An 85,019-nucleotide genomic window follows, 5' to 3' on the forward strand; every position below is an offset into this window, starting at 1 on the left:
GCAGAAGACCCTGCAACCCCTCGACAACCCGTTCGGCACGAGGTTGTCACCCATCTCTTAGGTACGATCCGTTACCCATCTCTTCGGGCCGGACAAAAAATCGGTGGCGGAGAGAGTGGGATTCGAACCCACGGTACGGTTTCCCGCACACACGCTTTCCAAGCGTGCGCCTTAAGCCACTCGGCCATCTCTCCGGAGCGCCCTCTCTTGAAGGGACGCCGATGATTTTGCAAGAGACCGCGGGGAAATCGGGTGAATTTTCCGTAAGATGTTGTATTTACGGGATAATATCTGACACGGCAGATGTCATGACCCGCCTGCCGGCTGAACCGGTGACGGGTTTGGCGCGACGATTCACGTAAGAACAGCAAACACGACCGGGGACGCCATGACCATCCGAAGCACCATCGCCGCCGTCGGCCTGATTTCGGCCCTTGGCTCCGCCTTCGCCGTGCCCGCCGCCGCGCAGGTCTGCACCCGGCAAGGCGTCGATGTCAGCTGCGATGACGGCCGGCGCGGGGTGCTGTCGGGCGATGCCATCATCTGGCCGGACGGCACGCGCTCGAGCGCTTCGCCGCATCCGAGCGTGAGCATCGGCAACAAGAGCTCGGTGCATGTCGGGCCCGGCGTGTTCGTCGGCCAGGGCAAGGGCATGGTGCCGATGGACGATCCGAACGCGCCGAACAAGCGGCAATGCGCGATCCTGGATGGGGTGTCGTATTGTTATTGATGTCCTCTTTCCTTCTCCCCTTGTTGCGGGTGAAGGTGGCGCGAAGCGCCGGATGAGGGGTGTGCATCAACGAAGTATGCTTCGGAAGATTTACGCGAGAGAGAAACCCCTCACCCGTCTCGCCGCATATGCGGCGAGCCACCCTCTCCCGCAAGGGGAGAGGGGAAGAGCATCGAGCAAGCTCGTGAGAGCTAAATCAGCCTCACGCCTGATATCGCCGACTTCAGCCAGCGCAATGCCTGCGGCGGCTGCGCGGCGAGCGGGGCGACCGCGGCCTTCTCGGTCCGGCACTTCTCGAGCTCGGCGACGAAATCGGCCGACCATTGCTGGATGGTGTGGCCGCGCAGCTTCTTCATCATCGCGTCCCAGCGCATCTTGCGCTCGGTGAGCGGCATCGCGGCAGCGATCGCGATCGCGCGGGCCATGCCGTCGATGTCATGCGGATTGACGACCAGCGCGGCGTCGAGCTCGTTGGCCGCGCCTGCGAATTTCGACAGCACCAGCACGCCGGGATCGGCCGGGTTTTGCGCGGCGACATATTCCTTGGCGACGAGGTTCATGCCGTCATGCAGCGGCGTCACCACGCCGATCTGCGCGGTCCGGTAGAGCCCTGCGAGCACCGCTTGGCTGAAGCCCTTGTTCAAATAGCGGATCGGCGTCCAGTCGACCTCGCCGTGGCGGCCGTTGACGTCGGTGACGAGGCGCGCGACGTCGTTCTGCAGATTGCCATAGGCCTCGATGCCGCCGCGCGAGGGGTTGGCGATCTGGAGCAGCGAGATGCTGCGCGAGAATTGCGGCTGTTCGGTCCAGAGCCGGTCGAACGCGCTGATGCGGTTGACGAGGCCCTTCGAATAGTCGAGCCGGTCGACGCCGATCGCGAGGCGCTCGCCGTTGAGGCTGCGCCGCAGCCGCGACACGTCGGGATGCGAGGCCGATTTCGCCGCGTATTGGGCGAACTTCTCCGCATCGATGCCGATCGGGAAGACCTCGCAGCGGGTGCGGCCATGCTGCGAAATCGCAACGCCGTCCTCGACGGCGAGGCCAAGCTCGCTCGCGACATAGCCGAGAAAATTCTGACAATCCTCCTCGGTCTGGAAACCCAAGAGATCGTAGGCCAGCATTGCCGTGATCAGCTCGAGATGATTGGGCACGCCCTGCATCACCGCGGCGACCGGCCACGGCGTATGCAGGAAGAAGCCGATCGGATCGTCGAGGCCGAGATCACGCAGTTCGGCGCCGAGCGCGAGGAAATGATAGTCCTGCACCCAGAACGCAGTCTTGGCTTTTCGGAAGCGCATCAAGGCGCGCGCCATGAAGGCGTTGACCTCGCGATAGCTGACGTAATCGTCGCGCGAGACGCGGATCAAATCGCTGCGCGAATGCAGCGCGGGCCACAACGCCGAATTGGCAAAGCCTTCGTAATAGCCGCCGTAATGCGCCGCCGGCAGATCCAACGTGGCAATCGCGCCCGAACCGAGCGCTTCGATCTCAGCGAACGGTTCCTTCTGATGGCCGTCACGCACACGGCCTGAAGAACCCACCCAGATCGCGCCCGAATGTTCCACAACCGGCAACAAGGCCGCCGCGAGGCCGCCCGTCATGGGCTCGTTAGGCTTGCCGCGGGCGACGCGATTCGAAACGACGACTAAGTTCACAGGTCGTCCCCTCCTGTTTCATTCCACCCCGTTTAACTGCCGTTCATCAATATGGTTCCTGATCATCGTTTCAACCAATTGAAACCAAAATCGGGCACGCGCGTTGGAACTGGTTTCGCTTCGGGAACCCCAGATTTCGTTGCAAAGACAGCTCATGCGGGCATGTTGCGCAGCACGCATTGCAGCGCGCGGCGGCGCCGTTCCCAGAGCATCATGTCCGCGACATGGCGCTGCCTTTGTTTCACCTCGGGTCGAGCAGGCGGGCGAGGAATGCACGCACATCGTTCGGCGCGTCGAAATGGCCATTCACGCCCATGGCACGGCGGCCGACCGAGAAGGCAAGCCCGTTCATGTCGGGCATGATCGCGAACACGGTTTCATCGGTGACGTCATCACCAATGAAGATCGGACGCCGTCCCTTGAAAGGTTCCCGCTGCATCAATTCGCGCACGCCGGTCGCCTTGGTGAATCCGGAATGCTTGATCTCGCAAACGAACTTGCCGGGTAGCACTTCGATCGGCGCATTGGGCAGGTCGGCGCGGATCACCGAGACGGATTCGTAGATCGCTTTCTCCGCGTGCGGCGCGAGGCGGTAATGCAGCGCGAGCGAATAGCCCTTGTCCTCGAGCAGAATGCCGGGCGAAAGCTTGGCGATCGCGGCCAGGCGCCGCTTCAGCTCCTTGTCCAGCGGCGGCGCGTGCACGTCATCGGCCTCATTGTCGATCGACAGCCGCATCTCCGCACCGTGGCCGGCGACGGCGCGGAACACATCGGGCGCGAAGATCAGGTCGATGTCGTTGAGCGAACGACCGCTGACCAGCGCCAGCGCGCCGGAGGTACGCTCGGTCAGCCGGTTCAGCGTGTCCGACAGGCCCGGCGGCACCCACACTTCGCGCGGCGTCGGCATCAGGTCGAGCAACGTGCCGTCGATATCGAGCAGGATTGCGGTCTCGTCGAGATGCGGCACCAGCGCATGCGGAACCGGTACCGCATCCGGTGCTTCGTCGTCAGGCATGGTGCGCTTCTGGTCCAACGCCATTTCTGCAACTTCTGATTTCATCAGTCTACTCCATAAAGGCAAGCGGCCGCGCGATTTGTTCGAGCGATTTGCGTTCCGCAGGGACGGCATAGCGCCACGCCACGATCGCGGCTGCGATCATCAGGAATGACCCCAGCAGATAGCCGGCGAACACGCTGGTGCGTGATCCCGTGTCGATCAATACGCCGAACAGCGCCGGCCCGATCACGCCGCCGATGCCGGTGCCGACCGCGTAGAACACCGCGATCGCCAGCGCGCGAACTTCGAGCGGAAAGGTCTCGCTGACGGTGAGATAGGCCGCGCTCGCGGCCGGCGAGGCGAAGAAGAAGATCACCATCCAGGCGATGGTCTGCCCCTGCGCGGTGAGCACACCGATGGAGAACAGATAGCCGGAGATCGCCAGCAACAGGCCCGATACGCCATAGGTGAACATGATCATGACACGGCGGCCGAGCGTATCGAACAGCCGGCCGAGCAGCAGCGGCCCGAGGAAATTGCCGGCGGCGAACGGGAGCAGGTACCAGCCGACATGATCGGCACTGATGCCGTAGAAATCGGTCAGCACCAGCGCGAAGGTGAAGAAGATGGCATTGTAGAAGAACGCCTGCGCGCTCATCAGCACGAGGCCGACCAGCGCGCGCTGGCGGTATGCCGAGAACAGCGTGTGCACGACCTCGCGGATCGGCGTGTGATCGCGCATCTTCAGCCGGATTTTCATGAAGCGCCCGTCGCTCGTATCCTGATCACGTCCGATCACCGAGCGTTCGATCTCGTCGACGATCGCATGGGCCTGATCGGGACGGCCATGGATCATCAGCCAGCGCGGACTCTCCGGAATCCACATCCGCATCAGGAGCACGACGAGGCCGACGGTCGCGCCGATGAGATAAGCCAGGCGCCAGCCGAGATCGGGGCTGATCACAGCAGGATCCAGCAGCACGATGGACGCCACTGCGCCCATAGCCGCCCCGATCCAGAAGCTGCCGTTGATGACGAGATCGGTCCAGCCGCGATAGCGCGCCGGCACCAACTCCTGGATGGTCGAGTTGATCGCGGTGTATTCGCCGCCGATGCCGGCGCCGGTGAGAAAGCGAAACAGAGCGTAGCTGGCGACATCCCATGACAGCGCGGTCGCGGCCGTCGCCGAGAGATAGAGCGCCAGCGTGATGAAGAACAGCTTCTTGCGGCCGATGCGGTCAGTCAGCCAGCCGAAGCCGAGAGCACCGAGCACGGCGCCGGCGAGATAGGCGGAATTGGCAATACCGAGATCGAGATTGGAGAATTGCAGCGACGGGCTCTGCTTCAGCGCACCGGAGAGCGCACCGGCCAGCGTCACCTCGAGCCCGTCAAGGATCCAGGTGATGCCGAGCGCCAGCACGACGCGGGTGTGAAACCCGCTCCAGGGCAGCGCGTCGAGCCGCGCGGGGATACTGGTCTCGACGATGCGATCGGCCGGGGCTGCCGCGACCACAGGAGCATAGTTCGGCGCTGGGCTTTGCTGCAATTCCATCGGGTTGTTGTGTCTGATCAATGGAAGCGCCCCCGGTTCACATGATGTGGACGGGGTCGATCCGATCATCGGGGTGCGGCATTCCGCCTGCCACCTGCGACAACGTCTGCGGCGAGGCCGGGTTCCCAGGGGAACGGCCCTTCGTACCGCTCGTTTCCGATGGAGCCGCAAGGAGTTGACGCATGGCTCATGTCAGAAAGACGACACAATCCCGCAAAACAGCCGCGCGCAGGTCGACGAGCGCCAAGCGCGGCACCGTGCGGACGAGCGCGAAGCGCGCTGCGCCGAAGCGCTGGTCGCAGCGCGTGACGAAGCAGAGCGACGCGCTCGACCTGAAGCGCGGCGTGTTCAAGCTGACCAGCCCGAAGAAGATCGCGACGTCGCTGAAGCGATCGGCCGAGCACAGCTCACGCCGCAAGACCGGCGCCTATCGCTCGGCGCTGTCGATGCTGACCTTCTACATCAACCGCGCCGGCAAGACCTTGCCAAAGACGCAGCGCACGCGATTGGAGAAGGCGAAGCTGGAGCTGAAGCGAGCGTTCGGGAGGGAGTGAGATTTGTAGGGTGGGTCAGGCGACGCCGTAACCCACCACTCGGCTCCCAGCCGTGACATCAAGGTGGTGGATTACGCTTCGCTAATCCACCTACGCGTTCTTTCCGCGGTCCGCTACGCCGCCCTGATATTGCCCATGAAGCGATCGAGCTCGGCGCGCAGGCGGGTGCTTTCGGATGACAGCGTCTTGGCCGAGTGCAGCACCTCCTCGGAAGCCGAGCCGGTCTCGGCGGCGCCGCGGTTGACCTCGCCGATGTCGGTGGCCGCGGTCTGGGTGCCCTGCGCGACGGTCTGGACGCTGCGGGCGATCTCCTGCGTCGCCGCGCCCTGCTGCTCGACGGCGCTCGCGATCGAGGTCGAGATCGACGAGATCTGGCCGATGGTCGCACCGATCTCCTTGATCGCGGCAACCGATTCGGCCGTGGCGCCCTGCATGCCGGTGATATGCGAGGAGATCTCGTCCGTCGCCTTCGCGGTCTGGCTCGCCAATGACTTCACTTCGCTGGCGACCACGGCAAAGCCGCGGCCGGCTTCACCGGCGCGTGCCGCCTCGATGGTGGCATTGAGCGCCAGAAGATTGGTCTGCTCGGCAATCGCCGTGATCAGCTTGACGACTTCGCCGATCTGCTGGGCGGCGTGCGAGAGCTTGCCGATGCGACCGTCAGTCTCCTTGGCCTGCACCACGGCAGCTTCCGCAATCCGGCTGGAGTCGCGGACCTGACGGCCGATCTCCTCGACCGAGGCCGAGAGCTCTTCCGTCGCGGTGGCGACCGACTGCATGTTGGAGGAGGCCTGCTCGGACACGCCGGCGACCTGGCTCGACAGGCTCTGGGTGGTCTCGGCAGTGCGGGTCAGCGTGGACGCCGCCGATTCCAGCTGCACGGCCGAGGCCGACACGTTGGAGACGATGGCGCCGACCGCGCTTTCGAAATCATCGGCGAAGCGGATCAGCTCGGAGCGGCGGCTAGCGGCCTGCTCCCTGTTCTGGGCTTCGCTGGCGGCGGCATCGCGCTCGGCTTTTGCCACGGCCTGGACCTTGAACTCCTCGACCGCGCCCGCCATCTCGCCGATCTCGTCCTTGCGGCCGAGACCGGGCAGCACCACGTCGAAATTGCCCGAGGCCAGCTCGCGCATCGCCTTGCACATCGCGATCATCGGACGCGAGATGCCGTTGCCGAGCCACAGGGCCAGCACGGCACCGATGGCAAGGCCGCCGAGCGCCATCATCAGCATCAGCTGCTCGGTCTCCCCGATCGTCGCGTTGGCGCTCGCCTCGATGCGCTGCTGATCGGCGGTCAGGTCCGAACGCAGCTCGGCCGAGAGCTTGAGGATGGTCGCCGCAGTCTTGGTCATCTCACCGTTCGACTTGACGATGATCTTCACATTCTCGGTCAGCTTCGCGAACGAGGTGCGGTACTGCTTCAGCAGATTTCCGATCTCGGTGACGCGGTCGGTGATCTTCTGGTCGCTGGCATAGATCGAGACCAGCAGGGTCTCCAGGAATTTGATGCGGGCGATCACGCCGTCGGCGGTCTTCGGCTCCGGCTTGGCCACGAAGGCGCCGACCGAAGTGGAGACCGCCAGATATTGCGAGGTGATGTCCTTGGCCGTGGTCTGTACCGATGCCAGCCCCGCCAGCGCGGCAGTATCGGCGAGGTCGTCGAACTTGAAGCGGATCTTGTTGCCGACGCTGTTGAGCTCATCGGCCGCGATCTTGTTGTTCTCGCGCGTCAGGACGATGATCTCTCCGAACACCTTCGTGAAGCGCTGAAACTCGGCCTCCAGCTTGCCGACCTGCTCGCGGCGGGCGGCGCCTGTCGTGGCGGACATCGACTTGGCGATCGCGCTCTTCAGATTGTCTTCGGCAGCCTTGGCTGCGGTCTCGTCGTCCACCGTGCCCGTCAGGGTATAGGCCCGGGCCAGTCCCTGATAGGCGATCAGCTCACGATCGACCGTCCGCGCGAGGTCGGCTTCCGATACGCTGGTGCGGTAGGAAGCCACGGCGGCCTGGATCCGCTCGAAGCCGAAATAGGCGAAAGCCATGCTGACGGCGAGGATGGCTAGCACCGCCACGAAGCCGAGGATGATTTTTGCGCGAAAGCGCAAGGTTGGCAGCTTCGATTGGTTCGACTTCGACTTGGACTTGACCGACATTCCCCCACCCCATTCCATTCGCGGAAAACCAGGCGCAGCCCGGAAGCAGCCCGCTTCCTGACTCGCCCGCACGGTAATCGGCAAAGGATAAGCTGTGGTAAATTTGTGGCGCCGCAACTCGCGGTTAGGTGACGCGGGGAAGATGCGTACTCCGCTGTCGTCCCCGACAAGCGAAGCGCAGATCGGGGACCTCCGCGCTTGCGCTCGTCGCCATAGCCACAGTGGTTTGGCGAAGACTCGGAGTTACGGGTCTTGCGTCCCAACTTCTCCCTGGGGTTATGGGTCCCTGCGTTCGCAGGGACGACAGCGGAGAGCTGGCGATAGCGGAGCGTCTAACGCTCAGCGAGCCTTACGCCGCCCGAATATTGGCCATGAACCGATCGAGCTCGGCGCGCAGGCGGGTGCTTTCGGATGACAGCGTCTTGGCCGAATGAAGCACTTCCTCCGAGGCCGAACCGGTCTCGGCGGCGCCGCGGTTGACCTCGCCGATGTCGGTGGCCGCGGTCTGGGTGCCCTGCGCGACGGTCTGGACGCTGCGCGCGATTTCCTGCGTCGCCGCGCCCTGCTGCTCGACCGCGCTCGCGATCGAGGTCGAGATCGACGAGATCTGGCCGATGGTCGCACCGATCTCCTTGATCGCGGCAACCGATTCGGCCGTGGCGCCCTGCATGCCCGTGATGTGCGAGGAAATCTCGTCCGTCGCCTTCGCGGTCTGGCTCGCCAATGACTTCACTTCGCTGGCGACCACGGCAAAGCCGCGGCCGGCTTCACCGGCGCGCGCCGCCTCGATGGTGGCATTGAGCGCCAGAAGATTGGTCTGCTCGGCAATCGCCGTGATCAGCTTGACGACTTCGCCGATCTGCTGGGCGGCGTGCGAGAGCTTGCCGATGCGACCGTCAGTCTCCTTGGCCTGCACCACGGCAGCTTCCGCAATCCGGCTGGAATCGCGGACCTGACGGCCGATCTCCTCGACCGAGGCCGAGAGCTCTTCCGTCGCGGTGGCGACCGACTGCATGTTGGAGGATGCCTGCTCGGACACGCCGGCGACCTGGCTCGACAGGCTCTGGGTGGTCTCGGCAGTGCGGGTCAGCGTGGACGCCGCCGATTCCAGCTGCACGGCCGAGGCCGACACGTTGGAGACGATGGCACCGACCGCGCTCTCGAAATCATCGGCAAAGCGGATCAGCTCGGAGCGGCGGGCAGCGCTCGCCTCCCTGTTCTGGGCTTCGCTGGCGGCGGCATCGCGCTCGGCTTTTGCCACGGCCTGGACCTTGAACTCCTCGACCGCGCCCGCCATCTCGCCGATCTCGTCCTTGCGGCCGAGACCGGGCAGCACGACGTCGAAGTTGCCCGAGGCCAGCTCGCGCATCGCCTTGCACATCGCGATCATCGGACGCGAGATGCCGGTGCCGAGCAGGAAGGCGAGGACCGCCCCAAGCAGCGTACCGCCAATGGCGAGCATCAGCACCAGTTGCTCGGTCTGCCCGATGGTCGCCTCCGACTCCGTGTCCAGCCGCTGCTGTTCGGCCACGAGGTCCGCCTTCATGGCGGTCGCGCCTTGCTGGATCGCACCAGCCGAGCCGCTCATCTCGGTAACGAGTTCGTCGACCATCTTGGCGTTGGCGATCAGCTTCTCCAGCGCCTCGCGATAGGCGCCGAGGATGGTCTTGGCTTCCTTCAGGCCGGCAACGATCTTATCGTCCATGGAATAGACCGCGCCGAGCGAGTTCTCGACGAATTTCAGCCGCGCCAGCGCGCTGGTCGCGATGGCCTGATCGGACGTCAGCACGAAATTGGTGGCTGCAGCACTCGCGGTTTGGAACTGAGCGTTGACCTGCTTGGTGCCGAACTCGATCGCCTGCGCCTCGGAATCGGAAGCGTTGTTGCCGACGTCGTCGAGCTTGTACTTCAGGAGATTGGCTTGGCGCTGCAGCTGGTTCTGCACCAGCAACGTGCTGTCACGCTTGGCCTGCAGAACCTTGCCGAAGGTTGCGGAGAAATTCGCGAACTCCTTGGCGAGCTTGTCGAGACTCTCCTTCCGTGCCGGGGTCTTGGCGCTCTTGACGGCCTGGTCGATGGCATTCTTCAGGCTGGCCTCGGCCTCGAGCGCCGCCTTGGCGTCATCTTCCTTGCCGGTCACGACGAAATATTTGACGGCCGAACGGTAGCCGAGCAGCTCGCGGTCGATGTTGCGGGCGAGGTCCGCCTCCGACACGCTGCTACGGTAGGACCCGACCCCGGCGGAGACTCGCTCGAAGCCGAAATAGGAGAAGGCCATGCTGCCGGCGGAGATCGCCAGCACGACCGCAAAGCCCAGGATGATCTTGGCGCGGAACCTCAGGGTGGGAAATATTGTGCGCTTTGACGGCGACGCGATACGCCCGGACATTCCCACCCCCATTATTTATTCCAAACAGCCGCGATCCGAAGGCGCCCCGCCTCCCCGACCGCATGCGCAAAACTAAGGCAGAATCGTCAAGGGGCGGTAAATTCCTCCGGCCCGCAATCCCGGGCTGCGCAAGCACCAGACCGGCAACTTCCAGTCCGGGCCGGAGACCGCGCGACGTGTTGCGGGTAGACTGGAAAAGCCCTAGTGTTTTCGGCACTTGGCGGCAGATCTTGGCGACAGACCAAGCCGGTCCTTGAGGAGAGAAACGAAGTGGGGCAGGCCGATCTTCGGTTTGGCGGTTCGTCCGGCGTTGCGGTCGCGAAATCGAAGGCTCCGACCGTCGACGAGGCCGTTGCCGAGCTGGTCGCCCAGCTTCCGTCGGACGAGCTGGCCCTGGTCCTGGTCTTCCTCTCCCCCTGCTACGATCCTCATCGGTTCATCGCCGAGATCACGAGACACTTTGCGGACACGCCGGTCTGCGGCTGCACGACGGCCGGCGAGCTGGCGCCGGACGGCTGGGACGAGAACAGCGTTGTCGCGATGACGTTCAGCCAGGCCGACTTCAACGCCGTGGTCCGGCCGATCCTGAATCTCGCCAATTTCCACGTCGAGGACGGCCGCCGGATCGGCAGCGAGCTTCGCCACGAGTTGCTGCGGACGACCTCGGAGGTCGGCGGCGGCAACCCGTTCGGCCTGGTGCTGATCGACGGCATGTGCCGCCGCGAAGAGGCTGTGATGTCCGCCCTCTATGCCTCGCTCGACAATATCCCGATCGTCGGCGGGTCGGCCGGTGACGGCCTGCGCTTCGAAAGGACCTGGGTGTTCTTCGACGGCAGGGCCCACACCGACGCGGCTCTCCTCATTCTCCTCAACACGTCGCTGCCGTTCCGCGTGTTCAAATGCGACAATTTCGAGCCCACCACACAGAAGATGGTGGTCACCGAGGCCGATATCGAGCAGCGCGTCGTCAAGGAATTGAACGCCGAGCCTGCCGCCGCGGAATATTCCCGCGCCGTCGGAATCATCGACGCCAAGCTCGACCCGTTCTCCTTCGCGTCCCATCCGGTGCTGGTCCGGGTCGGCGGGTCCTATTATGCGCGGTCGATCCAGCGCGTCGATCCCGACGGCTCGCTGCGCTTCTTCTGTGCGATCGATGAGGGCATGGTGCTGACGACGGCAACCTCGTGCAGCCTGGTCGGAGCCACTCGCGACGCCTTCGCGGAAACCCGCGACCAGATCGGTGACGTCTCTCTCTATATTGGCTTCGAATGCCTGCTGCGCCGGCTGGATGCCGAGCAGCACCAGCTCTCACGCGAAATGTCCGAGCTGTACCGGCAGAACCGCGTCGTCGGATTCCATACCTACGGCGAACAGTTCGGCTCGATGCACGTGAACCAGACCTTCACCGGCGTCGCCATCGGCAGGCGGCCGACGTAACGGAGCCGATGTGGCAGAGACCTGGCAGGATGCCGAAACGATCGAGCAGCTCCGGCGGGAGTCCGTCAAGCTGAAGAAGATCAACGCGGCGCTGATGTCCCGCGTCGAGCGGTCGATGGATCAGCAGCTCAATGCGTTCTCGCTGTTCGAAACCGCAATTGCGCTCGACCATCAGATTCGCGACCGGACCCATCAGTTGCGGGATGCTCTGCGTTCGGTCGAACGGGCCAATGAAGGCCTGTACCGCGCCAAGCAGCAGGCGGAGGCTGCAAGCTCGCTGAAATCATCCGTGCTGATTTCGGTCACCCACGATCTCCTCCAGCCGCTGAACGCGGCGCGCCTGACCCTGTCGGCACTCACCGAGATGATGGAGTCGCAGGAAGCGGGCCTGCTCATCGACCAAGTCGACCGGTCCCTGGTCACGCTGGAAGACCTGCTGCGCTCCCTTCTGGAGATCGCGAAGCTCGATGCGGGCGCGCTCCGGCCCGACGTGCGGCCGATCGCGCTTAAGCCGCTGCTCGACCAGCTCCGCGACGAGTTCGAGCCGATCGCCTGGAGGCAGGGACTGTCCCTGCGCATCCGCACCTCGCCGCTTGGGGTCCTGTCCGACCCGCTGATGCTCCGGAGGATCCTGCAAAACCTTCTCGCGAATGCGATCCGCTATACCCGCAGCGGCGGCGTCATCCTGGGATGCAGGCGGCGTGGCGATCGCATCGCGATCCAGGTCTCCGATACCGGACCCGGAATTGCGCAAGCGCAGCAGGAGGCGATCTTCCGGGAGTTCCAGCGCGGCGATGCGAGCGCGACCGACCAGGCCGGCTTCGGTCTCGGACTTTCGATCGTGCGCCGCTTCGCGACGGCGCTCGGGCACGAGGTGCGGCTGTCGTCGCATGTCGGCCGAGGATCGACCTTTGTGCTCGACCTGGAGCCGGCCGATCGCGCTGATGTCAGCGACGATCTCCAGGAAATGAAGCCCGCCGATCTGCACTATGGCGCTCTGGGAGGGGCCAAGATCCTGCTGATCGAGAACGACGCCTCGGGCGCGGAGGCGCTGGCCGCCTTGCTGGAGGGATGGGGCTGCGATGTCGCGACCACGAGATCCGCCGCGGACGCCGCCCAGCGTTTGAGTGAGCTAGGCGGCTCGCCGGACGCCATCATCGCCGATCTCCATCTCGATCACGGCGAAAGCGGATTGTCGGCCGTCGAGGAAATCCGGCGCCAGTTGAACTCGGACGTGCCGGCGATGATCATCACCGCGGATTATTCCGAAAAGGCTGCGGCGGAAGCCAGCAGCTATGGGCTGGAAGTGCTGAAGAAGCCGATCAGGCCGGCGGAAATGCGCGCACTGCTGTCGTACCTGCTGAGCTAGTTCATCACCCCGCGCCGCATCGACGGCGATAGAGGCTGCATCATGCGGGCGGATCGGTCCGGGCGCGGTCGCGCTTCGCGGCAGCTCCGGAGCCCGCCAGCGTGGCAAAATCGATCTTCGACATTTCGACGATCGCCTTGGTGCGGCTCAGCACGTTCAGCTTGCGCAGGATATCCGAGACGTGAACCTTCACGGTGGTCTCGGAGATCTTCAGCTCAAAGGCGATCTGCTTGTTCTGCAGGCCGCGCTTGAGCATTTCAAGGACGCGCAATTGCTGCGGCGTCAGATCGTGAAGGCGCTTCAGGAGATCCTGGGCCGCGATCGGCGAGCGCTGCGGGCGGGCCAGCGCGCGAAAAGCGGCCGGCAGACACACCGCGCCGCGCACGACTTCGCTGATCGAATGCGCCAGCTCCTGCTTGGACGAGGATTTGAGGATGTAGCCGGATACGCCGAGCGACAATGCGCCCGAGATGATCTGTGCGTCCTGGTGTCCCGACACGATCACGACGGGAATGCGGGGAAACGCCTTGCGGATGCGGATAATGCCGGACAGTCCGGTCGTCCCGGGTATCGACAGGTCGAGGAGAATGAGGTCGACATCGGGTCTCGACGCCAACAATTCGAGCGCACCGTCGATCGAGGTGGCCTGAAGCATATCGGCATCCGGCGTCGCCATTTGCAGCGCCCCTTCGAGCGCCTCGCGAAACAGCGGATGATCCTCGACAATCAGAAATCGCATCAGATTTGGGCCGTTCCCAGCTCGTCACCGAAGTCAGCGATCAGACCGGCGAGCATGCCGTCGCCGGAGCAACCCGGCTTGATCCAGATCAAGTCCGACCGGCAGCTCATTGCGGCCTCCCGCGATCGGTCCTTAGCTGGGGCCGCTGCCGCGGATCCGGCAGATCGACCTTGCCGATCTCGACGATCGCCTTGTTGCGGCTGAACAGTCCGAGCTTGCGCAGGATCTCGGTGATGTGCGCCTTCACGGTCGATTCGGCGAGTTGAAGCTCCTGCGCGATCTGCCGATTCGGATAGCCGCGACGAAGCAGATCGAGCACGCGAAGCTGCTGCGGCGTCAGTTCGCGGAGCTTGACCTTGAGTGCCTTGCTGCTGTCGGCCCGCTTCCGCTGCGGCTCTGCCACGAAATCCTTCGGCACGGACACCGATCCGCCGAGCACGCCTTCGATCGATTGCGCGAGCTCGCGCTTGGACGTGGATTTTGGCAGATAGCCGGCAGCACCCAGCGCCAGCGCCTCGCGGACCACATGCTGATCCTCCTCGCTCGAGACGATGGCGACCGGCAGGCGCGGATAGGTCTCGCGCAGCCTGAGAAAGCCGGAGAAGCCGGTTGCGTCGGGAAGCGAAAGATCGAGCAGCGCCAGGTCGATCCCGCGTTCGACCGAAAGCACCCGCAAGGCGTCCTCGATCGACATCGCTTCCAGAATGCGGGCCTCCGGCAGCGCCAGCCGCACGGCATTGCCGAGCGCCTCGCGAAACAGCGGATGATCATCGATGATCAGGAAGCTGGTCATGGCACCTTCCCCGGGGTCCATCGCGCGGGCGCATCCATCGGACGTTGGTGCCGATGGATGCGAAACGGACCCTAGAACATCTCCCCGATGCCCTCCGGTCAAGACCATTCAGTCGTTCGATTCGACCTGAACCGTCAGCAGAAAGGCGTAGATGTTGTCGAACTGGCTGTCGGTGAAGACCTCTTTCCAGGACGGCATGCCCTTGGCCGGACGCCCCTCATGCACCGTGGTCAAGAATTTCTCTCGCATCTCGTCGCCGTAGCGGTGACGCAGCAGCCTCAGATCGATCTTCCGCTCGCTCTGGATCGCGTCGGGACCATGGCAATGCGCACAGGTACCGTTGAAGATCTCCTTGCCCTGACCGACAGCTTCGGCATTTGACGCCAGCGCGTCGCCCTTGGTCTCGGTCGCGACGACGTTGGCCACTAGCGCCACGCCGGTCCCGGCGCCGGTCGTCGTTCCCGCCGGTGTCTGCACGGCGCTGAGGCGGAGAGGCTGACCGGTCGGCAGGCCATACTTCACCTTGAGATCGGCGATGGTCCGCTCGAGGTCCGGCAAGACCGCATCGATCTGGTCGCGCAGCTCTGTCGAGGCCTTCGCGAATCCGATCGCCGCGTCCCACGACAAACCTTCGCCTTCGGTGAGCTGAACGCGATAGCGATCCTGGTAGACGGTCTTGTTCAGCCAGCCGGCCACGGGTCCCCAGATAAAGGCGACGTCGGCCTTGCCCCGATCCAGCGCCTGCATGCCTTCCTCGGGCGACAGCACCGTCACCTTCTGGATGTCGTCACGCATCGCCAGGAGGTTTTGCGGCGTGCTGGCGAACTGCACGGCGACCCGTTTGCCCCGGAGATCGTCGACCCCTGAGATCGTCCGGTCCTTTGCGGTCACGAGGGCATAGCCTTCACGCGCAACCGTGCTCGAGAAGATCACGGCCGGCCCCATGAAATCCTCGGAGCGCGGCAGGCCGATCATGGCGTCGCATTGCTTGCCGAGCAGTGTGACGCGGACAGTGCGCTTGCCGAAATACGATTTGTACCAGTCGTAGGCGATCGGCCGCCCGAGCGCCCGCGCCAGCGCTTGCCCGATCTCGACATAGAGGCCGGGTTGCGAGGGGCTGTTGCTCGAGAACGGAAGATTGGTCGGATCGGCACAGAGCCGGAACGGCTGCACTTCGTTCGCGCGGCTCGGTGCGGCTGGCACGATGAGCGCGGAGCTGGCAACACATGCGAGCAAAGCTGCGATGGCGCGACGTCTGCTGTGGCCAAGGCCAGAACGATTTGGACGCATCCTCACCTCCCGTGGTTGGGCATCGTTGGCGTGACGTTGGGACAAGGCCTGGCCTCGGCCGCAACGACGCGATCACATTTTGGGAAAAGAGCGCGTGTATCCCGTCACCCGGGGATACACGCGCCAGTGGTCACTGGACGGAGAACACGAAGAGCGAGCCGCCCTCGGGAGCTGCAGCCGTCATCTTCTTGCCAACCTCGCCCAGGAACGCGGGCAGCGCTGCCGTGCGGCCGACGACGATGGCGACGTATTGCTTGCCGTCGACCATGTAGGTCACAGGACCCGCACCGATGCCGGAGCCGAGATTCTTGCTCCAGAGCATTTTGCCGGATTTCGCATCGATGGCACGGAAATCGCCATGGATGTTGCCGGCGAACACCAGGCCGCCGCCAGTGGTCAGCGTCCCGCCATTGAAGGGCAGGTCTTCCTTGATGGACCAGACCTTCTTCTGGTTGACGGGATCCCAGGCCACGAGCTCGCCGAGGAAGCCACCGGGGCCTTCCTTGGTCGGGAATTCGGCTCCGAGATAGAACACGCCGCGCTTGTAGGCGACGTCGCTGACCGACCAATCCATGCAGACATTGTTGGAGGGAATATAGACGAGGCCGGTCTGCGGGTTGAACGACATCGGCTGCCAGTTCTTGCCGCCGATCAAATTGGGGCAGATGTCCTTGGCGGGATGGCCGGGGCCCGGACGCTTGTCGGGATCCTCGACCGCGCGCATGGTGGCGAGATCGAATTTCTGCGCCCAGTTCGAGAAGACATACTTCTCCGCCGAAAGAACCTTGCCGGTCTCGCGGTTGGCGACGAAGAAGAATCCGTTGCGATCCGCCTTCATCAGCGCCGGAACGTTGCTGCCGCCGATGTTGAGGTCGGCGAGCACGGCTTCGTTCACGCCGTCATAATCCCAGGCGTCGGCAGGTGTGGTCTGGATATGCCATTTGATCTTGCCGGTGTTCGGGTCGAGCGCCAGCGTCGAGGCCGTGTAGAGATTGGTCAGCTTGCCGAAATCGCCGTTGCCGGTCGAGCGCACGGCAGTGTTCCACGGGCCGGGATTGCTGGTGCCCCAATACACGGTATCGGTCTTGGGATCATAAGAGCCGACCAGCCAGGCCGCGCCGCCGCCATGCTGCGCGGAATCGCCCTTCCAGGTATCGCCGCCGGGCTCCTCCGGCGTCGGAACGGTATAGGTCTGCCAGGCGAGCTTGCCGGTGTTGATGTCGAAGGCCTGAAGCGCGCCGCGCACGCCGTACTCGCCACCGCCGAAGCCGGTGATGACCTTGTCGCGCACGACCAGCGGCGGCGAGGTGATGACCGAGCCCTGCTTGTAATCGACCACCTTCGCCGTCCACAGCGCCTTGCCCGTCGCGGCGTCGAGCGCGGTCAACTTGCCGTCGAGCCGGCCGACGAAGATCTTGCCGTCGGCGTAGGAGACACCGCGATTGTTCACGTCGCAGCAGGCGTATTGCAGCACGTCGTCCGGAATCTCCGGCTCGTAGGTCCACTTTCGCGCGCCGGTCGCAGCGTCGAGCGCATAGACGTATTTCGGTCCCCATGATGTCGAGACGTACAACGTGTTGCCGATGACGATCGGCGAGGATTCGTTCGAGCGCAGCGATGCAAGCGAGAACGAATAGGCAAGCGACAGCTTGCCGGCGTTCTCGGCGTTGATCTGGTTGAGCGGGCTGAAACGCGTGTTGGCGTAGTCGTGGCCCGCGACCGCCCATTGATTGGAATCGGATTGCGCTTTGAGCAGTGAATCGTTGGCGCGAACGCCAATCGTGCCGGCGCCCAGCATCGCGATCATCGAAATGCCGGCCAAGAAGCCCCTCGTTCCAAAGGTCATTTATTCCCTCCGTGATGTTGCTTTGCGCGCCACGTTGAGCGCCGATGCGCTTTTGCGCTTTTCGATACGCAGTTCGACTGCGAACCATCACGGAAATTACAGCATCGCCTTTTCGCGCTTAGTATAGGCGGAAGGTAGTAGTGCAAATCACTGGCGGGCTTGGCCGCTCATCTCGTTGTCGGCACTCGTTTCTTGTCGCTTGTTGGCAGCTCGAAACCAGCGATCGGATTGCGGCAACATCGTGTGGCCATCCGCGCGTTCCGTCGAAAGTCGGCATCAGCGACGACCGCAAATCACGACGACGGCTCAACCGCGGCGAGGGCTGCTGAGCGGTTACAATATCCGTCAATGTCGCTGTATCGTTGCAGCTCGCTTTGACCGGCCCGCATTCAGGCACGAGGGTGATGCTCGGCGGCGAAACCATCTCGAGAGATTGGTTGTCTTCTTCGCGTCCATCGATCGCCAGGGATCAGGGCGGACTTGGGCAGGCCGCCTCCCGGCAGGCCGGCCAAGCCGGTCCGGCTCGTCATGGCGGACCAACATTCCAATAAAATCAATGACTTATCGTGCAAAACCCTACTACCAAGATCGCGATTACAAAGTTGCCCGGCCGTGCTCCTATTTGCGGAGCGACGACAGGAGTCGTCCCAAGGGAGAGACAATCGGCGGCGCCAGGACCGACATCCACGGGGCGAGCAGCCTTCGCGCGATGGCAGAGCAGGACGCCGCGGAAGACGCGAGAGACCATCTCCTTGCAAGTTTCAGACAGGTCGCGCCATGCACTGGCGGCGACACGGATCGGTGTTGTCTGATCGCGGCGCCTCGACGACCGTTTCGTGACACCCGGCGACCCAAAATCCCAGTTGCAAAGTTTCATCGCGCTGTTTCTAATTGGAATAACTACAAACATTCTGGGAGGACGACACCGTGTCTACAGTCAAACTGACAGTGAACGGCAAGGCCGTTGCTGTCGACGTCGAGGACCGCACGCTGCTGGTCCAACTGCTGCGCGATCATCTCAATCTCACGGGGACCCATGTCGGCTGCGACACCAGCCAGTGCGGCGCCTGTGTCGTGCACATGGACGGCCGAGCGGTGAAATCCTGCACCATGCTGGCGGGCCAGGCCGACGGCGCCAGCATCACCACCATCGAAGGCATCGCCAAGGGCGACGAGCTGCATCCGATGCAGGCCGCCTTCCGCGACAATCATGGCCTGCAATGCGGCTATTGCACGCCGGGCATGATCATGTCGGCGATCGACATCGTGCACCGCCATGGTGGTCAGCTCGACGAAGCCACCGTCCGCACCGAGCTCGAAGGCAATATCTGCCGCTGCACCGGCTACCACAACATCGTCAAAGCCGTGCTGGATGCAGCCGGGCGCATGAAGGTCTCGCAGGCGGCCGAGTAAAGCGGCGCGCCTCGAAAAGAACCACGGCTGCAGCTTTCGAGGGAAAGCGCGGTCAAAGAAATTTCCGGTCGGGAGGACCAGACATGGGTGTTGAAGGCATCGGCGCGCGAGTCGTGCGCAAGGAAGACAAGCGTTTCATCACCGGCAAGGGCCGGTACGTGGACGACATCAAATTGGTGGGCATGACCCATGCCCATTTCATCCGCAGCCCGCACGCCCACGCCAAGGTGAAGGGGATCGATTCCTCCGCCGCGCTGAAGATGCCGGGCGTGGTCGCCGTGCTCACGGGCCGAGAGATTGTCGACGACAAGGTCGGCAATCTCATTTGCGGCTGGGCCATCACCTCCAAGGACGGCAGCCCGATGAAGATGGGCGCATGGCCGGCGATGGCGCCGGAGACGGTGCGCTTCGTCGGGCAGGCCGTCGCGGTCGTGATCGCCGAAAGCAAGAATCTGGCGCGCGATGCGGCCGAGGCCGTCGTCGTCGATTACGAGGAACTTCCCGCAGTCGCCGACGTCCAGGCCGCGATCAAGTCTGGCGCGCCGCAGCTTCACCCCGAAGCTCCCGGCAACCAGGTCTATGACTGGGTGATCGGCGACGAGGGCGCCACCGATGCCGCCTTCGCCAAGGCCGCCAATGTGGTCAAGCTCGACGTCACCAACAACCGCCTCGCCCCGAACGCGATGGAGCCGCGCGCGGCGATCGCCGATTACGACGCGGCGGAAGAGCATTTCACGCTCTATACGACCTCGCAGAACCCGCACGTCGCCCGCCTCGTGCTCTCGGCGTTCTACAACATCGCCCCCGAGCATAAGCTGCGCGTGATCGCCCCTGATGTCGGCGGCGGCTTCGGCTCCAAGATCTTCATCTATCCCGAAGAGATGGTGGCGCTGTGGGCCTCCAAGAAGGTCGGCCGTCCCGTGAAATGGACCGGCGACCGCACCGAGGCCTTCCTCACCGACGCGCACGGCCGCGACCATGTGACCCATGCCGAGATGGCGTTCGACGCCAACAACAAGATCACCGGCTTCAAGGTGAAGACCTACGCCAATTTCGGCGCCTACATGTCGCTGTTCTCGTCCTCGGTGCCGACCTATCTCTACGCGACGCTACTGTCGGGCCAGTACAACATCCCGGCGATCCATGCCGAGGTGATCGGGGTCTACACCAACACCACGCCGGTCGACGCCTATCGCGGCGCGGGCCGCCCCGAGGCGAGCTATCTGATCGAGCGGCTGATGGAAACGGCGGCGCGGCAGCTCAAGGTCGATCCGGCCGAACTGCGCCGGACCAATTTCATCACCCAGTTCCCGCATCAGACGCCTGTGATCATGGCCTATGACACCGGCGACTTTAACGCCTCGCTCGATGCCGCGATGAAGGCGATCGACTATGCCGGCTTCGCCGCGCGCAAGGCGCAAGCCAAGTCGCAAGGCAAGCTGCGCGGCATCGGCGTGTCCTGCTACATCGAGGCCTGCGGCATCGCGCCGTCGAAGGCGGTCGGCAGCCTCGGCGCCGGCGTCGGCCTGTGGGAATCGGCCGAGGTGCGCGTCAACCCGGTCGGCACCATCGAGATCCTGACGGGATCGCACAGCCACGGCCAGGGCCACGAGACCACGTTCTGCCAGCTCGTCGCCGATCGCCTCGGCGTTCCCATCAGCCAGGTCTCGATCGTCCATGGCGACACCGACAAGGTGCAGTTCGGCATGGGCACCTACGGCTCGCGCTCGGCGGCCGTCGGCCTCACCGCGATCCTGAAGGCCATGGAGAAGATGGAATCGAAGGCCAAGAAGATTGCGGCCCATGCGCTGGAAGCTTCCGAGGCCGACATCGTCATCGAGAACGGAGAGTTCAAGGTGACCGGCACCGACAAGGCGATTGCCCTGCCGATGGTCGCGCTCGCGGCCTACACCGCGCACAATCTGCCTGACGGGATGGAGCCGGGTCTGAAGGAGAGCGCCTTCTACGATCCGACCAACTTCACCTTCCCGGCCGGCACCTATATCTGCGAGCTCGAGGTCGATCCCGGCACCGGCAAGACGTCCTTCGTCAACTTCGTCGCGGCCGACGATTTCGGCCGGCTGATCAACCCGATGATCGTCGAGGGCCAGGTCCATGGCGGCCTTGTTCAAGGCATCGGGCAGGCGCTGCTCGAGCACGCGATTTACGACGCCAACGGCCAGCCGGTCACGGCCTCGTTCATGGACTACGCCATGCCGCGCGCCGACGATGTGCCCTCCTTCAACCTCTCCCACACCACGACCCTTTGCCCGGGCAATCCCTTGGGCATCAAGGGCTGCGGTGAGGCCGGCGCGATCGGCGCCTCTGCGGCCGTGATCAACGCGATCACGGATGCGATCGGCAAGAACAATCTGGAAATGCCCGCAACCCCTGATCGGGTGTGGCGCACGATCAACGCGGCTTAAGAGGGAGGAACGAAGATGTACCAGACCACCTATCATCGCGCTTCCTCGGTCGACGAGGCTGCAAGCCTGTTCGCCAAGGGCAGCGAGTCCAAGTTCCTTGCCGGCGGCCAGACGCTGCTGCCTGTGATGAAGCAGCGCCTCGCAAGCCCGTCCGACGTGATCGACCTCGGCAAGATCAAGGAGCTGCAGGGCGTCGAATTGTCGGGCGACACGCTGACCATCAAGGCCGCCACGATCTATTACGACATCATGACCAATGCCGATGTGAAGAAGGCGATTCCTGCGATCGCCTATCTCACCTCGGTGCTCGGCGACCCCGCCGTGCGTTACCGCGGTACGATCGGCGGCTCGATCGCCAACAACGATCCAGCCGCGGATTTCCCCGCTGCATTGCTCGCACTCGGCGCCACCGTGAAGACCAACAAGCGGTCGATCTCGGCCGAGGACTTCTTCCAGGGCCTGTTCACCACGGCGCTCGAAGACGGCGAGATCATCACCGCCGTGTCGTTCCCGGTGCCGGCGAAAGCAGGCTACGAGAAGATGCGGCATCCGGCCTCGCGCTTTGCGCTGACCGGCGTGTTCGTCGCGCAGACCAAATCGGGCGAGGTTCGCGTCGCCGCGACTGGTGCCTCGCAATCCGGTGTGATGCGGGTGCCCGCGATTGAAGCCGCGCTGAAGGCGAACTGGTCGCCGTCGGCGATCGATGGCGTCAGCATTTCGGCGAGCGGATTGCTGGCTGACATCCACGGCACTGCCGAGTACCGCGCCAACCTCATCAAGGTAATGGCGCAGCGCGCGGTGGCCGCGGCGCGCTGATAGCGCCTCGACACAAATTTTCCGCGGCGCGCACTTCGGTGCGCGCCGTTTTATTTTGGCGGTGCGGCATCAAAAGCGCTTGCCTCGCTGGCATGAAGGCGAGAAAAGTTAATCAGCCGATTAACTCGCTCCAAGAATAATGTCAGCGGCGATACCGAACCATCGGCATCCGCCCGCGACCCGAGGAAACAACAACGTGCTCGATAAATCAGCGCCCACCTCGACCGTCCGCGCCTCCGGCCCGCTCTCGGGCTTCCGCATCGTCGAATTCGCCGGCATCGGCCCTGGCCCGTTCGCCTGCATGATGCTGGCGGACATGGGCGCCGACGTCGTCACGCTCGACCGGGTCGGCGCGAAGAAGAGCATGAAGTCGGTGGCGGGACGCGGCCGCAAGGTGATCGAGCTCGACCTGAAGGACAAGGCGGCGATCGCAGAGGTGCTCGACCTGCTTGCCAGCGCCGATGCGCTGGTCGAGGGCTTTCGTCCCGGCGTGATGGAGCGGCTCGGGCTCGGGCCGGACGTCGTGCTCGCTCGCAATCCCAAACTGGTCTATGGCCGCATGACCGGCTGGGGCCAGGAAGGCCCGCTCGCCAACGCGGCCGGCCACGACATCAATTACATCTCCATCACCGGCGCGCTGGCCGCCATCGGCACGAAGGAAGCACCGGTGCCGCCGCTCAATCTGGTCGGCGATTTCGGCGGCGGCGCGCTCTATCTCGTCGTCGGCGTGCTCGCAGCCCTGCTGGAAGCGCAGCGATCCGGCAAGGGCCAGGTCGTCGATGCCGCGATGTGCGACGGGGCGGCCTCGCTGATGTCGTTCTTCTTCGACATGACGACGCTGGGCCGCTGGACCGAGGGGCGCAACCAGAACTTCCTCGACGGCGGCGCGCATTTTTACGGCGTCTATGAATGTGCCTGCGGGCACTTCGTCTCGATCGGCTCGATCGAGCCGCAGTTCTACGCGCTGCTGCGCGAGCATGCGGGCCTGACGGATGCCGATTTCGACGCGCAGATGAACCCCAAGGCCTGGCCGGCGCTGAAGGAGAAGCTGAAGGCCGTGTTCAAGAGCAAGACGCGCGAGGACTGGTGCAAGATCATGGAAGGCACCGACATCTGCTTCGCGCCGGTGCTGACCATGTCGGAAGCAACCCAGCATCCGCACATGGTCGCCCGCAACGTGTTCGTCGAGCGCCACGGCGTGAAGCAGCCCGCCCCGGCGCCGCGCTTCTCGCGGACACCGTCGGCGGTGCGTGAGCCGGAGCCGGCGGAAATCGGCGCGGTGATGCAGGCGTGGAAGAGGTAAGTCTCACCCGGACAAAGGTCGCGTAGGGTGGGCAAGGGCGCGCAGCGCCGTGCCCACGTCTTCGCATCAACTGGGCAGGACGTGGGCACGCTTCGCTTTGCCCACCCTACGGCAGTGTGCGTGAGGCTGGAACCTACGCCGCATCCACCTTCAAAACCCCGCGCCGGATCTGATCCTCCTCGATCGATTCGAACAGAGCCTTGAAATTGCCCTCGCCGAATCCGTCGTCGCCCTTGCGCTGGATGAACTCGAAGAAGATCGGGCCGATCGCGTTGGCCGAGAAGATCTGGAGCAGCACCTTGGTCTGGCCGCCCTCGACCACGCCCTCGCCGTCGATCAGGATGCCGTTCTTCTGGAGACGCGCGAGGTCCTCGCCATGCTTGGGCAGGCGCGCGTCGATCCGCTCGAAATAAGTCTCGGGCGGCGGCGGCATGAACGGCAGGCCGGCGTCACGCAGGTCTTCGATGGTGCGGTAGATGTCGCGGCAGCCGCAGGCGATGTGCTGGATGCCCTCGCCGCGATAGGTCTTCAGATATTCCTCGATCTGGCCGGAATCGCCGGCATCCTCGTTGATCGGAATCCGGATCTTGCCATCCGGGCTGGTCAGCGCGCGGGAGAACAGTCCGGAGGCGCGGCCCTCGATGTCGAAGAAGCGGATCTGGCGGAAGTTGAACAGCTTCTCGTAGAAGCCGGCCCAGACATCCATGCGGCCGCGGTGGACGTTGTGGGTGAGATGGTCGAGATAGAACAGGCCGGCGCCGGCAGGCCGCGGATCGCGTGCGCCGAGCCATTCGAACTCGGCATCATAGGCCGAACCTTTAGCACCGTAGCGGTCGACCAGATAGAGCAGGCTGCCGCCGATGCCCTTGATCGCGGGCACGTCGAGCGTCTTCTGCGCCGATGACACATCGGCAGGCTCCGCACCGAGCGAAATCGCGCGGTCATAGGCCGCCTTCGCATCGACGACGCGGAACCCCATCGAGGGCGCGCAGGGCCCGTGCGTGGCAACGAACTCGTAACCGTGGCTGCCCGGCTCCTCGTTGACGAGATAGTTGATGTCGCCCTGGCGGTAGACCGTGATCTTCTTGGTCTTGTGGCGCGCGACGGGCGCATAGCCCATCAGCTTGAACAGCGCATGCAGCTCTTCTGGATTGGGATGCGCATATTCGACGAACTCGAACCCATCGGTGCCCATCGGATTGTCGGCGCTAACAGTGGCCGGCAGTGCATCGTGCGGAAACGGTCCCATAGACGGCTCTCCCAAATTGCTGCTGGGAGGAACTATCCTTCATGGAGCCCGCAATGAGCGTGCAAACGAGACGGTCTTTGGCTATCATATGCACAATCCGTGCATGATAAGGGCAAACGACGCATGATTTCGGTTGACGCCTTCGACCTCAGGATCCTGGGCGCGCTCCAGGACGATGGCCGCCTCACCAACCAGGAGCTCGCCGACCTCGCGGGGCTTTCGGCCTCACAATGCTCGCGCCGGCGGATGCGGCTGGAGGAGGAGAAGGTGATCGCGGGCTATCACGCCGATCTCTCCAGCGAGGCACTCGGCTTCGGCGTGGTCGCCTTCATCCAGGTGACGCTCGCGACTCACTCGCCGGATAACTCGAAGCGGTTTCGCGCATTGGTTGGCCGTATCGACGAGATTCAGGAGGCCTATTCGCTCACCGGTGACGCCGACTACGTGCTGAAGGCGGTGCTGCGCGATCTCAAAGGGCTCTCCAACCTCGTCAACGACGTCTTGATGCCGCATCAGAGCGTGGCGCATGTACGCTCTTCCATCGTGCTCGACAGGCTGAAGGAGAGCTCGCGATTGCCGCTCAGGGAGATCAAGGCCGGCTGAAATCGAGGGAACTACGTCATTCGCGCTTCCCCCGCGATCTGCGATGATCCCGGCCAATCCGGAGATTCAGCCATGGCCCTCCAGCTTCGACCGAACTGCGAATATTGCGACCGCGACCTGCCGCCCGATGCAATTGATGCGCGGATCTGCTCCTACGAATGCACGTTCTGCGCGGATTGCGTCGAGACGAAACTCTCCAACGTCTGCCCGAACTGCGGCGGCGGTTTTGCGCCGCGCCCGATCAGGCCGACGCAGGAATGGCGGCCGGGCGTCTGCACGAACAAGCAGGTGCCGTCGGACAAGCGGGTGCATTTGAAATACAGCGTCGAGGACGTCGCGGCACATTGCGCGCGGATACGGGACGTGCCGCCGGAGAAGCGGTAGATCTCGTAGGGTGGGCAAAGGCGCGTTAGCGCCGTGCCCACGTCATCGATATGGTGGGCACGCTTCGCTTTGCCCACCCTACGAGACCGGAGCGCGCCGTAATCACTCCGCCGCCAAAATCGTCCCCTCGACCTCGCCGAAGCCGACGCGATAGCCGTTGCCCTGGCACCAGCCGCGCATCACGAGGCTGTCGCCGTCTTCCAGGAAGTAGCGCTTGGCGCCGCCGGGCAATTCAACTGGCTCGGTGCCGTTCCAGCTGATCTCGAGCAAGCTGCCGCGCTGGTTCTTTTCCGGACCGGAGATGGTGCCGGACCCTAAGAGATCGCCGACATTCATGGCGCAGCCGGAGGAGGCATGGTGCATCAGCTGCTGCACCGAGGACCAATACATGTATTTGAAATTGGTGCGGCTGATGCTGGCGGGCGCGTTGGCGCCGGCGGCGCGCAAGGAGACGTCGAGCTCGACATCGTAATTCTGCGGCTTGCCCTGCCTGAGATAATCGAGCGGCACCGGCTGCTGCTCCGGTCCGTTCAGGCGGAACGGCTCCAGCGCCTCGCGCGTCACCACCCAGGGGCTGATCGAGGTCGCGAACGCTTTGGCCAGGAACGGACCGAGCGGCACATATTCCCATTGCTGGATATCGCGCGCGCTCCAGTCGTTGAGCAGCACGAAGCCGAAGATCATCTCTTCGGCTTGTTGCTCGCTCAGCATGCCGCCCATCGGCGAGGATTGGCCGATCACGACGCCCATCTCCAGCTCGAAATCGAGCCGCTTGCAGGGCCCGAAGCTCGGCACCTCGACATTCGGCGGCTTCAGCTGCCCGCGCGGCCGCTTCACCTGGGTGCCTGAAACCACCACTGTCGAGGCGCGGCCGTTATAGGCGATCGGCATATGCAGCCAGTTTGGCTGCAGCGCATTGTCCTTGCCGCGGAACATCACGCCGACATTGGTGGCGTGCTCCTTCGACGAATAGAAGTCGGTATAGCCGGAGACGGTGAACGGCATGTGCAGTCTGGCATCGCGCATCGGCACGAGCGCGCGGCTACGCAGTTCCCCATTGTCACGCAGCTCAGCATGATCGGCCCGCAGAAGCTCACTGATCCGCGCCCGGGTCTTGGCCCAGACCTTTGGCCCTAGCGTCATGAAGGGATTGAGCGAGGGCCCGGAGAACACCCCGAGCGGGCCGACATCGAGGCGGGAATCCTGCTCGAGCTCCCAGAGATCGAGCACGTAATCGCCGATCGCGACACCGACCCGCGGCGTCGGATTCCCCGCGGTCGAGAACACGCCATAGGGCAGGTTCTGGATCGGGAAGTCGGAGGCGGGATCGATCTCGATGAAGGAGCAGAGGCTGGGGTCGTTGGGATGGGGCATGGGTTTCCCGTTGCGCAGCGGTGACGGTGTCACCCTCCCCTGGAGGGGGAGGGTCGGCTCATATTGAGCGCAGCGAAATATGGGACGGGGTGGGGTGATCTCTCAACGCGGGCAGTGTTCCTTGCGGAGAGACCGTCACCCCACCCCGCTACGCATTCCGCTTCGCTGCATGCGTAACGACCCTCCCCCTCCAGGGGAGGGTAAGAGAGACTACGGCTTGTTCGGATCGAACCGCTTCTCGAGCCCCTTCCAGCAATCCGCGTAGTCGTCCTGCAGCGTGGACGCGTTCGCGGCGTGGGCGGTGACGCGCTGCGGGTAGCGGGTCTCGAACATGAAGGCCATCGTCCCCGTCAGCTTCACCGGCTTCAATTCGCCGTTGCTGGCATGCTCGAAGGCGTCGCGATCGGGGCCGTGCGGCAGCATGCAATTGTGCAAGGAGATGCCGCCGGGGACGAAGCCTTGCGGCTTGGCATCGTAGACGCCGTAGATCAGGCCCATGAACTCGCTCATGATGTTCATGTGATACCAGGGCGGCCGGAAGGTGTTGTCGGCGACCATCCAGCGCTCGGGGAAGATCACGAAGTCGATATTCGCGGTGCCCGCCGTCTCCGACGGCGAAGTGAGAACCGTGAAGATCGAGGGATCGGGATGATCGAAGCCGATCGCACCGACCGGCGAGAAGGTGCGCAGATCGTATTTGTAGGGCGCGTAATTGCCGTGCCAGGCGACGACGTCGATCGGCGAATGCGGCAGAGTGGTCTTGAACAGCGAGCCGCCCCATTTCACGTAGAGCTCTGTCGGCGTGTCCTTGTCCTCGTAATGCGCGACGGGGGTGAGGAAGTCGCGGGCGTTGGCAAGGCAATTGGCGCCGATCGGCCCGCGCTCCGGCAGCGTGAAGGCGCCGCCGTAATTCTCGCAGAGATAGCCGCGCGCCGGCCCGTTCGGAATCTCGACGCGGAACTTGACGCCGCGCGGGATCACGACGATCTCGCCGGGCTCGGCATCGATGCGGCCGAACTCGGTGACGAGACGAAGATTGCCCTGCTGAAGCACGAACATCAGCTCGCCGTCGGCATTGTAGAAATGCTGGTCCACCATCGATTTGGTGATGAGGTAGACATGCGCGGCCATGCCGGCCTGCGTGTTCACGTCGCCCGCCGTCGTCATGGTCTGCACGCCCTGGACGAAGGTCATTTCTTCCTTCGGCAGCGGCGTCGGATCCCAGCGCATCTGCGCGATCGGCAGATCGTATTCGTGGCACGGTGCGGAGCGCCACAGGCCGGCATCGACCTTCTCGAAGCGCCCGGAATGCTTCACCGAGGGGCGGATGCGGTAGAGCCAGGAACGCTCATTGGTGCCGCGCGGCGCGGTGAAGGGCGAGCCGGAGAGCTGCTCCGCGTAGAGCCCGTAGGCGCAGCGCTGCGGCGAGTTGCGCCCGATCGGCAGCGCGCCCGGCAGCGCCTCGGTCTCGAAGCTGTTGCCGAAGCCGGACATGTAGCCCGGCGTCACCTGCGCCGAGCTTCGGACGATCTGATCGGGCGAGGTGTTGATGTTCATCACTATCCTCCTCCTTGCAGGGCTGCCCACATGTCCTGGTCGCGCTTGTCGGTCCAGATCACGGGATCGTCGATCCCCGACGCCTCGTCATAGGCGCGAGACACGTTGAACGGCAGGCAGTGCTCGTAGATGGCGAAGCTGTGGAATTTCGGATCCATGACCTCGCGGGTCGCCGCCATCGATTCCTTCAGCGTGCGACCCTTGGCCACCGAGATTTCGGCAGCGCCATAGAGCGAGGTGACGAAATCGCGGGTCATCGCGATGGCTTCGCGCACCGTGGCGGTGCCGTTGAGCGCATCGCCGCGGCCCGGCGCGATCGCCTTGGGATTGAAGTTGCGGATCTCGTTCAGCGTCATCGGCCATTCGCGCAAATGCGCATCGCCGCAATAGCAGGCCGAGTGATATTCGATGAGATCGCCGGAGAACATCACTTCGGCATCAGGCACCCAGGCGACGATGTCACCGGAGGTGTGGCCGGCCCCGAGCTGCATCAGCCGCACTTCGCGCTTGCCCAGATAAATCGACATCTCGCCTTCGAACGTCAGCGTCGGCCAGGTCAGGCCGGGGATGCTCTGCGCGTCCTGGAACAGCCGCGGGAAGCGGCCGTACTCGGAATCCCAATCCTGCTTGCCGCGCTCCTCGATCAGCCGATAGGTCTCCTGCGAGGCAACGATGCCTTGCGCCTTGTAGGCGGAGGCCCCCAGCACGCGCACGGCGTGATAGTGCGACAGCACGACGTACTTGATCGGCTTGTCGGTCACGGTGCGGACGCGCTCGATCACCTTGTTCGCCATCGCCGGCGTCGCCTGCGCGTCGAACACCAGGCAACCGTCGTCGCCGACGATCACGGCAGTGTTCGGATCACCCTCGGCGGTGAAGGCGTAGAGATCGGTGCCGATCTCGGAGAAGGTGATTTTCTTTTCCGAGAGGTCACCGGTGGATGCGAAGTTCTTCGCCATCAATTCGTCCTTTGAGTCTTTTGGGCTATTGTTGTTGCTGCTGTTGTTGTTGTTGCTGCTGGCCGTCGATCATGCGGCGCTTGGCAAGCTCGATCGCCTCACGCAGCACACCGATGTCGCCGATATGGTTGGCAAGGATCAGCACCAGTGCCGCGTCGAAATCAGCGCTTTGCTCCTCGGTGAACCCGCGATGCGCTTCGACGATGGCGCGAAAGGCATCGTCCGGCCGCGCAAAGTTGGAGCTGGTAGACAACGGCATGCGAAACCTCAATTGAGCCCTTGAGCCTGCGACAACGCCGCCGCGATCGCTGCGCGCGTTGGATGGCGGAAGCGCGCGGCGACATAGCCATCGGGCCTGAGCAGATAGGCTGTATCAGGCGCGGCGTCGTAGCGCTTTGCGACGAGGCCCGAGGGATCGGCAAGTCCGCCCTCGCCACCGATGCGAATAGTCTTGACCCCGTCGGGCACGTCGATCGCCGCGCCATTGTTGAACGAGAGCAGGGTGAAGTCTGTTCCACCCTTGCGGAAGGCGTCTGTCAGATAGGCCTGCTCGGCAATTGGCGCATCGAGCATGGAGCACCCTGGCGACGGTCCGCCGCCCCACGCATCTGCATCCGGCGACGACAACGGAGAGTCGTAGCTGCACGGCACCGACAGGCGCCCGCCATTGACCATGCGCTTGCCGAACTCGGTCTCCTTGGCCAGCGACAGCACCGCCTTGCGCAGCCGCGCTTCCTGATGCGAGTTCGGCGCCATGAAATCGGTCGAGCGGGTGGATTCGCGGATGTTCTCGTCGGCCGCCAGGCTGCGCTCGGCATGATAGCTCTCGAGCAGGCTGGCGGGCGAGGTGCCGCGCAGCACGCGGTCGAGCTTCCAGGACAGATTTTCCGCGTCCTCGAGTCCCGAGTTCGCACCGCGGGCACCGAACGGCGAGACCTGATGCGCGGAATCGCCGGCAAAAATCACGCGGCCATGGATGAAGCGGTCCATCCGCCGGCACTGGAATTTGTACAGCGAGATCCACTCGAACTCGAACTTGTCGTGGCCGAGCATGCGCGCGATCCGCGGCCGCACGTTCTCCGGCTTCTTCTCGACCACCGGATCGGCGTAGCGATTGAGCTGGAGGTCGATACGCCAGACGTCGTCGGGTTGCCGGTGCAGCAAGGCGGAGCGGCCGGCGTGGAACGGCGGATCGAACCAGAACCAGCGCTCGGTCGGGAATTCCGCGGTCATCTTGACGTCGGCGATCAGGAACTGGTCCTCGAACACCTGCCCCGCAAACTCGGCGCCGACCATCTGCCGCAGCGAGGAGCGGGCGCCGTCGCAGGCGATCACATATTGCGCATGCAAACGGTAGGCGCCCTCCGGCGTTTCGATCGTCAATGCGACGGAATCGTTGCGCTGCTCCAGCGCCGTCACCTTGTTGCGCCAGCGCAGGTCGATCTCGGGCAGATCGCTGATACGATCGACCAGATAGGCTTCGGCGTAGTATTGCTGGAGATTGATGAAGGCGGGCCGCTTGTGGCCGTCCTCGGGCAGGAGGTTGAACTGGTAGAGCAGGGACTCCCCGTGGAAGATCCGGCCGACGCTCCACACCACGCCCTTGGCGACCATGCGGTCGCCGACGCCGAGCCGGTCCCAATATTCCAGCGACCGCTTAGAGAAGCAGATCGCGCGCGAGCCCTCGCCGATGCGGTCGGCATCATCCAGAAGGACGACGCGCTGGCCGCGCTGGGCAAGGTCGATCGCGAGCGACAGCCCGACCGGGCCGGCGCCGACAACCACGACCGGATGCTCGGCCGGGCCTTGGCCGGCGCGGTCCTGATCGGCATGGCGGCGATAGCCGAACTGGGCTTTGGCCTGATAGGTCGTGGCCTGCGCCATACTCGAACCTCGGCTCTGGTCAGGAGAGGCCTGATCTGCTAGATAGTCTCACGTGCAACTATTTTGGACCGGAGCCGGCCGGCCGTCAACTGGAATTCGGAGCGCGCGCCTTGGCGAGGACATCCAGCGACATCGCACTGAAGGCACGCGAAGCCGACGAGGCCTCCGTGCGGCCAAAGGCACGGCTCGACCTGTTCAAGTTCGTGCCGTTCCGCCTCAACCGGCTCGCAGCGGAAGTCAGTTCCGCGCTCGCGGTCGAATACCAGGAACGGCATGGTCTCGACATTCCGGCCTGGCGCGTGATCGCCACGCTCGGGTTCCGCAACGATGCGTGTAGCGCGCAGTACATCGCGCAATGCACCCGCACGCACAAATCCACCATCAGTCGCGCGGTGACTGCGCTGCTCAACGAGGACCTGATCGAGCGGGTCGAGAACGAAGCCGACCGCCGCGAATTCCGCCTGCAACTGACGAAGAAGGGCCGCGCGCTCTACGAAGAGCTGTTCCCGCAGTTGCTGCGGCGGGAAGACGAAATCCTCGCCTGCCTCTCCGCGCAGGAGCGCAAGCAGCTCTCGGTGCTGCTCGGCAAAATCGAAGCGAATCTCGATCTGATCCAAACCAGCGAAGAGGCCGACGCGAAAGAGGCGTATTAGGACGCGTACTCATGGAGGCGCAGACGTCGGCTTTTTGGGAGTCCGGTTGAGAAAGCTTGGTAGGCCCGTGACGGCAGTGGCGTATATAGCGATGCTCCTTATGGCGCTTATCGCAACTCGCGCATACGCCGTTGACATGGGTTATCTGGCTCCCCCCGGAGTCGCTGCAAACAAGTTTCCCTCACCGCAGCGCCCGATCGCTCGAATCGTCAGCCCGCGCCGCTCCGCCGAAGAGCGCCGCGACGCCCTCAATGAGGCCGGTCAAATTGCACGCGTTCTTGAACTGAAACCAGGTATGACAGTCGGTGACATTGGAGCAGGCAGTGGCTACCACACGGTCAGGCTCTCGCACCTCGTCGGACCCGCCGGCTCTGTCGTTGCCCAGGACGTCACGCGGGATTACCTCGTCGAACTCGCCAGGCGAACAAAACTTCTGAAGTTGACGAACGTGCAATTCGCGCTCGGCGAACCCCACGACCCGCGTCTGCCCGCTTCCTCGCTGGACGCAGCAATCCTTGCGCATATGTATCACGAGATAGCCCAACCCTATGCCTTCCTCTACAATCTCGCGCCCGCCTTGAAGCAGGGTGCGCGGGTGGGAATTGTTGATCTTGAGCTTCCGACGTCGAAGCACGGCACGCCAATTGCGCTCTTGCGCTGCGAATTAACTGCCGTCGGCTATCGCGAGGTCGCCACATATAAGCTCGCAGGGGACGGAGGATACCTGGCGATATTCTCTCCCCCGGAGCTAGCGGCTCGAAAATCTCCCCGCGATATCGTTGCTTGTGTGGATCCTGCCGGCACTCGTTGAAACCATATCTGCCGCCCGTCTCGGAGACCGCACACGTCCGAAGAAAAGGTCAGACCGGAATTGCCGATCGAGACTCAAACCCGGCGCTCTCGATCCAGCTCGGCAAGATCGAAGCGAGTCTCGATCTGATCCAGACCAGCAAAGAGGCCGACGCCAAGCAGGCGTATTAGCCGACGCTGTCATTCCGGGGCGCCGCAAAGCGGCGAACCCGGAATCCAGAGATTGTGGCGCGCGATTCTCAGGTGCGCAACTGCGCACATAGTTCGCGCTTCGCGCGCCCCGGAATGACGGCTTCGCCCTCACTTCGCAAACGACCGCGACGGCGGCAGATGCAGCGCCCATGCGTCGACCTTGTCGCTGGCGCGCGGATAAATTTCCGTCACGATCGGATCATGGCCGGGAATGAACCTGTCAGGATGGCCGGCGAGACGCTCGATCGTCTCCCAACCCACCGCCATGTCGCCGACATTGTAGACGATCGGGAACGGGCTCTTGCGCTGCAGATTGGCGTAGTAATGCGCGGCATCGGACGCCAGCACCACCGGCCCGCGCGCGGTCTCCACCTTGACCACCTGCAAGCCGTCCGAATGGCCGCCGACGCGATGCACGGTGACGCCGGGCGCGACCTCGCCGTCGCCGGAATAGAACGTGACGCGCTCGCCATAGACGTGGCGCACCATCTGCGTGACGTGCTCGACCGAGAACGGATGTCGCAGCAGTCCGTTGCACATGCAGCGCCCGGTCGCGTAGGCCATCTCGCGCTCCTGGAGGTGGAAGCGCGTATTCTGGAAGCGATCGAGATTGCCGGCGTGGTCGTAATGCAGATGCGTCACGATGACGTCGCGAATGCTTGACGCCGCGACGCCAAAGCGCTCCAGCGCATCGACCGGATTGAGCGTCAGCTTGCGCGCCCGCGCGCTCGCCTCCTCGGCATTGAAGCCGGTGTCGACCAGGATGTCGCGGCCGTCCCCGCGGATCAGCCAGACGAAGTAGTCGAGGTCCTGCGCCGCGCTGTCATGCGGATCGGGCTGAAGGAAGTTCATGCTGGGGGTGCGCGGCGACATCGTCGCATAGCGCAGGGCGTAAATCTCGTAGGCGTTTCCCATGGTTTTTGCTTTTGCTTTGCTTTTTTGAGTGGATCTTCGGCACGATCCTGCGCACCAAGCCATTCTCCGCTGCAAAGGTCAAACGCCGCGCCGCATCACGGCGGCAGGCCATTCAATGTGAGACCAATCACATTTTCGTCGCCATGGAGTCCCTAACGTCCGCCGGTAAGATCGAGCCGGATCACGTCGAGCACAAACATGACAGCCTGTTTATCCTCCCTGCGGCGCACCCAGGCGTTGCGGTCAATCGTCGCGATAACGCCGAATCTCCAAGCAGTTGACGCCCCCCGTCCCCGGTTTGATAATGCAGGAAGCGTAAGTTAAGGTCGCCGCGGCGCAAGCTGGGAACGGCGCCTTTTTGGCTGGACCGCGCTGATTATGAAAATTCGCTTCTTTTTTCTTCTGCCCTTGCTCGTCTCGCTCGTCCCGACTGCCCCATCGCTTGCGGCCGGTGACCGCTTTGCGCTGGTCATCGGCAACGCCAAATATCCGGATGCGGATGCTCCGCTGAAGGAACCGATCAACGATGCCCGTGACGTCGCCGACGAGCTCAAGCGCGACGGCTTTTCGGTCGAGATCGGCGAGAATCTGACCGGCGACGGCATGCGCCGCGCCTTCGACAAGCTCTACGGCAAGATCAAGCCGGGATCGGTGGCGCTGGTGTTCTTCAGCGGCTTCGGCATCCAGTCGGCGCGCCAGAGCTACATGCTGCCGATCGATGCACAGATCTGGACCGAATCCGACGTGCGCCGCGACGGTTTCAGCCTCGAGACCGTCCTCGGCGAGCTCAACACCCGCGGCGCCGGCGTCAAGATCGCGCTGGTCGACGCCTCCAGGCGCAATCCGTTCGAGCGCCGGTTCCGCAGCTTCTCGGCCGGCCTGACCCCGGTGATCGCGCCGAACGGAACGCTGGTGATGTATTCGGCGGCGCTGGCCTCGGTGGTCTCCGACGCCGGCGGCGAGCACAGCCTGTTCGTCCAGGAGCTCCTGAAGGAAATCCGGGTCCCCGACCTGATGGCCGAGGAGACGCTGAACCGGACCAAGATGGGAGTCACCCGGGCTTCGCGCGGCGAGCAGGTGCCTTGGATATCCTCTTCATTGGCCGAAGATTTCTCGTTCAGCCCGGGAGCCGGCGGATCGCGTCCGGCACCGTCGACGCCGCCCGCGCCTCCCGCGCCGCCGCCGGTGGTAGCCAACAACCCGCCCCCGTCACCACCCGCGCCGCCGACACCGCCTCCGCCGCCGAAGCCGGCCGACACCGCGGCAGCACCCGCGCCTGCTTCTCCACCTCCTGCGCCTGCGCCGGCCCCCACGCCGAAGCCGCAGGTCGAGGCCGCCCTGCCCCCGCCGCCACCGCCGGTCAAGCCGATTGATCCCGCTCCGGCACCGAGCACCGACAGCGGGCCGAGCGCCGCCGCGCTGGCCGACGATCCCACGATCAAGAGCCTGACCTCCAAGATTGCCGCCAATCCGGATGACGTGAACGCGCTGTACCGGCGCGGCCAGGTCTATGCCAGCAAGGGCGCCTACAACCTCGCCATCAAGGATTTCGACGACACGCTCCGGATCAACACCAAGGATGTCGAGGCGCTGAACAACCGCTGCTGGACCCGCACCGTGGTCGGCGACCTCCAGGGCGCGCTGAAGGATTGCAACGAGGCGTTGCGGCTGCGGCCCAACTTCGTCGACGCGCTGGACAGCCGCGGGCTCGTCAACCTCAAATCGGGCGCGGTCAAGAATGCCATCGCCGATTTCGATGCGGCCCTGAGGATCAACCCGCGTCTGACCTCCTCGCTTTATGGGCGCGGCCTCGCCAAGCAGCGCAATGGCTCCGCCCAGGAAGGCGCGCTTGATATCGCCAATGCCAAAGCGATGGATCCGAACATCGTTCAGGAGTTCGCAAGCTACGGAGTGCGCTAGTATTTTTTTGAATTGAGGCAGGCGGCGCCTCGAACCCCTGGTGGCCCAGGGAAGACTAACGAACGGAGCCGCAGGCAGCCTTCCCCGGGGGGCTCGTTGCAGGAACTTTGGCAGGAATTTTCGAACCGCGCGAGCTCGCTGCGCAGGAGGGACTGGCTATGAAATCGGCTGCAAAGGGACTTACCGCGATTCTGTCCATCATCACTCTTGGCGCTGCGCTGTCGCTGCCGGCCTTCGCCGGCGATGACGGCAACAGCAAGAACGTCACCGAGGACGACATCGTCCGCGCGCTGGCGCCCCCGGCCAAGAAGCCCCTGACCCGCGGCCTCTCGCTCGCCCCCCAGGCCGATCCCGCACCGAACGCCGCCGAGAGCAAGCTGATCCAGTCGGTGCGCGGCCGCTCGACGCGTTCGCTGTCCTCGACCGAGCGCGAGGAAATCGCATCGGTCGCCAAGGACAAGCCGAACATCGATCTCGAAATCACGTTCGACTACAACTCCGCCAATATCAGCGCCAAGTCGATGCCATCCGTGCAGGCGCTCGGTCGCGCGCTGACCAGTCCCGACCTGAAGGGCTCCACCTTCGTGGTGGCCGGCCACACCGATGCCGCCGGCGGCGAAACCTACAACCAGGACCTGTCGGAACGCCGCGCGGATGCGATCAAGCGCTACCTCGTCGACAAGTACAGCATCTCCGCCACCGACCTCGTCACCGTCGGCTACGGCAAGAGCAAGCTGAAAAATCCGAGCCAGCCGATGGCTGAGGCCAACCGCCGCGTGCAGGTCGTCAACATGGAAAACAAGACCACCGCATCGAAGTGAGCACGACAAAATCCTCTGAAGTGACAAGTCGTGATGTGGTGTAAAGTCTCGCTTCCAGAGCGCGTCCCGCAGCCTTGCGGGACGCCGCTTTGTTTCAGGGAAATGCTCTCGATGGGCCTCGCGCGGATGGCCGTGAGCCAGGCCAGGATGATCCGGCGATGAACCTCTCCGAATATCTCAAGCCTGCCGGAACCGTGATGTTCGTCGTCGCGCTCGGCGTCGGCTATTACCTGTTCGAGCATCGCAAGCGCGCCGAGCCGAAGGAGACGCAGAGCGAGGCGCTCGTCATCGTGACGAAGTCGACCAATGCCTGCTTCTCCGACCTTGTACGGGTGACCGGCTTCTTCGTGCCGCGCCGCGAGGCCGTGGTCATCGCCGACCAGGAGGGATCCAAGGTCACCGATCTCTTCGTCACCGAGGGCACCGTCGTTGCCGACAACCAGGAGCTGGCGCGCCTGACGGCGCCGCCGCAGATCCCGGGCCAGCCGCAGAGACCCGGTCCGCAAGGTCCGATCTCGCTGAAATCACCTGCGCCGGGCCTCATCACCGAGGTCCGCACCATCGTCGGCGCGCCTGCTTCCCCGCAGGCCGGCCCGATGTTCCGCATCGCCGTGAACAACGAGATCGAGCTCGATGCTCAGGTTCCGGCGGTGCACATGCCCAAGCTCAACTCCGGCGCCACCGTGCGCATCAGCCGCGATGACGCGCCCGATCTGATCGGCCGGGTCCGGCTGGTTGCGCCCGAGATCGACCGCGCCACGCAGCTCGGCCGCGTCCGCATCAGCGTCACCAACAATCCGTCGCTGAAGGTCGGCGTGTTCGCCCGCGCCTCGATCGACGCCAAGCGAAGCTGCGGCGTCTCGATCCCCAAGACCGCGATCGACCATCTCACCATTCAGGTCGTCAAGGGCAACATCATCGAGACGCGCAAGGTGCGGGTCGGGCTCTCGTCCGACAACGCGACGGAAATCCTGGAAGGCCTCGACGTCGGCGAAATCGTCGTGGCCGACGCCGGCTCTTCGCTCCATGACGGCGACCAGATCAAGACCATGTTCGCCGATGAACTCGATCGCACGCGGGTACGCTGATGGCTCTCAATATCTCGGCTTGGTCGATCCGGAATCCGCTGCCGTCGGTCGTCTTCTCGATCATTCTTCTGATCCTCGGCTGGGTGTCTTTCACCAAGCTCGCGGTGACGCGGCTGCCTTCGGCCGACATTCCCGTGATCTCGGTCGTGGTGTCGCAGTTCGGCGCGGCGCCCGCCGAGCTCGAATCGCAGGTGACCAAGACGGTCGAAGACGCCGTCTCCGGCGTCGAGGGCGTGCGGCACATTACCTCACAGATCACCGACGGTGTGTCGGTCACCACCATCCAGTTCGCGCTGGAGACCAACACCGACCGCGCGCTCAACGACGTCAAGGACGCGGTGACGCGTGTGCGCTCGAACCTGCCGCAGAACGTCACCGAGCCGCTGATCCAGCGCGTCGACGTGATCGGCCTGCCGATCGTCACCTATGCCGCGATCTCGCCCGGCAAGACGCCGGAGCAGCTCTCCTACTTCGTCGACGACGTGGTCAAGCGCGCACTGCAAGGCGTGCGCGGCGTCGCCCAGGTCGAGCGCATCGGCGGTGTCGAGCGCGAAATTCTGGTCTCGCTCGATCCCGACCGTTTGCAGGCGATGGGGCTGACCGCGGTCAATGTCAGCCAGAGCCTGCGCGGCACCAATGTCGACGTCGCCGGCGGCCGCGCCGAGATCGGCAAGAACGACCAGGCCATCCGCACGCTCGCCGGCGCCAAGACGCTGAGCGACCTTGCCGGCACCATGATCCCGCTGTTCGGCGGCGGCGAGGTCCGGCTCGACGACCTCGGTACCGTCACTGACACCATCGCCGACCGCCGCACCTTCGCCCGCTTCAACGGCGAGCCGATCGTCGCGCTCGGTATCAAGCGCTCCAAGGGCGCCAGCGACGTCAAGGTGGCCGAGGCCGTGCAGAAGCGCATCGACGTACTCAAGGCCGCCTATCCCGACGTCGACCTGAAGGTGATCGACACCTCGGTCGAATATACCAACGGCAATTACCACGCGGCGATCTCGACCCTGTTCGAAGGCGCCATCCTCGCCGTTGTCATCGTGCTCTTGTTCCTGCGCGACCTGCGCGCCACCATCATCGCCGCGATCTCGCTGCCCTTGTCGATCTTCCCGGCGTTCTGGGCGATGGACCTGCTCGGCTTCTCGCTGAACCTCGTCAGCTTCCTCGCCATCACGCTGTCGACGGGTATTCTGGTCGACGACGCCATCGTCGAGATCGAGAACATCGTCAGGCACATGAACATGGGCAAGTCGCCCTATCGTGCCGCCCTCGAAGCCGCCGACGAGATCGGCCTCGCGGTGATCGCGATCTCGCTCACCATCATCGCGATCTTCGCACCGGCGAGCTTCATGTCGGGCATCGCCGGACAGTTCTTCAAGCAGTTCGGCATCACCGTCTCGGTGCAGGTGTTCTTCTCGCTGCTCGCCGCGCGCTTCGTCACGCCGGTGCTCGCCGCCTACTTCCTCAAGCCCGGCACTCACGAAGAACCGCCGCCCGGCCGCGTGCTGCGGGCCTATCACCGGATCGTGGCCTGGTCGGTAAAACACTATTTCATCACGGTGCTGGTCGGCTTCGGCATCTTCGCCGCCTCGATCTGGAGCATTACGCTGTTGCCGCAGGGTTTTCTGCCGGCGCAGGACAGTTCGCGCTCACTGCTGGCCCTCGAGCTGCCGCCGGGCACCCAGCTTGCCTATACCGAGAAGGTCACCGAGGACATCGTCGCGCGGCTGCGCAAGCGGCCCGAGGTGAAGAGCATCTTCGTCGACGGCGGGCGCGTCCCGCCGGGCACCCAGGAAGTCCGGCGCGCCGCACTGATCATCAATTACACGCCCAAGGATGCCCGCGACATCACCCAGCGCGAGCTCGAATTCTCGATCAGCCAGGAGCTGGAGAACATCCCAGACATCCGCTTCTGGTTCCTCGACGAGAACGGTCTGCGCGCCATCTCGCTGGTCGTGACCGGTGTCGACGCCAACATCGTCAACAATTTCGCGAGCGAGCTCGCGACGCAGATGAAGCGGATTCCGACCATCTCCAACGTGATCTCGGAAACCACGCTGGAGCGGCCCGAGCTGCGCGTCGAACCGCGCGCCGATCTCGCGGCGCGGCTCGGCGTCTCGACTGAAAGCCTGTCGCAGACCATCCGCGTCGCCACCATCGGCGACGTCGGACCCGCGCTCGCCAAGTTCGACGTCGGCGACCGTCTGGTGCCGATCCGCGTGCAGCTCGAGGATGCCGCGCGCGGCAATCTGAAGACGCTGGAACAGTTGCGCGTGCCGCTCGGCGAGCACGGCGAGAAGGGCGGCGTGCCGCTCTCGGTCATCGCCGACGTCAAGCTCGACCAGGGTCCGACCAGCATCAACCGCTACGATCGCGAGCGGCAGGCGACGGTCGCCGCCGACCTCGTCGGCTCCGCCGCACTCGGCGACGCCACCAAGAAGATCTACGATCTGCCGGTGATGAAGAGCCGGCCGAAGGGCGTGAAGGTCTCTCCCTCCGGCGACGCCGAAAGCCTCAACGAGCTGTCGGACGGCTTCGCCACCGCGATCACGGCGGGCCTGATGATGGTCTACGCCGTGCTGGTGCTGCTGTTCGGCACCTTCCTGCAGCCGATCACCATCCTGTTCTCGCTGCCGCTCTCGATCGGCGGCGCCATCGCGGCCCTGCTCCTCACCGGCAAGCAGCTCACCACACCGGTGTGGATCGGCATTCTGATGCTGATGGGCATCGTCACCAAGAACGCGATCATGCTGGTGGAATTCGCGATCGAAGCCATTCACGCCGGCAAGCCGCGCGAAGAGGCGATGATCGACGCCGGCATGAAGCGCGCCCGGCCGATCGTGATGACCACGATCGCGATGGCCGCGGGCATGATGCCGAGCGCGCTCGCGGTCGGCGCTGGCGGCGAGTTCCGCTCGCCGATGGCGCTCGCGGTGATCGGCGGCCTGATCTTCTCCACCATCCTGTCGCTGGTGTTCGTGCCCGCGATGTTCATGGTGATGGACGATTTTGGCGCCCTGATCTGGCGCTTCGCCAAGCGGCTGATCGTGCACAGCGAGGACGCCGAGACGGACAGTCATCACGGCGCGGCGCCGGCATCGAAAGACGTTGCCCACCGTGCTGCGGAGTAAGATTTCGGGCGAGTAGCCGGGCGCGTTAACGCAGGGCGCCTCAAGGCGCTATGTTACCCCAATAGCTTTCACGCGGATCACGCTCGGCCCTGGGTCTGCACCGGCAAGCCCTGCATTCGCGGGCTGTGCGGCTGAGCCCTACTCGTTCCGCGCGATCGCGGTCAGCTTGGTCATGTTCCTGAGCAGGATGCGGCCACGCTGAAGATCGAGGATCGCTTCCTTGCGCCAGGCCTGCAGCTGGCGGTTGACGCTCTCGCGGGCGGCGCCGACGAAGACGCCGAGCTGCTCCTGCGAGATGTGCACCTCGGAACCGAAATCGGCGGCCAGCGCGCAGAGCCGCCGCGCCAGGCGCACCGGCAGCGGCTGCAGCATCGATTCCTCCATGCGCTCGCTCTGCCAGCGGATGCGCTGGCACAGCAATGCGATGATCTTGATCGCGACCTTCGGCTCGCGCTCGAGGAAGCTGAGGAAATCTTCGCGCCGCAGCACGAACAATTCGCTGGCCTCGCCAGCGGTCGCATCCGCGGTCCGATTCTGGCCGTCCAGCACCGCGACTTCGCCGAACAGGTCGCCGGGGCCCATGAAATTGAGCGTGAGCCGGCTGCCGTCGGAGGCACCTGTCTCGATGCGGACCTGGCCGCGGCGCACGCCGAACAGCGCGTTGCCAGGATCGCCCTTCTGGAACAGCACCTCGCCGTTCCCCAGATGCTGGGTGTGACAGAGATTGGACAGCCGCTGGAGCTCGTCTGCACCGAGATCCGCGAACATCGCGTTCATCTTCAAAATGACCGCAAATTCGGCCTGCTTGCTCATTTCAATGTCCTTGTGAAGTCCTGGTCAGTCATCTTGTCAGACGCTTGGCAAATCGCTTGAAACCATCACCATCAGGATCGCGTAAAACCGCGCCGGGGAAGTGTGTCATAAGTCACATAACTTTGCAGCACCCCCTGACTATTTTTACGCGCTTGGAGCCGCTTCCCGTCCGGGGATAAACTCGGCCGCGAAGGATGGATAACCGGCGGGATTCGACGCCGATTGTCCGTCAGTGGAAAGTCGAGATGAGAGTAGTAAAATTCGCCGGCGCGGCATTGGCCGCCGTCATCATCGTGATCGCACTCCTGCTGGTGGTCGGAATCCCCTCGGGCTTCCTGACGTCGACGATCGCCTCGCGCGTCGAGAGCGCGACCGGCTACCGTCTGTCGATCGACGGCACCACCAAGATCAGCCTGTGGCCGACGCTGAACGTCACCCTGAACGACCTCTCGCTTGCCGATCCCCGGGATCGCAGCGGCATCACGCGCCTGACGATCGACAGCGTGCAGGCCGACATGTCGCTCTCCAGCGTGTGGTCGGGCCGCCCTGAGATCCGCGAGCTGATCGTCACCCATCCGGTGCTTTACCAGCCGCTGCTGCGTGAACGCCTGCCGAACACGGGGGGCTCGTCGAAACCGCCACTCGCGCTCGACGCGGATGGCGCGACCATCGACCGCGTCAAGATCACCGACGGCGAAGTCGCATTCTCGCGCGTGCGCGACCGCGTCGAGGGCCGCATCAGTGCCATCAACGCCGACGCGACCATCGGCCGCGACCGCAAGGTCAATGTCACTGGCACCGCGCGCGTCGGCGACCACCCGACCAAGTTCGACATCAAGGCGACCACGCCGGCGCCGCCGGCCGACCGGCCGACGATCCCGGTGGATTTCGCCATCGACATGCCCGACGTGTTGAAGTCTCAGCTCAACGGTCATGCCGAGATGCGAATGAACGGCGACGTCGTGATGATCAACGGCGTGAATGGCCGGCTCGGCGATGGCACATTCAACGGCTGGGCTTCGGTCGACATTGCCAGCAAGCCGCTGGTCAAGCTCGACCTCGACTTCCAGCGGCTGGCGATTCCGCTGGCGAAATCGCCGGAGGGCGCCGCCGGGCAGCCCTGGAGCAATGCGCCGATCGACGTCTCCGGGCTCAATTATGTCGATGCGCAAGTGCGGATCTCCGCGAACGAAGCCGTGATCGGTGATGCCCGCATCGCGCCTCTGGCGCTCGATGCGAAGCTCGCCGGCGGCGTGCTGAAGGCGGGGACCGCCAATCTCGGCGCCTATGGCGGCCAGGTCTCCGGCGAGGTGATCCTCGATGCAACCACCGGCGCGCCGAGCTTTGCCATGCATTCCGATCTCGTCGGCGTGCGTGCGCTGCCGCTGCTTCAGGGCCTCGCCGAATTCGACCGCATCGACGGCAAGCTGCAGGCCAAGCTCGCTCTTCGCAGCGCGGGCACCAGCCAGCGCGCGCTGATGGCGAACATGCAGGGCACGGCCTTCGTCAATTTCCAGGACGGCGCCATCCGCGGCATCAATGTCGCGCAGATGATCCGTTCGCTGACATCGGGCACGCTGTCCGGCTGGCAGGACAACCAGAATGCCGGCCAGGAGCAAAGCACCGACCTGTCGCAGCTTTCGGCCTCGTTCCGCATCGACAAGGGCCAGGCCGTGACGACGGATCTCAACCTGATCGGGCCGCTGGTGCGCGTCACCGGCGCGGGCACCATCGCCCTCGACACCAAGATGATGGGTTTTCGCGTCGAGCCGAAGCTGGTGATGACGACCGAAGGTCAGGGCCGCGCCAATGAGCCTGTCGGCTTCGGCATTCCCGTGATGATCCAGGGCAGCTGGTCGCAGCCCAAGATCTACCCCGACATGGCCGGCATGCTGGACAATCCCGACGCCGCCTATGCCAAGCTGCGCGAGATGGGCAAGGGCCTGTTCGGTCCTGATGGCGCCGGGCTCGGCAACATTCTGGGCAGCCTTGGTCTCGGCGGCACGCCTGCGCCCGGCGGCAATGCGGCCGGCAACGCCAATCCGCAAGCCCAGCAGCCGGGCCAGAACAATTTGCTCGGCGGCCCGCTGGGCGAGGCGATTGGCAATTTGATTCAGCAGGGGCTGTCCAGCGGCGCGGGAAGCAGCACTGGCGCCGCGCCGGGCAGTGGCCGCAGCCGCAGCCTGCCGGCAACGCCCTCCACGCCCGCGCCGCAGTCCTCGCCCGCGGCTCCGGCCCTTGAGGACCCGCCGGTCGCGCAGCAGGACAGTCAGCCAATGAACGACGTGCTGCGGCAACTCTTTAACCGGTGATTGGCGGATTGGCGGGCTTAGCTCCACGGCAATCCCCTTACATCAGCTTCCCCGCCACCGGCTTCCTCCGAACGGATGAGGCTGCGGCAACTCACCGGCCTTTCGCCGGCCCCCGCGTCCACAGGGAGTAACCACGCCGGCCGGTCCCCGGCCCGCGCGGCGGTCCTTTGGCCCAAATTGTGATAGAACGGCCGGGAAGGGCCTGCATGGCCCGTGAGCGCGCAGCGTCGATGGCGGCGCGAGAGGATCGGGATGGCAGGAGCGAACGACAAGACACGGTTTCTGCGCGAGGGCCTGTTCGCCAAATACGTCGTCTCCCTCGTCGGCCTCGTCGTGTTCGTGCTCGCCGTCAACGGCGCGATGGAGACCTGGATCTCCTACCGCGCCACCAAGACCCAGCTGACCGACGGGCTGGAGGACAAGGCGCAAGCCGCCGCCCGGCGGATCGAGCAGTCGATCTCCGAGCTCGATCGCCAGATCAGCTGGGTGACGCGGGCGAGCCAGGACACCCTCGAAAAGCGCCGTGCCGACTACGCATCGCTGCTGCACCAGGTCTCGGTCGTCAACCAGCTGTTCCAGCTCAACGGCGAGGGCCGCGAGGTGCTGCGCGTCTCGCGCCAGTCGACCACCACCGGCAGCAATGCCGACCTCTCCCGCGACATGCGCTTCACCGACACCGTCGCCCGCGGCGTCAGCTATGCGCCGGCCTGGTTCGCCGACCGGACGCCGTTCATGTCGATCTCGGTGGCGCATTCCGGCTTCAATGCCGGCGTCACCGTGGCAGAGATCGACCTCAGCTTTCTCTCCGATTTCCTGTCCGACGCGCAGGTCGGCAAGGCCGCCTTTGCCTATGTCGTCGATCCCCGCGGCCGCGTGCTGGCGACGTCGTCGAAGGGGCCCGATGTCGGCAAGGATTTGTCGAAGCTGCCGCAGGTGGCGGCCGCGATCGCGCCCGGCCATGAGGGCGACAGTTCGGGCACCGACTTCAACGGCCATGCGGTGATGAGCGCCGCGAGCACGGTGCCGAAACTCGGCTGGAGCGTGCTGTTCGAGCAGCCGACCACGCAGGCCCTGACGCCGATCCGCGACCAGCTGGTGCGCATCGCGCTCTTGATCGGCATGGGCCTCATGGTCGCGATCCTCGCCGGCACGCTGCTCGCCCGCCGCATGATCATCCCGATCACGGCGCTGCGCGACGGCGCCTACAGGCTCGGCGAGGGCGATTTCAATCACCGCATCGAAGTACGCACCTCGGACGAGCTGGAAGACCTCGCCGGCCAGTTCAACCGCATGGCCGGCCAGATCCAGGAGACCTATTCGGACCTGGAGACCAAGGTCGAGGAGCGCACGCGCGATCTGGCGCAGTCGATCAACGAGCTGAAGGTGCTGGAGGAGGTCGGCCGCGCCGTCGCCTCCTCGCTCGATCTCAACGCCGTGCTGCCGACGATCGCCGCGCGCGCGATCGAGATCACCCATGCCGATGCGGTGCTGATCTACGGCTTCGATGCCGAGACGCGGCGCTTCAACCTGGTCGAAGCCAACGGTATCGACAAATCCGCCGACGGCGCCCATGTCACCATCGACGAAGGCCAGAACATCCTGAGCGATGCCGCCGAAAGCGGCGAGCCGATCGCGATCGCCGAGCTTGGCGCCGCCGCCGAGCAGCCGCTGCGCGAGGTCGCCATCGCGGCCGGCTTCCACTCGGTGCTGGTGGTGCCGCTGGTCGACCAGCAGGGCACGCTCGGCTCGCTGGTGGTGCTGCGCCGCGCGAGCGGCGAGTTCGCCGCCAGCATCATCGGCCTGATGCGCACCTTCGCCAACCAGGCCGTGCTGGCGATGCGCAATGCGCGGCTGTTCACCGAGGTCGACCACAAGAGCCACGCCCTGGAGACGGCGAACGAGACCGTGCGCGCCCAGGCCGACAAGCTGCGCGAGCAGACCGAGCAATTGAAGAACTGGAACAAGTCGCTCGAGGAGCGCGTCAAGACCCAGCTCGGCGAGATCGAGCGCATCCGCAAGCTCGAGCGTTTCCTGGCGCCGCAGGTGGCGCAGCTGATCGCCTCCTCCGACAGCCCGGAAGGGCTGCTTACCAGCCAGCGCCGCGAGGTGACCGTGGTGTTCTGCGATCTGCGCGGCTTCACCGCGTTCACGGAAGCGACCGAGCCGGAAGAGGCGATGAACGTGCTGCGCGAATATCACGCCGCGCTCGGCAAGCTGATCTTCAAATATGAAGGCACGCTCGACAAATATGCCGGCGACGGCGTGATGATCCTGTTCAACGCGCCGATCCAGTTCGAGGACCACACCAAGCGCGCCGTGAAGATGGCGGTGGAGATGCGCGACACCATCGGCCCGCTGACCGAGCGCTGGCGCAACCGCGGGCACAGCCTCGGCTTCGGCATCGGCATCGCGGTCGGCTATGCCACGCTCGGCCAGGTCGGCTTCGAGCAGCGGCTGGAATATGCCGCGATCGGCAGCGTCACCAACCTCGCCTCGCGCCTCTGCGGCGAAGCCAAGCCCAACCAGATCGTGGTAAGCCGCCGCGTCTACGGCATCGTCGAGCCCTGGGTCGAAGCGCGCGCCCTCGATGATCTCCAGCTCAAGGGTTTCAATCACCCCGTGCTGGCGATGGAGATCTTGAACTGGCGCGAGGAAGTCGAGAACGTGGTGGACGCCTCGGCGGTGCGGCGAAGGGGGTAAAGCTGGCGTTGGCGCTGGTGTAGCCCGGATGGAGCGAAGCGAAATCCGGGGTCGTGCCACAAGCGACGGCAGTCCCGGATTGCGCTTCGCTCCATCCGGGCTACAGGCCATTGTATCGCTCACCGACAGCATTTCACGATCCCGCGGCACATTGCGCCCGGGTTTTGCTTGGTCTAGCCACCCTTCGAAATGGAAGGGCGCAGGGAAGACCGGGCACCGGCTGGCACCCGCAAGACCCCTGTGCATGAGTGCGTGGTATTCGCTCACAGGGGAGAAAACAGGTGCGGCCGAATGCCCGGCCTTCCCTGCGCAGTGGTTGAAACGGCTTATGTCGCGCTCTCGCCGGTGAGTCGATCCCTTTGCCACCGTTGTCTTGCAGCTTTCAAGGGATGCGCAGGTCCGGTCGGACCAGCGCACCGCTGCAAGACTTGACGCCGGATATTCGGGCGTCACGACCACACGATTTTGCCGTACGCGAGGCAGCACCGTCGTACACGCGCCCGCTGATCGCTCACGGGGAGACCCCGCCCTGCGACCGCATCTGGCGCCAACGCCGCCCGCGTCCACCGCCCCTCACCCCACGAACCCTGACGATCGCGATCCGTCCCTTACCATGGGATGAGTTAGAAGGGAGCATAGGGTGTTTCGTTTTTCCAGTAAAGCGAATTTTGGATTATTCGAATGACAAATTCGGATACCGAGCAAACGACCCCGTGCACAGTAGACGGGGGTTGTCGGATCAATGGGTTATGAGAGACAGTCGAGGCGACCGACCTCTATTTGGACGACCACAGCTACAGGTGACCCATGCTGACGACGAAGCGCAAGCCGGCCACGGTCGGCGATCCTCATCGAGCGACGTCGATCCGCTCGATGACGGGCGCTGTGGGGACAGTGGACTCCCCGGGGTCGTCCCGGCGAACGCCGGGACCCACCGCGTGATCTATCGGTTGCGTGAGGTTCGACGTACCGAATACCTCATCTTCGCCAAACTTCTCCCTGTCGTTATGGGTCCCGGCGTTCGCCGGGACGACAGCGGAGCTTGAGGCGACGGCGGTGCCGACAATCCCCTTCCCCCGAACCATATCCCTGCTCCCCGCGACTAACCCTCGCCTCAACGGCGAGGCGATTCCAATGGAGACCACCTGTGGCGCTTGCCTTGCCTTCGCGCGCTTATGATCTGCAGATGCTGGACCGTCCCGCCGATCGCGCGCGTGACCACGGCTGGGTCTTTGGCCTGCCGCCGGGCATCAGCAGCGAGCAATGGCCGCTCGATCCCGTCACCGGCTATCCGCTGATGCACGGCTTCACCTTGCTGCTGCCGGAGGATTACCGCGTCCATGGCGAGGACATCGTCGCAGTGTCGTTCTTTGCCACCGCGCCCGATCACAATGACGGCGGCGCGCCCGATGACCCTGAAATCCGCGAGGCCGTGCAGGCGCGCACCTCGCATCCGCGGCTGTCGCGCATGACCGATATCCTCGACTACGAATATGCTGCGCTGCTGCTGACCAGGGCCGAATATGACGGCCCGTTCGCGACACCGCCGGCGCCGCTTGCGCTGGCGACGGCCGACCGGCCGCGCTGGCTCGATATCGGCGGCGCCAGCGCCTTCTTCGAGACGGCCGCGCCGTTCGCGCAAAAGATGTTCGCCGGCCCGCCGCGTGCCGAACTGGCCGCGAACCTCGCGATCGCGCTGACGCCGCGCGCTGATGATCCCAACGCCGGCAAGGCCCCGCAGGACCCGCACATTCCGCGCGACCCGCCGACCGGCTATCAGTCCTATTATTACTTTGAGGGCGGCGTCCCGACCGCCGACAATTACCGCCTGCACGATTGGTGCAAGGACCACGCCCGCAACCATCTCGGCGGCACGATGCGGCCGTGCCAGGCGGTGCCGGAGATGAGCCCGTTCTACATCGAGTTCGAGGAATATTTCGGCGGCTACAATCTTGGCAGCGGCAACGCGCAACTCGACTTCAAAGACATGAAGTTCGACTGGGCGTGCGACTGATCACGCCCCCCGCTTCGGCCCGATCGCCTCGAAGCCGGCCTTCTGCTCGTCGCTCAGATCAGCCTCGAAATCGTCGAGCGCATCGGTGACGCCGTTCACGGCTTGCAGCATCGTCTCCAGCCGCGCCTTTGCGGCGGTGAGGCGCGCCTGCGGAGTCGCAGCGGCTTCCGCCGGGCAGGCGCTCAGCGTCTGCATCGTGCGCAGCGTGGTGTCCTGCAGCACCTCGAAGCGGGCGCGGGCGGTCTCGTCGAGGCGGAGCGTGGTGGCAATGTCGCCCGCGGGCCATTGCTGCTGCACGAGCTGCTCGTACTGCCGCTGCAGCTTCTCGTCATAGCGCGGATCGCTGTCGGCGTCGCAGGCGTTTGAGGCCTGCGCATCCTTGCTCGTATCCTTGCTCGTATCCTTGCGCTGCATGGCCGCGAGCGCGGCACGGCGCTCATTGCCGAGAGCGTTGAGCCGGGCCTTCTGATCGTCATCGAGCGACTTGGTGAACTTCGCCAGCGGCGGCGCGATCGCATCAGTTGCCTTGATCATGGCCTCGAGCCGCTCGCGCATCAGGCCGAGGCGCTCCGCCGCGGTCGCGGGCACTTGCGATGGGCAGGCGGCACGGATGCTGTCGCGGGCTTCGCTCCAGGCATTTACGAGCTCGTCGAGCGTGGTGCGTTGCAATTCGTTGGGCTGCACGGTGGAGGCGATGCGATCCACCGGAAAGCCGGGGGGATCGCTGGCATCGCAAACGTTCTGCGCCGACGGAATTCGGCGCGCGCGTTTGCCCTGCGGCGCGGTGTAGGCGGCCAGCTCGGCGGCCGCGTAGGGCGCAAAGATCGCAGCGTAGATGTCGCCATAGCCATAAAGCGAGAGGCTGGTCGCATCGCCGAAGATCACGGCATTGGTGAGGTCGTCATGCGCGAACGGCCAGAACACCGGCCCGACCCAGCCGTAGCTGCCGTCGGGATGACGCCACCAGCCCTGCGGGCGGCGACCGCCCTGCCAGCCTGAAAGCGCGGCCTGCGCCGTGAGCGCCGCGCGCAGGACGTAAGGGTTGGCTGGCTGGCCGCGCTCGGCACCGCGCGGATCTTGCGATCTCAAGGCAGCGGAGCGGTAGCGGCCGCCCCGCACTGCCATACGGGAATGGCGCAGCCGCGACATGCCGATCATGTGGCCGACGGCGAAACGGGCGACACCGAACGGGCCGCCACGCAATCCGAACTGCGCTTCAGCCTTACCAGGCAGCAGCAGGGCCGCAATCATGATGGTGGCACCCGCCAGCGCCAGTCCCACGCGTCCTGACACGACCGCTGACCTGACCAATTCGGCCTCCTCCCAGCCAAGCGCGCACTGCGTCGCATCGAGATGACGCGCCGGGGAACCAAATGTTCCTTGGGAATACAGGGCAAAGCGTCGCGGTTGATCTCTCAGGCTGGGCAATTGCCTGTGGTGCAGGATCGGCGCTCGGCTTCCTCTCCCGCAAGCGGGAGAGGAAGAGCAAGACCGCCCCTCACTCCGCCTTTTGCGGCATCACAAACGTCTGGCCGGGATAGATCAGATTGGGATTGTGGATCTTGTCGCGGTTGGCCTTGAAGATCACGGCGTAGCGGGCGCCGTCGCCATAGGCGAGCCGGCTGAGTGCCCACAGGCTGTCGCCGCGGGAGATCACCCGGCTGCCTGTCTCTGCCGGCGCAACGCTGAGGGCGTCCGCCGGCGAGGCAGATGCAACGGTCGTCGCCGCTGGCGCCCTCGCCATGACCCGGGGCTTCGGCGCGCCGCCCAGCCTCGGCCGGACCGCGGGCCTGTCGGATGCCGAGGCGAGGTGCGGCGAGGCCGACGGCAGGGATGCCACGACATCCGATTTGTCGTCGGGCTTCTCGGCTTGCTTCGAATCTTGCCGCACGTCTTGCCTTGCGACCGGTGCCGGACGCACGGGCGGCGGCGCCACCGCGGCGATGGTCACCGGCATGGTCCGGCTGGACTGCATGACCGTGCCATCCGGCGCCCTGGCGCGGAGCGTCAATTCATAGGAGCCGGCGGGAAGCTGCGGCGGGGTCATCACGAACTGGCCCGAGGCGTCGGCAGTCACCGTATCGAGCGGCTTGCCGTCGCGCAGCAGCTCGACCGTTGCCCCCGGCGCGGCCTGGCCCGCGATCACCGCGGCCTCGCCGTGATCGTCGACGCGGGCGACGTCGAAACGGGGGCCGGTGTCGGCGACAGCCGGCGGCGGCTTGACCGGTGCAAGATCGGCGAGCGCGGCCGTGACCTGCTTCTGGGTCTCGGCCAGCGCGCCCGCCTTCGGCTCGGGAGCTGGTGCGGGCGCAGGCGGCGTGGCGGCGGCAAGCTTTGGCTGTTCCGGTTTCGGCTCCGGCTTGAGCTCGGCCTTGGCTTCGACCTTGGGTTCGACCTTGGCCTCGGGCGTGGCGGCGACGACGGTCTTGGTCCCGTCCGGCAGCAGGCGGCGCAGCTCGGTCGGGCCGATCACCAGCACGGTGCCGACCAGGGCGAGCAGGCAAAGAGCAATGAAGGCCTTGGATGCGGTCATCATCGGAAAAGAACCTTGGATGGCAAATCAGCCGAGGGGGCAAGGTGCGCCGAATTGGCTGCGGCAGCAAGACGGTCGATGGGATGAGACCGCCGTCCCGGCACTCAGGGATGAACCGGCGCCACCCCGCCGGCGTCAAATCTCGCGAGACCGCATCGCGGCATTTTTTGAGGAATTTTCCCGTGACCACATTTTGCCGTTCCGCCCCAAATCTGGCGCTCGGTCTGGCCCTCGGGCTGGCGCTTGCCCTGACGCTCACAGCTTCCCCAGCGCTCGCAGCCTCCGGCCCGCCGCCGGGCTTCGTCCTCACCGACAATGCCGACCTCGCCTTCACCTCGCCTGACGGTGCCACCAGGCTCGAGCAATACATGAAGGACAGTGAAGACCTGTTCGAGGTCAAATGGCAGGTCTGGGCGCGACGCGGCGACCAGATGACGGAGCTGAAGCCGGAGCAGGGCTACGGCGCGGGCTTCCGCTTCACCAGCGACTCGCAATGGCTGGTGCGGATGCAGAAGACCGGCTCAGGCTCGCAGGATCTGTTTCTCTATCATGTCGAGAACGGCGCCTTCGTCAGCGCGACGAAACAATCACTCAGCGATCTCGCCTGGGCCTATTTCCACAGCCGTCCCGACACGAAGAAGATGAAGCTCGACTACCATATCTCGGCCAATCTGATGAAGAGCACCGAAACTGCCTATCGCTGGCTCGGCGTTGACTGGCCCAACAACCGCTACCTGCTGATCTCGCTGTCGGGCGAAATGGACAAGCATCCGAAGAACGTCGCCGTGAAAGGGCTCGCGGACTGGAAATGCCGCTATGACCTCAAGACCGGCCAGTTCGATGTCCCCAAGATGTTCGCCAAGGGCAACGCGGAAGCGCTGAACTGGGAGATCAAGCGGTGAATGGTGGTCTCGTAGGGTGGGCAAAGCGTAGCGTGCCCACCGATCACGTTGGATGATGCGGATAGGGGTCGTGGGCACGGCGCGAAGAGCGCGCCTTTGCCCACCCTACGGCAGCTTCCGCGATCGATGGAACCAACCCACTGATTCCGTTCCGATTCATAGTTCCCTAACCTTCGCTGGTAACGGGGTCTTGTCGGTTTTGCTGCACCTTGCATCCCACGGGAGGGCTGCATGGGCACATCGATCCGATGGACCGCGCGCATGCGCGCGCTGCTCCGTCGCTGGCGGGGAGCGCCACTGACATGGCTGATCGTCGGCGGCTTCGTGCTGATGGCCGCGACCGCAATCGGCACCGCGCTCACCGTCGACCGCTTCCGGCAGAATGCGATCGAAAGCGGCCGCGACAGCCTTGAAAACACCGTGCGCCTGCTGGCCCGGCATTTCGACCGCGAGTTCGAGGATTTCGCGGTGCTGCAGAAGAGCATCATCACCGAGTTCGAGAGCCGCGGCATCGAATCCGCCGACGTCTTCCGCAGCGAGATGGGCACGCTCGCCATGCACGAGGTGCTGCGTGCGAAAGCCAGCGGCTGGGCCGACGTTGCCGGCGCCAATGTGTTCGATGCCAGGGGCATGCTGATCAATTCGTCGCGGCGCTGGCCGGTCGCCGACGTCTCGGTCGCGGACCGCGGCTACTTCAACCGCCTCAAGAACGATCCGACCGCGCAGGAGGACGTGGAGGTGGTGCACGGCCGGATCGGCAACGGACCGGCGATCGTGTTCGCGCGGCGCGTGTCCGGCCCGCATGGCGAATTCCTTGGGGTGGTCTCGCGCGCGATCGCGCCCGAGCAGCTCGAATCCTTCTTCGCCTCGACCGGGCTCGGTGAGGAATCCTCGATCGCGATGCATCACCAGAACGGTCAATTGCTGGCGCGCGTTCCGCGTGTCGATGCGATGGTCGGGCAGAACTTTCGCAAGGGCACGCCGGAGCAGATCGCGGTGTTCGACCGCACCTTCGTCTCCATGCAGCTCGCCAGCCCGATCGACGGCAAGGACCGCATCGTCGCCTCGCGCCTGCTCGCCGGCGAGCCGCTGGTCGTGGTCGCGACGAAGTCGCTGGATGCGACGCTTGCGACCTGGCGCACGCAAACGAAATTCTTCGTCACCATCGCCGTGCTGTCGATCAGCCTCCTGGTGCTCACGCTGTTCCTGATCTTCCGCCAGGTGACGCACCGGCTCTCGCTGGAGAAACAGCGGCTCGACACCGCGATGAACACGATGACGCAAGGGCTCCTGATGTTCGATCAGGACGAGCGACTGATTGTCTGCAACCGGCGCTACATCGAGATGTACGGCTTGTCCCCTGAAGTGGTGAAGCCCGGTGCCACTTTCCGTGGCGTGATCCGGCACCGCCACGACACCGGCTCGTTCCACGGCGACGTCGAGACCTATTGCGACGACATTCTGAGCCATATCGGGCGCACCCAGAGCGCCATCGTGGAGACCGCGGATGGCCGCCTGGTCGAGATCAAGAACCAGCCCGGCGCCGCCGGCGGCTGGCTCGCGACCCACGACGACGTCACCGCCCGCATCCGCGCCGACGAACGCATCGCCCATATGGCGCATTACGACGCGCTGACCGACCTCCCCAACCGCGTGCTGCTGCGCGGTCATCTGGAGCGGCGCGTCGCCGAGCTCAGCCAGAACAAGCCGTTCGCCATCCTCTATATCGACGTCGACGAGTTCAAGGGCGTCAACGATTCGCTGGGACACGAGGTCGGCGACGAGTTGCTGCGGCAGGTGGCGAACCGGCTGCGCGCCTGCGTTTCCGGCAATGACCTCGTCGCGCGGCTCGGCGGCGACGAGTTTGCCATCGTCAAGGCCGGCACTCGCGATCCGGCCGAGCTGTCGGCGCTGGCGGAAGATATCCTCAAGGCGCTGCGCGCGCCGGTGGACTGCAAGGGCCAGGACATCCCGACCGATGCCAGCATCGGGATCGCGATCGCGCCCGACCACGGCGACAATCTCGACGACCTGCTCAAGCGCGCCGATCTTGCGATGTACGCGGCGAAATCGGAGGGGCGTCGCACCTACCGCATCTTCACGCCCGAATACGACGCCAAGGCGAGACTGCGCCGGCAGCTCGAGCTCGATCTGCGTCAGGCGCTGGCTCGCGGCGAGTTCGAGGTGCACTACCAGCCGCTGGTCGATCTCGCGGCCAATGTCGTGACCGGCTGCGAGGCGCTGCTGCGCTGGCGTCATCCCGAGCGCGGCATGGTCTCGCCCGCGGACTTCATTCCCGTGGCGGAAGACACCGGACTGATCGGGGAGATCGGCGAGTGGGTGCTGAAGCAGGCCTGCCGTGAGGCCGCGTCCTGGCCCGGCCAGATTCACATCGCCGTCAACGTCTCACCGGTGCAGTTCCGCTCGCGGACGCTGGCACTGAAGGTCGCGGCCGCGCTCGCGGAGTCCGGGCTTGCGCCCGGACGGCTCGAGCTCGAGATCACCGAGACCGTGCTGATCCGCGACGACGAGGAGGCGCTGACGATCCTGCAGCAGTTGCGCGAGCTCGGCGTGCGTATCGCGCTCGACGATTTCGGCACCGGCTATTCGTCGCTGAGCTATCTGCACCGCTTCCCGTTCGACAAGATCAAGATCGACCGCAGCTTCATCAGCGACATCGGTCAGTCCGAAGATTCCTCGCCGATCGTGCAGGCCGTGGTGCACATGGCCGCCGCGCGCCACATGGCGACGACCGCCGAAGGCGTCGAGACCGAAGCCCAGCGCGAGGTGCTGCGCCAGCTCGGCTGCAGCCAGATGCAGGGCTGGCTGTTCAGCCCGGCGGTGCCGGCGGCGAAATTGAAGCAGCTGCTGGCGACGCAGGCGGTTGCGGCTTAGCGGCGCCACGTCTGGCTTTAAGGCCAAATCCGGACTTGATGAGCCGCACCCCTGCTCAACAACTCATGACTGCTGGTTTGCCTCGCTCGTTACCGTGAGGAAGTGCTTGATCGGCTCTAAGGCGTCAATGGCTGGAATACTCTCGCAGGCCTGGGCGCTTGAACACCAGGGATACGGCAAGGCCGCGAGCCATTGCATGATCGGCTTCGACATCTCGGCTGGAAGTACACTCATGACTTCGATTTCGATCGCGAGCTTCTCGACGCGGCCGTCATGGCCGGAACCGAAGCGCCAGTCATAGCGTCCGCAGCCGACGCGAACCGCACCACCTTGCCTTGCCGACATCCCGACGAGCCAATCGCAACGGAAACGCGGTAGCTGCTGTGAGGTCGGACGGGAGAGGCAAAAAGTCCGGACGTTCTGGTATTGATCGCCGAAGCTCGTCACCAGTACGTCGGTAACTTGCTCCAGCCCTTTTGCGGAGCTTGGGAATGAGATGGCGTCGGTCTTTACGACCATCTCCAATTCGCAGTCTGAGGCAAAGGCGTCCCTCATCATCTGCGGTCGATTGCCATCCTTTGCAAAGACGTACGTGCTGATCGCGTCGGCGGCGCTGATGGGTGCGGATGGGCTCATTCAATTTCCCCCTGGCACATCCAAGCCGGACCAAAGCCGGCGCCCGGCGATTGAAGCTGAACAAGCCAATCGAGACAAGGCTTCAAGGCGTCCGCAAAGGGTCACAGGCGGTCATCGCCGACGACTCCTGGCGCGGGCTCAGAGCTTCTGTTTTGCCGCGGTGATCTCGACGAACTCCGCGTCGGGGTGGCTGACGATGGTGGCGACCATGATGCCGCTGATGATCAGCGACCAGGCGGTGTTCCAATAAATCCAAAACACGAGCCAGCCTCCGTTTTGATCTGTCACGGCCGCGGGACCGGGGTAACGGCACAGCGATGCCGCCGTTCCCGACGCGCGGCGCGGCACGGCCGCGCGGCGAGGCGCTATTTTGATTTGGTCGGCGGCGAGGCGTGATCGGTTTGGCCGGTGTGGCGCTTTGCCACGACGTCCTCATCGTGTTCGCCTTGGTGTGGGCGCGGCGGCGACTTGGGCTGGCCGGCTTGACCGCCATGCTTGCCGCCCATGTCGGGCTTACCTTCGAGATCGTTTTCACGGGGCATGCCGGTTCAATGCGCTCGCGCGGCATTGGTTCGCCTTGCGCCCGCCGTTTTCGCCTGTGAACGAGTTCATAGGATTGCCGCGGTTTGCAGTGCACGATTCCGGGTGCCCCGCGACTTCATGACAGCGACGGATTCGACCAGATGCGGAAACGGCTCATCGCCTGGACCATCCTGACGTCCGCTCTGGTTGCGGTCGCGGTCTGGGCCGTGCTCGGACCGCCCGCGCATCCGTCCAGCCCGCATCTGCCCTCCCGGACCGCGGCGATGCGGTAGTCCCTCCCCGCGACCGATACAATTTCGGCATCGATCAATCCCAACTGGAATTTGGTGCGGCGGCGCGCCGCCCGCTATCCTCGCCGGCAAAACGACAAGGCCGCGACCGGCCCTCAGGAGGAGCCCATGTTGAGACCGACCCGACGCATCGCATCCAAAGCACCACGCGCTGCAATCGCCACCACCCTGTTCGCAGCCCTCACTCTCATTTCTGGAGTCCACGCCGGCATGGCCGAGACCTTCGCCTATGTCGGCAACGCCGACAGCAACGACATCAGCGTGTTCAAGATGACCGAGAGCGGCGAGATGATTCCGGTGCAGACGGCCGCCTTCAAGGGCGTCGACAAGCCCGGCTCGTCGACGCCGCTCGCGATCACGCCCGACCACCGCGTGCTGATCGCCGGTGTCCGCTCGCAGCCGTACCTCGCGGTGAGCTTTGCGATTGATCCCAAGACGGGCCAGCTCAGCCCTATCGGCAGCGGCCCGCTCGCCGACAGCATGGCAAACATCGCCGTCGACCGCAGCGGCAAATTCCTGTTCAGCGCCTCCTATGGCGGCAACAAGGTCGCGCTGAATCCGCTTCTTGCAAACGGCGTCGCCGGCGATCCGAAACAGGTGATCCCGACCGGGCTGAACGCGCACGCCTTCCTGCCCTCGCCCGACAACCGCTTCGCGTTCGCGACCAATCTCGGCTCCGATCAGGTACTGGCCTTCGCGTTCGATGCCACGGCCGGTACGCTGACGCCGAGCGATCCGCCAGCCCACAAGGTGCCGGAGAAATCGGGCCCTCGGCACTTTGTATTCCATCCCAACGGCAAGTTCGTCTATCTGATCCACGAGTTGAACGGCGACGTCGCCGCGTTCACCTACGAGGCCAGGAGCGGCGCCTGGGACGAGATCCAGCGCACCACCGCACTGCCGGAGGGCTTTAACGGAAAAGGGTCTGATAAGAAGCCTTGGGCCGCCGACATCCACATCACTCCGGACGGCCGCTTCCTCTACGCCTCCGAACGCACCACCAACACGCTCACCGCCTACAAGGTCGATGCGGCCAGCGGCAAGCTGACCACGATCGGCAGCGTGCCGACCGAGAAGCAGCCGCGCGGCTTCCACATCGATCCGACGGGGCGCTACCTCGCCGCGGTCGGCGAGCTCTCCGACAGCATGACGGTCTATGCGATCGACCAGGGCAGCGGCGCGCTGGCCAAGCTGAAATCCTACCCCACCGGCAAGAAGCCGAACTGGGTGGAGTTCCTGAACCTGCCGTGAGGGGCGCCGCCGCCGACCTACGTAATCATCCGTAATTTCGGAAAGCGCGCCATGTCGTCATATCATCATTCATGGACCGTCAGATCGTCTTCAAATGCCCGCAGACCGGCATGAACGTGCAGCATCGGCTCGGCGACGAGCCGGCCGACCGCACGCATGTGTCGGTGTCCTGTCCGGCCTGCACGCGCCTGCATTTGATCGACCGGGCCAACGGCAAGCTGCTGGGTGAGCGCCGCGGCTGACGCGCCGTTTACCGCCCGCGCCGCGACCTGCGCCGTTGACCGATGAGAGGACCGTGATCGACGGCACTTTGGAGTAGTGCCGACCCGCGGCGCGCCGCCCGGGAAATGCGAACCTGTTCTCCAATCCCGCGACTAATCAAAGGCTTGCTGCGTCGGCCCGCGGTGGCGTGGCCTTCCTTTTGGGACAACGCTGCCGTAGTCCGCAGCCCTGCCATCTGCTATCGATTGGAGGCATAGAACCCGTGGAATTTCCGATGCGTCATTTGCCCCGTGCCGTCGTTCGAAGCCTGTGTCCCGCAGCCGTCGCCGGCATGCTCATCCTCGGTCCCTATCCGGCCCGAGCCGCCGATGACGACGCGCCCAAGGGGCCGGCGGTCACGGTGCTGAAAGTCGCAAAGTCCTGCTTCTCCGACATCGTCGAGGCCACCGGCACGATCATCGCGCGGGAGGAAACGTCGGTGCGGCCCGAGCGTCCGGGCCTGAAGGTCACCGACGTGCTGGCGGAAGCCGGCGACACCACCACCGCCGGCCAGGTGCTGGCGCGGCTGGCGCTGCCCGAGGGCGGCACCCTGCAGGTCACCGCGCCGGTGGCGGGCGTGATCGCGACGTCGACCGCCCAGATCGGCAATTTGGCCTCGGCCAAGGGCGAGGCGCTGTTCACGATCGTGGCGCGCAGCGAATACGATCTCGTCGGTCTGGTGGCGACCACCGATATGCGCAAGCTCGCGGTCAATCAGCCGGCGACCGTGCGGATCGCCGGCGCCGGCGACATCGACGGCAAGGTGCGCCGCATCGGCCCGACCGTGGAGCCGAACATCCAGCAAGGCATGGTCTATATCGGCATCTCCTCGCAGAAGCGGCTGCTGCTGAAGGCGAGCGGACGCGCGCTGATCAAGACCGGGCAGAGCTGCAACGTCGCGGTGCCGCTGACCGCCGTGCAATATTCATCCGCCGGCACCGTGGTGCAGGTGATCCGCCGCAACCGGGTCGAGACCAAGCGGGTCGAGGTCGGATTGATGTCGGGCGGCAATATCGAGGTCCGCGACGGCCTCAACGACGGCGATGTCGTCGTCGCCCGCGCCGGCGCGCTGCTGCGCGAAGGCGATCCGGTACGCCCGGTGATGGCCGCGGAAGCAGCGAAGTAGCCGGCGCGCTGCTTCACCCTCCCCTGGAGGGGGAGGGTCGGCTCACATTGAGCGGAGCGAAATGTGAGACGGGGTGGGGTGATCTCTCGGCACGGGCACTGTTCGTGGGGAGAGATCACCCCACCCCGCTCGCGCTTCGCGCGATCGACCCTCCCCCTCCAGGGGAGGGTAAGAAAAACTAGCCGCCGGCTTCGCCGAAATGGACGTCTTCGAGCAGCGAGGAGGACACGGTCGGGACCTGGTCGCCTTCGCTGGCGCGGGAGATGGCGACGCGGGTCTTGTTGAAGACGCTTTCGGCGCTGCCCTTTGCACTGAGGTTGTTCAGGAACTCGCTGACCAGCACGCTGTGCTCGCCCTTGCCGTCGTCGACGACCTTGCCGGGCGAAGCCGAGGACAGGATCAGCGCATTGTCGGACGCGTTGATCGGCGCGAGGCCGTGGCTGTAGGAGCGGAAGCGACGCTCGTAAGGGTTACGGCGCGAGGCATCGACGACGACGAGCTTGGCCTTGGCGCCCTGCTCCTTCATCATGTCGATCACGCCGTCGATCGAGACGCCCTGGCGGCGGACGTCGCTTTCCTTCCAGATCACGGCATCGACCGGCAGCATGTAGCTCTCGCGTCCCGCCTGCACGCCGTAGCCGCCGAAGAACAGCATGACGACAGTGTCGCGCTTGATCCGGGACTTCAGGCGATTGACGGCGCGGATCATGTCGTCCTTGGTCGCGTCTTCCACCATGTCGACGTCAAAACCGTTCTTGCGCAGGGACGAGGACAGCGCGCGGGCGTCGTTGATCGACTGCGTCAGCGGCGCGCTGGCGTCGGGATAGTGTCCATTGCCGATGACGAGGGCGAGGCGCGAGGTCTGGGCGATCGAGCCCGTGATCTGGTCGGTCGAGACGGCCTTGGCGGCGTCGATCGCGCGCATGTTGAGAGCAGCATGGGCGCCGATCACGAGCGACACCGTGCCGATGAGGGCCGCGGCCAACGCGATCGTGCGTCGGGAAATGTCGAGCTGCCTAACATTCATCTCGCTTCATTCCTGTCAGTGCCAAAGACCAGCCAAGCGCGCGCACACTGTTTGAGTAGCGCGATAGCGTCTTTAGGTTTGAGGGATTGGCCGGGGATGTGCCCCCGAATTGCGCGCAATTTGCGGCGCCGCACCAAACAAACCCTTAACCGGATATCGCCTCCCCGGCAATAGATTGCCCAAAAATTGAGCTAAGCGACTGAAGATGTTCGTTAATTCTCCAAGCTAGATTTGTGCGTTCTTGCCCCCTGGCACCCCATTTCGAGCCTCGATCATGCAGCCTTCGTGCCGGCTTTTTCCGTGACCTCCATCACATTTGTATTTCCTGCGAATCCGGGTAGCCTTTTCAACGACTTGGCAAGGGGGCGGCGCGCAGATGGGAGCGTGCCGGCCCCCGACCAAGGCCCCGCGACCAGGTATTTCATGAGCCTTCATTATTTTGCCGGCGCCGCCTGCCGGGCGCTGACCGCCCGGAAGGACGGCCCCTCGCTTTACGACGTCTGCGACCCCGTATTGTCTGTCACGGCCAGCGGCGATCCGCATCTGGCCAAATTCTACAAGACCGCGCTCGGCAATCCCGCGTTGCGGGTGCTGCTGCGGCGGGCTGGACTGCCCGAGCTGCGTGACGAGGCCAGGCTGACGGCGCTGCGCCAAGCGCTGGTTCGCGCCCGCGACGAGGCCGAGCCCGATTGGGCGGCGGTCGGCCAGCCGGTCGCCGATCTCGTCGACAGCATCGCGCTCGACCACCCCAAGCCGCCGCCGGCCATGTTCACCGGCTCCGCGCCGCCAGAGTCGCAGATCGACGGCGTGATCCGCGACTGCGCGCAGCATCTGCTCGGCTCCTACCGCAAGAACGGTTTCCTGCCGACCTACGCCGCCTTCAACCTGATCGGCGATCCTGATTTCCGCGGCCGCGAGCTGATCATGGCGCTCACGGGCCTCAACGCGCGCGGCTACAAGAATTCCTCGCTGCTGTTCAACCTCGCCCGCGTCTTCATCGCGCGCTCGCCAGCCCGGGCCGTCGTCAATCCGCCCTGGCGAGGGATCGCCGAGCCGATGTGGGAACCGGTGCAGATCCGCCACCGCTCGGCCTATTACGATGCGTTCTTCATCGAGGCGCTGCTCAGCTATGGCGAGACCGGACTCGCCTCCCAGGCCGACAAGATTGCGGCCGAACGCGCCATCGCCGACATGGTGAATTTTTGCGTCAACATCAGCCGCGAGGAGGTCGAGGGCATCGACGGCGCGCGCTTCAACGTCGTCACCGCGCTGGCGCCTCCGCCGCATCCGCGCTTTTCCCGTTACTTCGCGCAGATCAAGCAGGATCTCGGCTTCGGCGTCTACGTGCCGGATTGCGACACCACGGCGTGCTCGATCTCGGCCGCGACGCAGGCCGGCTGCCTTGATGAGATCATCGACCAGCCGCTGCTGGATTTCTACGCCGGCTACCAGGTGCGCGCCGGCGTCAACGAACCGCGCGTGACCGTGCCGCTCAACGACAATATCGACTATGAGGGCGGCGTCGCGACCTGGATCGACAACCTCAAGGGCGAGCGTCCCTACGGCAACGATCTTGATCCGACGCTCAATCTCGACATTCTCGAAGTGAGCTTTCGCAACCTGGCCCGCTGGAAAGTCCTGGAGACGCCCGCGCGGCTCGCCACGGTGCATCGCATCATCGGCTTCCAGAAGCGGCTGGCGGCGAGCGGCGCCTTCGCCAATCCGCGCTCGCACATTTACTATCTGCCCGAGCTCTACAGCGCCTATTTCGGCCGCTGCTATGCGGCGTTCCTGGCGCTGCCGCTGGCCGCGCAGGCCGCGATCGATCCCGCCGGCGATTTCGACTTCATCCGCCATCGCGTGCTGTCCTACGTCAAAGGCGAGCTGATGGCCGCGGAGATGAACGTGTTCGACGCGGCGCTGGCGCTGATCGCACTCGGCCATCTCGGCGCCGACCCACGCGCCTTCGCGCCGGCGCTGAACGTGATCGTCGCCGGTCTCGGCGAAGGCGGCCGCCGCGGCCCGTTCCGCGCCTATGAGTGGAACAAGATGAAGACGCCGACGCGGATTTTGGTGGGCGGCCCGGAGGTGACGTCGGCGTTCGTGCTGATGGGGCTGGCGGTGGCGAAGCGGGCGATGACGGGGCGGTGAGGGTGAGTGCCTCAGACACGGTGCCGTAGGGTGGGCAAAGGCGCTCTTCGCGCCGTGCCCACGATCTCTCGCCACGAAAGACATCGTGGGCACGCTTTCGCTTTGCCCACCCTACGGGACCTTCGACCAATGACGGGAAGTTGAAAGCCTATCTGTTAGGCATACGCTGGCCCGACGGCCAAAAGCCGACCACAATTGCGCGATCTATCGAGATTTTCATCACACGCGGACCGGCATGCTGCGAAAAATCCTGATTGCGCTGTCCTTGCTCGCCCTGCCCTCGCTGGCTGAGGCCACCGACATCACCGGCATGGCCAAGGTCCGCGCCGGCGATGCCGTCGTGATCGGCAACACGCGGATCCGGCTCGGCGGCATCGACGCGCCTGCGGTCGACCAGCTCTGCCTGAACACCAAAAGCGAGCGCTGGACCTGCGGCGTCGCGGCGCGCGACGAGCTCGCCAAATATGCCGAGGGCAAGAGCTGGGTCTGCCACACCCGTTCAATCGACCGGCGCGGCCGCACTGTGGCGCGCTGCGAGGTCGGCGGCGAGGACATCCAGAAATGGCTGGTGCGCAGCGGCTGGGCGCTTGCCTACACCCGCATCTCCAAGGACTACGAGCCCGACGAGGCCGCTGCGCGCGAGGCGAAAGCCGGGATGTGGCAGGGCGCCTTCATCGCGCCCTGGGACTGGCGCGTCCGCAACAAGAAGACCGCCATCCTCGGCGCCACCAAGCCGCCCGACGGGGCGCATGCGGTGCTGCTCGCCTCGGCCTCGGGACCGGTCGCGCCTTCCCCGGACTGCACCATCAAGGGCAACGTCAACAGCGCCGGCGAGTGCATCTTTCACCAGCCGACCAGCCGCTGGTACACCCAGATCAAGATGAAGATCAGCAAGGGCACTCGCTGGTTCTGCTCGGTCGAGGAGGCGGAAGCCGCCGGCTGCCGCGAGACCAAGAGATGAGAGCCCCAGACCTGCGTTTTGCGTGCTTTTCTTGGGGGTTCACGGCGCGTAAAACGTGAATCAGCAAACCCACCAGTCCGTTCTCAAGCAACAAGGACCAACAGCAATGACCGTTCGCGCGGGCCGGGAATTTCTGGCCATCCCCGGGCCCACCACGATGCCCGACGAGGTGCTGCGGGCAATGCACCGTCCGGCGATCGACATCTACTCCAAGGAGATGCTCGACCTGACCGAGAGCCTGCTCAGTGACATCTCGAAACTGTTTGCGACCAAGGGCAAGTCCTACATCTACATCGCCAACGGCCACGGCGCCTGGGAAGCGGCGCTGAGCAACGTGCTGTCGCGCGGCGACAAGGTGCTGGTGCTGGAGAGCGGGCGCTTCGCGATCGGCTGGGGCAATGCGGCAGCGCTGATGGGCGCCGAGGTCGAGGTGCTCAAGGGCGACTGGCGCCGCGCAGTGCGGCCGCACGAGGTCGAGGAGCGCCTGCGCCGCGACAAGGAGCACACCATCAAGGCGGTCGTCGTGGTCCAGGTCGACACGGCCTCGGGCGTGCAGAACGACATCGAGGCGATCGGCAAGGCGATCAAGGCGAGCGGCCATCCGGCGCTGTACATGGTCGACACTGTCGCCTCGCTCGGCTGCATGCCGTTCGAGATGGACAAATGGGGCATCGATATTGCGATGTCGGGCTCGCAGAAGGGCCTGATGACGCCGCCTGGCCTTGGCTTCGTCGCCGCCAATGCGCGTGCGCTCGAGGTGCACAAGAAGGCCGACATGTCGACGCCCTATTGGAGCTGGAGCGAGCGCGAGGGCACCGAGAATTATCGTAAATACGCCGGCACCGCGCCGGTGCACCTGTTGTTCGCGCTGCGCAAGGCGATCGACATGCTGCACGAGGAAGGCCTCGAGAACGCCTTCCGCCGCCACAGCCTGCTCGGCGAAGCCGCACGCCGCGCGGTTGGCGCATGGTCGGAAGGCCAGGTGCTCGGCTTCAACGTGGCGGAGGCGAGCGAGCGCTCCAACACCGTGACCACGGTGACCATGAGCAACGGCCACGATCCCGCGGTGCTGCAACGCTATTGCAAGGACAAGTGCGGCGTGGTGCTCGGCACCGGCATCGGCGACCTCTCGGGCCAAGCCTTCCGCATCGCCCATATGGGCCACGTCAACGCGCCGATGTTGCTCGGCACGTTAGGGGTGATCGAGATTGGCCTGAACGCCCTGAAGATCCCGCACGGCAAGGGCGGACTGGAAGCGGCGGTCGCGTATCTCGGGGAAGAGGTGGCGGTGTAGAGGCGCCAGCCCCAAACGCCACTGTCGTCCCTGCGAACGCAGCGCTCCTTTCTTCCTTCTCCCCTTGTGGGAGAAGGTGGCGCGAAGCGCCGGATGAGGGTTGTTTCCGCAAACTCAATTTCGAGATCGATTCGCGGAGAGATACCCCTCACCCGTCTCGCCGCTCCGCGGCGAGCCACCCTCTCCCACAGGGGGAGAGGGGAAGATCAGCGCGCGACACGATACGCCTCGACCTGCGCCTTCAGCTCATCCAGCGACGCCGTCGGCGTCTTCGGATCGACGCGATACTCCCCGCTCGCCAGCCACTGCAGCACCTTCGCATCGACGACCGGCGAGTGGTGGATGACGTCGCCGTAGTTATCGAGGTCGTGCGTCACCGCCTTGATCGCGCGGAAATCGTGCAGGCGCACATTGGGAAGCTGTGTCAGGCGCTGCGAAATGACTGCCGTCAGATCGGTGACGATCTTCAGCGTCTCGGGCGAGGCATCGCGCATCGCGACGAATTGCAGGATCGAATAGGGCGGGAAGTAGATGTCGAAGGTCACGTCGGGGTGGCGCGTGATCAGGCCGACGGCATCGCGCTCGAAATGCCTGACCATGGCGTCATAGCCGTAGCCTTCGCCGAGAAAACGACTGCGCACCGGGCTCGTGATGTAGGCGAAGGCGGCGAGCGTCCTCCTCGCATTGTACTCGCGAGCAATGTCGAAATCCCGCGGCAGCGCGTAGATGTCGTCGACATCGGCGAACGCGAACTTGACGGGAAGAAACGGCGCCGCGCGGGTCAGCGGCCCTTGCAACGGCGGGACCGACCGCAGCAGCGTGAACAGGGACTCTTTCGCCATCGCGGCGCTGAACAGATAGGACGCGATGCCCTTGGCCGTCCCGCGATAGAGATCGACGGACAGATAGGGATCGGCCTCGATGTCGGCCGCATCGACGAAGATGAAATCGTCCATCGCCCAGATCACGCGCCTTGCGCCGCCCGCGATCGCCTGCTCCAGCACGAAGGCCTGCTGGCGTGAGTTGGAGCCGGTCATCGCCAGCTTGAGCGAGCGAACGCCGAGCGCACGGTCGATGTCGCTCTGGCGGAAATGGATCGCGAGCGAGGTGCCCATGAAGGCGGTGTCGAACGACTGGCTGCGGATCAGACCGGCATTCTGCACGCGCGTGTCGTCGGAATAGAAGGCGGAGCGCGAGGGACGGAACAACTGCAAGGGATCGACGGCGTAGGTGAGCAAGGCCGCACCGAGCACGAATGCCATGCTCGCGAGAAGAAGACGCTTGAGACTGGTGAACGGCCTGCGCATCAGAACCGGAAATAGATGAATTCGCTGTGGCTCTGGATGCCCAAGATGCCGAATGCAAGCACCAGCGATGCGCCATAGAGAAACAGCGGCCGCATGCGCCCTGCCCGCAGGCTCTCGCCGACCCGGCGGTTCGCGTGATCGTATCCCAGGATGCCTTGCGTGTTCGGCGCCAGCCACACCAGCGCGGCGTAGACGGCGACCAGCACCAGCGCCGCGATCTCCTCGCGGCCGAAGACGATGTTGGAGGGATCGGCCATGGCGTGGAGAACCCGCAGCGCCCACGCAACGCTCTCGGCGCGGAAGAACACCCAGGCGACGACGACGGCGAGGAAGGTCAGCGCTGCTCCGGCGATGCGGGCCGGGCGCGCAAGGGGCGACGGAATGGTCGGCATCAGCGCGTTGAAGGCGTGGTTGACACAGAGATAAGCGCCGTGCAGCGCGCCCCAAATGACAAAAGTCCAGGCAGCGCCGTGCCAGAGCCCGCCGAGCAGCATCGTGATCATCAGATTGACGTAGCGCAGCACGCGGCCGTGGCGGTTGCCCCCGAGCGGGATGTAGAGATAATCGCGCAGGAATTGCGACAGCGTCATGTGCCAGCGGCGCCAGAACTCGACGACGCTGGTCGCCTTGTAGGGCGAGTTGAAATTGACGGGCAGGAAGATGCCGAACATCAGCGATATTCCGATCGCCATGTCGGAATAGCCGGAGAAATCGAAATAGAGCTGGAACGTGTAGGCGAGCGCACCACACCACGCCTGGTCGAAGCTCGGCGAGCGCGCCTCGAAGGCGAGCGCGACCAGCGGCTGGATGCCGTCGGCAAGACAGGTCTTCTTGAACAGGCCGATGGCGAAGATGATGACACCGCACAACATCAGATGTCCGTCCGGATACTTCGTCTCCTTCCGCTCGAATTGCGGGATCATGTCCTTGTGGTGGAGAATGGGCCCGGCGATCAGATGCGGGAAATAGGTCACGAACAGCGCGTAATGCGGCAACGCATAGGCCGCGACCTGTCCGCGATACGCATCCACCAGGAAGGCAATCTGTGTGAAGGTGTAGAAGGAGATGCCGACCGGCAACAGGATGTGAGCCGCAAGATGCGAGCCGAACAGCGTGTTGATGTTCTCGGCAGCGAAGCCGGCATATTTGAAGATGCCGAGCACGAGCAGATCGCCGACGACACCGAGTGCGAGCGCCGCCTTTCGGTGTGACGGACCGAGCTTCGCCACGATCAGGAGATGGCCGACGCCGTAATTGAAGCCGATCGACAGCAGCAACAGGGCCACGAACTGCCAGTTGCCGATGGCATAGAAGGCGAGCGAGGCCAGCGCCAGCCAGATCACCGGCGTGAAATTGCTGCGCCGCCCAAGCCAGAAATAGCCCGCCAGAACGACCGGCAGGAACAGCAGGATGAACGGGTAGGAATTGAACAGCATCAGGCTGGACCGGCGGCGGGGATTTTGGTCCGTAAAGCATACAAGGGGCCGGTCAACAACCCGGCGACTTGGCACCAGTCTTTGGCACTAGCCGCGCTGGCAATCCACGGAAGCGGAACGATATAAGGGAACGCGGCGAGCCGCTTCCTTCCCCCTCTCCCCGCATGCGGGGAGAGGCGAAGCAGCGACGTCGGACACGAATGAGGACCGAGTGACACAAGCCAAAACCCCTTCCCAGCCCCCCGTCGCCCCGCGCCGGCCGCATTCCTTCACGCGGCACGGGATCACCGTGACCGACGACTATGCCTGGCTGAAGGACGCGAAATGGCAGGAGGTGCTGCGCGATCCCAAGGTGCTAGATCCCGACATCCGCAAATATCTGGATGAGGAGAACAGCTACACCGAGAGCCTGCTCGGCCACACCGCATCCCTGCAGAAGACGCTGGTGCGGGAGATGCGCGGGCGGATCAAGGAGGACGATTCCAGCGTGCCCTCGCCCGACGGCCCGTTCGCCTATTTCCGCAGGTTTCGCGAGGGCGGACAGCACGAGCTGTTCGGCCGCATGCCGCGCGACGGCGGCGACGGCGAGATCGTGCTCGACGGCGACGCGCTCGCCAAGGATCACAAATATTTCAGGTTCGGCGGCAGCCGGCATTCCTACGATCACAAGCTGCAGGCCTGGAGCGCCGACACCAAGGGCTCGGAATATTTTTCGATCCGCGTGCGCGACTGGGCAACGGCCAGGGATCTCGACGACGTGGTCGAGGAGACCGATGGCGGCGTGGTCTGGGCCGCGGATTGCAAGAGCTTCTTCTATGTGAAGCTCGACGACAACCACCGGCCGATGCAGGTGTGGCGACACAAGCTCGGCACCAAGCAGGCCGACGACACGCTGATCTATGAAGAGCAGGATGCCGGCTGGTTCACCCATCTGCACGAGAGCACCAGCGGCCGCTTCTGCGTGATCGCCGGCGGCGATCACGAGACTTCGGAGCAGCGGCTGATCGATCTCGCCAACCCCGAGGCGCAGCCGCGCCTCGTCGCGGCGCGCGAGGAAGGCGTGCAATATTCGCTGGCCGATCGCGGCGATCAGCTCTTCATCCTCACCAATGCCGACGATGCCATCGACTTCAAGATCGTCACGGCGCCGCTTTCTTCGCCCGAGCGCAAGAACTGGCGCGATCTGATCCCGTATCGTCCCGGCATCTACATCATCGACCTCGATCTCTATGCCGGCCATCTGGTGCGGCTGGAGCGCGCCAACGCGCTGCCGGCGATCGTGATCCGCGATCTCGCCTCGAACGAGGAGCACGCCATCGCCTTCGACGAGGCCGCCTATTCGCTGGATACGATGGGCTCCTACGAATTCGAGACGACGAATCTGCGCTTCGCCTATTCGTCGATGACGACGCCGTCGGAAGTCTATGACTACGACATGGTCAAGCGCACGCGCACCTTGCGCAAGCGCCAGGAGATTCCGTCGGGCCACGACGCGGCCGATTACGTCACCACGCGCATCACGGCGAAATCGCATGACGGCGCCGAGGTGCCGGTGTCGATCCTCTACCGCCGCGGGCTCAAGCTCGATGGCTCGGCGCCGCTGCTGCTCTATGGCTACGGCTCCTACGGCATGGCGATGCCGGCCTCGTTCAACGCCAACCGCCTGTCGCTGGTCGACCGCGGCTTCGTGTACGCCATCGCCCATATTCGCGGCGGCGCCGACAAGGGCTGGGGCTGGTATCTCGACGGCAAGCGCGAGATGAAGATCAACTCGTTCGACGATTTCGCAGCCAGCGCCCGCGCGCTGATCGATGCGAAATACACCAGCGCAAAACGCATCATTGGCCATGGCGGCTCGGCCGGCGGCATGCTGATGGGCGCGGTCGCCAATCGCGCCGGCGAATTGTTCGCCGGCATCGTCGCCGAAGTACCGTTCGTCGACGTGCTCAACACCATGCTCGACGACACCCTGCCGCTGACGCCGCCGGAATGGCCGGAATGGGGCAACCCGATCGAGAGCGAGCAAGATTTTCGAACGATCCTGTCCTACTCGCCTTACGACAATGTCGCGGCAAAGGACTATCCGGCGATCCTGGCGATGGGCGGCTTGACCGATCCGCGCGTCACCTACTGGGAGCCCGCCAAATGGATCGCGCGCCTGCGCGCCACCATGAGCGGCGGCGGCCCGGTCCTGCTCCGCACCAATATGGGCGCCGGCCACGGCGGCGCGTCGGGCCGATTCGACCGGCTGGATGAGGTCGCGATCGTCTATGCGTTCGCACTGTGGGCGGCGGGGATGGCGGAGGCTGGAGTGTAGCCACACCCACCGCCGTAGCGACATCCTCCGCTGTCGTCCCCGCGAACGCGGGGACCCATACCGCGTGATGTATCGGTGGAAGGCGAAAGCAGTAGCGGCGAAGATTTCTTAACTGCAAGTCTTCGCCAAATTGCTCCCTGGGGTTATGGGTCCCTGCGTTCGCAGGGACGACGGTCTTGTAGGGTGGGGAGAGGCGAAGACTCACACCGCCCCGTGCGCCTCGACATACAGCGCATACACCGAATGGCTGCTGGCCATATAAAGCCGGTTGTTCTTCGGGCCGCCGAAGCAGAGATTGGCGCAGCGTTCGGGCAGCTTGATGAAGGCCAGCGGCTTGCCGTCCGCGTTGAACACCATGACGCCGTCGAGATCCTCGGGCCTCGCCCTGAGCTGAAACACCTTGCGGCCGCCGACATCGGTCGGCTCGCCCTGCAGCGCGCCGTTGGAGCCCCAGCCGCACCAGAGATTGCCATCGCGGTCGACGCGGAAGCCGTCGAGCGAGCCCTGGTCGGCGGCGTCGATCAGCTTGGTCTTGCCGCTGAGCGCGCCATCGTCGCCGACATTGTAGCTCCAGATGCTGCGGTTGGGCGTGCCCTTCCACTCGACGACATAGAGCTTCTTCTCGTCCGGCGAAAAGGCGAGGCCGTTCGGATTGACGAGGTCGGCGAGGACGGCGGTGATCTTGCCGTCCTTGGCGATGCGGTAGACGTTGGTGGTGGCCTGCTCGGCCTTCTCCTTCTTGCCCTCCCACTCTCCGTTGATGCCGAACAGGGGATCGGTGAACCAGATGCTGTCGTCGGACTTCACCACGATGTCGTTCGGCGCGTTCAGCCGCTTGCCCTCGAACTTGTCGGCGAGCACGGTGACCTTGCCATCCTTCTCGGTGCGGGTGATGCGGCGGGTGACGGAGTGCTCGCAAGTGACGAGACGGCCCTGGCGGTCGCGCGCATTGCCATTGGCGTAATTGGCATTGGCGCGGAACACGCTGGTCTGCCCGGTCTTCTCGTCAAACTTCATGATCCGGTTGTTGGGAATGTCGGAGAACAGGAGATAGCCGCCCTCGGGGAAATAGGCCGGGCCTTCGGCCCAGCGCATGCCGGACGCGACCTGCTCGACCGTCGAGGAGTAGAGCCGGTATTTTGTGAAGCTGGGATCGAGGATCTGGACGGCGGGGTCGGGGTAGCGCTGGTTGGGCGTGAACGGGAACGACTGGGCGCCGGCGGCGCGGGCCAGAAGCGTGGACGCCATTGCTGCGCCAGCGCCGGCCACGAGATCGCGTCGCGTGAAATTCATAAAATCCTCCCTGGGTGATAAAAGGCCGGCGCTTGATGTGGCCGGCCTGTTTTCTTGACTTGGTTTGGCGCTGGCCTTACCGGCCGTTCTTCTTCCGCCACGCCGCGAAGTCGGTGAGCGTCTGCGGATCCGTGGCGGGATAGAGACCGAAGATGCCGCGGCCCTTGCCGACCTCCTCGGTGACGAAATCCTCGAACGCCGTCATCTCGAAGGTCTCGTTGGCGATCTCATCGGCGAGATGCGCGGGGATCACGATGACGCCATCGGCATCGCCAAGAATGACGTCGCCGGGAAATACCGGCGCGTCACCGCAGCCGATGGGGACGTTGATCTCGATCGCCTGGTGCAGCGTGAGATTGGTCGGCGCCGACGGGCGGTGGTGATAGGCGGGGATGCCGAGCTTGGCGATCTCGGCGGAATCGCGAAAGCCGCCGTCGGTGACGACGCCGGCGACGCCGCGCTTCATCAGCCGCGTCACCAGGATGGCGCCGGCCGAGGCCGCGCGCGCATCCTTGCGGCTGTCCATCACCAGCACCGCGCCCGGAGGGCAATCTTCGACCGCCTTGCGCTGCGGATGCGAGCGGTCCTTGAACACGTCAATGGTGTTGAGGTCCTCGCGCGCCGGCATGTAGCGCAGCGTGAAGGCCTCGCCGACCATGGTCGGCTGGTCGGCACCGAGCGGATGCACGTCCTGGATCATCTGGATGCGCAGGCCGCGCTTGAACAGCGCGGTGGCGACGGTGGCGGTGGAGACCGATTTGAGTTTTGTGCGGGTGGCTTCGCTGAGTTTTGACATGTGCGTCCTTTAGTAAATCGACGGCTCGCCGATCGGCGCGCCGAAATCGGTCTCGAGGAAGTCGAAGTCGCAGCCGTCATTGGCCTGCTTGATGTGCTTGGTGAACATCCAGCCGTAGCCGCGCTCGAAGCGGCGCTCGGGCTGCTTCCAGGCGGCGCGGCGTTTTTCCAGCTCGGCTTCGGGGACGTCGAGATTGATGGTGCGGGCGGCAACGTCGAGCGTGATGCGATCGCCGTTCTGCACCAGCGCCAGCGGGCCGCCGATGTAGGATTCCGGCGAGACGTGCAGGATGCAGGCGCCGTAGCTGGTGCCGCTCATGCGCGCGTCCGAGATGCGCACCATGTCGCGCACACCCTGCTTCACCAGTTTCGTCGGGATCGGCAGCATGCCCCATTCCGGCATGCCCGGCCCGCCCTGCGGCCCGGCATTGCGCAGGATCAGAATGTGATCCTCGGTGACGTCGAGATTGGGATCGTCGACCGCCTTCTTCATCGAGGGGTAATCATCAAACACCAGCGCTGGGCCGGTGTGCTTGAGGAAGCGCGGCGCGCAGGCGCTAGGCTTGATGACGCAGCCGTCGGGCGCGAGATTGCCCTTGAGCACGGCGAGCGCGCCCTCCTTGTAGATGGGATTGTCGATTCCGCGGATTACGTCGTCGTTGTGAACTTCGGCACCCTCGATATTGTCGCCAATGGTCTTTCCGGTCACGGTGATGCAGTCGAGATGCAGATGTTGCTTGATCTGCCCCATCAGCGCCGGCAGGCCGCCGGCATAGAAGAAGTCTTCCATCAGATAGGCATCGCCGCTCGGCCGCACGTTGGCGATGACGGGCACCTTGCGGCTCGCGATCTCGAAATCGTCGAGGCCGATGTCCTGACCGGCGCGGCGGGCCTGCGCGATCAGATGGATGATCGCGTTGGTCGAGCAGCCCATCGCCATCGCGACCGCAATGGCGTTTTCGAACGCCTTCCGGGTCTGGATCACCTTTGGCGTCAGATCTTCCCACACCATCTCGACGATGCGGCGGCCGCATTCAGAGGCCATGCGGATGTGATTGGCGTCGGCAGCGGGGATCGACGAGGCGCCGGGCAGCGTCATGCCGATCGCTTCGGCAATCGCCGTCATGGTCGACGCGGTGCCCATGGTCATGCAGGTGCCGTAGCTGCGGGCGATGCCGGCCTCGATATCGAGCCAGTCCTTGTCGGAAATCTTTCCGGCGCGGCGCTCGTCCCAGTATTTCCAGCCGTCGGAGCCGGAGCCGAGCGTCTTGCCCTTCCAATTGCCGCGCAGCATCGGGCCGGCCGGCAGATAGATCGCCGGAATGTTCATCGAGGTCGCGCCCAGCAGCAGCGCTGGCGTGGTCTTGTCGCAGCCGCCCATCAGCACCACGCCGTCGACGGGATGGCTGCGCAACAGCTCCTCGGCGTCCATCGCCAGCAGATTGCGATAGAGCATGGTGGTCGGCTTCAACAGCGATTCCGACAACGACAGCGCCGGCAGCTCGATCGGCAGGCCGCCCGCCATCAGGATGCCGCGCTTGACGTCGTCGACGCGCGACTTGAAGTGCATGTGGCAGGGCTGCGCATCCGACCAGGTGTTGAGGATCGCGATGATCGGGCGGTCCTTCCACTCCTCCGGCGCGTAGCCCATCTGCATGGTGCGGGAGCGATGGCCGAACGAGCGGAGATCGTCGGGCGCGAACCAGCGCGCGCTGCGGAGCTGGTCGGGCGCTATTTTCTTCTTGGTCATGATTGGGTGCCCCATTTCTGCACGGTGTTCCGCTCGATGGCGCGGAAGATCAGGTTCTCGACAAAGAGCCCAATGATGATCACCGTCAAGAGGCCCGCGAACACCGCGGGTATGTCGAGCAGATTGCGGTTCTCGAAGATGAACCAGCCAAGCCCGCCCTGCCCCGAGGACACGCCGAACACCAGCTCGGCCGCGATCAGCGTGCGCCAGGCAAAGGCCCAGCCGATCTTGAGACCGGTGAGGATCGAGCCGAACGCCGCGGGGATCAGGATCTTTGCCACATAGGGCAATCCGCGCAGGCCGTAATTGCGGCCGACCATGCGGAGCGTGTTGGACACGCTCTTGAAGCCGGAATGGGTGTTGAGCGCGACCGGCCACAGCACCGAATGAATCAGCACGAAGACGAGGCTGCCGTTGCCGAGCCCGAACCAGATCAATGCGAGCGGCAACAGCGCGATCGCCGGCAACGGATTGAACATCGCCGTCACCGTCTCGAGGAAGTCGGTGCCGATCCGAGTGGAGATCGCGAGCACGGTGAAGATCGCGGCGAGTGCGATGCCGGCGGAATAGCCCATGAACAGCACTTTCAGCGACGTCCAGGCCCGCATCGGAATGGTGCCGTCCTTGACGCGCTCGAACAGCGTGATCGCGGTATCGTGCAGCGTCGGGAACAACAGCGGATTGTCGAGAGCGACGCCGTAGGCTTCCCAGACCGCCGCCAGGAACAGGATGATCACCGACTTGCGGACGAAGCCGTCGTTCCACAACAGCTCGAGCACGCTCAGCTTGCGCTCGACCTCGCCCGCGGCTGAACTGGCGGCGGCCGGCTCGGCCCGCAGCAATATTTTGGCTTCGCCCATCGGAGGCTCCTTCAATGCGCGGTGGCTTCGCCGGCGAACAGGAGATCGTGGATCTCCTTCTCCAGCCGGCCGGCGCTGCCGTCCTCGTTCGAAACCTTGTCGACGTCGATCACCTCGGCCTTGACGCGGCCGGGATGCGGCGACAGCAGCAGGATGCGGTTGCCGATGCGGATCGCTTCCGCAATCGAATGGGTCACGAACAGCACGGTGAATTTGGTCTCGCTCCAGAGCTGGAGCAGCTCGTCCTGGCAGGTCCGGCGCGTCAGCGCGTCGAGCGCCGCGAACGGCTCGTCCATCAAGAGGATGTCGGGCTCCATCGCCATGCCGCGCGCGATCGCCACACGCTGCTTCATGCCGCCGGACAGCGTGTGCGGATAGGCATCGACCACGCGGGTGAGGCCGACCTTCTCGATATAGGCCCGTGCCTTGGCCTCGGCGTCCCTGCGCGACAGTTTTCGCGCGGTCAGCAGCGGAAACATCACGTTGGCGAGCACGCTCTTCCAGGGCAGGAGCTGGTCGAACTCCTGGAAGATCATCATGCGGTCGGCGCCGGGACCGTGGATCTCGCGATCGCCGATGGTCATGCGGCCCTCGCTCGGGGTCATGTAGCCGCCGACGGCCTTGAGCAGGGTCGACTTGCCGCAGCCGGAGGGACCGAGCAGCACGAAGCGGTCGGATTTGTCGACCGTGAAACTCACCCTCTCGGTGGCGGTGACGACTGCGCTGGAGGTCTTGTAGCGCAGCGTCACGGAGCTGACGTCGAGCAGCGCCATCAGTTGCCCTTCAGATCGTGCGCGACGGGGAGATAGTAATCCGTCCAGGCCTTGGGCTGGCTCTTCAGCGTGCCGGTCTTGAACAGATGCGCAGCGAACTTCATCGTGCCCTGCGGCTCGAGATTCCACTCCATCATGCCGGGCTCCTTGAGCAGATCGAGCAACTCCTCGACCGAGGTCTTGTCGCCGGTGATCTCCTTGTAGATCTCGACCGCCTGCTTCGTGTCGCTGCGGATCAGGGCCTGCGCTTCCTTGGTCGCGTCGCGCACCGCCTGGATGATCTTTGGATTGGCCTCGGCGAACTTCGTGGTCGTGAAGAATTGCGCCTGGCTGAGCGGCCCGCCCATCACGTCCGGCGACGACAGCACGATATGCGCGCCCGGCACGTTCTTCAGCTCCAGGAAGGTGAAGGGCGGGATCGAGAAGTGGTTGTGCACCTCGTGCTTGGGATTGGACAGCGCCGCATAGGCATCGGGATGGCCGAGCTGCACGGTGTTGGCATCCAGCTTCGACCATTGGTCGGCGCCGAAGGCCTCGGCGGCTGCGATCTGCAGCACAATCGCCTGGGTCGAGACCTTGACGGTCGGCACCGCGATCTTGTCCGCCGGGCCAAAGTCCTTGATCGACTTGATGTTGGCGTCGCGGCTGATCAGCGTCATCGGCTGTGCCGAAGTCGCGACGATACCCTTCACGCCGCCGCGGGTGCGGTCCCACAGCAGCAGAAGATTGCCGGTGCCGGTGTTGAGGATGTCGACGCCGCCCGCGAGCAGCGCATCGGTCTGCGCGCCGCCGCCGGAGAAGGTGATCCATTTGGTGGTGATGCCTGCGAGGCCGAGTGAAGCTGCGTGCTTCTCGATCAGCTTCAGCTTCTCCATGATGTGGCTCGGCATGTAGAAAATGCCGGGCTGGCGCGACAGCGCGATCTCGGACTTCTGCTGCGCACGCGCCGGCGAAGCCGCCAGCACGGTTGCGACGATCAGGGCGATGGCGGCAGCGCCACGCTGGAATGGCTTGATCATAATTGTTCGTTTCCTCCGGCCGCCATTGACGAGCGATCCTGCTGATGCACTAATGCATTAGTGCATCAAAGGCAAGCCTCCCGGAGCCCCTCGTATGGAAACCGCCCATTCCGCGTCCCGCGCGACCGCCCGCCGGGGGGCGCCGCTCGACCGGGCTCGGCAGGCCGCGCCGCAGGTGTTCGAGCGGCTGCGCAACGCCATTCTCGCGCTCGAACTGCCCCCGGGCTCGCCGCTGTCGCGCACCGATCTCGCTGCGCAATTCGGCGTCAGCTCGACGCCGATCCGCGACGCCCTGATGCGACTCGAGGAAGAAGGGCTCGTGGACGTGTTTCCGCAGCACGCGACCGTGGTCAGCCGGGTCGATGTCGGCCGGGCCGAGCAGGCCCATTTCCTGCGCCAGGCGCTCGAGCTCGAAATCGTCCGGCTGCTCGCCGAGCAGCATGACCAGGCCCTGGTCCTCCGCCTCGACCATGTGATCGCGCTTCAGCAGCAGTTCGCCAAGGCCGGCGATTTCGAGAGCTTCATCGCCGCCGACAATGATTTTCACGCCCAGCTTTATGCTGCGGCTGGCAAGCAGGAGCTGTGGACGCTGGTGCGCAGCCGCAGCGGACATATCGACCGGCTGCGCCGGCTGCATTTGCCCTCGCCCGGCAAGGCCCAGAACATCGTCCGCCACCACAAGCTGATCACCCGCGCGATCGAAGCCGGCGACCCCGACGCCGCGCAACAGCATCTGCGCAAGCATTTATCGGGCACGCTCAGCGAGCTCGACAAGATCCGGAGCAATTATCCGGAATATTTGACCGATTAGACAGACCACCAGCCTGGCGAACCCCCTTATGCACGTAACCGTGCATAATCATGCTTCCCTTGGGCGAGCATTCACCGGGCACTCGCGAAGTGCTTGCAGGCCGGGCGGAATCCGCGCAACAATTTCGTCTTTGATGGTTTGATTTGCGGCCGGTGGGGACGTCCTGTCCGGCCCGGAGGAATTCAGACGTGGCCAACATCCTGATCGTGGATGACGACCCGGCCGTTCAAATCACGATCCGGCTGCTCCTGGAGAGGGCCGGTCATCACGTCACGGTCGCCGGCGATGGCCGCAAGGGACTTGCGCTGTTCGAGGCCAGCCGGTTCGACCTCCTGTTTCTCGACATCTTCATGCCCGGCATGGACGGGCTGGAGACAATGCGTCACATCCGGGTGCTGGCTCCGGCCATTCCGATCATCGTCATTTCCGGCCGCTCGATCACGCCGGACGCCTATGCGGAACCGGACTTCCTGAAGATGGCGACCAAGCTCGGCGCGGTGGCAAGTCTGCAAAAGCCGTTCCGGCCTGACGCCCTGCTCGCCGCTGTCGATGGCTGCCTGAAAGCAGGCGCGCCGGAGGGGTCCGATGTCAGCTCCGGCCACCGATGAAGGGCGCGCCGCGGCTCCAGGCCAGACCAGGCGTGGTCATCCGGGAAGCTCTGCGAACATCCGCTTGACCCTCGCAACGCGGCTGGCGATCGCGATGATCCTGCTGGTGGCGGTCACCGTGGCCGCAGTCGGATGGCTCGGCTTTCGCAACACCACGCAAGCAGTGATCCCGCGCGTCCTGGAGCGGGTCGGGGCCCAATCGCGCCTGCTCGCGGCCAATCTGGAATCCTATGTTGCCGGGGCCCGCGGCGATTTGATCGGCTATCGCTCTGCCGCGGCGATCAATGGCCTGATCCGCGCTCACGTGGCCGGAGGAATTGACCCTTCAGACGGCGTCTCGGAGCAAACCTGGCGCGAGCGTATCGCCACGCGGCTCGCGGCCGAGATCGAGGCAAAACCCATCTACGGGCAGTTTCGCATCATCGGTCTCGACGACGATCAGCGCGAGCTGGTCCGCGTCGACCGCTCTGGCCCGAATGGAACGGCACGGATCGTCCCCAGCGGCGAACTGGAGCGCAAGGGCGAACGAACGTACTTTGAGGACACGATACGCCTGGCGCCGGGCGAGATTTACGTTTCACCCATCGATCTCGCGACCCGCCAGGGAGGCACCACCGCCCTGCACGTTCCGACGCTGCGGGTCGCAACGCCGCTGTTCACGCCGGATGGCAAGCCGTTCGGGATCATCATCGCCAATATCGACATGCGTCCGGCGCTCGACCGCGTCCGCGCGACATCGACCTCGGGGGGCGAAATCTACGTCGTGAATTCGCGCGGCGACTATCTCGTTCATCCGGATCGCACGCGAGAATTCGGCGCATTGCATGATCGTCCCAACGACTGGCGCAAGGACTTTCCGTATTTTGGTGCCTTGACCGGTACGCTGGAGGGATCCACGCGCCTCATGACCGACGGGTCGGGCCGGCCGAGCGGGGCGGCGATCGCGCCGGCGCTGCTCGTGGGCAAAGAATGGGTCGCAATCATCGAGACAATCCCCGCGCCGGTGTTCGGCCTCGTACCGGCGGCGATTCAAAGAACGTCGTTACTGGTCGGTATCCTCGCTGTCCTCGCCGCGGCCTTACTCGCGGTGCTGCTTGCGCGCTCGCTAACTCGTCCGATCGGTCGCCTGACCGCGGCGGTGGAGGCCATCGGCAACGGACGGCCAGCCGACATTCCCGTCGATGCGAGCGGCGAGACGGGCGTGCTGGCGCGAGCTTTCGCCCAGATGGTCGAAGAGACGCGGGCGAAAACGGCAGCGCTCCAACGCGAGATCGAGGAGCATCGCCGCACCGAGGCCGCACGAAGCCATCACGCGGCACGCGAGCAATTGTTCAGCGCCGCCGTCGAATCGTCCGACGATGCGATCGTGATGCAGACGCTCGACGCAATCATCACGGGCTGGAATCCGGCCGCCGAGCGGCTCTATGGCTACTCGGCGAGTGAGGCGATCGGGAAATCCACCGCGATCATCGTGCCGCCCGACCGGCGCGAGCATGGCAAGGGCTATCTGGCGCGGATCGCGCGGGGCGAGCCGATCGAGCGGTTCGAGACGGTGCGCCTGCGCAAGGACGGCACGCCGGTCGAGATCTCACTCAGCCTCTCGCCGATCAGGGGGCCGTCCGGCGAGATCATCGGCGTCTCCGGGACCGCGCACAGTCTCACCGAGGCGCGGCGGGCCGAGCGGCAGCTGCAGCAGCAGCTCGAAGAGCGCCGGCAGATCTTCGACACCTCGCAGGATCTGATCATGGTCATGGACCCGCGGGGCCATGTCGCGCAGATCAGCCCGAGCAGCGAGACCATTCTCGGCTACCGGCCGGACGAAATGCTCGGCCGCAGCGGCGCGGACTTCATTCATCCCGACTATCTGGCGCAATCGCGCGAGGACATGCGCGCGCTGCGGCGCGGCGAGCGCCCCAAGCTCGGCGACACCCGCTGCTTCCACAAGAACGGGCACGAGGTCTGGCTGTCCTGGCTCGGCAACTGGTCCGAGCAGGCGCAGCGCTTCTTCTTCGTCGGACGCGACATGACGGAAGCGCGGCTCGCGCAGGAATCGCTGCGCGAGAGCGAGCGGCTCGCCCGCAACATCGTCGAGACCTCGCTCGACGCCTTCATCCAGACCGACGAGACCAGCAGCATCCTGAGCTGGAACTCGCAGGCCGAGCAGCTGTTCGGCTGGCGCCGCGACGAGGTGCTCGGCAAGAGCACGATCGACCTGATCGTCGCCGAGAGCGAACGCGAAAGGGTCAGGGCCGGCCTGAAGCACTTCCTGGAGAACGAGGGCGACAGGACGCTGAACCGCCGCCGCGAGCTGATGTGCCGCCGCCGCGACGGCAAGGAATTCAAGGCCGAGCTGAGCGTCACCGCGCTGAAGCGCCGCGAAGGCCTGCTGTTCAACGTCTTCTACCGCGACCTCACCGACAAGATCGCCGCCGAGGAGCGTATCCGCCATGCCGAGAAGATGGAGGCGGTCGGCCAGCTCACCGGCGGCGTGGCGCACGATTTCAACAACATCCTCACCGTCATCACCGGGACGATCGAGATCCTCGCGGAAGCCGTCGAGAAGGAGCCGCAGCTTGCGGCCATCACGAAGATGATCGACGAGGCCGCCGCGCGCGGCGCCGATTTGACCCAGCACCTGCTGGCCTTCGCGCGCAAGCAGCCGCTCCAGCCGCGCGAGATCGACATCAACTCGCTGGTGGTCGACACCGCGAAGCTGTTGCGGCCGACGCTGGGCGAGCAGATCCAGATCGAATCGGTGTTCGAGGACGAGAATTGCGTCGCGATCGTCGATCCCAACCAGCTCACCACCGCGATCCTCAATCTCGCGCTCAATGCCCGCGACGCCATGCCCGGCGGCGGCAAGCTAATCGTGGAGACCGGCGCCGCCTATCTCGACGAGGTCTATGCCAGCGGCAACGACGTCCGTCCCGGCCATTACGTGCTGATCGCCGTGAGCGACACCGGCACCGGTATCCCTGCGAACATGCTGACCAGGGTGTTCGACCCCTTCTTCACCTCGAAGGGACCGGGCAAGGGCACCGGGCTCGGGCTGTCGATGGTCTACGGCTTCATCAAGCAGTCCGCAGGCCACATCAAGATCTACAGCGAGGAAGGCCACGGCACCACGATCAAGATGTACCTGCCACCCGGCACGACGCCGACAGCGGTCGGCGAGGGCGTGACGCCGGCGACGATCGAGGGCGGACACGAGACGATCCTGGTGGTCGAGGACGACCGGCTGGTGCGCGACTACGTGCTGGCGCAGCTGCATGCGCTGGGTTACGTCACCTTGCAGGCCGCGAATGCGGCCGAGGCGCTGGCGATTGTTGCCGCCGGCAAGCCGTTCGACCTGCTGTTCACCGACGTCATCATGCCCGGCAAGATGAACGGACGGCAGCTCGCCGACGAACTGATGAAAACACGCCCCGATCTCAGGGTGGTCTACACGTCGGGCTATACCGAGAACGCGATCATCCATCACGGCCGGCTGGATTCCGGCGTTCTGCTGCTGGCCAAGCCTTATCGCAAATCGGATCTCGCGCGGATCATCCGCAAGGCGTTGAGCGCTTGAGGCGCAGCTCCGTGTCCCGGACAAGGCGTAGCGCCCTGGCGCTGCACCGCAGAGCCGGAACCCAGAACTGTCAGCGGTGAGTTTGGAGAGATGGGCCCCGGCTCTGCAGCGCATCACTGCGTGACGCGCTGCGTCCGGGGCACGAAGAGAGAACCAGCCGCCTACGACGCGCGCTGGGCCGCGGTCATCACGATGCGGATCAGATCGGCGGCGTTGCGCGCGCCGAGCTTTTTCATGATGTTGGCGCGGTGATCCTCGATGGTGCGCGGGCTGATGCCGAGGGTGCGGCCGGCTTCCTTGTTGGACGCACCGGAGGCGAACTGCTCGAGCACCTCGCGCTCCCTGCGCGTCAGCGGCTCGCGCCCGGGGAAGTGCAGCGAGCCGAATTTCGGCGAGGCGTTCTCCGCCTGCCTGCGCGCATAGGCGCCGATCGCCTCGTCGAGCCGGCCGACGATCTCGCTGCCGCGGAACGGCTTCTCGATGAAGTCGAGCGCGCCGCTCTTGATCGCGCCCACCGCCATCGCGATGTCGCCCTGCCCGGAGATCATGAAGATCGGCGCCGGATAATCCTCGCCGTGCAGCTCCTTCAGGATGTCGAGGCCCGACTTTCCGGGAATGTTCACGTCGAGCAGGATCGCAGCCGGTGTGCGGTTTCGCGCGACGGAGAGCAGCGCTGCGCCGTCCGCAAAACAGATCACCTCATAGCCCGCCGCCTTCAACACCATCGACAGGGTGTCGCGAACGGCAGGGTCGTCGTCGACCACGAAGATTTCACCGCGAGAGCTTTGTTCGGCCATGTGCCACATCCAGTTGGCATGAAGGACTCGCGTCCGCGCCAAACCGTTATGGCGTTCGGCGCGGATTCGGCCCACCCGTATTTGTACGGGACATGGACTTAACGCACAAGTAGCGGCAGGGTGCCTAATTGCGGGGTACGGAGAATATCCATGCTAAATTTCGCTGGCACACCCCCGCTCATCGCGATGCCTGAAACTGACAGCCGTCAGTTGATCGCTGCCGATCTTCGCGCCCTGATCACACGGATCGAGAGCAGCATGCGCCTGATCGACGCAGCCATGATGGAAGCTGGCCTGCTGGAAATGGGTCTGGCGCACGACGATAACGGCGATCCGGCCGGTTCCGCCGACATTTTCGTGCTCGACGACGTCACGCCGCGCTATGCGACGGCGAGCGCCGCTCTCAACGCCTGCCGGGCGGGCCTCGGCCACGCCCTGCAATGTCTGTCGGAAACCGGCACCCCGGCATAGAGCGCGATCAGCGGCACGCCGGCCGCATCCATCGCATGGCAGCTCCGCAAGTCCTAGGCGCGGTGTCGTTCCACGATCGCGTCGGTGGCGACACCACCCCAGGTGTGGATCGCCGGAAGGCCCATCGCGGTCTTGCCGAGATTGGCGAGGCTGATGCGCAAGGCCGCGAGGTCGAGCGGCTTCGGCAGGCTCTGGAGCTCGATCCCGACGGACCGGGCGAAGCTGCGGGCGGCGCTGCGGCGCTTGCCGTCCATGCCGCTGATGACGATCACTGCGCCACCGAACTTCGCTGCCGCCATCTCGCGCAGCACGTCGATGCCGTCGCCATCCTCCAGCACGAGATCGAGCGTCACGCAGTCGAAGCGCGCGGCGCGGAGCTTCTCGATCGCATCCGCCACTGACGGCGCCACGGTGACTTCGTGGCCGGCCTGCTTGGCGGCGACCGTAATCAGGCTGCGCTGCGTGGCGTCGTCATCGACCACCAGGAGCTGAAGCGCACGCCGCTCGGCGCCGTCGGGCAGGTTTGAGGAGATGGGGGAAAGAGAACTTCTGGGCATTTCAGTATCCTGAGATTGGGACCATCAATGGATACACGGTTCGCGCTTAGGCCACGTAAAGGCCCTGTCGCGAATTCATTCGGATGTTTTCAGAAAATGTGAAGCAACGGACCGGAAAAGACGGCGACGGATGCGGGCGGATCACGCCGCTTCGTCGCGGCCGCCGGCTGCGCCGCGCTTCTTCCTGTTCTTGCCGCGCAGGAACTGAATGTCCATCTCGGCGCCGTTGACGCGGACCAGCTCGCAGCGGCGGTAGGCGAGGCCCGTGGACGACAACAGCAGGAAGAACTCTTTCAGATTCAACCCCTGGATCGAGCCTTCCACCGTGAGGATGGCGTCGGTATCGGAGATCGCGTTGAGCTTGCAGTCGCGGCGCCAGGTGCCGTCGATGGCCATGATGCAGACATCGTAGCCGCGACTGAAAGTCACGCGTTCCGTACCCTTGCCATCCTCGGCCATGTCTATCGTCCTGCCATGGCCGCCATGCGCGGCGCAGCGCCGGCCAGAGCCGGCTTGGCGGCTGCGGCACGCGGATCGTTCGGCTTGTAGAGGCCGCGCCGCTCCGGAATCGGCCGGAACGTATCGGTCAGGCCGACCACGGTTTCGGCCGCGCCCAGCACCAGGAAGCCGTCGGGCTCGATCTGACGGGCCAGCCGGTTGAAGATGTTGATCTTGGTGTCCTGATCGAAATAGATCAGCACGTTGCGGCAGAAGATGACGTCGAAGGTGCCGAGCTGCGCGAAATCGTGCAGCAGGTTGAGCTGCCGGTGCTGGATCATCGCCCGCAATTCGGGATTGACCTGCCAGGTCTCGCCGGTCTGCTTGAAATATTTCATCAGCATCTGGATCGGCAGGCCGCGCTGCACCTCGAACTGGCTGTAGATTCCGGACTTGGCCTTCTCCAGCACCTCCTGCGACAGATCGGTCGCGATGATCTCGATGCGCCAGCCGGTGAGAGCCGCGCTCATCTCCTTCAGGCACATCGCCAGCGAATAGGGCTCCTGCCCGGTCGAGCCGGCGGCGCACCAGATCCGTATGCTGCGGCGGGCGGCCCGCGCCTTGATGATCTCGGGCATGATGGTGTCGCGGAAATGATCGAACGGGACCTTGTCGCGGAAGAAGAAGGTCTCGTTGGTGGTCATGGCTTCGACCACGTCGGTGATCACCGTGCGCGCGCCGCCTTGCAGCTTCTGCACGAGCTCGCCGATGCCGGAGAGTCCGGCCTTGCGGGCCAGCGGCAGCAGGCGGCTTTCGATCAGATATTGCTTGTCTGCGGAAAGATCGAGACCGGAATTTTCCTTTAGGAACTTACGCAGATACTCATACTCGGTCGGGGTCACGGATGGCCTCTTCGAAGCTTGTACTGGAACACTCTGGCCTAAATACGCGGGCCAGACACACTCAGACCATGGCTTGTCCGACCGGGATCAAACCAACTTCAGCGAACTTGTCGGCGATGATGTCTTTGTCGAAAGGCTTCATGATGTACTCGTTGGCGCCGCCGCTGAGCGCCTGGGCGATATGCGCCACATTGTTCTCGGTGGTGCAGAACACCACCTTGGGCTGGTCGCCGCCGGGCAGGCGGCGCATGTGGCCCATGAATTCGAAGCCGTCCATCACGGGCATGTTCCAGTCGAGCAGCACCGCATCGGGCAGCTGCCGCTGACAGATCTCGAGCGCCTTCGAGCCGTCCTCGGCCTCGGTAACTTCGAATTCCAGGCCTTCCAGGATCCGGCGGGCGATCTTGCGCACCACGCTGGAATCATCAACCACCAAGCAGGTCTTCATTTTGGTTCTCCGGCTTCGATGTTTCGTTGGCTCACGCAGCCATCTGCACTTTGGTTTCGAGCTCGAGGACGCGATCGACGTCGAGGACGACCATGAGCTGGCCCTCGAGGCGGTGGACGCCGCCGGCGAGCTTGGCCATGCGGGGGTCGAGG

The 85,019-nt window shown here is 64.7% G+C and carries 70 protein-coding genes, 1 tRNA gene and 2 pseudogenes; 36 read left to right on the plus strand and 37 right to left on the minus strand.

The genetic code is table 11. The annotated features are described in order from the left end of the window. Positions 1-104: 104 nt before the first annotated feature. Positions 105-194 (minus strand) — tRNA-Ser (locus GGD62_RS35875). A 194-nt stretch (positions 195-388) separates the two neighbouring features. On the opposite strand from GGD62_RS35875, the gene GGD62_RS35880 reads away from it, so the two are divergent. After that, a complete protein-coding gene (locus GGD62_RS35880; RefSeq protein WP_183713126.1) occupies positions 389-730 on the plus strand; it encodes a hypothetical protein in 342 nt (113 codons plus the stop codon). A gap of 191 nt (positions 731-921) precedes the next feature. Here the strand turns inward: GGD62_RS35880 and GGD62_RS35885 are convergent, their stop codons facing one another. The 3 genes from GGD62_RS35885 to GGD62_RS35895 all read right to left on the minus strand — a co-directional run bounded on the left by GGD62_RS35885 (position 922) and on the right by GGD62_RS35895 (position 4,934). Then, positions 922-2,385: a trehalose-6-phosphate synthase gene (locus GGD62_RS35885; protein WP_183713129.1), complete on the minus strand. Its 1,464-nt coding sequence runs from the start codon at positions 2,383-2,385 to the stop codon at positions 922-924. A gap of 241 nt (positions 2,386-2,626) precedes the next feature. After that, the gene (gene otsB / locus GGD62_RS35890; RefSeq protein ID WP_183237801.1) at positions 2,627-3,445 is read right to left on the minus strand and encodes a trehalose-phosphatase; all 819 of its coding nucleotides are present in this window, start codon (positions 3,443-3,445) and stop codon (positions 2,627-2,629) included. 4 nt (positions 3,446-3,449) lie between these two features. Then, complete coding sequence (locus tag GGD62_RS35895) at positions 3,450-4,934, minus strand: MFS transporter (protein WP_183237881.1); 1,485 nt, start codon at positions 4,932-4,934, stop codon at positions 3,450-3,452. A gap of 182 nt (positions 4,935-5,116) precedes the next feature. Between GGD62_RS35895 and GGD62_RS35900 the strand changes: the two genes are divergently transcribed. Then, positions 5,117-5,488 (plus strand): DUF3175 domain-containing protein, encoded by a 372-nt coding sequence (locus GGD62_RS35900; protein WP_183237800.1) that lies wholly within the window; start codon positions 5,117-5,119, stop codon positions 5,486-5,488. A 113-nt stretch (positions 5,489-5,601) separates the two neighbouring features. On the opposite strand, the gene GGD62_RS35905 is transcribed toward GGD62_RS35900, so the two are convergent. Then, positions 5,602-7,641 carry a methyl-accepting chemotaxis protein gene (locus GGD62_RS35905; RefSeq protein WP_183713132.1) on the minus strand — a complete coding sequence of 680 codons (2,040 nt, stop codon included), beginning with the start codon at positions 7,639-7,641 and terminating at the stop codon, positions 5,602-5,604. 349 nt (positions 7,642-7,990) lie between these two features. Beyond that, entirely contained in the window at positions 7,991-10,030 is a 2,040-nt protein-coding gene (locus GGD62_RS35910) for a methyl-accepting chemotaxis protein (protein WP_179739699.1), read from the minus strand. A 270-nt stretch (positions 10,031-10,300) separates the two neighbouring features. Here GGD62_RS35910 and GGD62_RS35915 point away from each other — a divergent pair, with 270 nt between their 5' ends. Both GGD62_RS35915 and GGD62_RS35920 read left to right on the plus strand, forming a co-directional pair. Then, positions 10,301-11,467, plus strand: coding sequence for an FIST N-terminal domain-containing protein (locus GGD62_RS35915; RefSeq protein ID WP_018321556.1), 1,167 nt, complete (start codon positions 10,301-10,303; stop codon positions 11,465-11,467). 10 nt (positions 11,468-11,477) lie between these two features. Beyond that, positions 11,478-12,836 (plus strand): ATP-binding protein, encoded by a 1,359-nt coding sequence (locus GGD62_RS35920; RefSeq protein ID WP_183713135.1) that lies wholly within the window; start codon positions 11,478-11,480, stop codon positions 12,834-12,836. A gap of 40 nt (positions 12,837-12,876) precedes the next feature. Here GGD62_RS35920 and GGD62_RS35925 read toward each other — a convergent pair whose 3' ends face one another. The 4 genes from GGD62_RS35925 to GGD62_RS35940 form a co-directional block, all read right to left on the minus strand. Next, positions 12,877-13,575, minus strand: a complete 699-nt coding sequence (locus GGD62_RS35925) for a response regulator transcription factor (RefSeq protein WP_018321558.1) — start codon at positions 13,573-13,575, stop codon at positions 12,877-12,879. Positions 13,576-13,681: 106 nt separating this feature from the next. Then, positions 13,682-14,368: a response regulator transcription factor gene (locus GGD62_RS35930; protein WP_092261400.1), complete on the minus strand. Its 687-nt coding sequence runs from the start codon at positions 14,366-14,368 to the stop codon at positions 13,682-13,684. A gap of 108 nt (positions 14,369-14,476) precedes the next feature. After that, positions 14,477-15,658, minus strand: coding sequence for a c-type cytochrome (locus GGD62_RS35935; protein WP_210318036.1), 1,182 nt, complete (start codon positions 15,656-15,658; stop codon positions 14,477-14,479). Positions 15,659-15,788: 130 nt separating this feature from the next. Beyond that, positions 15,789-17,504 carry a PQQ-dependent methanol/ethanol family dehydrogenase gene (locus GGD62_RS35940; protein ID WP_246800423.1) on the minus strand — a complete coding sequence of 572 codons (1,716 nt, stop codon included), beginning with the start codon at positions 17,502-17,504 and terminating at the stop codon, positions 15,789-15,791. 927 nt (positions 17,505-18,431) lie between these two features. Here GGD62_RS35940 and GGD62_RS35945 point away from each other — a divergent pair. From GGD62_RS35945 to GGD62_RS35960, 4 genes are all read left to right on the plus strand, one after another. Beyond that, a complete protein-coding gene (locus GGD62_RS35945; RefSeq protein ID WP_018321562.1) occupies positions 18,432-18,917 on the plus strand; it encodes a (2Fe-2S)-binding protein in 486 nt (161 codons plus the stop codon). Positions 18,918-19,000: 83 nt separating this feature from the next. Beyond that, positions 19,001-21,343, plus strand: coding sequence for a xanthine dehydrogenase family protein molybdopterin-binding subunit (locus GGD62_RS35950; protein ID WP_018321563.1), 2,343 nt, complete (start codon positions 19,001-19,003; stop codon positions 21,341-21,343). Positions 21,344-21,358: 15 nt separating this feature from the next. Beyond that, positions 21,359-22,159, plus strand: a complete 801-nt coding sequence (locus GGD62_RS35955; protein WP_092261368.1) for a xanthine dehydrogenase family protein subunit M — start codon at positions 21,359-21,361, stop codon at positions 22,157-22,159. Positions 22,160-22,355: 196 nt separating this feature from the next. Continuing rightward, complete coding sequence (locus GGD62_RS35960; RefSeq protein WP_179739702.1) at positions 22,356-23,462, plus strand: CaiB/BaiF CoA-transferase family protein; 1,107 nt, start codon at positions 22,356-22,358, stop codon at positions 23,460-23,462. A 133-nt stretch (positions 23,463-23,595) separates the two neighbouring features. Here the strand turns inward: GGD62_RS35960 and hppD are convergent, their stop codons facing one another. Next, positions 23,596-24,711 carry a 4-hydroxyphenylpyruvate dioxygenase gene (hppD, locus tag GGD62_RS35965; protein WP_183713137.1) on the minus strand — a complete coding sequence of 372 codons (1,116 nt, stop codon included), beginning with the start codon at positions 24,709-24,711 and terminating at the stop codon, positions 23,596-23,598. Positions 24,712-24,834: 123 nt separating this feature from the next. On the opposite strand from hppD, the gene GGD62_RS35970 reads away from it, so the two are divergent. Both GGD62_RS35970 and GGD62_RS35975 read left to right on the plus strand, forming a co-directional pair. Beyond that, on the plus strand, positions 24,835-25,314 hold the full coding sequence (locus GGD62_RS35970; RefSeq protein WP_026202578.1) for an Lrp/AsnC family transcriptional regulator: 480 nt from the start codon (positions 24,835-24,837) through the stop codon (positions 25,312-25,314). Between the two features lie 72 nt (positions 25,315-25,386). Further along, positions 25,387-25,698 (plus strand): DUF1272 domain-containing protein, encoded by a 312-nt coding sequence (locus GGD62_RS35975; RefSeq protein ID WP_183237794.1) that lies wholly within the window; start codon positions 25,387-25,389, stop codon positions 25,696-25,698. Between the two features lie 102 nt (positions 25,699-25,800). On the opposite strand, the gene fahA is transcribed toward GGD62_RS35975, so the two are convergent. From fahA to GGD62_RS36000, 5 genes are all read right to left on the minus strand, one after another. After that, a complete protein-coding gene (gene fahA, locus GGD62_RS35980; protein WP_183713139.1) occupies positions 25,801-27,072 on the minus strand; it encodes a fumarylacetoacetase in 1,272 nt (423 codons plus the stop codon). 210 nt (positions 27,073-27,282) lie between these two features. Next, positions 27,283-28,629 (minus strand): homogentisate 1,2-dioxygenase, encoded by a 1,347-nt coding sequence (gene hmgA / locus GGD62_RS35985; RefSeq protein ID WP_183713142.1) that lies wholly within the window; start codon positions 28,627-28,629, stop codon positions 27,283-27,285. Between the two features lie 2 nt (positions 28,630-28,631). Then, entirely contained in the window at positions 28,632-29,588 is a 957-nt protein-coding gene (locus GGD62_RS35990; protein ID WP_179739711.1) for an MBL fold metallo-hydrolase, read from the minus strand. 25 nt (positions 29,589-29,613) lie between these two features. After that, positions 29,614-29,847 (minus strand): DUF2783 domain-containing protein, encoded by a 234-nt coding sequence (locus tag GGD62_RS35995; RefSeq protein ID WP_183237879.1) that lies wholly within the window; start codon positions 29,845-29,847, stop codon positions 29,614-29,616. An 8-nt stretch (positions 29,848-29,855) separates the two neighbouring features. Continuing rightward, positions 29,856-31,472, minus strand: a complete 1,617-nt coding sequence (locus GGD62_RS36000) for an FAD-dependent oxidoreductase (protein WP_183713145.1) — start codon at positions 31,470-31,472, stop codon at positions 29,856-29,858. 110 nt (positions 31,473-31,582) lie between these two features. Here GGD62_RS36000 and GGD62_RS36005 point away from each other — a divergent pair, with 110 nt between their 5' ends. From GGD62_RS36005 to GGD62_RS41765, 3 genes and pseudogenes are all read left to right on the plus strand, one after another. After that, on the plus strand, positions 31,583-32,125 hold the full coding sequence (locus GGD62_RS36005; RefSeq protein WP_018321574.1) for a MarR family winged helix-turn-helix transcriptional regulator: 543 nt from the start codon (positions 31,583-31,585) through the stop codon (positions 32,123-32,125). A 100-nt stretch (positions 32,126-32,225) separates the two neighbouring features. Beyond that, a complete protein-coding gene (locus GGD62_RS36010) occupies positions 32,226-32,936 on the plus strand; it encodes a class I SAM-dependent methyltransferase (protein ID WP_246800424.1) in 711 nt (236 codons plus the stop codon). Positions 32,937-33,022: 86 nt separating this feature from the next. Beyond that, positions 33,023-33,106 (plus strand): annotated as a pseudogene (locus GGD62_RS41765) (MarR family transcriptional regulator); the annotation flags it as partial. A 129-nt stretch (positions 33,107-33,235) separates the two neighbouring features. Here GGD62_RS41765 and GGD62_RS36015 read toward each other — a convergent pair. Continuing rightward, a complete protein-coding gene (locus tag GGD62_RS36015; protein ID WP_183713150.1) occupies positions 33,236-34,042 on the minus strand; it encodes an N-acyl homoserine lactonase family protein in 807 nt (268 codons plus the stop codon). Positions 34,043-34,053: 11 nt separating this feature from the next. Here GGD62_RS36015 and GGD62_RS36020 point away from each other — a divergent pair, with 11 nt between their 5' ends. From GGD62_RS36020 to GGD62_RS36040, 5 genes are all read left to right on the plus strand, one after another. Continuing rightward, on the plus strand, positions 34,054-34,323 hold the full coding sequence (locus GGD62_RS36020; protein WP_183713153.1) for a hypothetical protein: 270 nt from the start codon (positions 34,054-34,056) through the stop codon (positions 34,321-34,323). 97 nt (positions 34,324-34,420) lie between these two features. Further along, positions 34,421-35,962: a caspase family protein gene (locus GGD62_RS36025; RefSeq protein ID WP_183713156.1), complete on the plus strand. Its 1,542-nt coding sequence runs from the start codon at positions 34,421-34,423 to the stop codon at positions 35,960-35,962. A gap of 158 nt (positions 35,963-36,120) precedes the next feature. Beyond that, the gene (locus GGD62_RS36030) at positions 36,121-36,783 is read left to right on the plus strand and encodes an OmpA family protein (RefSeq protein ID WP_026202583.1); all 663 of its coding nucleotides are present in this window, start codon (positions 36,121-36,123) and stop codon (positions 36,781-36,783) included. 158 nt (positions 36,784-36,941) lie between these two features. Further along, positions 36,942-37,871, plus strand: a complete 930-nt coding sequence (locus GGD62_RS36035) for an efflux RND transporter periplasmic adaptor subunit (protein WP_018321581.1) — start codon at positions 36,942-36,944, stop codon at positions 37,869-37,871. Further along, a complete protein-coding gene (locus GGD62_RS36040) occupies positions 37,871-41,005 on the plus strand; it encodes an efflux RND transporter permease subunit (protein ID WP_092261379.1) in 3,135 nt (1,044 codons plus the stop codon). The genes GGD62_RS36035 and GGD62_RS36040 overlap by 1 nt, the downstream gene beginning before the upstream one ends. A gap of 138 nt (positions 41,006-41,143) precedes the next feature. Here GGD62_RS36040 and GGD62_RS36045 read toward each other — a convergent pair whose 3' ends face one another. Continuing rightward, entirely contained in the window at positions 41,144-41,818 is a 675-nt protein-coding gene (locus tag GGD62_RS36045; RefSeq protein ID WP_018321583.1) for a Crp/Fnr family transcriptional regulator, read from the minus strand. Positions 41,819-42,063: 245 nt separating this feature from the next. Between GGD62_RS36045 and GGD62_RS36050 the strand changes: the two genes are divergently transcribed. The 3 genes from GGD62_RS36050 to GGD62_RS36060 all read left to right on the plus strand — a co-directional run bounded on the left by GGD62_RS36050 (position 42,064) and on the right by GGD62_RS36060 (position 48,844). Continuing rightward, positions 42,064-44,130, plus strand: coding sequence for an AsmA family protein (locus GGD62_RS36050; RefSeq protein WP_183713159.1), 2,067 nt, complete (start codon positions 42,064-42,066; stop codon positions 44,128-44,130). Positions 44,131-44,382: 252 nt separating this feature from the next. Next, positions 44,383-46,830 carry an adenylate/guanylate cyclase domain-containing protein gene (locus GGD62_RS36055; RefSeq protein ID WP_183713162.1) on the plus strand — a complete coding sequence of 816 codons (2,448 nt, stop codon included), beginning with the start codon at positions 44,383-44,385 and terminating at the stop codon, positions 46,828-46,830. Between the two features lie 1,186 nt (positions 46,831-48,016). Beyond that, complete coding sequence (locus GGD62_RS36060; protein ID WP_210318037.1) at positions 48,017-48,844, plus strand: hypothetical protein; 828 nt, start codon at positions 48,017-48,019, stop codon at positions 48,842-48,844. Here GGD62_RS36060 and GGD62_RS36065 read toward each other — a convergent pair whose 3' ends face one another. Further along, on the minus strand, positions 48,845-50,095 hold the full coding sequence (locus GGD62_RS36065) for a Spy/CpxP family protein refolding chaperone (RefSeq protein WP_246800426.1): 1,251 nt from the start codon (positions 50,093-50,095) through the stop codon (positions 48,845-48,847). A gap of 247 nt (positions 50,096-50,342) precedes the next feature. After that, positions 50,343-51,380, minus strand: coding sequence for a LysM peptidoglycan-binding domain-containing protein (locus GGD62_RS36070; protein WP_183713172.1), 1,038 nt, complete (start codon positions 51,378-51,380; stop codon positions 50,343-50,345). 179 nt (positions 51,381-51,559) lie between these two features. Between GGD62_RS36070 and GGD62_RS36075 the strand changes: the two genes are divergently transcribed. After that, positions 51,560-52,279, plus strand: a complete 720-nt coding sequence (locus GGD62_RS36075; RefSeq protein ID WP_409333981.1) for a hypothetical protein — start codon at positions 51,560-51,562, stop codon at positions 52,277-52,279. A 231-nt stretch (positions 52,280-52,510) separates the two neighbouring features. After that, positions 52,511-55,174 carry an EAL domain-containing protein gene (locus GGD62_RS36080; protein ID WP_183713175.1) on the plus strand — a complete coding sequence of 888 codons (2,664 nt, stop codon included), beginning with the start codon at positions 52,511-52,513 and terminating at the stop codon, positions 55,172-55,174. A 63-nt stretch (positions 55,175-55,237) separates the two neighbouring features. On the opposite strand, the gene GGD62_RS36085 is transcribed toward GGD62_RS36080, so the two are convergent. Continuing rightward, positions 55,238-55,810, minus strand: a complete 573-nt coding sequence (locus GGD62_RS36085) for a hypothetical protein (RefSeq protein ID WP_183713178.1) — start codon at positions 55,808-55,810, stop codon at positions 55,238-55,240. 138 nt (positions 55,811-55,948) lie between these two features. After that, a complete protein-coding gene (locus tag GGD62_RS41610; protein WP_256375112.1) occupies positions 55,949-56,071 on the minus strand; it encodes a hypothetical protein in 123 nt (40 codons plus the stop codon). A 131-nt stretch (positions 56,072-56,202) separates the two neighbouring features. Between GGD62_RS41610 and GGD62_RS36090 the strand changes: the two genes are divergently transcribed. The 5 genes from GGD62_RS36090 to GGD62_RS36105 all read left to right on the plus strand — a co-directional run bounded on the left by GGD62_RS36090 (position 56,203) and on the right by GGD62_RS36105 (position 59,281). Continuing rightward, positions 56,203-56,412, plus strand: a complete 210-nt coding sequence (locus tag GGD62_RS36090; protein ID WP_183713181.1) for a hypothetical protein — start codon at positions 56,203-56,205, stop codon at positions 56,410-56,412. Positions 56,413-56,493: 81 nt separating this feature from the next. Continuing rightward, the gene (locus GGD62_RS41615; RefSeq protein WP_256375113.1) at positions 56,494-56,625 is read left to right on the plus strand and encodes a hypothetical protein; all 132 of its coding nucleotides are present in this window, start codon (positions 56,494-56,496) and stop codon (positions 56,623-56,625) included. Positions 56,626-56,751: 126 nt separating this feature from the next. Further along, complete coding sequence (locus tag GGD62_RS36095; protein WP_183713184.1) at positions 56,752-57,894, plus strand: lactonase family protein; 1,143 nt, start codon at positions 56,752-56,754, stop codon at positions 57,892-57,894. Positions 57,895-57,965: 71 nt separating this feature from the next. Next, on the plus strand, positions 57,966-58,136 hold the full coding sequence (locus tag GGD62_RS36100; RefSeq protein WP_018321596.1) for a hypothetical protein: 171 nt from the start codon (positions 57,966-57,968) through the stop codon (positions 58,134-58,136). Between the two features lie 254 nt (positions 58,137-58,390). Continuing rightward, positions 58,391-59,281 carry an efflux RND transporter periplasmic adaptor subunit gene (locus GGD62_RS36105; RefSeq protein ID WP_183713187.1) on the plus strand — a complete coding sequence of 297 codons (891 nt, stop codon included), beginning with the start codon at positions 58,391-58,393 and terminating at the stop codon, positions 59,279-59,281. A 178-nt stretch (positions 59,282-59,459) separates the two neighbouring features. Here the strand turns inward: GGD62_RS36105 and GGD62_RS36110 are convergent, their stop codons facing one another. Continuing rightward, entirely contained in the window at positions 59,460-60,308 is an 849-nt protein-coding gene (locus tag GGD62_RS36110; protein WP_183713190.1) for a caspase family protein, read from the minus strand. Between the two features lie 423 nt (positions 60,309-60,731). Here GGD62_RS36110 and GGD62_RS36115 point away from each other — a divergent pair, with 423 nt between their 5' ends. From GGD62_RS36115 to GGD62_RS36125, 3 genes are all read left to right on the plus strand, one after another. After that, entirely contained in the window at positions 60,732-62,459 is a 1,728-nt protein-coding gene (locus tag GGD62_RS36115) for a hypothetical protein (RefSeq protein ID WP_183713193.1), read from the plus strand. 235 nt (positions 62,460-62,694) lie between these two features. Continuing rightward, complete coding sequence (locus GGD62_RS36120) at positions 62,695-63,420, plus strand: thermonuclease family protein (protein ID WP_179739741.1); 726 nt, start codon at positions 62,695-62,697, stop codon at positions 63,418-63,420. A 106-nt stretch (positions 63,421-63,526) separates the two neighbouring features. Continuing rightward, positions 63,527-64,714 (plus strand): alanine--glyoxylate aminotransferase family protein, encoded by a 1,188-nt coding sequence (locus tag GGD62_RS36125; RefSeq protein ID WP_183713196.1) that lies wholly within the window; start codon positions 63,527-63,529, stop codon positions 64,712-64,714. A gap of 206 nt (positions 64,715-64,920) precedes the next feature. Here GGD62_RS36125 and GGD62_RS36130 read toward each other — a convergent pair whose 3' ends face one another. Both GGD62_RS36130 and GGD62_RS36135 read right to left on the minus strand, forming a co-directional pair. Further along, a complete protein-coding gene (locus GGD62_RS36130) occupies positions 64,921-66,021 on the minus strand; it encodes a hypothetical protein (RefSeq protein WP_183713199.1) in 1,101 nt (366 codons plus the stop codon). Then, positions 66,021-67,457, minus strand: a complete 1,437-nt coding sequence (locus tag GGD62_RS36135) for an MBOAT family protein (RefSeq protein WP_183713202.1) — start codon at positions 67,455-67,457, stop codon at positions 66,021-66,023. The genes GGD62_RS36130 and GGD62_RS36135 overlap by 1 nt, the downstream gene beginning before the upstream one ends. Positions 67,458-67,668: 211 nt before the next feature. Between GGD62_RS36135 and GGD62_RS36140 the strand changes: the two genes are divergently transcribed. Then, positions 67,669-69,774, plus strand: coding sequence for a S9 family peptidase (locus GGD62_RS36140; RefSeq protein ID WP_183713205.1), 2,106 nt, complete (start codon positions 67,669-67,671; stop codon positions 69,772-69,774). A gap of 201 nt (positions 69,775-69,975) precedes the next feature. Here GGD62_RS36140 and GGD62_RS36145 read toward each other — a convergent pair whose 3' ends face one another. From GGD62_RS36145 to GGD62_RS36170, 6 genes are all read right to left on the minus strand, one after another. Beyond that, complete coding sequence (locus GGD62_RS36145; RefSeq protein WP_183713208.1) at positions 69,976-71,067, minus strand: SMP-30/gluconolactonase/LRE family protein; 1,092 nt, start codon at positions 71,065-71,067, stop codon at positions 69,976-69,978. A 76-nt stretch (positions 71,068-71,143) separates the two neighbouring features. Continuing rightward, entirely contained in the window at positions 71,144-71,863 is a 720-nt protein-coding gene (locus GGD62_RS36150) for a ribonuclease activity regulator RraA (RefSeq protein WP_183713211.1), read from the minus strand. 9 nt (positions 71,864-71,872) lie between these two features. Next, entirely contained in the window at positions 71,873-73,612 is a 1,740-nt protein-coding gene (gene araD / locus GGD62_RS36155) for an L-arabinonate dehydratase (RefSeq protein ID WP_183713214.1), read from the minus strand. After that, positions 73,609-74,472: an ABC transporter permease gene (locus GGD62_RS36160; RefSeq protein ID WP_183713217.1), complete on the minus strand. Its 864-nt coding sequence runs from the start codon at positions 74,470-74,472 to the stop codon at positions 73,609-73,611. Before GGD62_RS36160 ends, araD begins: the two co-directional genes overlap by 4 nt. 11 nt (positions 74,473-74,483) lie before the next feature. Beyond that, the gene (locus GGD62_RS36165; RefSeq protein ID WP_018321609.1) at positions 74,484-75,245 is read right to left on the minus strand and encodes an ABC transporter ATP-binding protein; all 762 of its coding nucleotides are present in this window, start codon (positions 75,243-75,245) and stop codon (positions 74,484-74,486) included. Then, positions 75,245-76,264 (minus strand): ABC transporter substrate-binding protein, encoded by a 1,020-nt coding sequence (locus GGD62_RS36170; protein WP_018321610.1) that lies wholly within the window; start codon positions 76,262-76,264, stop codon positions 75,245-75,247. The genes GGD62_RS36165 and GGD62_RS36170 overlap by 1 nt, the downstream gene beginning before the upstream one ends. A 94-nt stretch (positions 76,265-76,358) precedes the next feature. On the opposite strand from GGD62_RS36170, the gene GGD62_RS36175 reads away from it, so the two are divergent. From GGD62_RS36175 to GGD62_RS36185, 3 genes are all read left to right on the plus strand, one after another. Beyond that, positions 76,359-77,075: a GntR family transcriptional regulator gene (locus tag GGD62_RS36175; RefSeq protein ID WP_183713220.1), complete on the plus strand. Its 717-nt coding sequence runs from the start codon at positions 76,359-76,361 to the stop codon at positions 77,073-77,075. Positions 77,076-77,263: 188 nt separating this feature from the next. Further along, positions 77,264-77,683 carry a response regulator gene (locus GGD62_RS36180; RefSeq protein WP_018321612.1) on the plus strand — a complete coding sequence of 140 codons (420 nt, stop codon included), beginning with the start codon at positions 77,264-77,266 and terminating at the stop codon, positions 77,681-77,683. Further along, positions 77,661-81,254, plus strand: a complete 3,594-nt coding sequence (locus tag GGD62_RS36185; protein WP_183713223.1) for a PAS domain S-box protein — start codon at positions 77,661-77,663, stop codon at positions 81,252-81,254. The genes GGD62_RS36180 and GGD62_RS36185 overlap by 23 nt, the downstream gene beginning before the upstream one ends. 161 nt (positions 81,255-81,415) lie before the next feature. Here GGD62_RS36185 and GGD62_RS36190 read toward each other — a convergent pair whose 3' ends face one another. Next, the gene (locus GGD62_RS36190; RefSeq protein WP_026202588.1) at positions 81,416-82,051 is read right to left on the minus strand and encodes a response regulator transcription factor; all 636 of its coding nucleotides are present in this window, start codon (positions 82,049-82,051) and stop codon (positions 81,416-81,418) included. A gap of 150 nt (positions 82,052-82,201) precedes the next feature. On the opposite strand from GGD62_RS36190, the gene GGD62_RS36195 reads away from it, so the two are divergent. Continuing rightward, positions 82,202-82,522, plus strand: a complete 321-nt coding sequence (locus GGD62_RS36195) for a hypothetical protein (RefSeq protein ID WP_183238722.1) — start codon at positions 82,202-82,204, stop codon at positions 82,520-82,522. A 53-nt stretch (positions 82,523-82,575) separates the two neighbouring features. On the opposite strand, the gene GGD62_RS36200 is transcribed toward GGD62_RS36195, so the two are convergent. From GGD62_RS36200 to GGD62_RS41180, 5 genes and pseudogenes are all read right to left on the minus strand, one after another. After that, positions 82,576-83,079 carry a response regulator gene (locus GGD62_RS36200; protein WP_018321616.1) on the minus strand — a complete coding sequence of 168 codons (504 nt, stop codon included), beginning with the start codon at positions 83,077-83,079 and terminating at the stop codon, positions 82,576-82,578. A gap of 141 nt (positions 83,080-83,220) precedes the next feature. Further along, the gene (locus GGD62_RS36205) at positions 83,221-83,538 is read right to left on the minus strand and encodes a hypothetical protein (protein WP_018321617.1); all 318 of its coding nucleotides are present in this window, start codon (positions 83,536-83,538) and stop codon (positions 83,221-83,223) included. Positions 83,539-83,540: 2 nt separating this feature from the next. Further along, on the minus strand, positions 83,541-84,419 hold the full coding sequence (locus tag GGD62_RS36210; protein ID WP_183713225.1) for a protein-glutamate O-methyltransferase CheR: 879 nt from the start codon (positions 84,417-84,419) through the stop codon (positions 83,541-83,543). Between the two features lie 61 nt (positions 84,420-84,480). Further along, entirely contained in the window at positions 84,481-84,867 is a 387-nt protein-coding gene (locus GGD62_RS36215; RefSeq protein WP_018321619.1) for a response regulator, read from the minus strand. 31 nt (positions 84,868-84,898) lie between these two features. After that, positions 84,899-85,019: pseudogene (locus GGD62_RS41180) on the minus strand (chemotaxis protein CheW); the annotation flags it as partial.

The sequence above is a fragment of the Bradyrhizobium sp. ERR14 genome (assembly GCF_014198235.1).
GTDB lineage: Bacteria > Pseudomonadota > Alphaproteobacteria > Rhizobiales > Xanthobacteraceae > Bradyrhizobium.

Coding starts and splice junctions, on each gene's coding strand:
- GGD62_RS35880 (WP_183713126.1), top strand. CDS start 389: ATGACCATCCGAAGCACCATCGCCGCCGTCGGCCTGATTTCGGCCCTT.
- otsB (WP_183237801.1), bottom strand. CDS start 3,445: ATGAAATCAGAAGTTGCAGAAATGGCGTTGGACCAGAAGCGCACCATG.
- GGD62_RS35895 (WP_183237881.1), bottom strand. CDS start 4,934: ATGGAATTGCAGCAAAGCCCAGCGCCGAACTATGCTCCTGTGGTCGCG.
- GGD62_RS35900 (WP_183237800.1), top strand. CDS start 5,117: ATGGCTCATGTCAGAAAGACGACACAATCCCGCAAAACAGCCGCGCGC.
- GGD62_RS35905 (WP_183713132.1), bottom strand. CDS start 7,641: ATGTCGGTCAAGTCCAAGTCGAAGTCGAACCAATCGAAGCTGCCAACC.
- GGD62_RS35910 (WP_179739699.1), bottom strand. CDS start 10,030: ATGTCCGGGCGTATCGCGTCGCCGTCAAAGCGCACAATATTTCCCACC.
- GGD62_RS35925 (WP_018321558.1), bottom strand. CDS start 13,575: ATGCGATTTCTGATTGTCGAGGATCATCCGCTGTTTCGCGAGGCGCTC.
- GGD62_RS35930 (WP_092261400.1), bottom strand. CDS start 14,368: ATGACCAGCTTCCTGATCATCGATGATCATCCGCTGTTTCGCGAGGCG.
- GGD62_RS35935 (WP_210318036.1), bottom strand. CDS start 15,658: ATGCGTCCAAATCGTTCTGGCCTTGGCCACAGCAGACGTCGCGCCATC.
- GGD62_RS35940 (WP_246800423.1), bottom strand. CDS start 17,504: ATGACCTTTGGAACGAGGGGCTTCTTGGCCGGCATTTCGATGATCGCG.
- GGD62_RS35950 (WP_018321563.1), top strand. CDS start 19,001: ATGGGTGTTGAAGGCATCGGCGCGCGAGTCGTGCGCAAGGAAGACAAG.
- GGD62_RS35955 (WP_092261368.1), top strand. CDS start 21,359: ATGTACCAGACCACCTATCATCGCGCTTCCTCGGTCGACGAGGCTGCA.
- hppD (WP_183713137.1), bottom strand. CDS start 24,711: ATGGGACCGTTTCCGCACGATGCACTGCCGGCCACTGTTAGCGCCGAC.
- GGD62_RS35970 (WP_026202578.1), top strand. CDS start 24,835: ATGATTTCGGTTGACGCCTTCGACCTCAGGATCCTGGGCGCGCTCCAG.
- GGD62_RS35975 (WP_183237794.1), top strand. CDS start 25,387: ATGGCCCTCCAGCTTCGACCGAACTGCGAATATTGCGACCGCGACCTG.
- fahA (WP_183713139.1), bottom strand. CDS start 27,072: ATGCCCCATCCCAACGACCCCAGCCTCTGCTCCTTCATCGAGATCGAT.
- hmgA (WP_183713142.1), bottom strand. CDS start 28,629: ATGAACATCAACACCTCGCCCGATCAGATCGTCCGAAGCTCGGCGCAG.
- GGD62_RS35990 (WP_179739711.1), bottom strand. CDS start 29,588: ATGGCGAAGAACTTCGCATCCACCGGTGACCTCTCGGAAAAGAAAATC.
- GGD62_RS35995 (WP_183237879.1), bottom strand. CDS start 29,847: ATGCCGTTGTCTACCAGCTCCAACTTTGCGCGGCCGGACGATGCCTTT.
- GGD62_RS36000 (WP_183713145.1), bottom strand. CDS start 31,472: ATGGCGCAGGCCACGACCTATCAGGCCAAAGCCCAGTTCGGCTATCGC.
- GGD62_RS36010 (WP_246800424.1), top strand. CDS start 32,226: ATGGCGCTTATCGCAACTCGCGCATACGCCGTTGACATGGGTTATCTG.
- GGD62_RS36015 (WP_183713150.1), bottom strand. CDS start 34,042: ATGGGAAACGCCTACGAGATTTACGCCCTGCGCTATGCGACGATGTCG.
- GGD62_RS36025 (WP_183713156.1), top strand. CDS start 34,421: ATGAAAATTCGCTTCTTTTTTCTTCTGCCCTTGCTCGTCTCGCTCGTC.
- GGD62_RS36030 (WP_026202583.1), top strand. CDS start 36,121: ATGAAATCGGCTGCAAAGGGACTTACCGCGATTCTGTCCATCATCACT.
- GGD62_RS36035 (WP_018321581.1), top strand. CDS start 36,942: ATGAACCTCTCCGAATATCTCAAGCCTGCCGGAACCGTGATGTTCGTC.
- GGD62_RS36040 (WP_092261379.1), top strand. CDS start 37,871: ATGGCTCTCAATATCTCGGCTTGGTCGATCCGGAATCCGCTGCCGTCG.
- GGD62_RS36045 (WP_018321583.1), bottom strand. CDS start 41,818: ATGAGCAAGCAGGCCGAATTTGCGGTCATTTTGAAGATGAACGCGATG.
- GGD62_RS36050 (WP_183713159.1), top strand. CDS start 42,064: ATGAGAGTAGTAAAATTCGCCGGCGCGGCATTGGCCGCCGTCATCATC.
- GGD62_RS36055 (WP_183713162.1), top strand. CDS start 44,383: ATGGCAGGAGCGAACGACAAGACACGGTTTCTGCGCGAGGGCCTGTTC.
- GGD62_RS36060 (WP_210318037.1), top strand. CDS start 48,017: ATGCTGGACCGTCCCGCCGATCGCGCGCGTGACCACGGCTGGGTCTTT.
- GGD62_RS36065 (WP_246800426.1), bottom strand. CDS start 50,095: ATGATTGCGGCCCTGCTGCTGCCTGGTAAGGCTGAAGCGCAGTTCGGA.
- GGD62_RS36070 (WP_183713172.1), bottom strand. CDS start 51,380: ATGATGACCGCATCCAAGGCCTTCATTGCTCTTTGCCTGCTCGCCCTG.
- GGD62_RS36080 (WP_183713175.1), top strand. CDS start 52,511: ATGGGCACATCGATCCGATGGACCGCGCGCATGCGCGCGCTGCTCCGT.
- GGD62_RS36085 (WP_183713178.1), bottom strand. CDS start 55,810: ATGAGCCCATCCGCACCCATCAGCGCCGCCGACGCGATCAGCACGTAC.
- GGD62_RS41615 (WP_256375113.1), top strand. CDS start 56,494: ATGCGGAAACGGCTCATCGCCTGGACCATCCTGACGTCCGCTCTGGTT.
- GGD62_RS36095 (WP_183713184.1), top strand. CDS start 56,752: ATGTTGAGACCGACCCGACGCATCGCATCCAAAGCACCACGCGCTGCA.
- GGD62_RS36100 (WP_018321596.1), top strand. CDS start 57,966: ATGGACCGTCAGATCGTCTTCAAATGCCCGCAGACCGGCATGAACGTG.
- GGD62_RS36105 (WP_183713187.1), top strand. CDS start 58,391: ATGCGTCATTTGCCCCGTGCCGTCGTTCGAAGCCTGTGTCCCGCAGCC.
- GGD62_RS36110 (WP_183713190.1), bottom strand. CDS start 60,308: ATGAATGTTAGGCAGCTCGACATTTCCCGACGCACGATCGCGTTGGCC.
- GGD62_RS36115 (WP_183713193.1), top strand. CDS start 60,732: ATGAGCCTTCATTATTTTGCCGGCGCCGCCTGCCGGGCGCTGACCGCC.
- GGD62_RS36120 (WP_179739741.1), top strand. CDS start 62,695: ATGCTGCGAAAAATCCTGATTGCGCTGTCCTTGCTCGCCCTGCCCTCG.
- GGD62_RS36125 (WP_183713196.1), top strand. CDS start 63,527: ATGACCGTTCGCGCGGGCCGGGAATTTCTGGCCATCCCCGGGCCCACC.
- GGD62_RS36130 (WP_183713199.1), bottom strand. CDS start 66,021: ATGCGCAGGCCGTTCACCAGTCTCAAGCGTCTTCTTCTCGCGAGCATG.
- GGD62_RS36135 (WP_183713202.1), bottom strand. CDS start 67,457: ATGCTGTTCAATTCCTACCCGTTCATCCTGCTGTTCCTGCCGGTCGTT.
- GGD62_RS36145 (WP_183713208.1), bottom strand. CDS start 71,067: ATGAATTTCACGCGACGCGATCTCGTGGCCGGCGCTGGCGCAGCAATG.
- GGD62_RS36150 (WP_183713211.1), bottom strand. CDS start 71,863: ATGTCAAAACTCAGCGAAGCCACCCGCACAAAACTCAAATCGGTCTCC.
- araD (WP_183713214.1), bottom strand. CDS start 73,612: ATGACCAAGAAGAAAATAGCGCCCGACCAGCTCCGCAGCGCGCGCTGG.
- GGD62_RS36160 (WP_183713217.1), bottom strand. CDS start 74,472: ATGGGCGAAGCCAAAATATTGCTGCGGGCCGAGCCGGCCGCCGCCAGT.
- GGD62_RS36165 (WP_018321609.1), bottom strand. CDS start 75,245: ATGGCGCTGCTCGACGTCAGCTCCGTGACGCTGCGCTACAAGACCTCC.
- GGD62_RS36170 (WP_018321610.1), bottom strand. CDS start 76,264: ATGATCAAGCCATTCCAGCGTGGCGCTGCCGCCATCGCCCTGATCGTC.
- GGD62_RS36175 (WP_183713220.1), top strand. CDS start 76,359: ATGGAAACCGCCCATTCCGCGTCCCGCGCGACCGCCCGCCGGGGGGCG.
- GGD62_RS36185 (WP_183713223.1), top strand. CDS start 77,661: ATGTCAGCTCCGGCCACCGATGAAGGGCGCGCCGCGGCTCCAGGCCAG.
- GGD62_RS36190 (WP_026202588.1), bottom strand. CDS start 82,051: ATGGCCGAACAAAGCTCTCGCGGTGAAATCTTCGTGGTCGACGACGAC.
- GGD62_RS36195 (WP_183238722.1), top strand. CDS start 82,202: ATGCTAAATTTCGCTGGCACACCCCCGCTCATCGCGATGCCTGAAACT.
- GGD62_RS36200 (WP_018321616.1), bottom strand. CDS start 83,079: ATGCCCAGAAGTTCTCTTTCCCCCATCTCCTCAAACCTGCCCGACGGC.
- GGD62_RS36205 (WP_018321617.1), bottom strand. CDS start 83,538: ATGGCCGAGGATGGCAAGGGTACGGAACGCGTGACTTTCAGTCGCGGC.
- GGD62_RS36215 (WP_018321619.1), bottom strand. CDS start 84,867: ATGAAGACCTGCTTGGTGGTTGATGATTCCAGCGTGGTGCGCAAGATC.